The 112,652-nt window shown below is 70.5% G+C and carries 101 protein-coding genes, 2 tRNA genes and 3 pseudogenes (2 of these 106 only partly in view); 53 read left to right on the top strand and 53 right to left on the bottom strand.

What is annotated here, in order from left to right:
• The 5 genes from ehuC to ACIRD8_RS14180 all read left to right on the top strand — a co-directional run.
• A protein-coding gene (gene ehuC, locus ACIRD8_RS14200) for an ectoine/hydroxyectoine ABC transporter permease subunit EhuC (RefSeq protein ID WP_403990102.1) crosses the window boundary here: on the top strand, positions 1-462 show its 3' portion. Its footprint begins 273 nt before the window's first position; the window shows 462 of its 735 coding nt (coding positions 274-735); its start codon lies beyond the left edge, outside the window; the stop codon is at positions 460-462.
• Positions 459-1,103 carry an ectoine/hydroxyectoine ABC transporter permease subunit EhuD gene (gene ehuD, locus ACIRD8_RS14195; protein ID WP_403990100.1) on the top strand — a complete coding sequence of 215 codons (645 nt, stop codon included), beginning with the start codon at positions 459-461 and terminating at the stop codon, positions 1,101-1,103. The genes ehuC and ehuD overlap by 4 nt, the downstream gene beginning before the upstream one ends.
• Positions 1,093-1,929: an ectoine/hydroxyectoine ABC transporter ATP-binding protein EhuA gene (gene ehuA / locus ACIRD8_RS14190; RefSeq protein ID WP_403990098.1), complete on the top strand. Its 837-nt coding sequence runs from the start codon at positions 1,093-1,095 to the stop codon at positions 1,927-1,929. The genes ehuD and ehuA overlap by 11 nt, the downstream gene beginning before the upstream one ends.
• A gap of 177 nt (positions 1,930-2,106) precedes the next feature.
• Entirely contained in the window at positions 2,107-2,865 is a 759-nt protein-coding gene (locus tag ACIRD8_RS14185) for an IclR family transcriptional regulator (RefSeq protein WP_403990096.1), read from the top strand.
• A 193-nt stretch (positions 2,866-3,058) separates the two neighbouring features.
• A tRNA-Lys gene (locus ACIRD8_RS14180) sits at positions 3,059-3,132 on the top strand.
• Between the two features lie 75 nt (positions 3,133-3,207).
• On the opposite strand, the gene ACIRD8_RS14175 is transcribed toward ACIRD8_RS14180, so the two are convergent.
• The 3 genes from ACIRD8_RS14175 to ACIRD8_RS14165 all read right to left on the bottom strand — a co-directional run bounded on the left by ACIRD8_RS14175 (position 3,208) and on the right by ACIRD8_RS14165 (position 7,153).
• Positions 3,208-3,798, bottom strand: a complete 591-nt coding sequence (locus ACIRD8_RS14175) for a lytic polysaccharide monooxygenase (protein WP_403990094.1) — start codon at positions 3,796-3,798, stop codon at positions 3,208-3,210.
• A 177-nt stretch (positions 3,799-3,975) separates the two neighbouring features.
• Positions 3,976-5,841, bottom strand: coding sequence for an SPFH domain-containing protein (locus tag ACIRD8_RS14170; RefSeq protein ID WP_403990092.1), 1,866 nt, complete (start codon positions 5,839-5,841; stop codon positions 3,976-3,978).
• Between the two features lie 37 nt (positions 5,842-5,878).
• Positions 5,879-7,153 (bottom strand): peptidoglycan-binding protein, encoded by a 1,275-nt coding sequence (locus ACIRD8_RS14165; protein ID WP_403990090.1) that lies wholly within the window; start codon positions 7,151-7,153, stop codon positions 5,879-5,881.
• 169 nt (positions 7,154-7,322) lie between these two features.
• Between ACIRD8_RS14165 and ACIRD8_RS14160 the strand changes: the two genes are divergently transcribed.
• The 3 genes from ACIRD8_RS14160 (at position 7,323) to ACIRD8_RS14150 (ending at position 11,553) form a co-directional block, all read left to right on the top strand.
• Positions 7,323-7,396: transfer RNA gene (locus ACIRD8_RS14160), tRNA-Lys, on the top strand.
• Between the two features lie 318 nt (positions 7,397-7,714).
• On the top strand, positions 7,715-9,622 hold the full coding sequence (locus ACIRD8_RS14155; RefSeq protein ID WP_403990088.1) for a glycosyltransferase family 2 protein: 1,908 nt from the start codon (positions 7,715-7,717) through the stop codon (positions 9,620-9,622).
• Positions 9,619-11,553 carry a galactose oxidase-like domain-containing protein gene (locus ACIRD8_RS14150; RefSeq protein ID WP_403990086.1) on the top strand — a complete coding sequence of 645 codons (1,935 nt, stop codon included), beginning with the start codon at positions 9,619-9,621 and terminating at the stop codon, positions 11,551-11,553. Before ACIRD8_RS14155 ends, ACIRD8_RS14150 begins: the two co-directional genes overlap by 4 nt.
• A 30-nt stretch (positions 11,554-11,583) precedes the next feature.
• On the opposite strand, the gene ACIRD8_RS14145 is transcribed toward ACIRD8_RS14150, so the two are convergent.
• The 6 genes from ACIRD8_RS14145 to ACIRD8_RS14120 all read right to left on the bottom strand — a co-directional run bounded on the left by ACIRD8_RS14145 (position 11,584) and on the right by ACIRD8_RS14120 (position 17,369).
• Complete coding sequence (locus ACIRD8_RS14145) at positions 11,584-12,609, bottom strand: glycoside hydrolase family 6 protein (RefSeq protein ID WP_403990084.1); 1,026 nt, start codon at positions 12,607-12,609, stop codon at positions 11,584-11,586.
• 286 nt (positions 12,610-12,895) lie between these two features.
• Entirely contained in the window at positions 12,896-13,582 is a 687-nt protein-coding gene (locus ACIRD8_RS14140; protein WP_403990082.1) for a class F sortase, read from the bottom strand.
• A 1-nt stretch (position 13,583) separates the two neighbouring features.
• The gene (locus ACIRD8_RS14135; RefSeq protein WP_403990080.1) at positions 13,584-14,129 is read right to left on the bottom strand and encodes a hypothetical protein; all 546 of its coding nucleotides are present in this window, start codon (positions 14,127-14,129) and stop codon (positions 13,584-13,586) included.
• 66 nt (positions 14,130-14,195) lie between these two features.
• Positions 14,196-14,990: an HAD-IIA family hydrolase gene (locus ACIRD8_RS14130; RefSeq protein WP_033299056.1), complete on the bottom strand. Its 795-nt coding sequence runs from the start codon at positions 14,988-14,990 to the stop codon at positions 14,196-14,198.
• A gap of 142 nt (positions 14,991-15,132) precedes the next feature.
• Positions 15,133-16,005, bottom strand: a complete 873-nt coding sequence (locus tag ACIRD8_RS14125) for a hypothetical protein (protein WP_403990078.1) — start codon at positions 16,003-16,005, stop codon at positions 15,133-15,135.
• Between the two features lie 251 nt (positions 16,006-16,256).
• A complete protein-coding gene (locus ACIRD8_RS14120; RefSeq protein ID WP_403990076.1) occupies positions 16,257-17,369 on the bottom strand; it encodes an ROK family protein in 1,113 nt (370 codons plus the stop codon).
• A 74-nt stretch (positions 17,370-17,443) separates the two neighbouring features.
• On the opposite strand from ACIRD8_RS14120, the gene ACIRD8_RS14115 reads away from it, so the two are divergent.
• The gene (locus tag ACIRD8_RS14115) at positions 17,444-18,595 is read left to right on the top strand and encodes a Gfo/Idh/MocA family oxidoreductase (protein ID WP_403990074.1); all 1,152 of its coding nucleotides are present in this window, start codon (positions 17,444-17,446) and stop codon (positions 18,593-18,595) included.
• On the top strand, positions 18,592-19,071 hold the full coding sequence (locus tag ACIRD8_RS14110; protein ID WP_099172794.1) for a heme-degrading domain-containing protein: 480 nt from the start codon (positions 18,592-18,594) through the stop codon (positions 19,069-19,071). Before ACIRD8_RS14115 ends, ACIRD8_RS14110 begins: the two co-directional genes overlap by 4 nt.
• Before the next feature lie 51 nt (positions 19,072-19,122).
• On the opposite strand, the gene ACIRD8_RS14105 is transcribed toward ACIRD8_RS14110, so the two are convergent.
• The 4 genes from ACIRD8_RS14105 to ACIRD8_RS14090 all read right to left on the bottom strand — a co-directional run bounded on the left by ACIRD8_RS14105 (position 19,123) and on the right by ACIRD8_RS14090 (position 21,904).
• Positions 19,123-19,983 (bottom strand): fumarylacetoacetate hydrolase family protein, encoded by an 861-nt coding sequence (locus ACIRD8_RS14105; protein ID WP_403990073.1) that lies wholly within the window; start codon positions 19,981-19,983, stop codon positions 19,123-19,125.
• A 139-nt stretch (positions 19,984-20,122) separates the two neighbouring features.
• Positions 20,123-20,893 carry a YidC/Oxa1 family membrane protein insertase gene (locus ACIRD8_RS14100; RefSeq protein ID WP_403990071.1) on the bottom strand — a complete coding sequence of 257 codons (771 nt, stop codon included), beginning with the start codon at positions 20,891-20,893 and terminating at the stop codon, positions 20,123-20,125.
• A gap of 101 nt (positions 20,894-20,994) precedes the next feature.
• Positions 20,995-21,327 carry a DUF6412 domain-containing protein gene (locus ACIRD8_RS14095; protein WP_403990069.1) on the bottom strand — a complete coding sequence of 111 codons (333 nt, stop codon included), beginning with the start codon at positions 21,325-21,327 and terminating at the stop codon, positions 20,995-20,997.
• Between the two features lie 43 nt (positions 21,328-21,370).
• The gene (locus tag ACIRD8_RS14090; protein WP_403990067.1) at positions 21,371-21,904 is read right to left on the bottom strand and encodes a winged helix-turn-helix transcriptional regulator; all 534 of its coding nucleotides are present in this window, start codon (positions 21,902-21,904) and stop codon (positions 21,371-21,373) included.
• 174 nt (positions 21,905-22,078) lie between these two features.
• Between ACIRD8_RS14090 and ACIRD8_RS14085 the strand changes: the two genes are divergently transcribed.
• Together ACIRD8_RS14085 and ACIRD8_RS14080 are read left to right on the top strand one after the other, a co-directional pair.
• On the top strand, positions 22,079-23,482 hold the full coding sequence (locus tag ACIRD8_RS14085; RefSeq protein ID WP_403990066.1) for an MFS transporter: 1,404 nt from the start codon (positions 22,079-22,081) through the stop codon (positions 23,480-23,482).
• A gap of 133 nt (positions 23,483-23,615) precedes the next feature.
• A complete protein-coding gene (locus ACIRD8_RS14080; RefSeq protein ID WP_403990064.1) occupies positions 23,616-24,623 on the top strand; it encodes an SEC-C domain-containing protein in 1,008 nt (335 codons plus the stop codon).
• A gap of 476 nt (positions 24,624-25,099) precedes the next feature.
• On the opposite strand, the gene ACIRD8_RS14075 is transcribed toward ACIRD8_RS14080, so the two are convergent.
• Positions 25,100-25,687: a TetR/AcrR family transcriptional regulator gene (locus ACIRD8_RS14075; protein ID WP_403990062.1), complete on the bottom strand. Its 588-nt coding sequence runs from the start codon at positions 25,685-25,687 to the stop codon at positions 25,100-25,102.
• 207 nt (positions 25,688-25,894) lie between these two features.
• On the opposite strand from ACIRD8_RS14075, the gene ACIRD8_RS14070 reads away from it, so the two are divergent.
• The 10 genes from ACIRD8_RS14070 (at position 25,895) to ACIRD8_RS14025 (ending at position 34,042) form a co-directional block, all read left to right on the top strand.
• Entirely contained in the window at positions 25,895-26,605 is a 711-nt protein-coding gene (locus ACIRD8_RS14070) for an AAA family ATPase (RefSeq protein ID WP_403990060.1), read from the top strand.
• Between the two features lie 163 nt (positions 26,606-26,768).
• On the top strand, positions 26,769-27,707 hold the full coding sequence (locus ACIRD8_RS14065) for a DMT family transporter (protein ID WP_403990058.1): 939 nt from the start codon (positions 26,769-26,771) through the stop codon (positions 27,705-27,707).
• 36 nt (positions 27,708-27,743) lie between these two features.
• A complete protein-coding gene (locus ACIRD8_RS14060; RefSeq protein WP_403990056.1) occupies positions 27,744-29,174 on the top strand; it encodes an FAD-dependent oxidoreductase in 1,431 nt (476 codons plus the stop codon).
• A gap of 103 nt (positions 29,175-29,277) precedes the next feature.
• Positions 29,278-29,877: a flavodoxin family protein gene (locus ACIRD8_RS14055; RefSeq protein ID WP_403990054.1), complete on the top strand. Its 600-nt coding sequence runs from the start codon at positions 29,278-29,280 to the stop codon at positions 29,875-29,877.
• A gap of 42 nt (positions 29,878-29,919) precedes the next feature.
• Positions 29,920-30,333, top strand: coding sequence for a nuclear transport factor 2 family protein (locus tag ACIRD8_RS14050; protein WP_403990052.1), 414 nt, complete (start codon positions 29,920-29,922; stop codon positions 30,331-30,333).
• 55 nt (positions 30,334-30,388) lie between these two features.
• On the top strand, positions 30,389-30,787 hold the full coding sequence (locus ACIRD8_RS14045) for a nuclear transport factor 2 family protein (protein WP_403990050.1): 399 nt from the start codon (positions 30,389-30,391) through the stop codon (positions 30,785-30,787).
• Between the two features lie 120 nt (positions 30,788-30,907).
• Entirely contained in the window at positions 30,908-31,891 is a 984-nt protein-coding gene (locus ACIRD8_RS14040) for an AvrD family protein (RefSeq protein ID WP_403990048.1), read from the top strand.
• 33 nt (positions 31,892-31,924) lie between these two features.
• Positions 31,925-32,944 (top strand): beta-ketoacyl-ACP synthase III, encoded by a 1,020-nt coding sequence (locus ACIRD8_RS14035; protein ID WP_403990046.1) that lies wholly within the window; start codon positions 31,925-31,927, stop codon positions 32,942-32,944.
• Between the two features lie 55 nt (positions 32,945-32,999).
• Positions 33,000-33,248 carry an acyl carrier protein gene (locus tag ACIRD8_RS14030; protein WP_403990044.1) on the top strand — a complete coding sequence of 83 codons (249 nt, stop codon included), beginning with the start codon at positions 33,000-33,002 and terminating at the stop codon, positions 33,246-33,248.
• Positions 33,249-33,325: 77 nt separating this feature from the next.
• On the top strand, positions 33,326-34,042 hold the full coding sequence (locus ACIRD8_RS14025) for an HAD family hydrolase (protein WP_403990042.1): 717 nt from the start codon (positions 33,326-33,328) through the stop codon (positions 34,040-34,042).
• 60 nt (positions 34,043-34,102) lie between these two features.
• Here the strand turns inward: ACIRD8_RS14025 and ACIRD8_RS14020 are convergent, their stop codons facing one another.
• The 5 genes from ACIRD8_RS14020 to ACIRD8_RS14000 all read right to left on the bottom strand — a co-directional run bounded on the left by ACIRD8_RS14020 (position 34,103) and on the right by ACIRD8_RS14000 (position 38,497).
• Complete coding sequence (locus ACIRD8_RS14020) at positions 34,103-35,323, bottom strand: IS701 family transposase (RefSeq protein WP_403990040.1); 1,221 nt, start codon at positions 35,321-35,323, stop codon at positions 34,103-34,105.
• A gap of 174 nt (positions 35,324-35,497) precedes the next feature.
• Positions 35,498-36,076, bottom strand: a complete 579-nt coding sequence (locus tag ACIRD8_RS14015) for a TetR family transcriptional regulator (RefSeq protein WP_403990038.1) — start codon at positions 36,074-36,076, stop codon at positions 35,498-35,500.
• Between the two features lie 137 nt (positions 36,077-36,213).
• Positions 36,214-36,972, bottom strand: coding sequence for an SDR family NAD(P)-dependent oxidoreductase (locus ACIRD8_RS14010; RefSeq protein ID WP_403990728.1), 759 nt, complete (start codon positions 36,970-36,972; stop codon positions 36,214-36,216).
• Between the two features lie 2 nt (positions 36,973-36,974).
• On the bottom strand, positions 36,975-37,673 hold the full coding sequence (locus ACIRD8_RS14005; protein ID WP_403990036.1) for an HAD family phosphatase: 699 nt from the start codon (positions 37,671-37,673) through the stop codon (positions 36,975-36,977).
• Positions 37,674-37,789: 116 nt separating this feature from the next.
• Positions 37,790-38,497: a ScbR family autoregulator-binding transcription factor gene (locus ACIRD8_RS14000; RefSeq protein ID WP_403990034.1), complete on the bottom strand. Its 708-nt coding sequence runs from the start codon at positions 38,495-38,497 to the stop codon at positions 37,790-37,792.
• A gap of 233 nt (positions 38,498-38,730) precedes the next feature.
• On the opposite strand from ACIRD8_RS14000, the gene ACIRD8_RS13995 reads away from it, so the two are divergent.
• Positions 38,731-39,666 carry a ScbA/BarX family gamma-butyrolactone biosynthesis protein gene (locus tag ACIRD8_RS13995; protein ID WP_403990032.1) on the top strand — a complete coding sequence of 312 codons (936 nt, stop codon included), beginning with the start codon at positions 38,731-38,733 and terminating at the stop codon, positions 39,664-39,666.
• 43 nt (positions 39,667-39,709) lie between these two features.
• Here the strand turns inward: ACIRD8_RS13995 and ACIRD8_RS13990 are convergent, their stop codons facing one another.
• Together ACIRD8_RS13990 and ACIRD8_RS13985 are read right to left on the bottom strand one after the other, a co-directional pair.
• Positions 39,710-42,007 (bottom strand): SpoIIE family protein phosphatase, encoded by a 2,298-nt coding sequence (locus ACIRD8_RS13990; RefSeq protein ID WP_403990030.1) that lies wholly within the window; start codon positions 42,005-42,007, stop codon positions 39,710-39,712.
• Between the two features lie 87 nt (positions 42,008-42,094).
• On the bottom strand, positions 42,095-43,669 hold the full coding sequence (locus tag ACIRD8_RS13985) for an MFS transporter (protein WP_403990028.1): 1,575 nt from the start codon (positions 43,667-43,669) through the stop codon (positions 42,095-42,097).
• Positions 43,670-43,783: 114 nt separating this feature from the next.
• Between ACIRD8_RS13985 and ACIRD8_RS13980 the strand changes: the two genes are divergently transcribed.
• The 4 genes from ACIRD8_RS13980 (at position 43,784) to ACIRD8_RS13965 (ending at position 47,778) form a co-directional block, all read left to right on the top strand.
• The gene (locus ACIRD8_RS13980; protein ID WP_403990026.1) at positions 43,784-44,722 is read left to right on the top strand and encodes a TetR/AcrR family transcriptional regulator C-terminal domain-containing protein; all 939 of its coding nucleotides are present in this window, start codon (positions 43,784-43,786) and stop codon (positions 44,720-44,722) included.
• A 341-nt stretch (positions 44,723-45,063) separates the two neighbouring features.
• The gene (locus ACIRD8_RS13975; protein ID WP_403990024.1) at positions 45,064-45,516 is read left to right on the top strand and encodes a very short patch repair endonuclease; all 453 of its coding nucleotides are present in this window, start codon (positions 45,064-45,066) and stop codon (positions 45,514-45,516) included.
• Complete coding sequence (locus ACIRD8_RS13970) at positions 45,513-46,469, top strand: DNA cytosine methyltransferase (protein ID WP_403990022.1); 957 nt, start codon at positions 45,513-45,515, stop codon at positions 46,467-46,469. The genes ACIRD8_RS13975 and ACIRD8_RS13970 overlap by 4 nt, the downstream gene beginning before the upstream one ends.
• Positions 46,470-46,533: 64 nt before the next feature.
• Complete coding sequence (locus ACIRD8_RS13965; RefSeq protein WP_403990020.1) at positions 46,534-47,778, top strand: DNA cytosine methyltransferase; 1,245 nt, start codon at positions 46,534-46,536, stop codon at positions 47,776-47,778.
• Between the two features lie 49 nt (positions 47,779-47,827).
• Here ACIRD8_RS13965 and ACIRD8_RS13960 read toward each other — a convergent pair whose 3' ends face one another.
• The 3 genes from ACIRD8_RS13960 to ACIRD8_RS13950 are packed head-to-tail and all read right to left on the bottom strand — an operon-like array spanning position 47,828 to position 51,785.
• On the bottom strand, positions 47,828-48,733 hold the full coding sequence (locus ACIRD8_RS13960; protein WP_403990018.1) for a DUF6339 family protein: 906 nt from the start codon (positions 48,731-48,733) through the stop codon (positions 47,828-47,830).
• Positions 48,730-49,707: a hypothetical protein gene (locus ACIRD8_RS13955; protein ID WP_403990016.1), complete on the bottom strand. Its 978-nt coding sequence runs from the start codon at positions 49,705-49,707 to the stop codon at positions 48,730-48,732. The genes ACIRD8_RS13960 and ACIRD8_RS13955 overlap by 4 nt, the downstream gene beginning before the upstream one ends.
• On the bottom strand, positions 49,704-51,785 hold the full coding sequence (locus ACIRD8_RS13950) for a helix-turn-helix domain-containing protein (RefSeq protein WP_403990014.1): 2,082 nt from the start codon (positions 51,783-51,785) through the stop codon (positions 49,704-49,706). Before ACIRD8_RS13950 ends, ACIRD8_RS13955 begins: the two co-directional genes overlap by 4 nt.
• A gap of 322 nt (positions 51,786-52,107) precedes the next feature.
• Here ACIRD8_RS13950 and ACIRD8_RS13945 point away from each other — a divergent pair, with 322 nt between their 5' ends.
• The 5 genes from ACIRD8_RS13945 (at position 52,108) to drmB (ending at position 64,417) form a co-directional block, all read left to right on the top strand.
• A complete protein-coding gene (locus ACIRD8_RS13945; protein WP_403990012.1) occupies positions 52,108-52,473 on the top strand; it encodes a hypothetical protein in 366 nt (121 codons plus the stop codon).
• Positions 52,474-52,596: 123 nt separating this feature from the next.
• Positions 52,597-57,399, top strand: a complete 4,803-nt coding sequence (locus tag ACIRD8_RS13940; protein WP_403990010.1) for a sacsin N-terminal ATP-binding-like domain-containing protein — start codon at positions 52,597-52,599, stop codon at positions 57,397-57,399.
• Positions 57,396-59,309 carry a UvrD-helicase domain-containing protein gene (locus ACIRD8_RS13935; RefSeq protein ID WP_403990008.1) on the top strand — a complete coding sequence of 638 codons (1,914 nt, stop codon included), beginning with the start codon at positions 57,396-57,398 and terminating at the stop codon, positions 59,307-59,309. The genes ACIRD8_RS13940 and ACIRD8_RS13935 overlap by 4 nt, the downstream gene beginning before the upstream one ends.
• Complete coding sequence (locus ACIRD8_RS13930) at positions 59,306-62,557, top strand: helicase-related protein (protein ID WP_403990006.1); 3,252 nt, start codon at positions 59,306-59,308, stop codon at positions 62,555-62,557. The genes ACIRD8_RS13935 and ACIRD8_RS13930 overlap by 4 nt, the downstream gene beginning before the upstream one ends.
• 3 nt (positions 62,558-62,560) lie before the next feature.
• A complete protein-coding gene (gene drmB, locus ACIRD8_RS13925) occupies positions 62,561-64,417 on the top strand; it encodes a DrmB family protein (protein WP_403990005.1) in 1,857 nt (618 codons plus the stop codon).
• A gap of 170 nt (positions 64,418-64,587) precedes the next feature.
• Here the strand turns inward: drmB and ACIRD8_RS13920 are convergent, their stop codons facing one another.
• Positions 64,588-64,779: a DUF397 domain-containing protein gene (locus ACIRD8_RS13920; protein WP_403990004.1), complete on the bottom strand. Its 192-nt coding sequence runs from the start codon at positions 64,777-64,779 to the stop codon at positions 64,588-64,590.
• Positions 64,776-65,633 carry a helix-turn-helix domain-containing protein gene (locus ACIRD8_RS13915; protein WP_403990002.1) on the bottom strand — a complete coding sequence of 286 codons (858 nt, stop codon included), beginning with the start codon at positions 65,631-65,633 and terminating at the stop codon, positions 64,776-64,778. Before ACIRD8_RS13915 ends, ACIRD8_RS13920 begins: the two co-directional genes overlap by 4 nt.
• A gap of 196 nt (positions 65,634-65,829) precedes the next feature.
• Here ACIRD8_RS13915 and ACIRD8_RS13910 point away from each other — a divergent pair, with 196 nt between their 5' ends.
• Both ACIRD8_RS13910 and ACIRD8_RS13905 read left to right on the top strand, forming a co-directional pair.
• Positions 65,830-66,282, top strand: a complete 453-nt coding sequence (locus ACIRD8_RS13910; RefSeq protein ID WP_403990000.1) for an ATP-binding protein — start codon at positions 65,830-65,832, stop codon at positions 66,280-66,282.
• Positions 66,283-66,728: 446 nt separating this feature from the next.
• Positions 66,729-67,793 (top strand): MarR family transcriptional regulator, encoded by a 1,065-nt coding sequence (locus ACIRD8_RS13905; protein WP_403989998.1) that lies wholly within the window; start codon positions 66,729-66,731, stop codon positions 67,791-67,793.
• A gap of 90 nt (positions 67,794-67,883) precedes the next feature.
• On the opposite strand, the gene ACIRD8_RS13900 is transcribed toward ACIRD8_RS13905, so the two are convergent.
• The 6 genes and pseudogenes from ACIRD8_RS13900 to ACIRD8_RS13875 form a co-directional block, all read right to left on the bottom strand.
• Positions 67,884-68,507, bottom strand: a complete 624-nt coding sequence (locus tag ACIRD8_RS13900; RefSeq protein WP_403989996.1) for a hypothetical protein — start codon at positions 68,505-68,507, stop codon at positions 67,884-67,886.
• 142 nt (positions 68,508-68,649) lie between these two features.
• Complete coding sequence (locus ACIRD8_RS13895) at positions 68,650-69,237, bottom strand: hypothetical protein (protein WP_403989994.1); 588 nt, start codon at positions 69,235-69,237, stop codon at positions 68,650-68,652.
• Complete coding sequence (locus ACIRD8_RS13890; protein ID WP_403989992.1) at positions 69,230-69,787, bottom strand: SigE family RNA polymerase sigma factor; 558 nt, start codon at positions 69,785-69,787, stop codon at positions 69,230-69,232. Before ACIRD8_RS13890 ends, ACIRD8_RS13895 begins: the two co-directional genes overlap by 8 nt.
• Positions 69,788-69,950: 163 nt before the next feature.
• Positions 69,951-70,202: pseudogene (locus ACIRD8_RS13885) on the bottom strand (VOC family protein); the annotation flags it as partial.
• Between the two features lie 62 nt (positions 70,203-70,264).
• Positions 70,265-71,266: a GNAT family N-acetyltransferase gene (locus tag ACIRD8_RS13880; RefSeq protein WP_403989990.1), complete on the bottom strand. Its 1,002-nt coding sequence runs from the start codon at positions 71,264-71,266 to the stop codon at positions 70,265-70,267.
• A gap of 101 nt (positions 71,267-71,367) precedes the next feature.
• Positions 71,368-72,330 carry a zinc-binding dehydrogenase gene (locus ACIRD8_RS13875; protein ID WP_403989988.1) on the bottom strand — a complete coding sequence of 321 codons (963 nt, stop codon included), beginning with the start codon at positions 72,328-72,330 and terminating at the stop codon, positions 71,368-71,370.
• A 167-nt stretch (positions 72,331-72,497) separates the two neighbouring features.
• Between ACIRD8_RS13875 and ACIRD8_RS13870 the strand changes: the two genes are divergently transcribed.
• The 3 genes from ACIRD8_RS13870 to ACIRD8_RS13860 all read left to right on the top strand — a co-directional run bounded on the left by ACIRD8_RS13870 (position 72,498) and on the right by ACIRD8_RS13860 (position 74,250).
• The gene (locus ACIRD8_RS13870; protein ID WP_403989986.1) at positions 72,498-73,154 is read left to right on the top strand and encodes a TetR/AcrR family transcriptional regulator; all 657 of its coding nucleotides are present in this window, start codon (positions 72,498-72,500) and stop codon (positions 73,152-73,154) included.
• 87 nt (positions 73,155-73,241) lie between these two features.
• Complete coding sequence (locus tag ACIRD8_RS13865; protein ID WP_403989984.1) at positions 73,242-73,469, top strand: hypothetical protein; 228 nt, start codon at positions 73,242-73,244, stop codon at positions 73,467-73,469.
• A 91-nt stretch (positions 73,470-73,560) separates the two neighbouring features.
• The gene (locus tag ACIRD8_RS13860; RefSeq protein ID WP_403989982.1) at positions 73,561-74,250 is read left to right on the top strand and encodes a hypothetical protein; all 690 of its coding nucleotides are present in this window, start codon (positions 73,561-73,563) and stop codon (positions 74,248-74,250) included.
• Positions 74,251-74,277: 27 nt separating this feature from the next.
• On the opposite strand, the gene ACIRD8_RS13855 is transcribed toward ACIRD8_RS13860, so the two are convergent.
• The 5 genes and pseudogenes from ACIRD8_RS13855 to ACIRD8_RS13835 form a co-directional block, all read right to left on the bottom strand.
• On the bottom strand, positions 74,278-74,955 hold the full coding sequence (locus tag ACIRD8_RS13855) for a hypothetical protein (protein WP_403989980.1): 678 nt from the start codon (positions 74,953-74,955) through the stop codon (positions 74,278-74,280).
• Positions 74,956-75,042: 87 nt separating this feature from the next.
• On the bottom strand, positions 75,043-76,266 hold the full coding sequence (locus tag ACIRD8_RS13850) for an MFS transporter (RefSeq protein ID WP_403989978.1): 1,224 nt from the start codon (positions 76,264-76,266) through the stop codon (positions 75,043-75,045).
• 127 nt (positions 76,267-76,393) lie between these two features.
• Positions 76,394-76,492 (bottom strand): annotated as a pseudogene (locus ACIRD8_RS13845) (DNA-binding response regulator); the annotation flags it as partial.
• Positions 76,493-76,550: 58 nt separating this feature from the next.
• Positions 76,551-77,363: an ABC transporter permease gene (locus tag ACIRD8_RS13840; RefSeq protein ID WP_403989976.1), complete on the bottom strand. Its 813-nt coding sequence runs from the start codon at positions 77,361-77,363 to the stop codon at positions 76,551-76,553.
• The gene (locus tag ACIRD8_RS13835) at positions 77,360-78,322 is read right to left on the bottom strand and encodes an ABC transporter ATP-binding protein (RefSeq protein ID WP_403989974.1); all 963 of its coding nucleotides are present in this window, start codon (positions 78,320-78,322) and stop codon (positions 77,360-77,362) included. Before ACIRD8_RS13835 ends, ACIRD8_RS13840 begins: the two co-directional genes overlap by 4 nt.
• A 256-nt stretch (positions 78,323-78,578) precedes the next feature.
• On the opposite strand from ACIRD8_RS13835, the gene ACIRD8_RS13830 reads away from it, so the two are divergent.
• The gene (locus ACIRD8_RS13830; RefSeq protein ID WP_403990725.1) at positions 78,579-80,792 is read left to right on the top strand and encodes a HelD family protein; all 2,214 of its coding nucleotides are present in this window, start codon (positions 78,579-78,581) and stop codon (positions 80,790-80,792) included.
• 32 nt (positions 80,793-80,824) lie between these two features.
• On the opposite strand, the gene ACIRD8_RS13825 is transcribed toward ACIRD8_RS13830, so the two are convergent.
• Complete coding sequence (locus ACIRD8_RS13825) at positions 80,825-82,324, bottom strand: hypothetical protein (protein WP_403989972.1); 1,500 nt, start codon at positions 82,322-82,324, stop codon at positions 80,825-80,827.
• Between the two features lie 228 nt (positions 82,325-82,552).
• Here ACIRD8_RS13825 and ACIRD8_RS13820 point away from each other — a divergent pair, with 228 nt between their 5' ends.
• Positions 82,553-83,299 (top strand): SAM-dependent methyltransferase, encoded by a 747-nt coding sequence (locus ACIRD8_RS13820; protein WP_403989970.1) that lies wholly within the window; start codon positions 82,553-82,555, stop codon positions 83,297-83,299.
• Positions 83,300-83,362: 63 nt separating this feature from the next.
• On the opposite strand, the pseudogene ACIRD8_RS13815 reads toward ACIRD8_RS13820, so the two are convergent.
• Positions 83,363-83,524, bottom strand: a pseudogene (locus tag ACIRD8_RS13815) (Scr1 family TA system antitoxin-like transcriptional regulator); the annotation flags it as partial.
• A 375-nt stretch (positions 83,525-83,899) separates the two neighbouring features.
• Between ACIRD8_RS13815 and ACIRD8_RS13810 the strand changes: the two are divergent.
• Positions 83,900-84,991, top strand: coding sequence for a MarR family transcriptional regulator (locus tag ACIRD8_RS13810; RefSeq protein ID WP_403989968.1), 1,092 nt, complete (start codon positions 83,900-83,902; stop codon positions 84,989-84,991).
• Between the two features lie 21 nt (positions 84,992-85,012).
• Here the strand turns inward: ACIRD8_RS13810 and ACIRD8_RS13805 are convergent, their stop codons facing one another.
• Entirely contained in the window at positions 85,013-86,086 is a 1,074-nt protein-coding gene (locus ACIRD8_RS13805; protein WP_403989966.1) for a tyrosine-protein phosphatase, read from the bottom strand.
• A gap of 185 nt (positions 86,087-86,271) precedes the next feature.
• Between ACIRD8_RS13805 and ACIRD8_RS13800 the strand changes: the two genes are divergently transcribed.
• Entirely contained in the window at positions 86,272-87,138 is an 867-nt protein-coding gene (locus ACIRD8_RS13800) for a GyrI-like domain-containing protein (protein ID WP_403989964.1), read from the top strand.
• Positions 87,139-87,196: 58 nt separating this feature from the next.
• Here the strand turns inward: ACIRD8_RS13800 and aac(3) are convergent, their stop codons facing one another.
• A complete protein-coding gene (aac(3), locus tag ACIRD8_RS13795) occupies positions 87,197-88,072 on the bottom strand; it encodes an aminoglycoside 3-N-acetyltransferase (protein ID WP_403989962.1) in 876 nt (291 codons plus the stop codon).
• A gap of 314 nt (positions 88,073-88,386) precedes the next feature.
• Between aac(3) and ACIRD8_RS13790 the strand changes: the two genes are divergently transcribed.
• The 3 genes from ACIRD8_RS13790 to ACIRD8_RS13780 all read left to right on the top strand — a co-directional run bounded on the left by ACIRD8_RS13790 (position 88,387) and on the right by ACIRD8_RS13780 (position 92,277).
• Positions 88,387-90,051, top strand: coding sequence for a cellulase family glycosylhydrolase (locus ACIRD8_RS13790; protein ID WP_403990723.1), 1,665 nt, complete (start codon positions 88,387-88,389; stop codon positions 90,049-90,051).
• Positions 90,052-90,165: 114 nt separating this feature from the next.
• Positions 90,166-90,753, top strand: coding sequence for a cysteine hydrolase family protein (locus tag ACIRD8_RS13785; protein WP_403989960.1), 588 nt, complete (start codon positions 90,166-90,168; stop codon positions 90,751-90,753).
• A 138-nt stretch (positions 90,754-90,891) separates the two neighbouring features.
• Positions 90,892-92,277, top strand: coding sequence for an SGNH/GDSL hydrolase family protein (locus ACIRD8_RS13780; RefSeq protein WP_403989958.1), 1,386 nt, complete (start codon positions 90,892-90,894; stop codon positions 92,275-92,277).
• 156 nt (positions 92,278-92,433) lie between these two features.
• Here ACIRD8_RS13780 and ACIRD8_RS13775 read toward each other — a convergent pair whose 3' ends face one another.
• Positions 92,434-92,796 (bottom strand): hypothetical protein, encoded by a 363-nt coding sequence (locus ACIRD8_RS13775; RefSeq protein WP_403989956.1) that lies wholly within the window; start codon positions 92,794-92,796, stop codon positions 92,434-92,436.
• A gap of 125 nt (positions 92,797-92,921) precedes the next feature.
• Here ACIRD8_RS13775 and ligD point away from each other — a divergent pair, with 125 nt between their 5' ends.
• A complete protein-coding gene (gene ligD, locus ACIRD8_RS13770) occupies positions 92,922-93,881 on the top strand; it encodes a non-homologous end-joining DNA ligase (protein ID WP_403989954.1) in 960 nt (319 codons plus the stop codon).
• Between the two features lie 47 nt (positions 93,882-93,928).
• Here the strand turns inward: ligD and ACIRD8_RS13765 are convergent, their stop codons facing one another.
• Both ACIRD8_RS13765 and ACIRD8_RS13760 read right to left on the bottom strand, forming a co-directional pair.
• Positions 93,929-94,867, bottom strand: a complete 939-nt coding sequence (locus tag ACIRD8_RS13765) for a Ku protein (protein WP_403989952.1) — start codon at positions 94,865-94,867, stop codon at positions 93,929-93,931.
• Between the two features lie 201 nt (positions 94,868-95,068).
• Positions 95,069-95,764: an SDR family oxidoreductase gene (locus ACIRD8_RS13760; protein ID WP_403989950.1), complete on the bottom strand. Its 696-nt coding sequence runs from the start codon at positions 95,762-95,764 to the stop codon at positions 95,069-95,071.
• A 138-nt stretch (positions 95,765-95,902) separates the two neighbouring features.
• Between ACIRD8_RS13760 and ACIRD8_RS13755 the strand changes: the two genes are divergently transcribed.
• From ACIRD8_RS13755 to ACIRD8_RS13740, 4 genes are all read left to right on the top strand, one after another.
• Positions 95,903-96,787 carry a helix-turn-helix domain-containing protein gene (locus ACIRD8_RS13755; protein ID WP_403989948.1) on the top strand — a complete coding sequence of 295 codons (885 nt, stop codon included), beginning with the start codon at positions 95,903-95,905 and terminating at the stop codon, positions 96,785-96,787.
• A gap of 22 nt (positions 96,788-96,809) precedes the next feature.
• Positions 96,810-96,983 carry an excalibur calcium-binding domain-containing protein gene (locus tag ACIRD8_RS13750; RefSeq protein ID WP_403989946.1) on the top strand — a complete coding sequence of 58 codons (174 nt, stop codon included), beginning with the start codon at positions 96,810-96,812 and terminating at the stop codon, positions 96,981-96,983.
• A gap of 150 nt (positions 96,984-97,133) precedes the next feature.
• The gene (locus ACIRD8_RS13745) at positions 97,134-97,976 is read left to right on the top strand and encodes a ketose-bisphosphate aldolase (RefSeq protein ID WP_403989944.1); all 843 of its coding nucleotides are present in this window, start codon (positions 97,134-97,136) and stop codon (positions 97,974-97,976) included.
• 35 nt (positions 97,977-98,011) lie between these two features.
• Positions 98,012-98,791: a DeoR/GlpR family DNA-binding transcription regulator gene (locus ACIRD8_RS13740; protein ID WP_403989942.1), complete on the top strand. Its 780-nt coding sequence runs from the start codon at positions 98,012-98,014 to the stop codon at positions 98,789-98,791.
• Positions 98,792-98,815: 24 nt separating this feature from the next.
• Here ACIRD8_RS13740 and ACIRD8_RS13735 read toward each other — a convergent pair whose 3' ends face one another.
• Genes ACIRD8_RS13735 through ACIRD8_RS13725 form a run of 3 tightly spaced genes read right to left on the bottom strand, consistent with a single transcriptional unit; the run spans position 98,816 to position 101,473 of the window.
• Entirely contained in the window at positions 98,816-99,346 is a 531-nt protein-coding gene (locus ACIRD8_RS13735) for a hypothetical protein (RefSeq protein WP_403989940.1), read from the bottom strand.
• A gap of 49 nt (positions 99,347-99,395) precedes the next feature.
• A complete protein-coding gene (locus ACIRD8_RS13730) occupies positions 99,396-100,004 on the bottom strand; it encodes a TetR family transcriptional regulator (protein WP_403989938.1) in 609 nt (202 codons plus the stop codon).
• Positions 100,001-101,473, bottom strand: a complete 1,473-nt coding sequence (locus tag ACIRD8_RS13725) for an MFS transporter (protein ID WP_403989936.1) — start codon at positions 101,471-101,473, stop codon at positions 100,001-100,003. Before ACIRD8_RS13725 ends, ACIRD8_RS13730 begins: the two co-directional genes overlap by 4 nt.
• Positions 101,474-101,621: 148 nt before the next feature.
• Here ACIRD8_RS13725 and argG point away from each other — a divergent pair, with 148 nt between their 5' ends.
• Both argG and ACIRD8_RS13715 read left to right on the top strand, forming a co-directional pair.
• Positions 101,622-103,067: an argininosuccinate synthase gene (gene argG / locus ACIRD8_RS13720; RefSeq protein WP_403989934.1), complete on the top strand. Its 1,446-nt coding sequence runs from the start codon at positions 101,622-101,624 to the stop codon at positions 103,065-103,067.
• A gap of 113 nt (positions 103,068-103,180) precedes the next feature.
• On the top strand, positions 103,181-103,486 hold the full coding sequence (locus ACIRD8_RS13715; protein ID WP_403989933.1) for a hypothetical protein: 306 nt from the start codon (positions 103,181-103,183) through the stop codon (positions 103,484-103,486).
• A gap of 138 nt (positions 103,487-103,624) precedes the next feature.
• On the opposite strand, the gene ACIRD8_RS13710 is transcribed toward ACIRD8_RS13715, so the two are convergent.
• Entirely contained in the window at positions 103,625-105,004 is a 1,380-nt protein-coding gene (locus tag ACIRD8_RS13710; RefSeq protein WP_403989932.1) for a DUF445 domain-containing protein, read from the bottom strand.
• Between the two features lie 201 nt (positions 105,005-105,205).
• Here ACIRD8_RS13710 and ACIRD8_RS13705 point away from each other — a divergent pair, with 201 nt between their 5' ends.
• On the top strand, positions 105,206-106,468 hold the full coding sequence (locus ACIRD8_RS13705; protein WP_403989931.1) for an SGNH/GDSL hydrolase family protein: 1,263 nt from the start codon (positions 105,206-105,208) through the stop codon (positions 106,466-106,468).
• A 65-nt stretch (positions 106,469-106,533) separates the two neighbouring features.
• Here the strand turns inward: ACIRD8_RS13705 and ACIRD8_RS13700 are convergent, their stop codons facing one another.
• From ACIRD8_RS13700 to ACIRD8_RS13685, 4 genes are read right to left on the bottom strand one after another with little or no spacing between them, the layout of a single operon-like run.
• Complete coding sequence (locus ACIRD8_RS13700; RefSeq protein WP_403990720.1) at positions 106,534-107,220, bottom strand: DUF1707 domain-containing protein; 687 nt, start codon at positions 107,218-107,220, stop codon at positions 106,534-106,536.
• 54 nt (positions 107,221-107,274) lie between these two features.
• Entirely contained in the window at positions 107,275-108,243 is a 969-nt protein-coding gene (locus ACIRD8_RS13695) for an ATP-binding cassette domain-containing protein (protein ID WP_403990718.1), read from the bottom strand.
• An 18-nt stretch (positions 108,244-108,261) separates the two neighbouring features.
• Positions 108,262-109,122 carry an ABC transporter permease gene (locus ACIRD8_RS13690; RefSeq protein WP_403990715.1) on the bottom strand — a complete coding sequence of 287 codons (861 nt, stop codon included), beginning with the start codon at positions 109,120-109,122 and terminating at the stop codon, positions 108,262-108,264.
• A gap of 1 nt (position 109,123) precedes the next feature.
• Positions 109,124-109,924: an ABC transporter permease gene (locus ACIRD8_RS13685; protein ID WP_403989930.1), complete on the bottom strand. Its 801-nt coding sequence runs from the start codon at positions 109,922-109,924 to the stop codon at positions 109,124-109,126.
• Between the two features lie 147 nt (positions 109,925-110,071).
• Here ACIRD8_RS13685 and ACIRD8_RS13680 point away from each other — a divergent pair, with 147 nt between their 5' ends.
• Positions 110,072-112,546 carry a transglycosylase domain-containing protein gene (locus ACIRD8_RS13680; protein ID WP_403989928.1) on the top strand — a complete coding sequence of 825 codons (2,475 nt, stop codon included), beginning with the start codon at positions 110,072-110,074 and terminating at the stop codon, positions 112,544-112,546.
• Between the two features lie 6 nt (positions 112,547-112,552).
• Here the strand turns inward: ACIRD8_RS13680 and ACIRD8_RS13675 are convergent, their stop codons facing one another.
• Positions 112,553-112,652, bottom strand: the 3' end of a protein-coding gene (locus ACIRD8_RS13675; RefSeq protein ID WP_329205818.1) for a multidrug efflux SMR transporter. Its footprint extends 221 nt past the window's final position; only the last 100 of its 321 coding nucleotides appear in the window; the start codon falls outside the window, past its right edge — the gene reads right to left on this strand; it ends in the stop codon at positions 112,553-112,555.

Genomic DNA, 112,652 nt, shown 5'->3' with positions numbered 1-112,652 from the left:
GGAATCGTGGCGTTCGGCCTGAACTACGGGGCGTACGGCTCCGAGATCGTGCGCGGTGCGATCAACTCCGTGCCCCGCGCCCAGTACGAGGCGGCCGTGGCGCTGAACATGACGCCCTTCCACCGCATGCGGAAGGTGATCATGCCGCAGGCCTGGGTGCAGATGATCCCCTCCTTCACCAACCTGCTGATCCAGCTGCTGAAGTGCACGCCGCTGCTGTGGCTGCTCTCCGCGGCCGACCTGATGACCGCGATCGAGCACGTCCGCAGCCGGAGCGGTGAGACCCTCACCACCTATCTGCTGCTGCTGGCCGTCTACTTCGTCCTCGCGTACGCGCTGACGCTGTTGATGAACATGCTGGAGCGCACCGCCAAGCGGCGGCTGGGACTGCACACCGGTGCGGGCAGCCTGCTGAAGACACGCACGGCGGAAGCCGCCGCCACTGCGGGAGGTGCCCGGTGAACCAGTCGTTCCAGTGGGATGCCGTCGGGGACGCCTTTCCCCTGCTGCTCGAAGGTTTCAGGGTCACCCTGCTCGCGACCGTGCTCGGCACGCTCGTGGCGGCGGTGCTCGGGCTGGCCGTCGCGGTGGCGGGCCGTGCGCCCTCCCGGTTCGTGACCGTGCCGGTGAAGGCGCTGACGGAGTTCGTGCGCTCCACCCCGCTGCTGGTGCAGCTGGTGGGCGCGGCGGCCGTCTTCAGCTCCGTGGAGCCGCTGACCATCGGCATCGTGGTGCTGGGCATCCACTACGCCGCGTACACCTCCGAGGTCTACCGGGCCGGGATCGACGGGGTCCCCAAGGGGCAGTGGGAGGCCTGCCGGGCGCTCTCGATGTCGCCGAAGCGGACCTGGCAGGCCGTGATCCTGCCGCAGGCGGTGCGCAACGTGCTGCCCGCCCTCGGCAACTACGCGATCTCGATGTTCAAGGAGACCCCCTTCCTCGCCGTGATCACGGTGCAGGAAATGGTCTTCGAAGCCCGGAAGTACGGAGCCGACCACTTCGTCTACACCGAGGTGTTCACGCTCGCCGGACTCATCTTCCTGGTCGCGAGCTACCCCACCTCACTGCTCATGAGAAAGCTGGAGAAGCGCCTTGGCCACTGAATCCGCACCCCTCAAGAAGGAACCCGCGGACGCGGCTCCGGACCCCCAGGTGACAGGTGTCGAGCCGCTGGTCCGTTTCGACAAGGTCGTCAAGCGGTACGGCGACCATGTCGTCCTGGACGAGCTGGACTTCACCGTGCGGCGCGGCGAGCACGTCACGCTGATCGGGCCGAGCGGCTCGGGGAAGACCACGATCCTGCGGCTGCTGATGACGCTGGAGAAGGTCAGCGACGGCGTGATCTGGGTGGACGGCTCGCCCCTCTCGCACGTGCGGACGGCGTCCGGCGCGCTGAAGCCGGCGGGCGAGAAGCAGCTGCGGGAGTCCCGGAAGAAGATCGGGATGGTCTTCCAGCAGTTCAACCTCTTCCCGAACATGAAGGTGCTCCAGAACATCACCGAGGCGCCCGTCAACGTCCTCGGCATGGACAAGGACGAGGCGGAGACCCGGGCCCGGGAGCTGCTCGAACTGGTCGGGCTCTCCGGAAAGGTCGACGCCCACCCCTCCCAGCTGTCCGGCGGCCAGCAGCAGCGCGTCGCCATCGCCCGCGCGCTGGCGATGCGGCCGGAGATCCTGCTGCTCGACGAGGTGACGTCGGCGCTGGACCCGGAGCTGGTGGCGGGTGTGCTGGAGCTCCTCGGCGACATCGCGCGGAACACGAACATCACGATGCTCTGCGTGACCCACGAGATGAACTTCGCCCGGGACGTCTCGGAAAAGGTTCTGATGTTCGACGCGGGACGGGTCGTGGAGTCCGGTTCACCGGAAAAAATATTCACCGATCCCGAACACGAACGCACGCGCGAATTCCTCAACGCGGTGCTGTGACCTTGCCTTTGGCATGTCACTCATGACCTCGGCATATGCCAGGAGGGTGCGCCCCAGCTGACGGAGTCGGGGCGCACCGTCGAGACCGCCAACAGCCCCTCCCTATCGGCTGCTTGGCGACTATCGTGGGTCATGAGCTTGCGGTCACACCTGGCAGATGCCCTATGAGGGGGAACCGTGGCGTTGAAGCCTGAGCCGAAGGCGCCGTTCCATTCGGTGCAGTACGCCCTTCGGGTGCTCGAATCCGTGTCCACCCATGGCAGCGGGGTGACCGAGGCACGGCTCTCCCGGGAGACGGGCCTGCCCACGGGGCACCTCACGCCCCTCCTGCTGACGCTGCGCCGCGAGGGGTACGTCGAGCAGATCGCCGACGGCGCGTACATCATCGGCTCCTCACTCCTGGAGCTCGGCTCCGGCGCCGCCCGCAGGCGGGCCCTGGAGGCCAAGCTCCAGCAGACGCTGGTGCAGCTGCGGGACTCGGTGGGCGCGGCCGTCTACGTCAGCCGGTACGTCGACGGGGAGATCCGCGTCACACAGATGGCCGACGGCCCCCGCACGCCCGCGGTCAACGAGTGGGTGGACTTCCGCTCGGCGGCGCACGCCAGCGCCATCGGCAAGTGCCTGCTGACGCAGCTCGACCAGAACGGCCGGCGCGACCACCTGGCCCGGCACCGGATCGCCCGGCTGACGTCGCGGACGATCACGAACGAGAAGGTGCTCTTCTCGAAGCTGGACAGCCAGCCCGCGACGGTGCCGATGCTCGACCTCCAGGAGTACGCCGTGGGCACGGTGTGCGCGGCCGTCCCGCTGACGGCGGGCTCGTCGGCCGGATGTCTGGCCCTGTCCCTGCCGATCGAGCACGCGCACCGGCTGCGGGCCGCGGCAGCCACGCTGAACCGGCGCGCGGCACCGGTTCTGCTGTCGCTGGCCCTGTGAGCCGCACCCTGTAGCCCCGCCCTGTGGGATGCGCCACGCGCAGGGTGGCGCACCGGCCTCGCTCGGTATACATATACGGGTGCGGGCCCGCAGGTCAGGGGCGGGTCCGCACGCTCAGACGCGTCCTGCGGCGCCGTCCCGGGCAGGTGTCATCAGCACCCCTGAGGACCAGGTATTATTTTCGAGTCAGCAGGCGCCGTTAGCTCAGTTGGTTAGAGCAGCTGACTCTTAATCAGCGGGTCCGGGGTTCGAGTCCCTGACGGCGCACAGACACCACAGTGGGCGGTCTCCTTCCGGGGAGACCGCCCACTGTGCGTCGTGCTGTGCGTCGTGCCGTGCGGATCAGAACTTCACGTCGGAGCACGCGTAGAACGCGTTACTGGTGTCCGCGACGTTCCAGACGGCCAGGATGATGTGCTTCCCGGTCTTCTGGGTGGGGATGGTGCCCTGGTGGGTCAGGGTCGCCGGAGGCTGCTGGTTGCCGTACGGCACCGTCATGAAGGGCTGCGACTCCAGCGCCGCCCTGGTCAGCGGCTTGGTGGAGTCCCAGCCGTCCTTGGTGATGTAGTACCGGAAGTCGCTCGTGGAGTGCCGGGCGGTGAACTGCCAGCGGAAGCTGTAGCCCTGTCCCGCGGTGACCTGGGTGGCGGGCCAGTTGCCGCCGCGCGGGTCGTCGAGCTGGGAGAAGCTGCTGTTCCCGCCGGAGCAGATCGCTCCGTCCGCCGGTCCTGCCGCCGGGAAGCCCTTGGGGCCCTCGACGCTCTGCGGCTCCCACTGGATGTTGCCGCAGCCGGTGACGGTGCCGTTGGCACAGAGCTTCTGCCGGCTGATGGGTGAGTCCGTGTAGCCGTGGCTGCTGGCACTGCTGGTCGCGAACATGGAGACGCCCGCTATCGCCAGGCCGATGACGGCCGCGCTTGCCCTTTTCCGCATGCTGTGTCGCTCCTCGAGAACGTGGGGGATGTTCTGGGGATGATCCGAACTGTCGATCTGAGCTGTGCTGCGCGCATGCTGCGGTCTAGACCAAGTCCAGATTATTGACGCGGCATGAACATGTCCAGACCAATGTGGATCGGGTTTCAGCACGCCCTCCTGTGCAAGCGGAGGCGCTCAGGCCCCTTCCCTGCCGCTGCGGCCGGTGTAGAAGGCCACCGTCAGATCCCTGACCAGGGCCTTGTGTTCGTAGGCGTCGAGTTCGACGATGCCGCGCGCCGTGAGCCGGCCGACCGTGTCGTCCACCGCGTCGACCACGGAGGTCAGCACCCCGTCCCGGTGCTTCGCGTCGATGGCCGCCACCCGGCACCGCTGCATCGCGGCCGCGACCTCGGGGGCGTACTCGATCCCGGTCGGCTGTGCGGAGTAGACCTCGATGCCCGCGGGCGCGCAGTCCGCCTGCACCATGCGGGTCAGCGCGTCGCCCACCGCCTCCGCGTCGCGCAGGGTGCGGGTCTCCTCCAGGAAGGCATCGGCGGGGAGCTGCGAGAGGACCCGGGCCAGCGCCGCCTCCACCTGGTCGCGCAGGTAGTACTCGTGGTCCGCGACACCGAGCGCGGCCCGCGCGGTGTCCTTCACCCGCCAGACGACGAGGACCACGGCCCGCAGCGCGGTACCGCTCGCGTCCACGGCGGGCAGCGGCTCACTGCGCCAGTGCCGCAGGCGTACGTCGATCCGGCCCCGCCGCAGGAGCGGGGAGATCCAGAGGAGGCCGGTGCGCCGGACGCTGCCGCGGTAGTCGCCGAAGAGCGTCAGCACCGAGGCGTGCCCGGACCGGCCCCGTCCGAGGCCGAGGAGCGCGAACAGCGCCACCGCCACGACCAGCGCGAGCAGCGCCCAGGCCCCGATGCCGATGCCGTCGTACGGGTGTTCCGTGAGCCCGAGCCCGCCGGTCACGGCGGCGGGCAGCGCGCCCTGCCACCACAGCACGGCGACTCCGGCCAGGGCCCCGGCCGCGGCGGTGAACAGCGCGGTCCAGCCGGGCAGTACGGGGCCGGGCCGCTCGGTGAGCCGGGGGTCGGCGAGGGGCGCGGGCCGGGTGGGGGCCCGCATCGGGCGGGAGCGCGGGAGGGGCGGGCGCCGCTCCCCGGACCGCCGCACGGTGCCGGTGCCGGTGCCCGCCGTGGTGCCACCGGCGCCGACGAGCCTGCCGTCCTGGTCGTCGTCACGGAAGAGCAGGTGTACGGGGATGGGCGCGGTGGTCTCGGTGGCGATGACGGGCTGTCTGCGCCCGGCCCCCCACCAGGCGACCGGGTCCACGCCACCGGCGGTGAGCGTCACCGGGGCGCGCCCCTCGTCCCCGGCCCCGTCCTCGGGCGGCCGGACCCCGGCGGGCTCGGGTCGTTCCCCGGCGTCGGTCTCGGGCGGCCGCGCCCCGGCGGGCTCGGGCCGTTCCCCGGCCTCGGGCTTCCGGAGATCCGGCCGCCCGCTCACCCGGTCCGGGGCGGGCTCCGCCTCGGTGGCGGTGGCACCGGTGACGGGCTCCCCGGGCTCCGGAGCACGTACCGGCCCGGGCAGAACGGACTCGGGCAGACCGGACTCGGGCAGCCCAGGCTCCGGCGGACCCGGCTCCGGCTCCGGTTCCGGCTCCAGATGCAGGCCCAGCACCCTCGGGCCGGGTACCTGCTCCGGCTCCGCACCGTGATCCGGGCCGGGGAACAGGTCCGGATCCGGGTCCGGGTCCGCCGTGCCGAACACAATCTCCCGCTCAGGCTCCGCCTCCGTGAGCAAACCCCTGCCCAGGTCCAGCCCCAGGTCCAGATCCGCCGGGCCCTCGCCTTCGCCCCGGGCCGCCCGGCCCACTCCCGCGACGGCGTCCAGGGCCGGACCCAGGTCCGCCGGGATGTCGTCCTCCGCCGCCGGAGCCATGTCCACCGCACCCTCGGCCTGCGCCTCCCCCACGCCGGGACCGGGCACGATCACCCGCGTGTCCCGCTCGCCCAGCTCGTCCCACTCGCCCCGCACGTTCTCCGTTGATCGCATTCCCGCCTCCGTCATGTCCGTTCCGTCGCTTCACCCGTCACGCGAAGAGCCGTCGCCATGTCTCCGGCCCCGGATATCCGTCGGCCGCGCTCCCGCTCCAGCCCTGCGCGCGCTGGAACGCCTCGACATTGCGGCGGTCCGCCTCCGTCCAGCGCGGCCCGGGGCCCTTCATGTAGTGCGTGCCGTATCCCTTCTTCACCAGCTGCGTGCCGAGCCGGCGGACATGGCCGCTGGACCGCCCCGGCCGGAAGAGGCCCTTCCCCGGGTACGCCACGGCCCCGCCCGGGCCGGCGGCGGGGATCCGGTGCCCGGCGCCCTTGACCAGCAGGCTCCAGGTGCCCGGGCCCGGGATGCCGTCCGCGTCCTTGCCCTTCCACCCCTGCGCCAGCTGGAACGCCCGCGTCGCCCGCTCGTCCGCGTCGCTCCAGCCCGGCCCCGCGCTCTCCTTGTAGAAGCGCTCGCCGCCCTGTGCGATGAGCAGCTGCCCGAGCCGGGTCACGTGCGCGTTGTCGGCGCCGGGGCCGAACTGCCCGGACCCGGGGAATCCGGAGGCCGGTTCGCTGCCGCTCGTACCGCTGACGATGCCCGTGTAGCGGTAGGCCACGTACTTCGAGGAGTTGCTCCAGTACGCCATCGGCGTCGTCGCCTGCCGCGCGTTCGGGCGGGCCTGCTCGTACGCGAGGTAGTGACTGTGCGTGTGGTCGGTCCAGCCGCCGAAGACCGTGACGTGCGATCCCGTCGCGGGGTCGGCGGGGTTGTGGAAGAGGAGGATGTCGCCGGGCTGCAGGTCGGCCCGGGCGATCTTCGTCCCGAAGCCGGCGAGGCTGCCGGTCCACTCGTTGCTGCCGAGGTTCCAGGCCATCGACACGAAGCCCGAGCAGTCCTGCCGGTAGCCGTCCGACCAGTACGCGGCCATGTCGTACGGAACCTTCGCCGCCACCCACTTCTTGGCGCGGTTGATGATCTCGGTCCGGGTCGTCGTGCGCGCCGACGTGTCCGGGGCGGAGGGCGGCCCGGAGGCTCCGCCGCTGATCAGGGGCCCGACCTGGCCCTGTGGGGTAACCGGCTGGGGGTCGGCCGCCATGCCGCCACGGGTGACCCGCCCGGCGGCGGTCGCGGCGGCCTGGACCGCCCCGCAGGACAGGACCACCCCCGCCGCGGTGACCAGCACCAGCGCCCGCCGCGCACCGTGGGCGGCGGGGTGACCGCCGTGTCGTACGGGCAGCGCGGCGGCCGTACGGCGACGCCGCGCGCAGCCCGGACAACCGCAGTCGGCGGCGGGTTCGTACTCCTCGAAGACCGGCACAGTCATGCGACTCCTCTTCCTCTCGGCAGGCGTCCAGATCTTCCGTATCTCAACTTTCCCGGCATATCTCATGGTGACGGACTAAAGGGAAAAAACGACCATCCGACAGGCCGTACCGGAGAGGAATTGGTCAGGAGCACCCCCGGACATCGGGTAAAGTTCTCCAGGTCAGCAGGCGCCGTTAGCTCAGTTGGTTAGAGCAGCTGACTCTTAATCAGCGGGTCCGGGGTTCGAGTCCCTGACGGCGCACGCAACAGCGAGGCCCCTTCACCGAGCGTGAAGGGGCCTCGCTTGTGTTCCCGACGCGGAAGCGCCCCCGGAGCGCCTTTCGCCACCCCTGCGCGCCTCCTTCACGGTATTCCCTCAAATCGCACGTATGGCGGGTAAACAGCCTGTTTCGCCCTTGCGTTCACGCCGCGTATCGGACAACCTGACCTGGTGTCGTCCGAGGGATCCCTGGATCTCCCGGCCGGGGGAACGAGGATCGGCTTACTTGCGGGGTGGGGACCCCGTCGGCTTACGCACGGACAGAGTTCACGCAGCGTCGCTGCGTGCGGGGGGATGACCATGACGTCGACGCCGTCAGGCGACCGGCAGCAACACGACCCTGCCCACACGGTCCAGCTGCGGCTGCCTCCGCAGCCGCGTGGCAGAAGACCGAGGCGGCAGGCGAAGAAGGAACTGCCGCGCTACGACTACGAGCACTACAGCCGGCTCGCCGGGCCCCTGACCCAGCCCGACCCCGCCCGGCCGTATACGGTGCGCTACCGCTCGCTCCTCTCCCAGGAGACCCACCGGATACGCGCGGCCCTGCTGCTGGGCGCCGCGCCGCTCGTCTCGCTGGGCCTCTTCGCGTGGCTCATGCAGCCCGAGCACTGGACGGAGCGCGACCCGAACCTCCGCAACGACACCCTGCTCGTCCTCGACATCGTGATGCTGGTGTCGATCGGCCTCATCGAGCTCTTCCGCACGATGAACGTCCTGTCGAACGCGCACGCCACGCTGGTGGCCCGCGACCCGGTGCCCGTCATACCGGAGAGCGGCACGAAGGTCGCCTTCCTCACCTCCTTCGTCCCGGGCAAGGAGCCCCTGGAGATGGTGACGAAGACGCTGGAGGCCGCCGTCCGCATCCGGCACCGTGGACTGATGCACGTCTGGCTGCTCGACGAGGGCGACGACCCGGCCGTGAAGGAGGTCTGCGCCCGGCTCGGTGTGCACCACTTCTCCCGTAAGGGTGTCGCCCGCTGGAACCAGGCCAAGGGCCCGCACCGGGCGAAGACGAAGCACGGCAATTACAACGCCTGGCTCGACGCCCACGGCGACGCGTACGACTTCTTCGCCTCGGTCGACACCGACCACGTACCGCTGCCCAACTACCTGGAGCGGATGCTCGGTTACTTCCGCGACCCGGACATCGGCTTCGTCATCGGCCCGCAGGTCTACGGCAACTACGACACCTTCGTCACGAAGGCCGCCGAGTCCCAGCAGTTCCTCTTCCACGCGCTGATCCAGCGCGCGGGCAACCGCTACGGCGCCCCGATGTTCGTCGGCACGAGCAACGCCGTACGGATCTCGGCCCTCAAGCAGATCGGCGGTCTCTACGACTCGATCACCGAGGACATGGCCACCGGTTTCGAGATCCACCGCCACCGCAACCCGCTCACCGGGAAGAAGTGGCGCTCGGTCTACACCCCGGACGTGCTCGCCGTCGGCGAGGGTCCGACCGCGTGGACCGACTTCTTCACCCAGCAGCTGCGCTGGTCCCGGGGTACGTACGAGACGATCCTCAAGCAGTACTGGAAGGGCTGGTTCTCCCTCCCGGCGGGCAAGCTCTTCAACTACACGATGATGATCATCTTCTATCCGATGTCGGCCATGAACTGGATCCTCGCGGCCCTGAGCTGCGCCCTGTTCCTCGGCATGGGCGCCTCCGGCGTCCAGATCGACCCGGTGATCTGGATGATGCTGTACGGCAACGCCTCGGCGCTCCAGATCGGTCTCTACGTCTGGAACCGCCGCCACAACGTCTCGCCGCACGAGCCCGAGGGCTCCGGCGGCCTCGCCGGCATGGTGATGTCCGCGCTCTCCGCGCCGATCTACGCCCGCTCCCTGATGGACGCGGTGCTGCGCCGCAAGAGCTCGTTCGTGGTGACGCCGAAGGGCGACTCGTCCAGCCCGGACACCCTCTTCGGCACCTTCCGGATCCACCTCTTCTTCATCCTGGTCTTCGGCGGTTCGATCGCCGCGTCCTTCGTCCTCGGGCACAGCCATCCGGCGATGCTGACGTGGGCCTGCCTGGCGCTGCTGATCACCGCCGCGCCGATCGTCGGCTGGCGGTACACGGTCCGCGCCGAGCGGAGGAAGCGCCGCGGCGGGCCGCCCGCACCGGCGCCCGAGCCCGCGCCGCAGCCCGAACCCACCTGGGCGGGCAACGAAGACACCATGCAGATCGCCCTTGGGGGACGTAACCGATGAAGTACCGTCCGAGCCGCCGTACCCGCCGCCTGGCGATCGGTACGGCGGTGGTTCTGGCGCTCGCGGGGACGAACGGGCCGTGGCTCTACCGCTTCGGCACCGAGCGTTACCACACGTACGCCATCAACCAGCCGGATTACAAGGCGGAGAACGGCCACTGGGACTTCCTCGACGTCCCCTCCGAGTTCCGGATCAACACGATCCACGCCGCCCTGCTCCACACCGGCAAGGTGCTGCTCGTCGCGGGCTCCGGGAACAACCAGAAGAACTTCGACGCGAAGAGCTTCCGTTCGGTGCTGTGGGACCCGGAGGAGAACACGTACAAGAACATCCCCACGCCGAAGGACATGTTCTGCGCCGGGCACACCCAACTGCCCGACGGGAAGCTCCTCATAGCCGGCGGCACGAAACGGTACGAGAAGCTGGAGGGCGACGTCTCCAAGGCCGGCGGCCTGATGATCGTCCACAACGAGGACCCCGACAAGCCGATCACGCTTCCCGCGGGCACCCGCTTCACCGGCAAGGGCAACGGCAAGTCGTTCGTCTCCAAGGACCCGGTGCTGGTGGAGAAGGCCACCAAGGTCTTCGACAAGGAGACCGGCGCGTTCCTGCGGAACGAGCCCGGGCTCGGCCGGATCTACGTCGAGGCGCAGAAGTCCGGCGCGAAGTACGAGACGGGCACCGAGGACAACTACCGGGTCTCAGGGCTCTCCGGTTCCGACAGCCGCAACGTCTACGGCATCGCGCAGAAGCTGGCCCTCGACAAGAAGGACTTCCAGGGCATCAAGGAGGCCTACGAGTTCGACCCGGTGGCCGAGAAGTACATCAGCGTCGACCCGATGAACGAGGCCCGCTGGTATCCGACGCTCACCACCCTGGAGGACGGCAAGGTCCTCTCCCTGTCGGGGCTGGACGAGATCGGCCAGATCGTGCCGGGCAAGGACGAGATCTACGACCCGGAGACCAAGAAGTGGGAGTACACCGGCATCGTCCGGAAGTTCCCCACGTATCCCGCCGTGTTCCTGATGAACAACGGCAAGCTCTTCTACTCCGGTTCCAACGCGGGCTACGGGCCCGCCGACGTGGGCCGCGACCCGGGCGTCTGGGACCTGGAGACCAACACCTTCGAGAAGATCCCCGGCCTCAGCGACCCGGACAAGATGGAGACCTCCGCGACCGTACGGCTGCCTCCCGCCCAGGACGAGAAGTACATGGTGATCGGCGGCGGCGGGGTCGGTGAGTCCGACAAGTCCAGCGAGAAGTCACGGCTGGTCGACCTGACGAAGGACGACCCGCGCTTCACGGACGGCGCCAGCCTCTCCGAAGGCACCCGCTACCCGAGCGCGTCCCTCCTCCCCGACGACTCCCTGCTGGTCACGGGCGGCTCCAACGACTACCGGGGGCGCGGCGGTTCGGACGTGCTGCAGGCCCGGCTGTACGACGCGAAGTCCGACTCGTACAAGCGGGTCGCGGACCCGGCGGTGGGCCGCAACTACCACTCGGGGTCCGTGCTCCTTCCGGACGGCCGGGTCATGATCTTCGGCTCCGACTCGCTGTACTCGGACCAGGCGAACACCCGGCCCGGGACGTTCGAGCAGCGCATCGAGATCTACACGCCGCCGTATCTGTACCGCGACGGGCGTCCGGAGCTGACCGCGGGTCCCAAGCGCATCTCGCGTGGCGGCACGGGGCTGTTCACGACGCAGCACGCCTCGAAGATCACCTCGGCGAAGCTGATGCGCCCGAGCGCGGTCACCCATGTCACGGACACGGACCAGCGGTCGATCGCCCTGGACCTGAAGAAGTCAGCCGACAGCATCACGGTGACGGTCCCGAAGAACCGGGCCCTGGTGCCGTCCGGCTGGTACATGCTCTTCGTCACCGACGCCGACGGCACACCGTCGGAGGGCATGTGGGTGGAGATCCCCTGACTGGGCCCTCCACCCCCGGGGCCGGCCCGCCTACTTCGTGGCGCGGGCCAGCCCCAGCGCGTACTCCGGCCACCAGTCGCCGGCCTTCGGCCCGCCCTTGCAGTCACCGTCCGACTCGCCGGGACGCTTGACCCAGAGGTACGCGTCCACCAGCTCGTCGCCCGTCTCGGTCGTCGGCTGCTCGCCGAGTGCACGGCCCGGCGGGTTGCACCAGTTCTCCGCGGGGTCGCCCCCGTCGTAGGGGCCGTTGCCGTTGCGGCTGGTGTCGATCACGAAGGGCTTGCCGCCCACCTTCGCCGACAGCTGCTTGCCGAACTCCGTGCTGGCCGCCGTCGTCTGGAAGTTGGACACGTTCACCGCGAAGCCGTCCGCCGCCGCGATCCCCGCCCGCTGCAAGGGCTCGAACAGCGCGTCGGGCGACTGCCATCCCGCGTTGCCCGCGTCCACGTACACCGTGGTGGCCGGCTGCTGCTTCAGACGCTCGACGGCGCCCTTCAGCAGGTCGTACCGCTCCTCGTGGAACTCCTGCGGGGTGCACCCGTCCACCAGGTGCAGCAGGGCGTCCGGCTCCAGGATCACCGTGGCCCGGCGGTCTCCGATGCCCTTCGCGACGCCGTCCAGCCATGCGCGGTACGCGTCGCCGTCGGCCGCCCCGCCCTTCGAGAACTGGCCGCAGTCCCGGTGCGGGATGTTGTAGAGGACGAGCAGCGCGTCACGGTCGGCCTGCTCGGCCGCCTCGGTGAAGCCCTTCGCCGCCTCCCGCGGATTCTCCGGGGTGATCCACTCCCCGACGGGCTGCTCCGCGATCTTCCGTATGAGCTCGGCGTTCTTCTTCTCGCCGTCCTTCGTGTAGGACGCGAGCTGCCGCGCGGCGTTTCCGTCGGGGTTGACCCAGTACGGATCGCTGCCCTTGGGCTGCTGGTCGATCGCGGCCGGCGCGTCCTTCCCTCCGTCGTCGGACGGGCCGTCGTCGGACGAGGAACACCCGGACAGCAGCAGGACCGCGGCCGCACCCGCCGCCGCACACGCCTTCAGTCCGGTGGAACTGCCGTACATCCACTCCCCCTTGCACCGATGCACTGCCGGTCGGATCCATCCTGGCACAGCGGCCGGGGCCCCGGCCGCCCCCGCCCGGATCCGGACATCCTGCCGAAAACCCTCCGAGGGCCGCGCGCCCTCGGCCTACAGTGTGCTGTCGGCATGTCAGTACGAACGACTCGACCTCCCGCGTCGTGCCCGGGCCACTCCCGCGGCCAGGACACCGCGGTGGAGGACCGGCCCGGCCGGCGACTCCGAGGGGGAGCGGGCGCCGGCCGGGCCAGGTAGCCCTGCCCGGAAGGCATCAGGCGCGGCTCTTCGCTGTGCTCTTCTCCGTGCTCTTCTCCGCCGTCAAGTACGCGGAGACGACGACGTTGGCCGTGTACGCGTGGGAGGCGTGGTCGTACGTGCCGCCGCAGGTGATCAGCCGGAGCTCGGCCCGGCCGTCCTCGCGGGGCCCGTACGCCTTCTGCGCGTCGAAGCGTTCCCGGGTGAAGACCTGGACGTCGTCGATGGTGAACTCGGCGACCTTCCCGTCGTCGCGGCTCACCCGGATCTTCTCGCCCGGCCTCGCGGTGCTGAGCCCGTAGAACACGGCGGGCTCGGTCTCGGTGTCGACGTGGCCGACGAAGAGCGCGGCGCCCTCCGTGCCGGGCTCGGTGCCCTCGCCGTACCAGCCGACGGCACCGGGCGTCGCGAACGGCGGGGGCTCGATCGCTCCCTCGTCGTCCAGCCCGCGCCGTACGACGGTCGCGTCGATCCCGATGGAGGGGATCTCGACGCGCTGCGGTGCGGCGCCGTCCAGCGGGTCGTGGGCGGGGGGCAGCGGTGCGCCCAGGGGGCGGCCGACCGCCGCCACGTCACCGGTCGTCGGGGCCGAGTTGCCCGCGGTGGCCGCACGGCCCCACAGCCACAGGCCGAGCAGGAGCACGGCCCACACGACACCGGTCAGCAGACGCCCGCTTCCCGCGGGACGGTCCGGGGCGGACATGTCAGTGCTGCGCCGGGCGGCGGCGTCGCGCGCTGCGGAACGCGACGGCGACAGCCGCGACGGCACCCAGTCCGAGGCCGATCACCGCGTGCGAGGCGCCGGGGCCCTCGTCGGCCGCCTCCTCGGCGAGCGCGGCGGTGCCTCCGCCGCCGGCCCGCACGGGGGCGACCGGCGAGGGACGGCTGTGATGGACGACGGTGACCGTGCCGGTGGCCCTGCCGTGGCCGTCCTTGCAGGTCACCCAGACCTCGTAGTCGTCGGGGGCGGCGTCGGAGCGGATCCGGGCCTCGGCGACGAGGCCCTTGCCGTCGGCCGGCTCGAAGCGCGCCTCGGAGGCGAAGGCCTCGGAGTTGCCCCGGGCGGACTTGCCCTTGCCGCAGACGTCGGTCCGGAGTTCCACCTCCCCGCCGGGGGAGACGCGGGACGGGCTGACCGACACCGTTCCGGTTCGGTCATCGCTCGCGGGAACGGCCAGGGCCGCGGACGCGGGAAGGGATATCGCCCCGGCCGCGAGTGCGGCACAGAACGTGAGGGACAGTGAACGCATCGTAAACCTCCTGAGGGAAGGTTCACGCGTGGGGCGGCATCCCGCATCCGCTGTAGCCCGGTCGGGTTACGGCACGGGAAGGTCGACCAGGTCGACGAGGTCCGCGATCGAGTCGACGACCGTGGAGGGCCGGAAGGGGTACCGGTCCATGTCGGTCTCCGTGGTCAGCCCGGTGAGGACCAGGAAGGTCTGCATCCCCGCCTCCAGGCCGGCGAGCACGTCGGTGTCCATCCGGTCGCCGATCATGGCGGAGGTCTCGGAGTGGGCGCCGATGGCGTTGAGCCCGGTCCGCATCATCAGCGGGTTAGGCTTGCCCGCGAAGTACGGCGCCTTGCCGGTGGCCTTGGTGATCAGCGCGGCGACCGAGCCGGTCGCGGGCAGCGGGCCCTCGGCCGACGGGCCGGTCTCGTCCGGGTTGGTGCAGATGAAGCGGGCACCGCCGTTGATCAGCCGGATCGCCTTGGTGAGGGCCTCGAAGCTGTACGTCCGGGTCTCCCCCAGGACGACGTAGTCGGGCTCGTGGTCGGTGAGGACGTAGCCGATGTCGTGGAGCGCGGTGGTGAGCCCCGCCTCGCCGATGACGTACGCCGTGCCGCGCGGCCGCTGGTCGTCGAGGAACTGGGCGGTGGCCAGGGCGGACGTCCAGATGTTCTCCACCGGCACGTCCAGGCCCATGCGCTTGAGGCGCGCGTGCAGGTCACGGGCGGTGTAGATGGAGTTGTTGGTGAGGACCAGGAAGGGCAGTCCGGAATCCCGCAGCCGCTTGATGAAGGCGTCGGCACCGGGGATCGGCGTGCCCTCGTGGATGAGGACGCCGTCCATGTCGGTCAGCCAGGATTCGATCGGCTTGCGCTCTGCCATGTGACGGGCTCCTGCCGTACGCACTGTGCACCGGGGTGCTGGACGCCGGCGGCACCGCGCTGTGCAGCGCCGACGTCCCGATATTAGGCCGCCCCGTCCGCCGTACGGAACCGGCTGATCACGGGGAACCCGTGCCACCTGATCAGCGGCGGCCCGTCCGCAGCCGCCTGGCGAGCATCACGGTGACGGCTCCGGCGAGGACGAGCGCCCCGGACGCGAGGCCGGCCCGGAGGGTGCGGGCCTGGCCCGTGCGGGCGAGTTCGGGCACGGGGTCGCCCTCCGCGTCCATGGTGCTTCCCGTGTCCTCGGGTGCGTCGAGTCCGCCCTCGACGATGGCGAAGGGGTACGCGGCCGACTCCCCCACCCAGTCCCCGTCGCCCGCCTTGCCGGCCTGCTCGGCCTGGTCCTGGGTGCTGCGCCGCTGGACGATGGCGGCGTGGGCCGTGACCTTGCCGGGCCGGGTGTCGGAGGTGAACGCCATCCGGACCTCGACCGTGACCGTCTTCTTCGCGGGGACGGTGAAGCCGGGGAAGTCGTCGCCCTGCTCCCCGCTGCCGAAGACCCCGATCTGCTCGTCGCGGTCGGTGGACTCCCAGCTCACCCGGTGTTCCTCGTCGGGGTGCGCCCGCTCGGTGAACTGCAGCTGGATCTGCTCGGGCGTCAGCGTCCGGTCCTCGTCGGTGAGCACCAGGACGGGGTGGATGGAGTGGCACGCCTCGGACGTGGTGTTGGTGAGGTCGAGGTACCAGGTCCCGTAGCCGCCGCCGGAGGCGTAGGTGTCGGGACCGCCGTGGATCCGGGTCTCGATGGGGAAGTCCTCGGCGTCCGGATCACCGCAGGCGGGGGGCGCCTCACCGGCGACGGCCACGGTGCCTGCCGCTGCGGGGGCCGTGACGGGGATGGCGATGGCGGCCGGGACGCCGAGGAGGCCGGCCGGTACGACCAGTCCTGCGGCGAGTCCGAGGCGCGTCAGGGCACGGCCGTCGCGCAGCCGTGCGGGGGGTCGGGTCGGCATGGGGTCACCCTTCGCTGCTCGCGAACGACCGGGGCCGCGGGTCACCGGCCGTGGCGGCGGCGCTCCCGTGTGCCGGTCGGTCTCAGTCCGTGACGCTGCCACGCGTGCGCGAGGGGCCGCCACCCGTCGGCGGCGTACACCGCCCGTTCGGGCGCCGTATTCCGCTCGATCGGGCGCGTCCGGTGGCGCCCGGACCTGATTCCGGTGGGCCCGTCGACGGCTCAGGCCCCTGCACGGCGGCCCGGTGATGCTCAGCCCCGTTCGCCGCCGTCCTCGCCTGCCCGGCCGAAGAGCGGGGCGAGGACCAGCTGGGCCGCGCCTTCGGCGACCGGGCGGTCGCCGCCCCCGGCCACGGTGACGGGTACGGAGGCGGTGACTCCCTCCCGCCTGGCGCGCTCCTCGATGACGGCGCGGACCCCGCTCAGATAGGCGTCCTCGTGGGCGGCGACCGTACGCCCGCCGAGGACGACCCGGTCGATGTCGAGCAGCCCGACGAGGTTGGCGGCGCCCGCCCCGAGGACCCTGGCCGCCTCGGCGACGTCACCTCGGGCGGCGGCGGCCAGACAGAGCGCCTCGATGCAGCCGCGCCCGCCGCAGCCGCACGGGGGGCCGTCCAGCTGGAGGGTCTGGTGGCCGAACTCCCCTGCGCCGGTACGGGCTCCTCGGTGCAGGGCGCCTCCGAGGACGAGACCGGCGCCGAGGCCGGTGCCCAGGTGGAGGTAGGCGAAGTCGGCCTCGGTGCGTTCGCGCAGGGCGAGGCCGAGGGCGGCGGCGTTGGTGTCCTTGTCGACGACGACGGGCAGCCCGGTGCGTGCGGCGAGGGCGTCGCGCAGCGGGTAGCCGTCCCACCGGGGGAAGCCGGTGACCCGGTGCAGCACCCCGCTGCGGTGGTCCAGCGGGCCCGGCAGGGCGGCGCCCACGCCGAAGACCGGCCGGTCCTCCGCCCGGGGGCCCTCTGCCCGTACCGTCTGCACCGCGTGGGCGGCCGTGGTGAGGACGTCGGCGGCGGGGGCTCCGAGGTCGAGCGGGAAGGTGCGGGTGGCGACCGTGGTGCCGGCGAGGTCGGCCAGGACGGCGGTGAGTTCGTCACGGTCCAGATGGAGCCCGACGGCGTGTCCGGCGTCGGGGACCAGCCGCAGGACGGTGCGGGGCTTGCCGCCCGTGGAGGCGAGGCGGCCGGCTTCGGCGGCGAGGCCCTCCGCCCGGAGTCTGGCGGTGATCTTGCTGACGGCCTGCGGGGTGAGCCCGGTGCGCTCGGCGAGCTCCAGCCGGCTGATGCCCTGCTCACCGGCGACGCGCAGCAGGTCGAGGACGAGCGACGCGTTGTGGTGGCGCAGGGCCGGCAGGTTGGCCCCGCCGCTCATGCTGTTGCTCCTGTTCACCACCCCATTGTCTCCATCGCTTGCACTTTGGCAACAGCGTTGCTTAAGTGGTTTGCATGACTGCCAACGCTCCACTCCGCGTCGGGCTCGTCGGCTACGGCCTGGCGGGTTCCGTCTTCCACGCCCCGCTGGTCTCCGCGACCGAGGGCCTTGTCCTCGACACGGTCGTCACCTCGAACGAGGAGCGGCAGGCCCAGGCCCGCGCCGAGTTCCCCGGCGTGCGGTGCGTGGCCTCGCCCGACGAGCTGTGGACGCGGGCGGACGAGCTGGACCTGATCGTGATCGCCTCACCGAACAAGACCCATGTCCCGCTGGCGAAGGCGGCCCTGGGGGCGGGGCTTCCGGTGGTCGTGGACAAGCCGCTCGCCGGTACGGCCGCCGAGGCCCGCGAGCTGGCCGCGCTGGCCGCGGAGCGTGGGCTGCTGCTCTCGGTCTTCCAGAACCGCCGCTGGGACAACGACTTCCTCACGCTGGCCGGTCTGATCGAGGACGGCGAGCTCGGTGAGGTGCAGCGCTTCGAGTCCCGCTTCGAGCGGTGGCGTCCGCAGCTGAAGGGCGGCTGGCGCGAGTCGGGCGACCCGGAGGAGATCGGCGGTCTGCTGTACGACCTGGGCAGCCATGTCGTCGACCAGGCGCTCACGCTGTTCGGGCCCGCGGTGCAGGTGTACGCGGAGTCCGACGTACGCCGCCCGGGTGCGGCGGCCGACGACGACACCTTCATCGCGATCACGCACGCCGGCGGGGTGCGCTCGCACCTGTACGTGAGCGCCACGACGGCGCAGCTCGGCCCGCGCTTCCGGGTGCTCGGCTCGAAGGCGGGCTATGTGAAGTACGGCCTGGACCCGCAGGAGGCCGCCCTGCGCGAGGGCCTGCGTCCGGCGGCCGGCACCCCGTGGGGCGAGGAGCCGGAGGAGCTGTGGGGCCGGATCGGCTCCGGCGAGTCCCCTCTGACGGGCGGCGGCGACCCGGTCCGTACGCTGCCGGGCGACTACCCCGCGTACTACGCCGCCGTGGCCTCCGCCGTGCGCGGCAAGGGTGAGAACCCGGTCACCGCGTTGCAGGCCGCCGCGGCCCTGGACGTCCTGGAGGCGGCCCGGCGCTCGGCCCGCGAGGGCGTGTCCGTGACCCTCCTCCCCCACCACGACCTCGACCGCCACGACCTTCCCCGCCACGACGTTTCCCGACACGACGAGGAGAAGCACGCATGAGCCCCAGCGCTCCGACCATCTCCGAGCTGATCGCGCAGGAGCGGCGGCTGACGCTGCCGCACTTCGGCTACGACGACGCGTACGCGCTGGGCGGACTGCTGGTCACCCTGGCCCGTGAGCGGCACGCCCCCGTCGCGATCGACATCCGGCGCGGCGGCCAGCAGCTGTTCCACGCCGCGCTGCCGGGTTCGAGCGCGGACAACGACGCGTGGATCGACCGTAAGCGCCGGGTGGTGGAGCGGTACGGCGAGAGCTCCTACCTGGTCGGGACGCGGTTCCGGGCGAAGGGCACCACGTTCGAGGAGTCCTCGCGGCTGGACCTGGACACGTACGCGGCGCACGGCGGCTCGTTCCCGATCGCCGTGGAGGGTGCGGGCGTGATCGGCTCGGTCACGGTGTCGGGTCTGCCGCAGGCCGAGGACCACGCGCTGGTGGTGGAGGCCCTGGAGCGGTTCACGACGCGCCCCCAGGCCTGACGGTGGCGGGGCGGGCCACCGGCAACCACCCGGCGGCCCGCCCCGTACCCCTCATGCGTCCTTGAGCTCCTGGCGCTGGCGCCCCAGTCCCGCCACTTCCAGCTCCACGACGTCCCCGGCCCGGAGGTACGGCTTGGGCTCGGGCCGGCCCATGGCCACGCCCGCCGGGGTGCCGGTGTTGATCACGTCGCCCGGGTAGAGCGTCATGAACTGGCTGAGGTAGCGCACGACCTCGCCGACCGGGAAGATCTGCTCGGCCGTGGTGCCGTCCTGCTTCAGCTCCCCGTTGACCCACAGTTTCAGCGGCAGCGCCTGCGGGTCGGGCACCTCGTCCGCGGTGACGAGCCAAGGGCCCAGCGGGTTGAAGGTCTCGCAGTTCTTGCCCTTGTCCCAGGTGCCGCCGCGCTCGATCTGGAACTCACGCTCGGAGACGTCGTGCGAGGTGGCGTAACCGGCGACGTGCCCGAGGGCCTCCTCGGCGGAGTCCAGGTAGCGGGCGGTGCGGCCGATGACGACGGCGAGCTCGACCTCCCAGTCCGTCTTCCGGCTGCGGCGCGGCACCAGCACCGTGTCCTCGGGTCCTACGACGGTGTCGGGGGCCTTGAAGAACAGGATCGGCTCCTCCGGGATCGCCGCCCCGGTCTCCGCCGCATGGTCGTGGTAGTTCAGCCCGATGCACACGATCTTGCCGATCCGTCCGAGGGGCGGCCCGATCCGCAGGCCGTCCGCGTCGAGCGGGGGCAGGACGTCGGGCGTCTGAGCCGCCTCCCGGACACGCGCCAGTGCCGACGCGTCGGCGAGGAGCTCACCGTCGATGTCGGTGACGAGGCCGGAAAGGTCACGCAAAGTCCCGTTCCGGTCCAGCAGTGCGGGGCGTTCCGAGCCCGCCGTACCCACGCGAAGAAGCTTCAACGGTCCATCTCCCCTTGATCGAGATCGAGCCCGTCGATGGGTTGCGGCCAGCGAAAGGCTCGGTCGATCCTCCAAGACATCGGATCACTCCGCAAGACCCTGTTCACACCCTGGACCCGCGCGCCCGGTAACGACAGCCCTACACCGCGGGCGCGACGGAGACCTCGGTGGCCGCCGTCTCCCGGTAGAGGTAGGCGCGCTCGACGGCGGTCCAGGTGGTGCTGGTGATGATGTACAGCGCGGCGGCGAGCGGCACGTAGGCGACGGAGACGAGGGTCAGGAAGGACATCAGCGGCATGACCTTCGTCATCGCGCCCATGCCGGGCACGGGCTGTCCGTCCGGGCCGGTGGCCGGCGTCATCGGGTTCGCGGCCATCTGGCGCTTGGTGCGTCCGTAGTTGAAGGTGGCGACGGCGGCGACGATCACGAAGAGCGCGAGGTAGACCAGCCCCTGCTGCCCGAAGACGCCGCCGTCGGCGAGCGCGTTGTGCCAGCGCTCGCCGAGCGGGGCCCCGAAGAGCTCATGGCCGAGGAGCGAGTTGGGGTCGCCGCCGATCCTCTGGCTGGAGAAGAGGTGGTAGAGCAGGAAGAAGGCCGGCATCTGGAGCAGGCTCGGCAGGCAGCCGGAGAGCGGCGAGACCTTCTCCTTCGCATGGAGCTCCATGAGCGCCTTCTGCATCCGGTCGGGGTTCTTGGCGTGCTTCTTGCGCAGTTCGGCGATCTGCGGCTGGAGCTTGGTGCGGGCCTTCTGCCCGCGCGCCGCCGCCCGTGAGAGGGGGTGGACGGCGAGCCGTACGAGCGCGGTGAACAGGACGATCGCGGCGGCGGTGGAGGCGCCCTGGAAGAGGGGCTGGAGCAGATCGGCGAACGCGCCGACCAGGCTCGCGAAAGCGGACATGAACGCGGACATGGGTGAGCCCTCCGGGGGTCTCGTCGTGCTGGGGAGTGGGACCGGTCGGTCCGGGTACTCAGCAGGACGATCCGCGCGGAAGGTCGTGGAAGGTGCGCCCTCTACGCGGCCGTCAGAAGGGCTGCCCCGGGCGCTCGGGGCCTGGTGCGTCCCCTGGCGTCGGGGTCGCGCTGCGGGAGGAACGCGGTGCGCTTCTCCCGGTCGCGGATCGCGGTGCGCACTCTCGTACGAGGCACGGGGCCGGCGCAGCGCGCGCTGATGACGGAGCAGACGAGGAGCGCCGAGCCGGCGGCCGCGGTGGCGGCGAGCGCGACGGCGGCGGAGAGGCTGCCGCCCTCGGCGAGGAGGACCTCGGTGAGGAACAGGACGACGAAGGCGGCGGGGCGGAAGAGTCGGGCGACCGCACGGCGCACACGGTTCATGTCGTCGTTCATCGGCCCCCCCCTTCGCTTCGCGTTCGGTCATGTCCTCCAGCCGTTATACACGATCGGCGTCCAGCGGCCGAAGGAGTCGCCGGGGGGTGAGCAGCGCACGGCTGACGGGGTCCTCGGGGTCGGGGTCGAGTCCGGGGCCGGGCCGCATCTCCACGTCCTCGGGCGGTACGCCGATGTTTCCGCAGGCGGGGCACTGTCCGAACGCCCCGAGTTCGGTGCCGCACTCCGCGTGGACGAAGGAGCGCATGGGGAGCGTGCCCTCGATGTGGTCGCGGCCCCAGAGACCGAGGGAGCGCAGGGTGGGCCAGAGGGCCTTGCCGCTGTCGGTGAGGACGTACTCGTCGCGCGGGGGCGACTCCTGGTAGCGCCGCTTGGCGAGGACCCCGGCCTCGGTGAGTGCCTGGAGGCGGGTGGCGAGGACGGCGCGCGGGATGCCGAGGTGGGCGAGGAAGTCGTTGTAGCGGCGGACGCCGTAGAAGGCGTCGCGCACGACGAGGAGGGTCCAGCGCTCGCCGATCACTTCGAGCGCGCGGGCGATCGAGCACTGCTGTGCCGCGTAGTCCTTGCCGAGAGCCATGCCGTCATTTTACGCCGTCGGTTCGGTGAATGAACCGATGCATGCTAGCGTGACGCACCTCATCAGGTTCATTCACCGAACCTACTCGTCCATGGGCCCGCCACGCACGGAACCCGCCCACGCATCGGACCTGCCCGCGCACCCGGCTCCAGGGGCCGGTCCCGGAGGGACGTCATGACCCAGCAGCCCGTACGGACCCGACTCGCCCCGGCGCGGAGAACCGGTCGCGTCCGGCCGCCGCACCGGCCCGGCGCGACCCTCGCCGTCACCAGCGGGGCCACCGCCGTCGCGCTGATGAACTACACCGCGCCGATGACGGCGCTCCCCACCCTCTCCGCCGCCTTCGCCACCCCGCCCGCCGCCCAGGCCTGGCTGCTGAACGGGGCTCCGCTCGGCCTCGCGGTGCTGCTGCTGGTCGCGGGCAGCCTCGCCGACGACTTCGGCCGCCGCAGGCTCTTCCTCATCGGCACCCTCGGCCTCGGGGTCACCACCGCGCTCGGCGCCCTCACCACGAGCACCCTGGGCTTCACCCTCGCCCGGGCCGGCCAGGGCGCCGCGAGTGCGGCGATCCTGGCCACCAGCCTCGGGCTGCTGGTCGGCGCGTACCCGGTCGGGCCCGCGCGGATCAAGGCGATGGGGGTGTGGGGGGCGTTCGTGAGCGCCGGGATCGCGCTCGGCCCGCTCCTCGCGAGCTCGCTCGGCACCCTGGACTGGCGGCTGACGTATCTCGCCCTGGGCCTCGGCGCCCTCGTCACCGGGGGCTTCGCCTTCCGCACGCTCACGGAGTCCCGCGCGCCCCGCGCCGGCCGCCCCGATCTGCTGGGCGCGGCCCTGCTGGGCCTCGCCATGACCGCGCTGCTGACGGCCCTGACGCTCGGCCGGGACGGCTGGCTGCGCGCACCGGTCGGCCTGCTGCTGGCCGCGGCGGTGGCGCTGACCGCCGTGTTCGCCGCCGTGGAGCGCAGGGCGGCGGCCCCGCTGATCGACCTGTCGCTGTTCCGCAGCCGCGCCTTCCTGGCGGCGGCCGTGGGCGGCCTGTTCACCGGGCTCTCGGTGATCGGCCTGTTCAGCTATCTGCCGACCCTGCTCCAGCACGCGCTCTCGCTGTCGGCGCTCGACGCGGCCTGGCTGTTCCTGCTCTGGTCCGGTACGTCGTTCGTCGTGGCGCTCCAGTCGCGGCGGCTGACCGGGCGGGTCACGGCCGGGCACCAGCTGGCGGCGGGCTTCGCGCTCCACGCGGTGGCGGTGCTGCCGATGCTGGGGGTCCTGAGCGGAGCACCGGGCGGCGCGGAGCCTTCGGTGTGGGCGCGTCTCGTCCCCGCCCTGATCGTGGCCGGCGCGGGCAGCGGTCTGATCAACGCGGCGCTGCCCCGGCTCGCCGTCGAGTCCGTACCGCCGGAGCGGGCGGCCATGGGGTCCGGTGCCAACAACACCGCCCGCTACCTCGGCTCGTCGGCCGGTGTGGCCGTGACGATCGCGGTGGCGACGACTCCGGCGGGCGCGGACGGGGCGGTGCTGCTGTCGGCCGCCATGGCGCTCGCGGCCACGGTGGGCGTCCTGCTCCTGCGGGAGCGCTGAGCCCTCCCGGACGGCCGCGGGCGTGCGGCCGTCCGGCCCCGCGCCGAGTGTTCTCCCCGGCGCCCTGAGGCCTTCATCACCGCTGCGGTCCGCGCCCTCTCACCTCGCACCCGACCCGCAGTACCGTGTGGCCATGCGCCCCGACACGCCTGCCGACCACATCACCGAAGCCGAGCGCCTGCTGCGCACCGCGGCGCAGTATCCCGAGGACCACGAACCGCTGTTCCTCCAGGCCGCGGCCCATCTGGAGCTCGCCGGTGAACGCGCCCGCGCGAGCACCCTCTACGACGAACTGCTCGGCTCCACCGAAACCACCGTCGAACAGCCGCACCTGGTCAAAGCCCTCAAAGCGTCCAACCTGTGGGAGTACGGCCACGAGGCGGAGGCCCGCGCGATCATCGACGGCATCCGCTCCGCCGGCCCGCTCGACGCGGCACCGTGGGAGATCGCCGCGGAGACGCTCGAAGCGCACGACGAGCTGGAGGCGGCCCACGACTTCTTCTCGACCGCGCTGACGCTGCTCCTCGCACCGGGCGAGGAAGTCCCGTACGCCACCCAGTCGCTGCTGATCGGGCGGCACCGGGTGCGCAGGCTGATGGGTGTCACCCACGACGCATGGGACGAGCTGGCGGACACGCTGCACACGGCCGCCGTACCCCTCGACGAGCTGCACGACCCGAAGCGCCTGTGGTCCCTGGGCTCCTCGGACCCGGGTGAGCTGCAGGCGGAGATCAACCGGCTCCGCGCCGAACTGGGCACCTACCGCAGCGCGTTGTCCCGCCCGTTCCCCGTGGCGGTGCTGCACTGGCCCGAGGGCGAGCTGCGCGAACTCCTCACGGCCTACCCGGGGCTGGCCCAGGAGTACCTCTCGCACGAGGACCATCTGGCGCGGCTGGAGGCGGCGTTGCGGGATCTGCACGCCACGGGTACGCCGAATCTCGGCATCGTGACGGGCACGGTCCCCTCCTACGAGGCGTTCGCCGCGTCGGAGGCCGCGTCGCCGTCCGACCCCGACCTGCTCCCCCAGTACGCCACGACACTGGCGGCCCGTGGCCGCGCCGTCCCGTGGCCCCCGGCGCGCAGTGCGGCGTGCTGGTGCGGCTCGGACCGTTCGTACCGCGAGTGCCACGGGGCGGGCTGACCACAGGCCTCTTCCACCGTCGCCTGCCCGCGAACACGTCCCGCAGGTCCCCACTCGCAGCACGCACAGGCCGCCCGCCTCGGGGCGCACAGCCGGACCGGACCCTGCTCGCGGAGGCCCCGAGCAGGGTTCCGGCATGCTCGTCCCGCGCGGGACGGATGCCCCGGAAAGGGAGCGTCCCGCCCGGGTATTCGCACCATGGACGAACGATCCGGGCAGGAGTCCGTCAGGTACGGCTGTGCACGCTTGCGTCGTCCGGTGAGGCCTCACTACGGTCGATGACGGTCACAGAAGTTCGAACCACAGGACAGCTGCAGGGCCTCCGGCCGACCGCGGAGGTGCTGGAGCCCCTGCCTGTCAGCACGGTTCCGGGGGGAAGCATGGGAGCACGTCCGCAGTCCGCGTCGGGGCCGGCGTGACGGTGGAAGCCGACGGCCCGGGCGGCCGGATGCGCAGCGGGCCACGGGACGGCCGTGTCACGCCTCGTCCGACGGGGGACGGACGCCGGCACCGCGCTCGGCGAAGGTGACGACGAAGTCCTTGAGCATCGCCAGGTCCGCGGTTTCGCCGGTCGCCTCCTGGCACAGCCGGCTGAGCTGTGGCATCACCATCGGCCAGGCGCCCAGTCCGATCAGGGTCAGCAGCAGACGTCCGCTGTCGGCCTCCGGGACGTCGGCACTCGCGGCCACGGATTTGGCCGCGTTCTCGTACCAGACGGACCGTCCGGAGGCGTCGGACGATCCGACGTATCCGTCCTGCAGTCCTTCGAAGATGAGCAGTCGCAACAGGGTGGGGTCGTTGCGGTGGTGGTCGAAGATCCGGCCGACGTAGTCGCCGATCGAGCCTTCGCCGGGACGCACCTCCTGTACGAGTTCGGCCATGGCCTCGGAGATGACGGCCTTGAACAGTCCCTCCTTGCTCTGGAAGTGCCCGTAGATGCGCTCCTTGTTGACGCCTGCGCGCTCCGCGATGCGGTTCACCCGGGCTCCGGCGATGCCGTAGCTGCTGAACTCCACTCTCGCGGCGTCCAGGAGTCGGCGCTTGGTCAATTCCGTGCCTGACATACGCCCACTGTAGCCCCATCCAACCCGTTGGTTGACACCCCCTCGGCCGACGTGCAAGCATCAGCAACCAACAGGTTGGATGGCTCTTGCGATGAAGCCCGAGTCTCCCTGACGCAGCGCCGCGACAGGCCGCCGAGGACAGCGGAAGTCCAGGTCCGAGCTCCGGCGCAGTCCCTCATCCGTCTCCACCGAAAGGCCATCAGGCGCGTGAAGATCGCAATCTCAGGTACGTATTCGGCCGGCAAGACGTCGACGGTCATGGCGCTGTCCCGCTACGCCGGGGTCCCTCGCACCCTTGCCCGCACGATCCGGGAGATCCTCCCCGAGGCAGTGCCCGGCAAGGCCCTCTCGGAGGTCACTCCGGCGGAGTTCCTCCAGCTGATGCTGCGGCGTCACACGGAGCGGGTCGCGGCCGAAGCCCTGCTCGGCGAGCACTTCATCTCCGACGGGTCCTCGCTCCAGGAGTGGCTCTACGGGGCGGGCCGTGTCATCCACGGGATGAACCCGAACGCGACCGCCGGCAACGCGGGCGGCCTCGCGGTCGTGCAGGAGGAGGAGATGGCGTTCTTCGCGAAGGTCGTCGACCAGTACGCCCTCGCGCTGCAGCAGCACGTGAAGAAGACCTACGACGCGTACGTGCACCTGGAGCACGAGCTCCCCATCGCCGCGGACGGACACCGGCCGATGAACGAGGGCTTCCGGGCGACGATCGACACGATGATGCTGCGGACGCTGGACGAGCTGGAGATCCCGTACCACATCGTCCGGGGCACGATGCCGGAGCGCCTGACGCACATATGCGAGCTGTTCGGCCTCGAACCCGTCATGGACATGGACGAGGCCATCGACCTCGCCCGCCAGGACTACGACGCCCAGGACTTCCGCCTGGAGACGGAGCGCCTCGCCCCGGCTGCCTGAGCAGGCCCACCGCCCGGCCGCACGGACACCACCGCACCACTCACCGGGAGGGGACCCCTGCCCGCCGCCCAGGCACACCGGGCGTCCCGTGGACCTGCGAGCGGTCCGCCGAGGAGCAAGCCGCACATCTCTCCGACCCACCCCCTCCCCTGGAGCCCACCAGATGAAGAACACAGCACTTCTCGTCCGAACCGGACTCGGTCCGGCCATCGGAGGCACCCTCTTCTACGTCGCCGCCCACTACCTGCCGCCCACTCCGTACTGGGACGGCTTCCTCCGCGTGCTGCCCGCCGGTCTCCTGCTGCTGGCGATCCGCCCCCGCATGCCCCGGGGCGACTGGTGGTGGAAGTCGTTCGTGCTGGGCGCGCTCAACATGGGCCTCTTCACCGTCTTCCTGCTGATCTCCGCCCAGCGCCTGCCCGGCGGCGTCGCGGCCACGCTGAACGCGATGTCCAGCCTGGTGGCCATCGCGGTCGCATCCGTGGTCCTCAAGGAGAAGATCCGGGCGCATCACTACATCGCCTGCCTGATCGGCATCACCGGCGTCGCCCTGCTCGTCCTCCGCAGCTCCGCGACCCTGGACGCGGTCGGCGTCCTGGCCGGCATCGGCAGCGCCACGAGCATGGGTGTCGGCAGTGTCATGGCACGCAAGTGGGGCCGCCCCGAGGGCGTGCACAGTCTCACCACCGCGGGCTGGACCCTGCTCGGCGCGGCCGTCTTCCTGCTGCCGCTCGCCTTCCTCTTCGAGGGTGCGCCCCCGAGCTTCACGGGTGAGCAGCTGGCGGGCCTCGCCTGGGCCGCACTCGTGGTCGGGGCGCTGGGCTTCGCCCTCTTCCTCTCCGGCGTCCAGCGTCTGCCGGTCTCACAGACCGCTCCGCTGCCCCTGATGAACCCGGTCACCGCGGCCGTCCTGGGCTGGGTCGCGGTCGGGGAACGGCTCACCGCACTGCAGGCCCTCGGCGGAGTACTCGTCTGCACCGCGATCGTCCTGGTCGCCAACCCCAACATCCTGGGCCGCTTCTTCACCAAGCCGGAACCGGCGCCGACGACGCCGGCCCCCATCGACGAAGCGACGAAGACCGCACCGTCGCCGTCCTCGTAGCCCCGGCACGGCTTGTTCTTGGAAACGGGAGAAGGCATGAAGAACTTCGACGTCGTCGTGGTCGGCGGCGGACCGACAGGGCTGGTCACAGCCGGCCTCCTGGCGCGGGCAGGGGTGAACGTGTGCGTCGTGGAGCGCAGGCTCCACCGCGGCGACCGGCCCAAGGCGGTCGTGCTGCACGCGCCGACCCTGGAACTCCTCGGGTCGTTCGGCCTGCTGGACGACGTGCGCGCCCGCAGCATCCCCCTCGACCGGTTCTCCTTCCGCGTCAGCGGGGCGGAGGCGTTCTCCGCCGAGATGACCGGAATGGACACCCACCTCGACGGCTACCGGAACATGCCGCAGCCGATACTCGAGGGTCTGCTCGAGAAGTACGCGCTCGAATACGGCGCGCACATCGAACGCGGCGTCAGTTATCTGTCGCACGAGGCGACCGGGGCCGGGGTGACGGTCCGCTTCGAGGGCCACGAGGACATCCACTGCTCGTACCTGATCGGCAGCGACGGTCCGCGCAGCGCCGTACGGGAGTCGTTGGGCATCCCGATGACCGGTCGCAGCCTGACGTCGAGCTACCTGCTGGTCGAAGGGGTCCCGGAGGAACTCGTCGGCCGGAGGGAGGTCGGCGTGCACGTCGGGGCGACGGGCATGGTCACCATGATGCCCATCCCTGGCGACCAGGTGCTCGTGGCCGGTCCGGCGGTGTCGGGGCTGTCCCTGGAACGCGGCGCGGAGATGGCGTGGGAGCAGATCGCCGATGCCATCGAGACACTGGGATTCGGCAGTCGCCTGAGGCTGGCAGAGGCTGTCCGCACGAGCCACTACTCCGTGGATCTGCGGGTCGCCGACCGCTTCGTGGCGGGAAACGTCGCGCTGGCCGGCGACGCCGCGCATCTGAACACACCGGCGGGCGGCCAGGGGCTCAATCTCGGCATCGGCGACGCCGTCGCTCTCTCCTGGCGCGTTCTCGTCGCACTGGACAACGCCGGCACGGAGGTACTCGCGGAATACGAGGAGGAGCGCCGCGCCTTCGCCGCGAAGGTGGGGCGGACGACCTTCCTCGCACCGCTCATCGAGCGGATCCGGTCCGCAGACGACGTGACGAGGACCGCGGTTCAGGACACGGTCGACGAACTGGCCCTGTGCTGGAGTCAGTTGTACCCGGGCGATGAGAACTGGGACGGCGCACGCTATGTGCTGAACGCCGGGGCGCGCGTTCCCTCCCACATCAGGACCGAGGAGGAACTGGTTCCGTTCCTCGCCCCGAGCGACCGCATCGACGGTTCGGCCCTGCTGCTGTTCGACGGTGCGGACCCCCGGACCGTCGAGACCGGGCCTTCCCTTCCCCCCGTGCGCGCAGTGCGCCGGCTCTCCCGACGGGCCATGAACGGCCGGGTCACGCTGCCGGAAGGCGCCGACGGACTCCTCGTACGCCCGGACCGCCGTGTCGCGAAGGTGCTGGGGGCCTGAGGGCCCTCCGTAAGACCTGGTGGAGCAGCTCCCGGAAGCGCTCCGCCCTCGTACACACACATTCCTTGTACACACCCGCATTCCACCCCTGGAGGGATCCTTCATGTCCACGAAGCCCCGCATAGCGATCGCCTACTACTCCGGCTTCGGCCACACGGACCTCATCGCCGACGCCGTCAGGAACGGGGCGAGCGACGCCGGCGCGGAGGTGACGCTGATCCGCGTCGACACCATCACCGACGAGCAGTGGCAGACACTCGACGACGCCGACGCCATCATCTTCGGCTCGCCCACCTACATGGGCTCCGCGGCCGGCAAGTTCCACGTCTTCGCCGAATCCACCAGCAGGCGCTGGGCAACGGCCGCCTGGAGGAACAAGCTCGGCGCCGGCTTCACCAACGCCGCCTGCAAGGCGGGTGACAAGCACTCCACCCTCGCCTACTTCGCCACCCTCGGCGCCCAGCACCAGATGAACTGGATCAACCTCGGCCTGCACCCCGGCTGGCACACCAGCACCGAGTCCGAGAACGACCTCAACCGCCTCGGCTACTTCAACGGCGCCGCGGCAAGTACCCCCGCCGACCTTCCCCCGGGCGCCGTCTCCAAGGCCGACCTCGCCACTGCCGAGCACCTCGGCCAACGCGTCGCGCAGCACGCGGCCGTCGTGAACGCGGGCCGGGAGGCCCTCGGCGTCACCGTCTGACCCTACGAACACGCCTCTGAGGAAAAGAGAGTTGGACCCACTGTGACCACCACCGCCACCCGCACCACCGGCGAGGCCGTCGACGCGTTCTTCGCCGCCTTCGGGGCGGGGGACTCCGAGTCCCTGCTCGCCCAGTTCGCCGACACCGTCGACTTCCACGTCAGCGGGGCGCCGAACGTTCCCTGGGCCGGATCCCGGTCCGACAAGGGTGAGATCGCCGAGTTCTTCGGGCTCTTCCCGCAACTGCTCGACGGCCCCGAGTCGTTCGAGATCACCACCCGTGTCACGGAGGGGCAGGACGCGGTGGTCATCGCCAACTGTGTCTTCGAGGTGACCGCCACGAAGAAGCGGTTCGCCAACCGGTACGCGCTGCACTTCACCGTCACCGACGGCCTGATCGTCCGCTACCACATGTTCGAGGACAGCTACGCGATCCACGTGGCCTTCACCCCCTGACACCGCTCGTACCGCACCGCTCCACCGACGTTCCGCAACCATCGAGGAGAAGTTCATGTCATTCCCGGCAATGCCCAAGGCCGTCCACCAGTTCTATGCCGGTTCGCTGGCCGCCGACGCCGAGCTCTGGGGCGCGGGGTTCGCCGAGGACGCGCTCTTCCACGACCCGGTCGGCAGCGAGCCGATCCGCGGCCGTGACGCGATCTTCGCCAAGCTGCGCAAGGTGATCCCCCTGTTCGACCCGTTCATCGGGATCACCCCGATCGAGGCCTACACCACCGGTGGCGAGACCGCTGTCTCCTGGCGCGGCGCCGTGGTGACCACCGACGGGAAGCCCGTCAACTGGTCGGGCATCTCGGTCTTCCGCCTCAACGACGAGGGCCTCATCGCCGAGGCGCGGCTGTACTTCCACCACGGGGTCTTCGCCGCCCAGGCACAGCTCGGCGACCACTGAGATCAACGGTCGCAGGGGCATGTGCGTTCGCCACGAGCGACCGCACGCCCCGGCTGCCCGCCCCGGCCCATCCGGCCGGGGCGGGCGGCAGTCATCAATCCATAGGGGGAGGATTACGAAATGCAGGCCAACGGCCTTGAACAGGAACTCCGGCTCGCAAGCGTCGATGACGTCCTGGGGGACCGCCACTCGCGGTTCTTCGGGGAGGGCTTCAAGCGGGTCACGTACTCACTGACCGGCATCACCGTCACACCCGGCACGCGGACCGCACCGGGCGAGGTCCGCGCCACGGCCGGTATCCATCTGCCGGACACCTGGTCACGCAAGGGGGAAACCCTCCAGCGGCCGCATCTGTCGACGCTGGACGGGATGCTCCTCGCCGCGCAGCTCACCGGTCTGTACGCCGCCCACACACAGCACCTGGACGCCGATGCGCCGTTCCGTGTCCTCGGCCTGCGCATCAAGGCCGGTCCTGCTCCCGACGAGGAGGGCCTCGAACACATCGGCGTATCGGCCGTGCACCGCTCGACCACCGCTTCGCCGGACACCGCCGGCCACTCCGTCACCACCATGGACTGCACGATCGGCTCGATGCGTCTGCAGGTGGAGGCCGAGCACCCCGCAGCGGACGAGCCCGGCCGCGCACCCGGCGTGTACGCCACGGCCGAGGACCTCGACGGCTCCTGGAACTCCGCCGCGTTCGGCGTCTCCCACCGGTTTCGCAGCCAGCACCTGGACGACGTGGTGGCCAACGTCTCCGACGGCACCGCGCACGCCCGGCTCACCCTCGTCGACGCCCCCGGCCAGGACCCGGCGCAGGACCCGCGTCCCACCGCGATCGACCTGTTCGTCTCCGCCCTTCAGCTCGGACAGGTCCTGCTCTACGAGCTCGACCGCCTGACGCGTGCGGAGTCCAACACGCTGTGGATGCGCAGCACCGTGTTCGCGCCCCACACCGAGGCGGAGCCCACCGACCGCTTCCGGGTGTCGCTCGGACGCGTCGCCGAACTGCCCACCGCCGAGGGCACCTGGCGTGCGGCGCGGATCACCGCTGTTCTCGGCGGCACCCAGCTGACCTGCAACGTCACCCACCTGCTGCCCTGAGCCCCGACGCCACCCCACCAGGAAGCGGTCAACGTGCACAAGCAAGCCGTCGCGCTGGTCGGCCTGGGCAGCTATCTGCCCCCGCAGCGCATCACCAACGAGGCTCTCTGCGAACGCCTCGACACCACCGACGAGTGGATCACCAGCCGGACCGGTATCCGTAGCCGGCACTGGGCCGGCCCCGGTGTCGCCACCGGTGATCTGGCCGTCGAAGCCGGTCACCGGGCCCTGAAGTCGGCCGGGCTCGCCGCCGGCCCCGACGCCGTGGATCTCGTCGTGCTGGCCACCACCACCCCGGACCATCCGTGCCCGGCCACCGCCCCGGACGTGGCTTCCCGCCTCGGTCTGGGCCCCGTACCGGCGTACGACATCGCGGCGGTGTGTTCCGGGTTCCTCTACGCCCTCGCGGCCGCGTCGGCGCACATCACCGCCGGACTGGCCCGCCGGGCCCTGGTCATCGGGGCGGAGACGTACTCCACCATCCTCGACCCCGCCGACCGCACCACCAATGTCATCTTCGGTGACGGCGCCGGCGCGGTCGTGCTCTCCGCGGCTCCGGGTGACGACGAGGACGGTCTGCTGCTCGGTATGGATCTCGGCTCCGACGGCGCCGGCCGCGACCTGATCACGATCCCGGCCGGTGGCTCACGCCAGCGGGCCACCCCGGGGACCGCCGTCGACGACGACCGCTACTTCACCATGCACGGCAAGCAGGTGTTCACCCAGGCCGTCAACCGCATGACCGAGTCCTCGCAGACCGTGCTCGACCAGCTCGGCTGGGAGGCCGACCAGGTCGACTGGCTCGTGGGCCACCAGGCCAACGTGCGGATCCTCAATGCCGTGGCCCGAGGGCTCGGCATCCCTCCGGAGCGCGCGGTCATCAATCTCGACCGGGTCGGCAACACCTCGGCGGCCTCGATACCCCTCGCGCTCGCCGACGCCGCTTCCAACGGCTCGCTGGTGTCCGGTGCCCGTGTCCTCCTCACCGCTTTCGGCGGAGGCCTCACCTGGGGTGCTGTCGCACTCACCTGGCCGGACATCACGGCCGTCTGACCGCCCGTCCGTAAGAAGTCCTGTGTTCGAGAATGTCCGAGAAAGGCTTATGTTCATGACCACCTCCATCCTGCCTCTGTCCGACGTCCTGCTGGACATCCTGCGCTCCGACTACGACGTCCCGGACACCACCGGCCCGGACACCGACTTCGAGAGCCTCGAGTTCGACTCCCTGGTCCTGGTCGAGATCGCCGTGGACCTCTCACGCCGTTTCGACATCGACGTGGCCGACAGCGAGCTCCAGGAAGCCGGGAACATAGCCGCCACGGTCGCGCTCCTGAAGTCCAAGGGCGTCCAGGGCTGACCGGATCCCGGTGCCTCTGCCCGACGCCGCGGTTCGCGGGTGCCGGGCAGAGGCGCAAGGCCCTCACAGGAGAGACGATGAGTCCGCAACGCCTTGCCTTCTTCGACGTGGACGGAACCCTCACCACGGGCACCACGCTCTTCCGTTTCCTGCGCTACTACCTCGCGGCGCAAGGACACGGCCCCCATGTGTACGAGCACCGGCGCCAGCGGCTGAAGGCCATGGCGGCCGTGGACGTCCCCCGCGAGGTGGTCAATCGCGCCTACTTCACCAACTTCCGTGATGCCGACGCGACGACCGTGACCTGCTTGGCCCGAGCCTGGTTCGAGGCGGAGACGGCCCGTGGCGGCTTCCTCAACCCGAGCGCGATCGAGGCACTCGACCGCCACGCGTCCCGGGGCGAGACCGTCGTCATCGTCTCCGGATCCTTCCCCGCGGTGCTCCGGCCGCTCGCCGACCACCTCGGCGTGACCGATCTCCGGGCCACCGAGCCCGAGATCGTCCACGGCCGTTACACCGGAGAGCTCCTGGGGCCGCCGGTGATAGGCGAGGCGAAGACCGGTGCGGCGATGCTGGCGGCCGCGCTCCACGGGTCGGGCCTCTCCAGCTGCTACGCCTACGGGGACCATCTGTCCGACCTGCCGCTCCTGGAAGCGGTGGGGACGCCGGTCGCTGTCGCGGGCGATCCCCGGCTCGACCGTTACGCGCGCCGGCACGGCTGGACCGTCCTGCCGTGCGCCCCCGAGCCCCCGGAGATCCCGCTGGGCGAGTGCGTCGCGGTGACGGGTTCCTGAGGGCGCGGGCTCCACGAATTCCTGAGGGCGCGGCTCCACGGGTTCCTGAGGGCGCGGCTCTCAACGCCCGCCGTGGAGCGCCAGTACGCGCATGGTGTGCGCGGCGGACGCGAGAGTCATGTGCCGGTGCCACCCGCAGAACGACCGGCCCACGAAGTCCCGGGTACCCGTCCGGTCGGCGCCGATCCGCAGATCCAGGGCCACCTTGCGGGTCAGCTTGGTCAGCTTCAGCAGGTCTTCCGGCGCCGTGCCGGCCAGGTCGGTCACCCATACCTGGGCGGGTGTGTCCTGCCGGGGGCGCCACTCGCCGAAGAGCACGAGGGGCCGGTCCTGTCCGACGCGTTCCTCCTCGGGCAGCCGTACGCGAATGGTGGCCACCCATGAGGTCCGCACCCCGCCCGAGCCCCCCGGGTCCGCCCAGTCGACCCTGCGCCGGGCCGACTTGCCCAGGTCCAGGGCGCTCGCCGCGGACATGGTCAGTCCGCCGGAGCGGGGAAGCAGCGCGGGGTCGTCCACGACGAACCGGCCGGCCGCGGTGGTCCTGGCGAGCACGGGCAGGCCCGCGGTGACGAAACGCCGGACGGACTGCCGGTTCACCTCTCCCCGCAGATCCATGAGTACGGGCCGCCGCGGGGTCCCCCAGTCGCGCGCCGCCTCCAGTACGGCGTCGGCGGCACACTGCTCGACGGATCCGTAGGCGAGGGCGGGAGGGATCTCCGCGCGCTTCCGCACCGCCTCGTCCTCCATCCAGTGCCGCGGCATGAACAGCTTCCAGTTGACGGGCGCGCTCAGGGCTGTGGAGGCGTACCACGCTCCGAAGGCCCGCTGGCCCCGCACGATCCGGCCCGTCCGTGGATCGAGGAACCGGTCGACCCCCACTGTGTGTTCGCCGTCCTTGGGAATGGTCACGGGGTGCAGCACCCATGCCTCGGGCGGGCGCAGCCGGTCGAGGAACCCGGCATGGGCGGCACGCATGGGCGCCCAGTCCCAGGTCGATCCGCAGATGAAGTGATGCAGACGCTGCTCCTCGTCCGGAAGGCCGAGCGAGAGGGCGATGTTACGGACCGACTTGCGGCCCTCGGCGAGCATCAGACCCCGCAGGTAGTGCTCACCGCGCACCCGCTGGTCCCGCCTGGTGAGGGAGGAGAAGAGCCTCTCCAGGAGCTCCTCCCGGTTCCTTCGCAGCTCCTCCCCCCTGCGCTGCGCCTCCGGGACACGTCTGGAGTCACGCCTGATGCCGTGCTGTGAAAGTACGGACCTCGGGTGGACCACGGTGCTCATACAGCTCCCCCGTCTCGTGCCTGCCCCAGCCATGGTCGGGCCGGGGCATCCGCGAAAAATACAGAGTACTCGTTTTGTTTTTTTATACCACTCCGATCCCGCACCCCTGAAGCGCGACTGAAGCGCGACTGACGCACGCATGAAGCCCGCGTGGAACCCGCCTGCCGCGCGCGCCTACGCCTTGTCGCTCGCGATGCCCCGGCGGATCAGCAGCCACACGCGCGCGAGCTCCCCGCCCGCGCCGCGGCAGTGCCCCGCACGACGCATGCGCACCTCAGCCGCCGTCACGAGGCAGTCCACCAGGTCCGTCACCAGACACGGCTCGACCCCCGGGCCGAGTTCACCGCGTTCGTCCGCCTGCTCGGCCAGCTCGGCGAGCCTGGGCACCCAGGCGTCGCGCCAGTCGGCGGCGATGTCCGCCCGTTCGCGCGTCAGCAGGGCGGCCGCCCGGACGACGACATCCTGCGCCAGCAGCCGGGTGAGCACGGAAAGCAGCTCCTCCATCGCGCGCAGAGGCGATTCGTGCTGCACGGACGCGGCTTCCACGGCCTCACGGGCGATCGAGGCGCCGGCGTCGGCCACCGCTGCCGCCAGTCTGGTCTTGTCGTGGAAGTGGAAGGTCAGGGCGCCGATGGAGACGTCGCACGACTCCGCGATGGCGGTGAGGGTGGCGCCCTTGAAGCCCTGGGCGTCCATGCACACGGCAGCGCCCCGGATGAGGGCCCCACGGGTACGCGCGGCCCGGATCTGCACTGCCGTGCTCCCTCCTGGCGACCGCGCAATCCGGGCGTCACAGAATTTTAAAGTGATCGTTCGCTTTTTTTTACCACAGGGAGAGCCGAAAGGGGGCGCCCCGCAGGACGCCCCCTTCACCGCACGGCCGAAACTGATCAGTGGGTGGCGGTCGCACCACCGTCGGCCGGCACTGCCGCTCCGGTGATGAACGAGGCCCGGTCGCTGCACAGCCAGGCGGCCGCCCGGGCCACCTCCACGGGGTCGGCCATGCGCTTCTGGATGGAGGCCGCCGCGAAGACGTCCTCCAGCTCCGGTGCCTGGTGCAGGACTTGTTCCATCATCTCGGTGCGCGTACTGCCCACCACCAGTGCGTTGACGCGGATCCCCTGTGCGCCGTAGTCCGCGGCGGCGGCCTTGGTCAGGCCGATGACCGCATGCTTGGCGGCCACATAGGCCGCGGAGGCACCCGTTGCCGCGGTGCCGGCGACGCTCGACGTGTTGACCACGGCCCCGCCCCGCCCGGACGCGAGCATCGCGGGGGCCTGGTGGCGGAGGCAGTTCCACACACCCCGCACATTGACGTCCATGGTCAACTCGTAGGTCTCGTCGCTGATCTCGTGGATCGGCTGACCGGCCGTGGCGTAACCGGCGTTGTTGAAAGCCGCGTCGAGGTAGCCGAAGGTGTCCACCGCCCGGTCGACCGTTCGGGCCACGTCCTCGCCCTTTGCGACATCGCCGGGTACAGCCAGGGCGCGGCCTCCGAGCCCGCGTATCTCCTCGACCAGTGCGTCGAGGGGTTCCGCCCGCCGCGCCATGAGGACGACCGCGGCTCCCTCGGCGGCGAAGAGCCTGGCCGCGGCCGCCCCGATTCCGCTGGAGGCCCCGGTGATCATCGCGACCCGTCCGTCCAGCATGGTCATTCCCCCCACGTCCTGCCGGCCGCGACCTCGGTGTCGACGACGCGCAGGAGGCCCTCGTCGATCTCGTCGAGGCGGCTCACGATGTGGCGTGTTCCGGCTTCCCGCATCAACTCGCGCTGGAAGCCGTGCTCGAAGGGGCTCGGAAGCCCGACGAACGCGACGCCATGGGTCCTCGCGGCCTCGGCCACGCGGGCCACGTCGTCCACGAACAGCACCTGGTCGTGGGTCAGGCCGAAGACATCCGTGGTGATTTCGTGGACTCCGGGCCGGAAGCCGTTCGTGCACACGTACCCGGGCCCGTCGAACAGCTCGGCGTGAGCACCGAGGAACGTGTCGAAGTGGGTCTTCGGCAGCCCGCCGTAGCAGACGGTGCGCAGCCCCAGTCCACGCAGGCGCCGCAGCAGTTCCACCGCACCGTCCGCCATCACGACGGGGTGGCGCGCGAGGTAGCCGTCACGTTCCTCGAAGTAGGCGGCCAGAGCCTCCTCGCCCGACATCGTGCCGCCCACGGCCTCCGCCATGCGCTGCCCGGCGATGTGCTGGGGCTGCGAGAAGATGGCGCGCTCCGTCGCGGCGGTGTACTCCCCGCCCCGGCTGACGATGAAATGGTGAATGACCGGACTGAAGGTGTCGTTGAGCAGTACCCCGTCGATATTGAGCGCGACCAGGCGTAGCTTCTCGAGTTCCCGTCCCATGTTTCCCCTCCCGCATACGGTGCTTCCTGTCCTCGGGCTCCCGAGCTGCCCCGCGCACACGGCGGTGCGCGGGGAGCTGCCCGTGCGTCGTTGCCCCGGGCAGACTTCGGCGGCAGTCACTGATCGCGCGGATCACCGGGCCGCCGACGTGCGACACCCGGCCAGACAGGCGAAGTTGCTTCGGGAAGGGTGCCATAGGCCGCCGCTTTCCAGCGGTCCGGATCGATCTTGATCCGGACCGCGAGGGAGGGAACAGCGACACCGGGGATCAGCAACTCCCACATGCGCACGGCCCGTTGAGGCAGGTCCGCCCGCCCACTGACTGCGGAGGCGAAGAGCTGCATGCCGGTGCAGGCCTCGACGACGAACTCGGCCAGCTCCTTCGGGGCCACCCCGGCCTGCAGCTCACCCCGCTCCTCGGCTCGCACGAGGCAGCTCTCCATGATCGCGGCCCAGTCCTGGTAGGGGGTCGCGGCGTCCTCCATGCCGAACGCGCTCCGCTCCGTCGTCAGTCGCACACCGGCCCGGAGCAGCGTGTTCGTCTGCAGCTGGTGGGACCAGATCATGGTGAGGTCCACCAGTCGCTGGAGCCCTTCGGCGGTCAACAGCGGGACTATGGTGTCGGACTGCGCCTGCATGACGGCGCGGGCGAGGGCTTCCTTGGACTCGAAGTGGAAGTAGAGGGCGCCCGCGGTCACGCCCGAGCGTTCGAGTATGCGGTTGATGCTCGCCCCGGCGTAACCCGACTCGTCGAAGACCACCGCCGCGGCGTGCAGGATCGCCTGCCGGGTCTCCACAGCCCGTTGCTGCTTCAGTTGCCTCACGCCGCCTCCAAAAACAGAACAGTCATTACATTATAGTGCTATGGGGCCTTTGCCCGAGCATGCCGTCCTGACCTGGCAGCCCGGCGGCCCGACGAGAGCACCAACAGCCGCCCCTTGGCATCCTATTGGGGATCTCTTTACTTTCCAGTGAAGTTACGTAACCGAACGACCTTTATTTTTATAAGCCTGACTTGTCCGCGAGGTCAGAGCTGATCAACATCAGGGGGATTCGCGTGTCCAGTACCACCCAGTTCGCACCGGACGTCACGGCCGGCGTTCCGGTAACCGCCAGATATGTCCACAAAGTAGACGCATCCGAGGTCCTGCTCAGGGAATGGCAGGCCACGGGGGACGATACGTACCGCGTCCTGGCCCGCTGGCCGCAGGCACACGGCTTCTACAGCTCCCGCCACGGACTGCACGATCCTCTCCTCTTCACGGAGACGGTCCGGCAGATGGTGCCTCTGCTCAGCCACGCCGCCTACGGCGTGCCGTTCGGCCATCGCCAGGTGTGGAGCAGTCTGAGCTACTCCCTCACCCCTGCGGCGCTGACCGTGGGCGAGTCCGGCACGGCTGTCGAACTCCGCGTCGCCTGCCGGGACATCGTTCGCCGTTCCGGGCGGCTCGCCTCGATGAACATGCAGGTCGAGATCGTGCAGGACGGCGTACAGGTCGGGGTCGCCCGGACCCGCTTCGCCAACTACGCACCGGCACTCTACGAGCGGGTGCGCGGGCCCTACGCCGACATCGCCCGGTCCATCGGCCGCGCGCTCCCTCCGCCGGCTCCGATGGCGCCCCTGCGGGTCGGGCGTGACCGCGCCGCCGACGTGGTCCTCTCGGCCTCCGACATACCGGGCCGCGGCCAGTTGCGGATCGACCTCGAGCATCCCGTCCTGTTCGACCATCCTGTCGACCACGCACCGGGCATGCTGGTCCTGGAGGCCGCACGCCAGGCAGCCCAGGCCGTGACGCATCCACGGCCCATGACGGCCGTCGGCATGGACGTGGTCTTCGCCCGTTACTGCGAGTTCGACGGACCGTGCTGGATCCACGCCAGCCTCCTGGAGTCGCCCGGCCGGGGCCCGGCACGCGTGATCGTCTCCCTGGTGCAGAACGACATGTGCGTCTTCTCCGGTGTCGTCACCCTGCTGGAGACCGGGGCCTCGTAGAGCCGGCGGGCAGCACGAGGGGCGCGTCCGTACGGCCGGGCCCTCATTCCTCGGGGATCTCCTGCTCCGACCACACGGTCTTGCCGTCGGGCGCGTACCGGGTGCCCCACAGCGAGGCGAGCTGGGACATGATGAAGAGGCCGCGCCCGCCCTCGTCGACCGCCCCGGCGTACTTCATGTACGGGGCGGTGGTGCTGCCGTCGCGGATCTCGCAGGTCAGCCCCCGGTCGAGGATGAGGCGCAGCTCCACCGGCGGGCTGCCGTAGCGCACGGCGTTGGTCACCAGTTCGCTGACGATCAGCTCGGTCGCGTCACCGGTGTCGCCGTCGACGTGCCAGCCGGCCAGCGTGCTGGACGTGAGACGGCGCGCGGTGGACGGCGCCGTCCTGTCGTACGGCAACTCCCAGGCGGCGTAACGGTTCTCGGGCATCGCGCGGGTCCGGGCCAGCAGCAGGGTCGCTCCCCGGAGGTCGACGGAGTCGGGCAGGGTGTAGGCCACCGCGTCGCACAGCTCCCGCAACGGCCGGTCCGGATGGGCGAGCGCCTGGTGCAGCGCGCCCTCCGGGAGTGCGGCGTGGCTCCGCAGTGCGCTGCTGTGGAGCGCGAGCAGGCTGTCCTCCTGGACCGGGAAGGAGGCCGCCGCGACGGGGCCTCGGTCCCCGGAGCCGAGCGGCGGTCCCTGGATCACGCTGACCGTGGTGGATGTGCCGTCGGGTGCGACGAGCAGGGGAGCCGGGTGCCCGGCGGAGGCCATGGTGCACGTCGCGGTGAACGGGTCGTACACGACGTACGCGCAGGTCGCCAGCAGCGGCTCCCGGTGCAGCGGGTCGCTCTCCGGCAACTGGGAGCGCTCCTCCGCCAGTCGCGCCACGGTGTCGTACAGCCGGGCGAGCAGCTCGTCCGGTTCCAGGTCGAGCGCGGCGAGGGCGTGGACCACGGTGCGCAGCTGTCCCATGGTCGTGGCGGCCTGGATGCCTCCCGAGGCGACCTCCCCGACGACGAGGGCGGTACGGGCCCCGGGCAGCGCGATCGTGTCGAACCAGTTGCCCGCGCCGCCGCCCGGGATGAGCAGATGGTCCGTCTCGACGGCGGGCTGGGGCGACGGCATCTGGGGCAGCAGCCGGCGCTGGAGGGCGCTGGCGATGGTGTATTCGTGCACGTAGCGGCTGGCGTTGTCGATGCCGAGAGCGGTGCGGGAGGCCATCGCCATCGCCACGGGGATGTCCGCCTCGGTGAACGGTTCGGAGTCACCGCAGCGGTAGAGGCTCACCAGCCCGAGGACGGCGCCGCGCAGCGTCAGCGGTACCAGCAGGAGTGTGTGGGCGCGCTCCTCCTTGATGGAGTGGGCCCGCGCGGGGTCGGCGTCGGCCCAGGGCGCGTCCTCGACCGGGACGACGCGGGCCCGCAGGTCGGACAGGCCCCGCTGGAACGGTGTCCCGGGCGGCACGGCCCGCACGTCGCCGACCGGGTGCGCGGGGTCGCCGCCACCGCCGTACGCGGCACGGCGCAGCGGTACGTCGCGGCCGAGCGGCCCGGGCTGCGGGGTCTCACCGCGCAGGACCGCGTCGACGATCTCGACGACGCCGACGTCCGCGTAGTCAGGGACCACCGCCTCGACGACGTCCCGGCAGGTGGCCTCGATGTCCATCGTCCGGCCCACGCTGTCGCGGACCGCGGCGAGCGCCGCCTCCCGGACCCGGCGCCGCACCCGTTCGGTGACGTCGACCACGGAGACGACGACCCCCAGGACGGTGCCGTGACCGCTCTGCCGCACCCCGTGCCCCTCCTGGAGCCGGAACGCCGACAGGGAGAGGGTGCGCCGTCCGCCGGCCACGTCGCCGCGGGCCGCCCGGAAGGAGCACTCGACGCCGGGGACCCCGGTGCGCAGGACCTCCCGTACGTACGCCTCCACCCGCTCCGGTTCGTGGAAGGCGCACACCTCGCGGAACGGCCGCCCGCGCAGCCGCGCGGTCTCGTCCGTGTCGGGGTCCAGGGAGGGGTCGCTGATCCTCAGGAGGCGGAGTTCCGGGTCGAGCACATGGATGCGTACGCGTTCCTGCGTGAACATCACGTCCAGCAGCGCCTTCCCCACGGCATACCCACGCCTGGAGCCTCCGTCGGCCTCCCAGACGGCCCAGCCGTCCCCCGCGAGCGGCTCCAGCCGCAGCCCCGCACGCGCGTCGTCGTCCCCGTCAGCACGCAGGGAGTCGCCCGCGAGTACGTCCGTCACGCGCAGGCCCAGCACATCGGTGGCCGCCTGGCCGAAGCGCTGCTCGGCGGCCCGGCTCCACCCGGTGACCGCTCCGGCGCCGTCCACGACCATCAGGGGCGCATCAGCCATGAGCCCAGCTCCTTCGCCCCCCTCACGGGACCCGTAACCGGGCCCCCGTACACGTGGACACGTACGCAACCAGCATCGGTCCCAGGCTCACAGCCCGCTACCGGAGCGGGCGGCGACCCCGTCGGCGGGGCCGTGTGCCGGTGCGGGCGGCGGCGTCCCGCCCACCCCGCGCAGGAGACCGACCGACAGCGCCCCCGCTCCGGCCATCACCACGGCCGCGCCGACCGCGGCGATGCCCAGCCCATGGGTGAAGGCGTCACGCGCGGCCGACAGCACGGTGTCCGCCGTCGCGGCGGGCAGTTCATCGGCGACCGCCGCGGCGCCGCCCAGGGTCTCGCGTACGGCGTCGGCGTGCGGCGTCCCGGCGGGCAGGGCGTCGGCCATGTCCCGGCTGTAGACCGCGGCGCCGATGGAGCCGAGGATCGCCATGCCCAGGGCGCCCCCCAGTTCCTGGCCCGATTCGAGGACGGCCGCCGCGGATCCGGCGCGCTCGGGCGGGGCGGCGCCCAGGGCGAGTTCGTTGGCGAGGGTCATGGCGGCGACCAGCCCGCCCGCGTAGACGGCCCCGCCGGTGAGGGCGACCCACAGGGGCGAGTCGGTGCGCAGCTGCGAGAGCCAGAGGAATCCGCAGGCGGCGACGGCGAAACCGCCGCCCACCACGTACGCACGGTCGGTCCGCTGGGCGAGCGCGGCACCGGTCGGCGCCATCAGGGCCACGCCCGCGGCCGGCACCAGGCTCCAGAGCGCGGCGGTGAGGGGGCCCTGGCCGAGCACGGACTGGAGGTACTGCGTGAAGAAGACGGCCATGCCCACGGTGGCGAACATCGCGAGCAGATTGGCGAGCACCGGACCGCCGAAGGCACGCCGTCCCAGGAGTCCCAGGTCGATCATCGGGTGGGCGAGGCGCCTCTGCCGGCGTACGAAGACGGCGCCGAGCAGCAGACCGGCGGCGACGCAGAGCGCGGGCAGGGGCTCGTACCCGTGCCGGGCCCACTCCTTGATGCCGTAGATGACCGCGAGGAGGGCGCCGAGCGAGAGCACGGCGCTGAGCAGGTCGAACCGGCCGCGCGCGGTGGTCACGGTCTCCGGCACCAGGAAGGGCACCAGCACGAGCAGCAGCACCATGGCGGGCAGATTGATGAGGAAGACCGAGCCCCACCAGAAGTGTTCGAGCAGCAGCCCGCTGACGACGGGCCCCAGCGAGATGCCGGTGGTCATGACGCCGGTCCAGATGGTCACCGCCTTCCCGCGCTGCTTGGCGTCGTGGAAGAGGTTGCGGATCAGGGCGAGGGTCGAGGGCATCAGGGCGGCACCGCCGAGCCCCAGCAACGCGCGTACGCCGATGAGCACTTCGGCCGAGTGCGCGTACGCGGCCGCCACCGAAGCTGCCCCGAAGACGGCGGCCCCCGCGAGGACCAGGGCGCGCCGGCCGATGCGGTCGCCGAGGGCGCCCATGGCGATGAGCAGGCCCGCGAGGACGAAGCCGTACATGTCCAGGATCCACAACTGCTGGGTGGCGCTGGGCTCCAGGTCCTGGCTGATGTACGGGATCGCGAAGTAGAGGACGGATACGTCCATCGAGACGAGCAGCAGCGGCAGCATCAGGACGCCGAGGGCGGTCCATTCCTTACGGCCCGCGCGGGGACCGGGTGTGTTCTCCATACGCAGTACGGAACCGCCCCTCCCCGTACACCGCAAACAGCTGCCTAGTGCACCTGCCAAGCTCCCCAGCTGAACCGGGATCCGTCACCTCAGGTGCACTAGTACGCTCACCTCATGACCACGGAACCGCCCTACCTCCGTATCGCCGGGGAGATCCGCCGCCGCATCGCCTCGGGCGAACTCGCCCCGGGCGACCCGGTTCCCTCCACCCGCCGGATCACGCAGGAGTGGGGCGTCGCGATGGCCACGGCGACGAAGGCCCTCGGCGCGCTGAACCAGGAAGGGCTGGTGCGGCCGGTGCCCGGCGTCGGCACGGTGGTCGCGGAGAGCGGCCGGGAACGCGCCACGCCTCAGGCCCGGCAGCCGCAGCTCAGCCGCGAACGCGTCATCCGTACGGCGATCGCGCTCGTGGACGCGGAGGGCCTGGCCGCACTCTCGATGCGGCGCATCGCGACGGAGTTCGACACCTCGACCATGGCGCTGTACCGCCATGTCCCGAGCAAGGGCGAGCTCGTCCGGCTGATGTCGGAAGCGGTCTTCGACAGCGGCCCGCCCGGCCCCCGGCCCACGGGCTGGCGCCCGCTGCTGGAGCAGGAGGCGCGCTGGCTGTGGAAGCAGTACGAACAACACCCCTGGCTGGCCCGCGCCCTGGCCGGCCTCACCCGCCCGACGGCCTCCCCGAACGCGATGCGCTACACGGAACGCGTCCTGGCCGCCCTGACCGGCCTCGACCTCACCCCGGAACAGATGCTGCACATCCACCTCACGGTGCTGGGCTACGCCCAGGGCATCGCGATGGCGGTGGAACTGGAGTCCCAGGCACGGCAGGACAGCGGCATGACGGCGGACGAGTGGATGACGGCGGTGGAACCCCGCATGGACGCGATCCAGACGACCGCCGCCTACCCGGTGCTGTCCACGCTCTTCGACGACGGCAGCTTCGACCTGAAGCTCGGCACCCTCTTCGAGTTCGGGCTGGGGCGGGTGCTGGACGGGGTGGAGGTGCTGGTGGCGGGGGCGACAGCGCCACGATGCCCGGGCGACCCGCCATGAGGCCCGAAGTGCCGAACCAGCTCCCGTTTGTCGGCCGCACTCACCCGATCGTCCCGGGCCGCCGACGGCACGCCACCCGCAGCCCAAGGGGCGCCTGGCCCCCACCCGCTCCCACGATCTCCGCGACCCTCCACCGACGGCCGGCGTATGAAATCGGGGGCGGTTTCGGACAGTCGGCCTGACGCGACGCGAGGCGGGGTGGGGTACTGGCCGGATATCAGGCCGTTGTCTCCCAGCAGCGGGCGGAGGAGCCTGGTCCGCTTCCGTACGATCGATTCGAGCAGGAGGAATTTCGCCGTCATTGATCGCGAAGACGGCTGAACGTAGGAAACTGGGCAGTGATGAGCACTGCCAAACCGTCCTCCCCTGGCGTCTCCGCCCGCATGAGCCGCCAGGCGCGCCGCGACACCGCACCCGAGGTGGCGGTCCGGAAGCTGCTGCACGCCTCCGGTTACCGCTATCGCCTCAACGAGCGTGTGCCGCATATGCCCCGGCGCACGATCGACATCGCTTTCACACGGGCCAAGGTGGCCGTTTTCCTTGACGGGTGCTTCTGGCACGGCTGCCCCGAACACGCCACGCAACCGAAGTCGAACGCAGAGTGGTGGCGTCAGAAGCTGGCTCGCAACATGGCACGGGACGTCGAGACCACGGAGCACCTGACCACCGCAGGGTGGACGGTCCTACGTTTCTGGGAGCACGAAGCTCCGCTTCGAGTGGCCGAGCAGGTGGCGAAGGCGGTCGATCGAGAACGCCTCGATCGCGGACAGCGGGATTCGAGTGGGGACCTGTGAGCGGACTCCGGTTCGTGGACGTGTGCGCCGGTGCCGGCGGTCTGGCTCTGAGCCTGGAGCGGGCGGGCTTCGATCCGGTGCTGTTGTTGGACAACAGAACGGTGGCCTGCCAGACGCTGCGCCTGAACCGCCCGGCATGGGACGTGCTGGAAATGGATCTTCTGGACTTCGTACCCGACGACTACCCGAAGACCTACGACGTGGATCTACTCTCGGCAGGGCCACCCCGGGTGAAGTCCAGCGCGACCGCGGCAAGGGCGGAGACCGAGGAGGAGCAGCGCCTTCTGGAGGCCTCGGTTCTCCTCGCCCATTCCATCCAACCGCGCGCCCTCCTCCTCGAGAACGTGCCAGGACTCGTGGCAGCTCCGGAATTCGAGCCCCTACGCACATTCATCCGCAAGGAGCTGGAACACCTCGGGTATCGGCTGCACTGGTTCGTCCTGAACGCGGCCGACTTCGGCGTCCCGCAGGATCGCAAGCAGGGCGTGCTGGTCGCCCTGAAGAAGCGGTACTCCGATCACTTCCGGCCGCCGTTGCCGACGGTCGAGGAGCACGTATCGGTGGGCAAGGCCCTCCATCGCTCCATGGCGGCACGCGGCTGGGTCGGCGCTGACGCATGGGCGACTCAGGCGTTCAGCGTGGCCCCGACGCTCGTAGGCGGCTCGGACAAGCGCGGCGGTGCGGATCTGGGACCGACAGGGACGAAGAAGGCCTGGGCACGCATGGGGGTCAACGGGAGCGCGCTCGCCGACGAGGTCCCAGGGCCTGATCTCGACGGCTCCTCCGAGATGATCAAACTGACGGATGCGCAGGCCGCGCTCCTGCAGAGCTTTCCGCGTGAGTGGCAGTTCGCAGGCAGGAAGACCGCACGCTACCGGCAGATCGGACACGCTTCACCGCCGCCGGTCGGCGAGGCCCTGGGCAACGCCCTCGCCAAAGCTCTGGGAGCTTGACCACTCACACATCAGCCTTAACTCCACTGCGAGTTGATCTTGATTGGCCGGCTACACTTCGCCCATGACCCATGCACTCCATTCACCACGACTACCTGCGGATTTCCGCATCGTGGATCTTTTCGCCGGACCGGGCGGCCTCGACATCGCGGCCACGGTGATGGGACTGGAGAGCATCGGAGTCGAGTGGGACGACGCGACACGGGCGACGCGCGAGGCTGCCGGACTGCTGACCACCACGGAAAAAGATGTGGCCGCACTGAATCCGCGCGATGGGCAGGTGCGAAGCGCGAATGTCCTGACTGGCGGACCACCGTGTCAGTCATTCTCCGTGGCAGGTAACCGGAAGGGCCACGAAGCCCTTGAGGATGTCAAACGCCTGGCCACTCGCCTGGTCGGTCACAAAGACCTCATTTCCTTCCAAGCCGCCTGGAAGGGCGTCAAGGACGAGACCGACAAGATGTCGGACGAACGCACCGGTCTCGTTCTTCAGCCGCTGCGATGGATCATGGAAGCCGAGCTCGAGCAGGAGAAGAAGCGGTACGACGTAGTTGTCCTGGAGCAGGTGCCCACCGTCCTGCCCGTATGGAAGCACTACGCCAAGCTCCTGAGGCAGGTCGGTTACGCGGCCGATGCCCACGTGCTGCACGCCGAGGCCTTCGGCGTCCCACAGACACGCCGCCGTGCCGTCCTGATCGCCCAGTGGGACCCGGAGAACGTAGGACGGCACGTGGAGTTTCCCCGCGCCACCCACCAGCGCTACAGCAAGGGAGCCACTCGCCTCCGCGAGCAGCACGCCTCGGAGCACGACCGGGAGGACCTGCTGTTCTCCACACCTCGAAAAGAGAAGACTCCGGTCAAGCCCTGGGTTGCCATGCAAGACGTACTCAGTGAGCGCCCACGCGACTTCGAGGTGGTCTCCAACTACGGATCAGGTGGCGACCCCAAGAACCGAGGCCGCCGCACTTCTGACCAACCCGCGGCGACGATCACCGGAAAGGTACGGCGCAACCGCGTCTTCCGCCTGAAGGAGACCACGTCCGGGACCAAGGAGATCGGCGAGGAGTTGGAGCGGCTCACGTTCGAGGAAGCCGGCCTTCTCCAGTCGTTCCCCAGGCGGTACCCCTGGCGGTCCACCGATGTGGCCCAACAGATCGGCAACGCCATTCCGCCCCTCCTGTCCCTGCACATCCTGAGCAGTGCGCTCCGACTCGGCGCGCCGAGCGAGGATTTGATCAACAAGCTGGCGACGTGGGAACCGAAGCACTCGGATGCCGCATCGGATGAGGTTCTCACCCAGGACGCGTGAGCTGTACGGGGCCTGCCGTGACGGACCGAATCCGGAGCACACTCGGACTTCAGTCCTGTGCAGCCCCGGAGCGAGCCCTGTCACGCAACGGCGCCTTCGCAGCGAATTGCCCGAACATCCGCTTCAGCACCTCGACAGAGGAGCGCCGGGCGGTGCCGTCGTCCGGCCCTTCGGGGAGCCTCTCCCACGGCACGGCGGGCGCCGATTCCGCATCCGCGATCCACTCGGTGCGCGCGTCGTGACGGGGTGGATCGTCCGGCGCGATCACCTCGTACATGAGTGTGCTGCCGGCCACGTTGACCGCCGTGCACAGCGCGTTGACCCGATCCCCGAGACGCGTGGCTCCTTCGCCGGTAAGTCCCTCGAGAACCGATACCAGGGCCAGAGCAGTGGGTTTGTGATCGACGGCTGCGAGCCGGAGAGCTGTATTGATCATGTCCTGATTCCCGCAGGCGATCTCCGCGGGCGTGTAGTCGGGCCCGTCACGGAACATCTCGGCCGACCACCAGAGCCGAGCAAAGGCCTGGCTGTAGTGGGGGCCGACGAACCTGGCACTGTTGATCTTCCTGGGAGCGCCGTCGTCCGCCGGGCCCAGGGGTAGGTGTCGCCACAGGACGAAGTCGGGTGCCACGGCCAAGGCGAGGAAGTTCCAGAGCCCTGCATCCGCCGCTTCCGCCCGCGTCAGCCGCAGGGTCGCGTGCAGCCGGGGCGCCAACCAGGCGTCGGCCTCGGTCCTGACCGGGCCGAATCTGTGCATCGCCTCCTCGACGATCTCGCGTACCGGGTCGACGTTCCACCGGGCCGAGTCGTCCTGGATCGGCGCGCACGCACGGAGGACCGCCACATGGGGCAGCGCTTCCTGGCCGGCGCGCACCCCGTGGGTGAGGAAGCCCGTGGCGCGGTCCCCCGCGAGGAGGGCGAGACGAGCAGGCATCTCCGTGTGTGCCCGGTTCATGAGCGCGCACCTTCCTGGGATCGGGAAACGACGCGGATGGTCGCCAGGAGGTTCCTGGGCAGCTGACCGCGCCTTCCGGCTGCGATCTCGACGCGTGACTGGACCTCCGCCCATCCTCGGCCGTCTGCGCGACGGTCGTGGGCCTCTCTCAACGCGTCGGGGATCGGGAGTCGAGGAAACACCTCCGGCAGCATGGAGCGCAGTACCGCACCCCTCCAACCGGCGGGAAGGTGGGGGGTTCCGTCCTCGTCGAATTCGAGGTTGCTCAGAGCGGACTGGAACATGGTCGCCCACGCCTCTCCCGCCACCTGGGCGGCCACGAGTCCTGCGGTCGCCTTCTCCAACGGGCTGCGTGCACCGGTCAACAGCGCGGAGAGGCCCTCGAAGGAAGTGTTCAGCAGAATGGTCGGTAGGTCCCCCGATGTGTCGACCAGCCAGGGCGCGTCCGCGAACGGGCGCAACCACTGCTGCTGCCCGTCCCGGAAATCCTCTTCCACGATCTCCAGGTCTCGTTGCCTGGCAGGTGTACGGGCCAGCAGGTCCACCACCCACGGGGCGTCCGTCTTCCCGAGGATGCGCCCGTCGACACCACCGTGGCTACCGACGACGCAAATATCGAGCAGCGCCCGTGCAGCATGGGTGGAACGACGCACCCGGACATCGCCCCGCCAACGCATGTCGTCCCGACGACGTTCCAGGCGAGTCACCACCCGGGTGTTCGTGGCTCCCTCGGTCAGTACCGCGACACAGCTGACCCCGGACCACGGGCCGTCGGCCAACTCTTCGACGGGCAGGGAGACTTCCAGGTCTAGTACTCCTTCGGTCCAGTTGTCCCGCTCGACCTGATGGAGGGCGACGACCTGATCGCGCTGCGAGATCAACGAAAGCTGCAGAGGCTTCCCGTCTATGCTCGCCCCTCGGACAGTGGCCTCGATCTTCCCCACCAAGGTCGGGTAGGCGTATACAGCGCTCATGCCGAGGCCTCCCCCACCTGCTGGATGTCCACGATCACACCGGCCATGGCCGCGGCCACCGGATGGCTGCCCACGGCAGTGACACCGCCGAAGCGCGCGGACCTCACATCCGGATCGATGACCAGCCTGCCCTCGACCACTTGACAATTCTCCTTCGGGGACAGCTCCGCCCACTCGAGCGAAGGTCGTCCGCCCGATCGCACGTCGAACTTGACCACCGGTAGCAGTTGCCAGCCGGTCTCTCGTTGTGGCACGTCCAGTGTCACGTCCAAGGTCCAGGCCCCGGCCGCATCCACCCTTCCGACCACCCGGTCCACGAGCGGATGACGACGACGGCCGCCGGCCGTCGCCGGCAGCTCGAGGCGTAGCAATTTTCGGAGGATTTCGTGGCCGACCGAGCTCTGGCCGACGGTTCGCCGACCGATCACGCTCCTCAGCGCCGTGTCCATGGCCGTGTTGAACTCGGACAGACGGCGAGGAGCGTTGAGGTAGGCGGCAGTGAGTTCCTCGGTCACCCCCCACCTGTCGTGCTCCGGCGGCTCGGCGGCGCGCAGGAACTCTTCTGCGGCGTGGGTCGCCGCGCTGTCGTCGCCCGTGGCGAATCCGGCCAGCAGAACGGCTTGGAAGGGATCCACCGCGATCCCCAGGTTGCGTGGAGGGCGTGCCGTGACGGTCATGCGGTTGCCCCGCATGCACACGATCCGGCTGTGCTGTTCGTCCCTGTCCGCAGCCGGAGTGACCAGAAGTACGGCACGGTGGGTGCTGCCCGCAGCTCTGCGTCCGGCTGTCCGCAGCGGTGGGACGGTGAGAGCAACGTCCGTGGCAGCGACCTGTCCGGCCTCCGTGAGCTCGTCGACCGTCTCCCCGTCGATGTACGCCCGGAGCGCGTGCACAAGCGCCGGGTGCCGGTCGAGCGGGTCGACCCGGCGTTCTCCGCCCACCGCTTCACCATTGCGAAAGGCCCGTACCGATGCCTCGAGCAGGGGCGGTGTCGACCGACCTGACGTCATGGCGGCCCAGAAATTGTCGGAGAGCGCCTGCCCGAGAGCAGCGTGCAGGTCCTCCAACGTGTCACTGCCACCGGCCGCGTCGTGGGCACCGACGACGAGGAACGAGGTCCCAGGATCGTCACTGTCCCGGTCGAGCCACAGATCCGCGACCACGCGTTCATCAGCCCACCAGGATCGGGAGACCCCCTCGTGCGCCTTCTCTGTGTCCGGCTCGCCGAGCCATGCGGGCCCGGCGTATGCGACACCCTCGACCTCACGCCAGGGAAGGTCCAGCCGCCCGACCACCCGACGAGCGGTACGCCCTTCGTGCGCCTCGGACAAGGTGCTGTTGATCAGCACCATGCCGAGCCGGCTGGCTGCCCACAGTGTTGCTTTGCCCAGCCCGTAGGAGCCGCCCGCCCGATCGTTGCTCTTGTGACTGTCCAGCTGACGGCGGACGACTGCGGCGTACCGGCCGTCCCCGTACTCGGGCCCGGTCAAGCCTGACGCGTTGTAGTCATCGATCCGAAGAAGCAGGAGGGAGGCGTCCTCGCGCAGCGCCCGAAGGCCCTCGGCCAGGACCCGGCCCGCCTTCTGCCCGGACTGTGAGGCCGCCGTGTAGTGGGGTTCCAGCTCGTCCCACTTCAGTGCGGTGAGGAAGGAGTGCAGGTGCTCACCGGTCAGCTCGTGCAGGGTGAAGCGCACGCGCACCGAGCGTCGTGGGTCGAGCCGCTCGTCCAGCGCGTTCTGCGTGACCTCCCGAGCCAGCACGGACAGGTTGGCGTCGAACGCGAAGGCCGCTGCGTTGCCGTACTCCCGACCTCCGTCGTGGTGAGCGAGCCGGTGGTACCAAGCGGTCGGCCGGTCCGATCCGGCGTCGGCGTCCCTGGTGATCAGAGTCGCCACATCCGTCTCCAGGATCTCGGCGATCTTGACCATCACCTCCGGCCGCGGCCGGGCTCTACCCGTCACCCACGCCGACACAGCTGCACGCGTCAGACCCAGCTGCTGGCCGAGCCCCTGCTGCGACAGACCCTTGCGACGGAGCTGCCGCCCGAGCCAGACACCGAAGTCCTCGCTGTCCTCCATTGACCCCACTCCCTCTTCATGCCGAGCGGGGACACACGGTAGCACCGCAGTTGACATCAGCACTTCGTCAAATGTCGTTTGACGCGCACGGCCGGTCCGGGCGCCAGCGAGGGTTGTTTTTATTCTTCCCTCTTCTGATCGGCTCGCCGATCAGCGCGTGCTACTGTTCATCTCGGCAACTCCCAACCCGGTCAGGGCCGTTGAGGGATACGCCTCCTGGAGGCAGGAGAGCTCTGCCCTCATGTTCGATCACAAAGCGGTCTTTACGTGCACTAACTGGTCAAGAGCACTCGTTGGCGCACCTATTGGGAGGGGAACCCACATGATCGATGACGACGACGCTTGGATGGCCTGGTTCATCCGCAAGTACGACGAGCTTGAGGACCCGGAGCTCCGGGCCGAGCTCCTGATGCAGCGCGGCATGCACCCCCAGATCCTGGCTGCGGAGCGGCGGCGCCTTGCCCGCCTCGAGCGCACCACCGCACGCACGGAGAAGGTCGCCACCCCCTCCGACCCTTCCGTGCGCCGCACCTCTCGGGCCACTCGGCGCCCCACCACCCCTCGGCGCGCCGGTCGCCCTCGCACCTACCAGGTCACCCGCACCCGCCGCATCCGGACGAACGGGCGGAAGGTGACGGTCGTGACGACGACCGTCACCGTCACCACGGTCACGACCACCGACATCTGAGCCCTTTGGCTGCACCCTCCACGTAGCAGCTCCACGTCGTACCCGTGGGGTGCCGGCATGAGCGCCGCCCCCCCACTCCCCCCGCGCGTCCTCGGTTCGTTCTCCACTAGAGACAGGTGTCTCATGACCGACCGGCAGTTCGCCGACTCCTCGCTCCCGCCCGTGATCGAGACCGTGATCCAGCAGTCCGCCACCGTCCTGAAGACCTACCAGGTCGATCCAGGTCTGGTACAGGAACATGCCAATGGCGAGCGTCGCATCACCCAAGGCGGCTACGGGGAACGCCAGTTGTACGAGCTCGTCCAGAATGCGGCGGACGAGATCGCGGCTGCGCCCGGCGGCAAGCTGCATGTCGTCCTCACCGATGACTACCTCTACTGCGCCAACGTGGGCAGCCCTGTCACGCCGGAGGGAGCGGAGACGATCCTGAGAATGGGTGTGTCCCGGAAGCGCGGCGGGCAGATCGGCCGGTTCGGCGTCGGCGTCAAGTCCGTGCTCTCGGTGAGCGACTCACCCCAGTTCTTCAGCGGGAACGGCGCCTTCGGCTTCGGCTTCGACAAGGAGTGGTCCGCTGCCGAGATCGCGCAGACCCTCGGGTGGCAGGGCGATCTCGACATGGCCACCCCTGTGCTTCGCATGGCCCGCCCGCTCGATGTCGAGCAGGAACGCGCCGATGACGACAACCTGGACAAGCTGCTGCGTTGGGCCACCACCGTCGTCCGCCTGCCTCTGGTAGAGGGCGCTGCTGCGCGTCTCTCCCGCGACATCGTCGGCCACAAGAGTCGCAATGGGCGCGAGACTGAGGCCTTCCCCTCCCACTTCCAGCTGTTCTCACCTCATGTCGGCGAGCTATTCCTGCACGACCGGCGCTCGATGCCTCAGGTGCGCCGGGAAATCTCAATCGAGCACAAGGACAACCGTCGAACCCTCAAGGAAGTGGCGAGCGGCGCCAAGCAGGCGACGGAAGAGTGGAAGGTGTTCTCCACCACCTACACTCCCGCCGGTGAGGCCAAGGACAGCGCGGGTGAGCTTCATGGTCGGCCCGTCCTCGAGGTCTCCTGGGCCATGCCCGAGTACACCGTGCGCAACGGCCTGCACACCGTGCCCGGCGGCAGGGGCTCCTTCTGGGCCTTCTTCCCTACCAAGTACGAGTCATCGTTGACTGGCATCCTCAACGCGCCGTGGAAGACGAACGAGGACCGACAGCACCTCCTGGATGGCAGCCCCTTCAACCGTGAACTCCTGGAAGTTGCAGCGCGGTTGGTGGTGCACACCCTGCCCACCCTCGTGCCTGAGGAGGATCCCGCCGCCTACCTTCCCCTGCTGCCGGGGCGTGCCAAAGACACGAAGCTCAACTGGGCCGACGAGTACTTCCTGCGACGCGTGTGGGAGTACGCCGCCGAAAGCCCCTCCCTTCCCGATCAGGACGGTGTGCTCCAGCGACCTCGCGAGCTCTTCATCACGCCGCCCAACCTCGACAAGGAATGGGTCAGGATCTGGGCCGAATACAGCGGTCGCCCGGCCGGCTGGCTCCACCCGTCCGTCGACGCGTCCGACACCACTGTCCGGCGCGGCAAGATGAATCACATTTTGGAGCAGGCGGGAATCGCTTCCGAGAGCGTCAAGGACTGGCTCGAAGCTCTCGTTTCCGACGGCTCCGCAGAGGCCTCGACCCATGCCATCGAGATCCTCTCCCTGATGGTGCTCAAAGACCAGGCCGGACGGCTGCGCGGCGACTCGGAGATCACTGCCGCAGCTCGGCGGGCGAAGATCGTCCTGACCGAGGAGCATGGGATGGTCGCGCCTGTCGCCGGCGAGATCTTTCACCGGACCTCCGCCGACGCTCTCCGCGACGACATGGTCTACGTGCACCCATCGATCTCCGAGCGACCCGAGATGTCCAGGCACCTGCACAACATCGGCATCAGGGTCGCCGACGCGCAGGGACGGTTCGAGGGCGTCCTCGACCAAGGATTCGCCACCTACGACACCGACGCCTGGTCCAACTTCTGGGTTCTGCTCCGGAGTGCCGGGGGAAGCGCGCAGACCGAACGCATCCGTGCGAAGGTGCCGAAGCCTCTGGAGACGCTGCGCGTCCGCACCCTGGACGGCCGGTATCGAGCGATGCGCGACTGTCTCCTGCCGGGCCCGGTGGTACCCGCCGACGGACGTCGGGACACCGGCGTCACCGTCGACATGACCTTCCACGACAGCGATCGTCCGGTGTTCCGCGACTTGGGTCTGTTCGACCGACCCACCGGCGGCCACAGGCCACAGGGCGAGACCTGGTTCGAGGAATATCGGCAGGCTGTGCACGATCAGCACCTTCGTAGCCTGCCGAGCACGTCACCGCGCCCCAACATCTCCCGTCTCGTAGTGGAGGGTGCCCCGACCCTGGGGCCGCTGCACCTACTGCCGGTTCTGTCCGACGAGGGCCGCGCCGCCTTCGTAGGGGCCCTGCCCCCGTCCGACATCTCGCAGCACTGGCAGATGCGATACGGAATCAACAGCAACACGCAAAAGACCGTGGTGTCTCCGCTGCGCTGGATGATCTCCAAGCACGGCCTCGTGCGCACGTCCATGGGGCTGACCCGCGTGCTCGATGCCGTCGGTCCCCAGCTCAAGAGTTTCCACTCCGTGCTGCCCGTCGCCGAGGTCTCGGACGAGGCGGCACGGCGGCTGGGTATGCCCACGACCACGGATGAAGTTCCCGCCCGGCGCTGGGGCAAGCTGCTGGACCTGCTGCTGCAGAGCGAGGACGACGCGTTCATCGGGCATGCCTACGCCATCCTGCATCGCGTCGAGTTCGAGTTCCCCGAAGATGTACTCACCCGATGCCGTGTGGGGAGCTCCTGGGAAGGGCGCCCGGACAACGAGATCGCCGTGGCGACGAGCACCCCCGAGTTCAACGAACTCGTCCGAGAAGGGCTCCCCGCGCTCCTTGTCTCCGACAAGGCCGACGTCGCCTCCGCCAAGGCGATGATCGAGGACTGGGGAATGCTCAAGGTCTCCGACGTCATCAGCCGAGAGATCGACGCGGTGAAGATCGGGCGGGCCTCGTCCCTCATCGAGGAGTTCCCCACGGTCAAGGCCCGCCTCGGCCAGGCAGGAAACAACTACAAGATCCAGCGCTGTTCCGAGCTCACGCACGTCATGCGTACGCCCATGGGAAGCAAGCGGAAGGCCCTCACATTCGCCAGGAAGGGGCAGACCCTCTTCGTACTGGACTCCTTGGACCGCCTCCAGGTGCTCGAGGCCGCCGACGAGGAGTTCAAGTGGGGCTTCGGACGCGCGGGATGCAGCCAGGCGCTCGCCCTTCAGGAAAGGCAGGAGCACGATCAGGCTCTGCTGAAGAGGCTGCGCGCGGTCCGGGAGGCCGAGAGCGTCATCGACAAGATCGCTCTGCTCATCGGTGAGGACGCCCTGCGCGGCGGACTTCCTCCTGGGCTGATGGAAAGCGAGATTCACGAGCACGGAAGCGAACCCAGCGCTCGACGCGTCGCCGAGATGGCGTTCAACGCCCACGGCGAGGCGATCCTGCGGATCCACTCCCACGATCTCACCCTGAACTTCCCCACCAAAGCTCCCGCTTCCTTCAGCGGTGGTCAGAAGGCCTTGCTCTTCGTCACCGACCTCGGGTTCCCTGACTCCTTCGCCGGCGCCCAGGTGCCCTCCCTGGAAGCACGCCTGGAGGTTGAAGGCCCGACCGAATTCCCCGCTCTGCACCCGTATCAGGAGGACCTCGCTCAGGCTCTGCTGGGTCTGCTGGAGAACCCGATGCCCCAGCGAGGCATGCTCAGCCTGCCGACGGGGGCCGGTAAGACACGTGTCACGGCGGAAGGCGTGATCCGCTGGATTCGGGATCGCGAGGACCTTCCGGGCCCCGTCCTGTGGATCGCGCAGACAGAAGAGCTGTGTGAGCAAGCCGTGCAAAGTTGGAGCTTCGTCTGGTCGAAGGTGGGCCCTGAGCACCCCCTCGTCATCAGCCGGCTGTGGGCGTCGAACGAGGCCACTCCGGTCGACGGGCGACCTCACCTGGTCGTCGCGACCGACGCCAAGCTGGACCGCTGCCTGATGGATGACAAGTACACCTGGTTGCGGAAGTCCGCTTCGCTCGTCATTGTCGACGAGGCGCACACCGCGATGTCCAAGCGCTACACACGCCTTCTCGAGCAGCTCGGCCTCACGCACCACCGGACCAGCCGTCACCTTGTCGGTCTGACGGCGACCCCGTACAAGAACAACGCGGAGCTGACCCGCCTCCTGGTCCAGCGCTTCGGCAACCGTCTGGACACCGGGGTCTTCGACGGCGATCTGTCCGTCGCCATCAAGTCCTTGCAACGCCTCGGCGTGTTGGCCCAGGTGAAGCACCGGGAGCTGCAGGGTGCCGCGATCGCCCTGACAGCTGACGAGCGTGCCCAGTCCGAGACGTTCGCCACCTTGCCCAAGGGTGCGGAACAACGGCTTGCCGAGGACCACGACCGTAGTCAGCGCATCGTCGACGAGATCGCCGCCATGCCCTCCGACTGGCCGGTTCTGGTGTTTGCCACCTCCGTCGCCCACGCCAAGCTGCTCGCTGCCAAGCTGGGTGACAGGGACATCAAGGCCGCAGCCATCGACTCGAGCACGCCTACCAGCGAACGCCGCCAGCGGATCAACGACTTCCGCAAAGGCAGGACCCAGGTGCTCACGAATTACGGGGTGCTGACCCAGGGCTTCGACGCGCCGGCCACCCGTGCGGTCGTCGTCGCCCGCCCGACCTACAGCCCCAACATCTATCAGCAGATGATCGGACGTGGTCTGCGCGGCCCGAAGAACGGCGGCAAGGACAGCTGCCTGATACTGAACGTTCGGGACAACATCACCAACTACGGTGAGGAGCTCGCGTTCACCGAGTTCGAGTACTTGTGGGACGAGGCCCGGTGACTTCCGTCCTTCCCGCCGATCACCGGCTCACAGCAGCGCAGCAGGCCGTGGTGGACCAGCCTTGGGACGCTCGGGTCCTGGTCACGGCCGGCGCCGGCGCCGGCAAGACGTACACCCTGGTGCGACGGCTCGACGTACTGGTGGAACGCGAAGAACTGGAGGCGGGCGAGATCCTGGTTCTCAGTTTCTCCCGCGCCGCTGTACGCGAACTCACCGAGCGGATCGAGCGGGACGCCACCGCCGCCCAGCGCATCCGTGTTCAGACCTTCGACGGCTGGGCCTCTGCTCTGCTCCACCGCGCCTACCCGGACGTGGACTGGGGGGCGTACACCTTCGACGGACGCATCGAAGCCGCCACCGAGGCGATCGACAGGGGAGCGGTCGAAGGCGGAGAATACGTGCCGGCCCATGTGGTGATCGACGAGGTTCAGGACCTCGTAGGCGCCCGTAGGGAGATGGTCGAGGCGCTGCTCGACCGCTTTCAGGAAAACAGCGGATTCACCGTGGTGGGTGATTCGGCTCAGGCCGTGTACGGGTTTCAGGTGTCCGATCCGGTACAGCGGGCCGAGGAGACCGACCGCTTCCTGGAGTGGGTGCGTGCCACGTTCGGCGAGGACCTGGTGGAGCTTCACCTGGGCGACAACTTCAGGGCCCGCAGTGAGGCGGCACGGATGGCTCTGCCTTATGGAGCCCAGTTGCAGGCGTTGCCTCGCGATCGGGCCACGGTCGCCGACGAGGCGGAGCGAATTCACGGTGACCTGCGAGCGTTGCTGCTGTCGACGCCGAATTTCGGAAGCCTGGACGACGAGTTCGTGCTGGCTGCTCTGCGCGACTATCCCCACACCACTGCCGTCCTGTGTCGTGACAACGGCCAAGCTCTGACCCTGTCCGGCATCCTGGCCGACGCCGACGTCCCTCACACATTGCAGCGTTCTGCCCGCGAGCGCTCCGCCCCTGTATGGATCGCCCAACTTCTCGCTTCGACCGGTTCGACCAATCTCACTCAGGAACGCTTCGAGGAGCTGCTGGTCGACCTGCGGATCCCGATCGGCTCCGTGCCGGAAGCACTGTGGCGGTCGGTCCGCAAGGTGGCACGAGGCCGCGGCAGAGGCACCGTCGATGTCGTCGCACTGCACCGCGCGCTCGCCGAGGGACGACTGCTTGATGAGCTCACTGCGGCTCAGCCGTCCTCTCTCGTGATATCGACCATGCACCGGGCCAAGGGCTTGGAGTTCGATCGGGTCCTGATTGTCGAACCACGCGTCCTGAAGGAACCGGCCCCGGTCCGCAAGAAAAAGCGCGACTACGACCCGGCTGCCGAAGCCCGTTTGCTCTATGTGGCCATGACCCGGGCCCGGGACGACCTCTACGTGCTGGACGCACCCAACTCGTGGCTCATCCGGAAGGACAAAAGGATCGACCGCTGGTACTTGGGCGGCCGAAGCGCCTGGGCCCGTAACGGGATCGAGCTGATCGGTTCGGACGTGTCCCACGAGCAGCCTCCTGGCACGGAGGGATTCCAACACGACGCCGAAGATCTCCGGCGTCACTTGCTGACTGGTGTCGCCGCCGGCACCGAGGCGGAACTGGTCCTGTTGCACGGCATTCCTGTTGCCTCCGACCAGTCTCCTCCGTACGCGGTTGTGGCCGGTGGCCGTCAGGTGGCAGTGGTGTCGGAGCGTTTCCGGACCGACTTGTACCGGATGCTGTGCCGCTCCGCGCACTCCGTGGTCGACCGGTGGCCACCGCTGATCACCGGCCTCCGGATCGACTGTGTGGAGAGTGTGGCGGGCAGCCCCGCCGCCACGGAAGCCGCGGGCCTCGGTGCGCACGGCGCGTGGGTCGCACCTCGGCTGTGCGGCCTGGGACGCTTCCACTGGTACGCGGACGAAACCGAGGGGGACGAATGAGCGGGCATACCCACCAGGCGCACTACGAGTTGCGCGACTCGCTCGTCGATGCCCTGCGCGAGGATCTGCTCGGGCCCGTGGGTGGCGCGGAGGAGGTGCTGACGGACGACGCACCGATCACCATGTATCCGGTGGGTGTGCTCTTCCCGCGCCCCCGCCCGGACCGGTCCGACAGCTCGACCCGGACCGGGGCGGCCGAGCAGGGCGAGTTGGAGTCGGAGCGGGACGGGGTCGACACAGTACCGCTCGGCGTCCGGCGGGACGCCGAGGAAGGGCCAGGCGATCTGGGCGTCTCGCTGGCGAACGTCCGGATGCCCTCGTCCATCGGCCTGACCTTCGCCGTGGATCCGACCGTGTCCGCATGGGTCCGGTTGACCGCACGCGCTGCCGTCTACATCCCCGAGGACGCCGAGGGGAAGCCCGTAGCCGCGAAGCGGACCGAGGCGCGCAGCACAAAGGCGCAGCGGGAGCACTGGCGGCGCTCGGCCCTCCCCATCGAGCCCGTCGATGTGGATGTCACCCGGCCAGGGCTGCTCGATCCCTTCGTTCTCCACCCAGGGCTCGAACTACGTGTGCTGGTCCGTCCTCGATCCGCCGTGGACGGGACCGTGACCCTGACAGTCACCGTCGTCAACAGCCTTGTGATCGGCCAGTTCGATCTACGCGACGCGCATTGCTTCTACCAGCCGCAGCTGACTGCCACGGCGAGGGACGGCCATAGCCCTCTGTTCGTGGTGCGTCCGGCGACTCTGGGGGCAGTCGACTCGGAGCAGGCGCTGAGCAGGCTCCTGCACCGCCACGTTCCGAGTTTCGCCATCGGCCACGGTTGCGCCGCGCATTGGGATTGGACACCACCCCCGGTGGGTTCCGTTCCGGTCGAACGTCCGACGGTTGACGCTCTACGGACCGAGTTCATCCCCTCTCATGAGGTGCTGCTGACCGATTCCAACCCTGGGATCGACGACAAGCCACTCACCATGTACGGGTTGGGGACCGCCCCCGCCGATGAGGTCGTATCAGCTCTTCGCACTCTGCTGGCAGGGTACGAGCGGTGGATCGAGACTCAGGAGGATCAAGCCCGTCTGCTTCGCGGCACCGACCACGGCGAGGCTGCGGCGGATCAGGTCCTGCTGTGCCGCCGCGCTCTGCTCCGGATGCAGGAAGGCGTGGATCTGCTGGAGGACGCCGATCGACCGGACGTCATGCACGCGTTCCGGCTGGCGAACCTCGCGATGGCCGCCCAGCGGGCTCGTACCGTCTGGATCAAGGGGGGCAGGGCCGATCTGCCGGACGAACAGGCCGGTCGGTGGCGCCCCTTCCAGCTCTCTTTCATGCTGCTCTGCCTCGCCGGCATCGTCGACCCGGAGCATGACGACCGCGGGATCTCCGACCTGCTGTGGTTTCCCACGGGCGGTGGTAAGACAGAGGCGTACCTCGGGCTCATCGCTTTCACCACCTTCCTCCGACGGCTGCGGGACGGGGCCGCCGGGGCAGGAGTCACGGTACTCATGCGGTACACGCTCCGGCTGCTCACGCTCCAGCAGTTCGAGAGAGCCGCAGCACTGATCTGCGCCATGGACCTGCTACGTGCGGCCGACCCGACGCGGCTGGGACGCGAGGAGATTTCCATCGGCATGTGGGTGGGTCGCTCGGCGACCCCCAACACGCTGGCGGCCGCTGAAGCAAAGCTCGCCGACCTCGTACGCAACGAGACCCTCCAGTTGCAGACGGAGAACCCGGTCCAACTGCGCAATTGCCCATGGTGCGGAGAGCCATTGCGCCCTCGTGACTACGCGGTCGACAAGGACGCCAAACGCATGACGGTGCGCTGCCCTTCGGGCACCTGCGAGTTCCGCCGAGGGCTGCCGGTGCACCTCGTCGATGAGGCCGTGTATGCCCATCGCCCGACCTTGGTCATCGCAACGGTCGACAAGTTCGCCTCAATGCCCTGGCGGCCCGCGTCAGCGGCTTTGTTCAACCGGGACGTCGACGGAGTCCGGCCGCCCGAACTCATCGTGCAGGACGAACTGCACCTCATCTCGGGCCCACTCGGGACTCTCACCGGCCTGTACGAAACCGCCGTCGACGCACTGGCCGAGCGTCCCAAGGTCATCGCCTCGACCGCTACCATCCGACGAGCCGGCGAGCAGGGCACCCGACTGTTCGACCGTGAGGTGGAGCAGTTCCCACCCGGCGGCCTCGACGCCAGGGACTCCTGGTTCGCGGTCGAGACACCTCGTGAGCGCAAGGCCGCTCGCTGCTACATCGGTCTGCTGACTTCCAGCACCAGCCAGGCCACCTTGCTGATCCGGGTGTACGCGGCTCTGTTGCACCGGGCGCAGGCCCAAGACGCTCCACCCGAGGTGAAGGACGCCTACTGGACCTTGGTCGGCTACTTCAACAGCTTGCGACTGTTGTCGGCGGCGGAGCTCCAGGTCCTCGACGACGTTCAGGAACGGCTGGGTCACCTGGCGGCTCGTGACGGCCTCAAGACACGTCGGGCGGACGCCCTCACCGAACTGAGCAGCCGCGCGAATGCCAGTGACATCTCTCGTCGGCTCAAGGACATCGAACGACGGCTCCCCAGCCCGGAGACTCTGGACGTACTGCTCGCCACCAACATGATTTCCGTAGGGGTCGACGTCGATCGACTCGGGCTCATGGCAGTGATGGGGCAACCGCAGACCACTGCCGAATACATCCAAGCGACGAGCCGAGTCGGCCGACAGCACCCGGGGCTCGTTGCGGTGATGCTGAACTCCACAAGATCAAGGGACCGTTCACACTACGAGGACTTCCAGAGCTTCCACTCCGCGCTGTACCGCGAGGTGGAGTCCACGAGCGTCACCCCCTTCTCCGCCCGGGCCCGTGACCGCGGCCTGCACGCCGTCGTGGTGGCCCTGGCCCGCTTGATGCTGCCTGCCGCACGAGCCAACGAATCGGCAGCAAACGTGGAGTCCTTCCTCGCTGATCTCCATGGCCAGGTCGGGAAGGTCCTGCTCGACCGGGTCGCGGCGGTCGAGCCGGATGAACTCGTCTCCACAACCGCAGCCTTCGAGCAGTTCGTCGAGTGGTGGCGTGGCGAAGCCCACGACCGCCCGAATCTTGTGTATGAGGCTCCACGTGGCCCCCACAGCCCCGCTCTGCTGGCCAACTACGACGAAGAGTCGGTCAACGTGTCGCCGTGGAAAACACTGTGGAGTCTGCGGGACGTAGATGCCTCGTCCACCGTCTTCGAGGAGCGCTGAACCATGGGACCTGCACCGCACCGCGCCCGCCGCCGAGGCCTCCCCTCGGCCGCGGCTCGCAGCGCCCGCAAGCTCGGAGAGATCCGTCGCGCCCAGCTGATCACCACGTACGGCGTCGGAGCAATGATCGCTGTCGAGAACGAGTCCTTCCTCATCCGCGGTATCGACTCGTGGGACGTCTCGGAGGCGCCTTACATCTCGGAGCCCCGCCTGGCCAGGCAGTTGGGCGTCTCGGGATTCCGCATGCCTCCCGCTCCCGATGCCGACTCGGCCCGGGACGGAGTACGCGCGGTGCGCTTCCCGGAGATGTACTCATGCCCTCACTGCCATCAACTGCAGCCTTTTCGTAGGTTCAACTCACCGGCCGGTCGAGCTGAGTGCTCGACATGCCAGGAGAGCCTGGTCCCCTCCCGCTTCGTGATGGCCTGTACGCACGGTCATCTGGAGGATTTCCCCTACTGGAAGTGGGTCCACCGGGGAAACCGAACAGGCTCCGGTAGCTGCGGGGGGCAACTGACCTTTCAGGCGGACGGCTCGACCGCGTCCCTGCGTGCTGTGCTGATCGGTTGCAGTTGCGGCGTGGAGAGGGTTTCCATGGAAGGCTCGTTCCGTCGTCAGGCCCTCAGGGACCTCGGTATCCGGTGCAGTGGTCGTCGCCCTTGGCTCAGGGATGCTCCGGCCGAGAGCTGCCAGGAGCCGCCGCGCACCCTCCAGCGTGGTTCCTCCTCGGTCTGGTTTCCTGTCATGCACTCCGCCCTGTCCATCCCGCCGTACAGCCAGGGCATCGCCAAGCTTGTAGCGCCGTTCTACGACGGCTTGAAGGAGGAGAGCCCCGCCTCGATCAAGACGTTCGTACGCGTCATGAAACTGCTGCTCCACCACCCGAAATACACGGACGACGACGTGGTGGCCGAGGTCGAGCGGAGACGTGAGGCCGAGATCGCCGCCACTGAGCAGGCGAATGACACGGAATCCGCCAAACGTTTCGACGACTACCGGCGGAAGCTCTACGAGGGCGAGTACCGGAGCCTGTCCACACCTCATCCCGAGGATGCCGAGGAGGATCAGGAGTTCGTCTGCGAACCTCCCTCCGTCTCGATCGATACCCTCCGCTCCTCCCACGGGTTGGCGCAGGTAATGCTGGTGAAGCGACTTCGTGAGGTACGGGCACTGCAGTCGTTCCGACGTGTCGAGGAACCGAGTCCGGCCGACTCCCAAATGCGCCAAGCAGTGATCTCGTTGACGAAATCGAGCTGGCTCCCGGCGTTCGAAGTGAGCGGGGAAGGTGTCTTCCTTCGTCTCGCCCCCGAGCGGCTTCGGGCCTGGGAGGAGCACCCGGAACAGGTCACTCGTGCCAACCGGATCCGCGAGAACCACGAGAGGCTGCTTTCAGCCCGGGCAGGCGAGTCGGACAAGCCGATTCCTCCGTCGCCCGCCACGCCTCGATTCCTCCTTCTGCATGCCTTGGCCCACGCGCTGATCAACGAATGGAGCCTGGACGGCGGGTACCCGGCTGCTTCCCTGCGGGAGCGGCTCTACAGCGACGAACACATGGCTGGTGTGCTGATCTACACAGCCACCAGCGACTCCGCTGGCAGTCTCGGCGGCGTCGTCGCGCAGGGTGAGCCCGACCGACTCGACGCCTCCATCAAGGCCGCTCTTCACAGAGCCAGTTGGTGCTCGAACGACCCGCTTTGCATGGAGTCGGAGGCGAGCGGCGCGGACAGCCTGAACATGGCCGCATGTCACGCCTGCCTTCTCCTCCCGGAGACAAGCTGCGAGAACAACAACATTCTGCTGGACCGCGCTGCCTTGGTGGGGAGTCCGGATGGTCGGGTGCCGGGCTTTTTCACGCCTTGACCCTCAATCGGTCGGGCGGTCGGGCGCAGGCAACGGTCCGGACCGCCTGGGCACCGTCATGCAGTTGGAGGAGGGAGCCCCCTCGGGTTCGAAGTCTGCGCAGAGGCGGTCGAGCCACGTCTGGATCAAGCTCGGAGGTCACTGGTGTGCCTGCGCGCGCGCCGCGCCCCTCAGAGCCGGGAGCCGGCAGCAAGTACCGTGAACGCCGACCACGCGCGGGGAGAAACCGTCAGGGTCTGACTGCCTGTGTCCTTCGAATCCCGGACCAGTACAGCCTCAGGACCAACAGCGATCTCCACACAGTTGCCGCCGCCGCCACCGCTGTAACTGCTCTTGAACCAGGCAAGTTCGGTAGTGCTCATAGCGCTCCTCGCATCTGCTCCAGCAGACTCGCGGTGGCTTGATGGCTCAGAGCCTGCGAGCGCATCTTGCCATAGCGCTGAAGCATCGCGCTCGCGGCTTTGGGGTCGGTGATCAGCATGCTGCTGTCGTGGGCTTCGACGTATCCCACCCATCGATTCTCTGCCGTCTCAGCCAGGGAGAGCGGTCCTTCAAAACCGGCGTGATCCTCCTGAATCAGCGGCATGGCTTGAATCTCTACATTGCGTAGGCGACCTGCTGCGAGCAGATGATCGATGAGTGTCCGGGTGACCTCGACGCCTGCCATGCGTCGCTCCAGCAGCGCCTGTTCGATGATGAAGCTGAAGGTTGTGTTCGGCCGCTCCTCCAGGAGACGCTGCCGCTCCTGACGGGCAGCGACCTGCTGCTCGAACTGCTCCTCCGCAAGTGGAGGAAGGCGTCGGTCGAAGAGCGCGCGGATATACGACTCGGGTTGCAAGAGGCCTGGAATCACGCTGGACTCGTACGACAGGAGCGAGACCGCGTCCTCCTCGACAGCCGCCCACTGCAGGAACCACGACGCCAACCCCACCTTCCGCGTCAGACTCCCAGCCGCAGCCACCAGCACACGGGCCGGAGTTGCCCCCAGCACGGGCTCCGAGCGGTCCAGCAAGTCCCTCGGCGGGAACCGCCTTCCCTGCTCGATCTTGGCGATGTATGCCGTTGAGTACTGCACCGACGTCGCGAACTGTTCCTGCGTCAGGCGGGCTTCGTCGCGCAGCGCCTTGAGTACCGCCCCGAAAGTCCTGAGGCTGTCCGAAAACTCCGGCTCACCAGAGTTTCCGCTACCCCCGCCACCGCCATTGTCAGACGCCATTCGCGGCCGCCTCTCTCTGTGCCGGGCCCATTCACAGGCCCACCCATGCCATTTCGCGCTTTCGCGCGCAACCGCCCCGACCAACCCCATCGTCACGGCACGTGACCACCCCAGTCCAGAGCGTGAGCCGGTACAAGCCGATCTGTATGGGCTCCGTGCCTGCCGTCGGGCTGCTCGCCCCGCCAGGTTGGATCCCATGCCGACCCCTCACAGCCAACCCGCCGTCGACGTCCACGTGTTCGCCCAACGCTTCTCCGCCACCCGACGCGGAGCCCGTCTCGCGCGCCTGCTTGCCGGGCTGCAGTTGGTGGAGTGGGGGCATCCTCGCGGCGGCGGTGTGCACGACACGGTCATGTCCGTGGTCGCCGAGCTTGCCGCGAATGCCGTACTCCACGGCCGCGTGCCCGGGCGGGACTTCGCCCTGCTCCTCCGTTACGACGGCGGCCGGAGCCTCGTCCGTATCGAGGTGTCCGACACCCACCCGGCCCGCCCCGTCCCTGTCGCGCCGGCCTCCGACGAGGACCACGGCCGTGGCCTGGTCCTCGTCGGCGCTCTCTCCACCCGCTGGGGAGTCCACGACCGCGTCGGCCCCGGCAAGACGGTCTGGGCGGAGTGCGCCCTGGCCACGGGGGCCGGGAAGCCCGCGTAGGGGGAGCCGACCGACAGGGCCACGCCTGTGCCAGCGCCTCTGCGGTGACCTGCCCGATGGCCGGTCGTGAGTCGAGACCCGGGAGTCGAGACCTGGGAGTCGAGACCCGGGATCCGGGGCCCGAGTGCCGGGGTAGGGCTTCACTCGTTCGTGGGTACGAAACGGAGGCCCCGCCGGGCGCTTGAGCTTCGGGATCCGAGGGCCGGGATCCGAGGGCCGGGATCCGAGGGCCGGGATCCGAGCGGTGCCTTTATCCGGTGGGTAAAAGAAGGCTGGGAAGAACCTCCCCGCCCTCCCCGACCCGTCACGGCCAGCAAGTATGACTAATCGTGACCGACTTGCAGCACTGAGTCGCAGCCGCTTACCGTGCCCTCAACGAAACGACCCCGACGAGGTGTTGGCACACCAGGCCGGGGTCTCACCTCAAGATCGAAAGAAGCGATCTCGTGGCTACCGAGCAGACTAGCTCCGCCTTGTGCGCACCCGCACGCCCCTCCCGCGCCTCCCGCCCGTACCGCAAAGCCCACAACGGCTACGGCAAGCGCTCCGCGCCGGAGCAACGTCCGGCCGGTTCCTCCGATTTCGCGCTGCTGCCCGAGCGTGAGCGGTACATCGCCGGATACGTCGACCTCCTGCCCGACGGCGCGGCCATGGACATCAAGTCGCTGGCCAAGGACCTTCCCCTGTACGGGCAGATGGCGATCGGCACCGCCCTGCGGGCCCTCGGAGTGGCCGGGCACCTGCGCCATGTGCGCTGCCGGGTGGAGCACCTCGGGCAGCACCGCTGGGTCACTCTCACCTTCTGGTCGCGCACCGCTCGCGACAACGAGTGGTGGGCCGCCCACCTCGACGCCGCAGGCGACCGGGCCGCGCCGACAGCGGCCACGACGGCTCCCCCACCGCACCCGGCTCCCTCGGAGCCCGTCCGGGCAGCCGAGGCCCAGGCCGTCGCCTCCGTACCGCAGCAGCGGGCTCCGGAACCGGCGCGGGGCAGCGGCCCCTCTCCGGACTCGGCGCGGGGCAGCGGCCCCTCCCCCGCGTATCTCGCCCTGGCCCGACTGGGCCGTACCGAGCCGCGGCTCGCCCTCTCCGCCGCGGACTGTGGCGCCCTGGAGGATCTGGCCGCGGCCTGGTTCACCCGGGGTGTGAACGCCGACTACCTCACCCGGGCGCTCGCCTCCGGGATCCCGGACCAGATCGGCTCCCCCGTCGGATTCGTACGCCGCCGACTCCTCGACAAGATCCCGGCACACCTGCCCGCCGCTCCCGCGCCGGGCTCCTCGCCGGGCGTCCCGGCGCGGCGCCTCCTGGTGGAGTGCACCGAATGCGGTCGCCCCGGGCCCGCCGGGTCACTCCCCGACGGCCTCTGCCGGCCGTGCCGCACACCCTCGGCGGACACCGCTCCGGCGGCAGTCGGGGGTGACCCGGACGTCCCGGACGGTCTGCCCGCCGCACGTGATGTCCGCAGCTACGTCGACGTGCTGCGGAGTAAGCACCGCATGCCCTCCTAGCCTCCAGAAGCCGACCGACCCGAGGACGCCGGCCTGAGGCCGGACCCCGGCCCGGATCTCTCCGGGGCCGGTGTGCCGTCCCCCGGGCGCTCAGGGCGTGTACAGCGACTGCAGTCGGGTGATGCGGCCCTCACCGTCGAAGCTCACGTCGTATCCGAGGAGCATGGGTGCCTCGGCGGACGACCGCGCCTTCAGTCGGCTGACGAAGTCCGCCTGGGAGTACGACGCGGGATGCTTCGCGTCGCCGAGCGGGACCGACAGCAGCACCGTGGCGTCCTCGGCCATGGGCACCTCGGTGTAGGGCCCGTTGCCCGGGACGATGACCCATGCCTCGAACTGGGGGTGGGCCTTCTTCTGCGCGGGTCGCACCGACAGGTACGTCCGGCCGTCGGTGATCCGGGCATCGTCGATCTGCACGAACTGCTTGGTCCCGGCCCACGGGGCCGCGCTGGTCGACGACGCGGCAACCGGGTCCGCATCACCGGCCGAAGCGGAGGCCGAGGCCTCGTCGCTGCCCGGCGCGGGCGTCGAGGCCGTCCCGTCGGCCGGTGCGGAGGGCGTCCCGCTGTCCGATGCGGCGGGCGTCGCCGAGGCCGCGGGCGCGGTGCTGACCGACTGCCCGTCGTTCTCACCGCCGCACGCGGTCAGGGCCATGAGGCTGAAGGCGAGAGCGGTGAGGCTGCGCACGGTGGCGCTGCGGTGCGAGACGCGCATGATCAAGTCCCCCCAAGGACGGCTGTGTTCTGGCTACGTGCTCTCTACGCGGCGGCCCACCCCGCAGGTTGCACCCTGGCCGCATTCTTTTTCAGCGGGCACCGGAAGGCATCGGTGGGCATCCCCGGATCCGCGGGCGGCCTCACCCGGAGAGCCAGTAGGCCTCCCTCAGCGACTGCACCCGGCCCTCGCTGTCGTAGTCGATCGCGAACACCCACCGGGGCCCGGCGCCCAGCCTGTCCGCCAGTTCGCCCAGTTGCGTGTCCGCCGGCTTCCCGTCGGCCAGCTGCCGCACCTCGACCAGCGTTCCCCTCGGCAGTGTCAGCGTGTGCACCACACCCCCGGGAGTTGCGGCTCCCCGCGCCGTACGGGCCTGTTCGACGGTGACCCGCACCGTGTCGCCCTTCGCCACCGCGCCGTACACATAGCCCAGTTCGGTGGCGTACTCGGCACCCGGGCCGGGGGTCGGCGGCACGAACGGCGATGCGGCCGGTGCCGGTCCGGCGGCAGGCGGCTCCGATACCCCTCCAGGGGCGCGGACCAGCGACATTCCTCCCACGGCCAGCACCACGGCCAGCAGTGCGCCACCGGAAGCCAGTGCGGCCCGCCTGCGGCGCAGGCGCTGCTCGGCGCGCGCCCGGATCCCCTCCGCGGCGAGCGGCACCACATGCCGCCTGCCCGACTCCGCGAGGTCGGCCAGACAGTCCCTCAGCCCGGTCTCATCAGCCATGGCGCACCTCCGGCAGGCGGCTCGTCGTCCGTGGGTCCAGCTCGGTGTCCGCCAGCAGCCGTGCCAGCGCCGCCCGGCCCCGGCTGAGGTGTGCCTTGACCGTACCGACAGGGCAGTCGGCCTCGACAGCCACCTGTTCGACCGTCAGGTCACACAGGTGGTGGAGCACCACGGCCCGCCGCTGAGCCTCAGGGATCTGCCGCAGCGCCTGGACCAGCAGCACATGGTGTGGTTCCGGCGGCGGTACGGCGGCCGGCGGGCCCTGCCGCCGGGCGAAGGCGAGCGCGGTACGCACCTTCCGCCACCGGCTGACCGCCAACCGCCAGGCCACCGTGCGCACCCAGGCCTCGGGGGCACCGTTCAGGTCCAGCTCGGACCGGCGTTCCCAGGCGCGGATGAAGGCCTCCTGGACCACGTCCTGCGCCTCGGAGAGGTCGCCCGTCATCGCGTACAGCTGGCCGACGATCCGGCCGACACTCGCGGCGTAGAAGGCGTCGAACTCGTGCTCGTCCACGCCTCGCCCGCCGCGTCGGCCCTCCGGTGGTGACATGCCTCTCCTCCCACCGCCGCACGCGGCGCCACGTGGCGGGCCCGCGACTGCGGCGACCGGCAACTCCCGCGCTGTCGCCGGTGATTCCGAGGGGACCCTATCCAGCGGACCGGAGCCGCTACCCGGATGTGGGAAGCGGTGTCACTGCTGTGACAAAGTCCCGGCGTTCGACCTCTGCCTGTTGCTCCTCGGCCGTGTCCGTGAAGAGGTCCAGGTGGAGGCGGGGGCGGGGCTCTGCCGGGGAAGCGCTGTGCATCAGGCCGAGGGCCCGGCCGGAGCCGTCGGGGTGGATGAGCGTCCGCCATGTGTCGCTCGCCCAGTCCTCGGTGGCGACCAGGTTCAGCGCCTCGGTCCAGAAGGCCACTGCGCGGGGGATGTCCGTGACACCGATGACAGGGATTCCGAGTCTCAGCATGGGGCCAGCGTAGGACCTGCCCTGTAGATGATCTACGGTCCGAGGGCCCGTGGCCCCGCCGGTCATATCAGCGGCTTGCGGTAGCGGACGTACTCGTTCCGGCGCTGGAAGCCCACACTCCCGTAGAGGTCGTAGGACCGGTGCGGGTTCGCCGTGCCCGTGAAGAGGCGGGCGGTCGTGGCGCCGTGCTCGCGCAGGCTGCGCAGGCCGTCCAGCAGCAGGGCCCGGCCGATTCCGAGCCGTCGCTGGTCCGCCCGGATGCTCAGCTCCTCGACCTCGCCCATGGTTCGGTCGTACGGGCGGAGGGAACAGAGGGCGACCCCGACCATGTCCGGCCCGTTCCATGCCGCCCGCCAGCATGCCGGGTCGGCGGTGGCGGCGAAGTCCTGGAAGGGCCATTCCTGGGTGAAGCCGGTGCCTGCGTACGAATCCACTACCGTCCGCCAAGCCGCACGGTAGTGGCTTGCCTCGATCGGCCCCGTACGCATCCCGGCCGGGAGTTCGGCGACCCGCTCGGGCAACCGGCTCAGGTCGCCCAGCTCCAGCTCGACCAGGCTGAAGACACGTCCGTAGCCGGAGGTGAGCAGAAGCTCCGTGGCGTCCTGCTCGGAAGCCGTGGCGTTCGCGCCGATCACCGCTGTGCGCGCCGTTCCGTGCTGGACGACGAGCCGGCGGATCCGCTCCTCGGCCCAGCTCAGCATCGCCGAGCCGACGCCCTGCCCGCGGTGCTCGGGCAGGAGGTAGCCGCGGTGCAGGTAGAGCCATGTGCCGTCCCGCTCCCGCCACCACCGGATCGTCGCGTAGCCGACGACGCCCGCGTTGCGCACCACCAGGATCTGGTTCCTGGACGGCTCCTCCAGCTCGGCGGAGGCTTCGGCGATCTCGGTCGCTGTCGGGAGCCCTTCCACAACCGAACGGGCATCGACCCCGTCCCGTTCGGCACAGCCCAGCCGCACCGCAGCCATGGCGTTGTGGTCCTCGTCCCCGTCGCGATACGGCCGGAAGCCGTAGTCGGCCGGAACGCCCTTACCCGGAACGCCCTTACCCAGTACACCATTTGACATGACCGGATGATCTCGCAAGGCGGGGCTCCCCCGCCTCCTCATTCAGCCGCCGCTCAGCGGTGAGCCCCCTGCGGATCCGTGCCGGGGCCCATGGATGCCGGCTACGGCGTCAGCACGATCCTGCCGAACACCTCGCCCGCGTCCATCTTCCGGTGTGCCTGCACGGCCGCGTCCAGGGGCAGCACCTCGTGCACCACCGTTTCGATCTCGCCGCGGCTCGCTGCGGCGAACTGCTCGCGTCGTACGGCGTACCGCTCGGCCTCGGGGACGGTGGCCGCGCTGAAGGCGGCGAAGGACATCGACTTCTGGAACGCCGCCATGATCCTCGTCCCGAAGTCCGCGGGCGGCTGACCCGCGACCGCGCCCACGGCCACCATGCGGCCGTTCGGATTGAGCCTGTCGAAGAACGACGGCATGTCCTTCCCTGCCACGACGTCGATGATGACGTCGTAGCCCGCAGGGGCCCCTTCCCCTCCCCCGCCGGAACGGTCCAGCACGTGGGTCGCCCCGAGTCGGCGCAGCTTCTCCCCGCGCTCGGCCGAGGACGTGGTGACCGCCACCGCGCCCGCGCCACCACGGACGGCGAGCTGCACCGCCATGATCCCGATGCTTCCGGCCGCGCCGCGTACGAGGACCGTCTCCCCGGGAGTGAAGTGGGCGTGGCGGAGCCCGAAGTGGGCCACCACACCGGCGCTGCCGAGCGTCACCGCGTCGACGGCGGACAGTTCCTCGGGGAGGGGGACGATGTCGCCGACCGGCACGGCGGCCTGTTCGACGTAACCTCCGCCGGTGCCGGTGAACGCCCACACCCGCCGGCCCGTCCATGCGGCGTCGACGCCGTCGCCGACGGCGGTCACGGTGCCCGCCACTTCGCCGCCCGGGACGAAGCCCTCCGCGAAGCCGTAGGCGGCCAGGGCTCCGCTCCTGATCACCGTGTCGACACCACCGACGCCGATCGCCTCGGTGGTGATCAGCACCTGCCCGGCGGCGGGTGCGGGGGCCGGCAGGTCGACGGCGACCAGGCCCTCGGGGCCGCCGTACGTCTGGATCGCGAACGCCTTCACTGTCTCGTCTCCCGTACGTACTCCAGGACCGCTGGGGCGCGGTCGTGCGCGATGCCCGCCACCGGTCCTCCACCTGCGCGGTCCACCCGCAGGGGAACCGGCGCGACGCGAGCTCCTACGTTCCGGACGCTAGCGGACGCCCCCGTCCGTTTAGCTAAAGTGAGAGCATGAGCGAGCGTTTGCCTCACACCCTGCGTTCCGACGCGCTGGACAACCGCGCAAGCATCCTGGACGCGGCCCGGGCACTCTTCTCCGCCGACGGTCTGGACGTGCCGATGCGGGAGATCGCGCGGCGCGCCGGGGTCGGGCCCGCGACCTTGTACCGGCACTTCCCGGCCAAGCAGACGCTCATCGCCGAAGCCTTCGCGGACCAGTTGCACGCCTGTCGCACCATCGTCGACGAGGGGTGCGCGGATCCCGATCCGTGGCGTGGTCTGCGCGGGGTGATCGAGAAGATCTGTGAGGTGCACGCCCTCGATCGGGGCTTCACCGAGGCCTTCCTGTCCACCGTCCCCGGGGGCCTGGACCTCGCGGGCCGTGCGTACACGCTCGGAGCGCTCGCCGGGCTGGCCCGGCGGGCCAAGGACGCGGGGGGTCTGCGGCCGGACTTCGTCCTGGACGACCTCGTCCTCGTCCTCATGGCCAACAAGGGGATCCACACCAGATCGGCCGCCACCCAGATCGCGGCCTCCCGACGCTTCGCGGCGCTGGCGATCCAGGCACTCGCGGCCGATCCTCAGCGGTCGCCGCTGCCCCCGGCACCCCGGCTGGCGGCGGCGGCGACGGACGGACCGGCCGCGAACAAGCCTGTCACCGGCCACTGACACGGCACGATCAGGAGCCGAGGGTTCTGGGGCGTCGTCCTCGTCCTCGCCAACCTCCTCAACGCCTACGTCGTCTACTGCGCACTCGTGATCCAGCCCCAAGGGGTCTGGGACGAGCACACGCTGACCGGGATCGAGGTCGCGTCAGCACTCGCGATCATCCTCGGCGTCGTCATCACCCTGCTCGCCCTGGTCCCCGTCCGGCAGAAGGTGCTCAGCCGCTGGTGGCCGGCGCCCTCGCTGATCTTCCTCGCGGTGGGCGCAGCACGCTGGGCGTACATCGTCCACACCTATCCGATGGGCCCCGGCCACTGAGGGGCGCGGCGGTCCGAGGTGCCGCAGGGGTGCACCGGGTCTCCCGGCGTGATCACACCGGCGACGAGGGCACGGGTGCGAGACTGCCGTCATGGCCCCTCACCTGATCTCCGTCATCGGGAGCAGCCCCGGCGTCGGCAAGTCCACCCTGTGCCGTGCCGTGTGCGAGTGGCTCACCGGTGCCGGTGCGTCGGTCGACCACTTCGAGGAGCCCGACATCCTGACGCGGCCCGCGTTCCGCCCCGTTGCGGAGGAGTTCGCCGACGGCGCCGGCTCGGTCCGGCCCGCGACCCTCGTCGCGTGCACACGGGCCTACGTCGCGGAGTCGACCGGGGCGGGCAGGGACTGCCTGGTCACGGATGCCCTTCTGCCCTTCATCCCGTCCCTCGTGGCATGGGGCCACGACGAGGAGGTCCTCGTCCAGGTCATGGATGAACTGACCCGCGCCGTGGAGCCCGCCGAGGTCACCGTGGTGTACGTCCATGACGACCCCGGTACGGCGTTGCGGCGCGCCATCGAGCGGGAGGGGGACGCCTGGGGCGACTGGTACGTACGCAAGCTCGCCGGCTCCCCCGGCACCCGGGCCGTCCACGACCTCGCGTCGGCCGCCGACCACCTCCGTCGCGAGGCGGAGCTGACCCGCCGCCTACTGGCACGCTCGCCCTGGCGTGTCCTGACCGTGGATGTCGGGACGCTCGACGCGCACGAGGCCGCCGACCGCACTCGGAGCCGGCTGGCGGACGTACTGGGAATCCCGGAAGCCCCGGCCCCGGCGCGGTAGCCCCCCGCCGGGGGCGAGCCGGCTGGGTCACGGGTGCCTCGGGCCCCGCTGCGCCGGCCCGAGGGCGGGCGGCCACAGGCCGTCCCCGGAGGGGCCTACGTCGCCGTCCTTCCGGCCGGGGTCGGAGGCGCAGGGCCCGGTGGCGCCGCCCATGAAGTACTCCCGGTCCGGGAACCAGGTGAAGGACATCCGCTCGTCCCCGCCGTCCCGCTGGACGAACAGGTCCCAGTCACCGGCCGTGCCGCCTTCGCGGTAGGACGTCACCTCCCAGCCCTCGTCCGCGAGTTGCCGGTGCAGCCGGCGAAGCCCGGGGACGGCCCGGCTCGCGGGTACGCGGTCCAGCGCCCAGCTGTGGCTCATCCGGTAGGCGCCGTCCACGGTCTCGTCGAGGTCGAGCAGCCCTCCGCCGTAGCAGTGGCCGGAGCCGAGCGTGTTCTCCGTGCTGACGCCGATGTCCTCGACCCCTGGCTCGACGGTGCGCGTGAAGCCCATGACGTCGTACGCCTCCTGGGAACGCTGGAAGGCACGGTCCGCCATCTCCTCGGGAGCGACGCGGGGAAAGTCCGTGGTCGAGCCCCAGGCGAGAGCGACCAGAGCGCATACGACGACGAGCGCGGCACTTCCGCATCCGAGGATCGCGAGGACGGACGAGCGGGAGCGTGACGTGGTCGACGCAGGGACGGCTGGTGCGGTCTTCTCGGGCATACGGGGACGCTATGTCCGAGGCCCGTGCGGCGGATGGGCTCGGCTACCCCGCAAGGAGTAGGTAGCCGTACTCACCGGCAGTCTGCGCTATTTCTCCGTGACCGGCTGCTGGTCGGGGGCCGGGACGGGGCCCGTCACCGTTGCCCTCCGGGTGCCGATGGCCGGGGCGAGGAAGACCGCCACCGCGACGAACGCGAGGACGACGATCATGGCGGACCGCAGCCCGTAGTGGTCGCCGAGGAAGCCGAGCGAGGGCGGTCCCACGAGGAACGCGATGTAGCCGATCATCGCGACCAGGCTGACGCGGGCCGCCGGGTCGGGGCCGGAGTCGCCCGCCGCGGAGAGGGCGACGGGGAAGCCGAGCGAGGCTCCCAGGCCCCAGAAGAGGACGGCCGCGCCGGCGAGGACGGGTGAGTCGGCGAAGATGACGAGGGCGAGTCCGAGGGCGGCGGACAGTGCGCTGGCCCGGACGACGGGGGCCCGGCCGAAGCGGTCGATGAAGAAGCCGCCGCAGAAGCGGCCGAGCGTCATGGCGGCGGCGAAGCCCGCGTAGACGGCCGATCCGAGGGCCGGGTCGACGCCGTGGCCGTCGACCATGAGCAGCGGCAGCCAGTCGTTGGCCGCTCCCTCGGCCAGTGCCATCGCGAGGATGATGCCGCCGATCAGCAGCAGGCGCCGGTCCTTCCAGACGGCGGGGCGGGCCGGTGCGGTGCCGCCGTCCGCCGGGTTCGTCCTGGTCCTGCCGACGCCGGCGGGGATGGCCCGGAAGGCGTACGCGAACATCCCGGCCGTGACCGCGGCCATGGCACCCAGGTGCCACAGCACCGGGAACTCGACGGCGGTGCAGAGGATGCCGAGCGCGGCTCCGACGACGGTGCCGAGGCTGAAGAAGCCGTGCAGGGTGGGCAGTACCGTACGGCCGATGATCTGCTCGACCTCCGCGCCATCGATGTTGACGGCCACCTCTCCGCCGCCCATCCCGGCCCCGAAGAGGAACAGTCCGGCGGCGACGGTGGGGGCGGAGGAGAGCGGCGTACCGCAGCCGATGACCACCGCGCCCGCGATGATCAGCGCGGTCCCCACACCCATGACGGGCCGGGTGCCGAACCGTGCGACCAGCGCCCCGGAGCTGAGGATGCCGAGCATGGAACCGACGGACAGACCGAAGAGCACCAGCCCCATCTGGGCCGTGGACGCACCGAGTTGGTCCCTGATGTCGGGCGTGCGCGTCACCCAGGAGGAGATCGACAGGCCGGGTATGAGGAAGAAGAGGAACAGTGACGCCCGTCGGCGACGTGTGGCCAGGTCCATCAGTGACGCGCTCTTTCAGGAGTGCAACGGCCGGGCGGACGCCGCCCCCGGATGAGTATGTACAAACGTACACTCCTCTGTGAGCGCTCTCCAGGGTCTTTCGGAGCCAGCCGTGCTCCGGGGTGTTTCAGAGCCAGCCGTGCTCCCGGGCGATGCGGGCGGCCACGTGGCGGTTCTCCGCGCCGAGCTTCGTCGCGGCGGACGAGAGGTAGTTGCGTACGGTCCCGATGGTGCCCAGGTTCCCCGTCTTCCTCGTCCGTGCGCCCGCGTGCTCCACGGCGCTGTCAACCGCGCGGGCCCCAACGGAACCACTGCCGCACCCCGAGGGCCGCCACACCTGTCCAGGCCAGGGCGGCGAGCAGCAGGCGGATCTGGTCCAGGCCGCCGAGGCTGCCCGACCAGCCGCCCTGGAGGAGGTCCATCACCGGTGAGAAGGGCAGCCAGGCGCTGATGTCGCCCGCCACACCCGGCAGTACGCCACGCGGTACGAACATCCCGGAGCCGACCATGCTCAGCAGCCAGAACGGCAGGAAGGTCAGCTGCGCGCTCTCCGCCGTCCGGGTGACCGCGGCCGTCAGCGCGCCGGCGGCTACTAGCAGCGCCACGCCCACCAGCAGGCCGAGGACCACCAGGTGCGGTGCCGCGGGCGCGGGTGCGTCCAGGACCACCGTCAGGCCGATGATCAGCAGGACACACTGCACCAGCGCCAGCATCAGAGCCGGGAGCGCACCGCCCGTGAAGATCTCCCAGTCGCGCACCTCACCCGTACGCAGCCGCTTGAGCACGAGGCTCTCCCGGCGCGTGACGTACACCCCGACCAGATTCGAGTAGACGGAGAAGAACAGCGCCAGCCCCAGCGCACCGGGCAGCAGGACGGTGGCGATCGACAGGCCGGTGCCGCCCAGGTCCAGGCCCTTCACCATGCCCCGCATCGAGAAGGCCGTGACGGCCGGCACGAGGAGTGCGGTGACCAGCGCGGCCCTGCTGCGCATCAGGAGTGTCAGCTCCGCGCGGCCGAGGGCGGCCAGCCGGGCGGTGGCACCGCTCCGCGCGGGCGCGGTCGTCCCCGGTCGTGTCACGCTCGCGGTCGTCGTCATCGTGTCTCCTCGTTCCCGATGTTCCCGACGTGCTCGACGTGCTCGGCGTCGTCGAAGCCCTTGGCGATCTCCATGAAGGCCTCTTCCAGCGATGCGGAACGCGCGTCGAGCGCGTGCAGCGCGACGCCCGCGTGGTGGGCCCAGGTGAGCAGTTCGGTGGTCGTGCGCTGCAGCTCCCGGGTCTCCAGCCGCACGGTCCCTCCCTCGTCGGAGTGCCGGGTCACGCCCATCGGCGCGAGCGGCGGCAGTTCACCGAGGAAGCGGTCCTGCGGCAGCCGGAAGCTGATCCGGGAGGGCCGCTCGGCCACCACGTCGGCCACCCGCCCGGTGGTGGCGATCAGCCCCCGGTGCATGATCGCCAGCCGGTCGGCGAGCTGTTCGGCCTCCTCCAGGTAGTGCGTGGTGAGCAGCACGGTCGTGCCCTGGGCCTTCAGCTCGCGGATCAGCTCCCAGGTGTCCCGGCGGGACTGGGCGTCCAGGCCGGTCGTCGGCTCGTCGAGGAACAGCACCTCGGGCCGCCCGAGCAGGGCCAGGGCGAGGTCGAGGCGGCGGCGTTCACCGCCGGAGAGCTGCTTGACCCTCACCGCGCGCCGGTCGGTCAGCCTGGTCAGTTCGAGGGCCTCGCCGGCGGGGCGGGCGCCGGTCGTGCAGCCCGCCCACATCCGTACGGTCTCCAGGACGGTCAGCTCCGGCGGGAAGCCGCCCTCCTGGAGCATCACCCCGATGCGGTGCCGCACCGCCGTCCGGTCGCGGAACGGGTCATGGCCCAGCACCCGGACGCTCCCGCCGGTGGGGGTGTCCTGGCCCTCCAGGAGTTCGAGCGTGGAGGTCTTGCCGGCGCCGTTGGTCCCCAGCAGGGCGAAGAGCTCCCCCCGGGCGACCGTGAAGTCGACACCCCGTACGGCCTCGAACCCCCCGTAGCTTCGTTTCAGTCCGATGGTTTCGATGACTGCGTTCATGTCCCCCACACTCCCGGCGGCAGAGGCCGGACGGCAGTGCGGTGTGTCATCGGGTCCGTATGACGCCTGTCATGGGGGCGCATGACAGGCGTCATACGCCGAGCACGGAAAATCCCCGTTCCGGAATTGCGGAACGGGGATTTCCTCACGTATATTGAGTGGTTCTGTGTGCCCACAGAAAAGACCCCTCACCGGGGGCCACTAGAAACACCATATCCGGCAGGGAGCGATTTTGTCAACTCGCGAAAACGTCGAATTGCAGAAGGAACAGGAATTCATCGACCGGCTCTACGACCGTGTCGACGCGCTGCGCGGGGTCACCGCACAGCGCGTCGAGGACGCGTTGACCCCGGTGGGGAACAACCTGCAGGCCCGGCTCGAACGCGATGTGCTCGTCTCGGAGCGTTCCGGACTGCTGGCCGCCCTGAATGCGGTGGACGGTTCGCTGTGCTTCGGCCGTATCGATCTCCGCGACGGCACCGCGCACCATATCGGCCGTATCGGAATTCGGGAGGACGACACCGAGCACACGCCCCTTCTGATCGACTGGCGGGCACCGGTCGCCCGGCCCTTCTATCTCGCGACCGGGCATACGCCGATGGGGCTGCGCCGACGCAGACACCTCACCACCGAGGGCCGCACGGTCACCGAACTGCACGACGAGATCCTCGACCTGGGGGACGACGAGCGCACCGGCTTCGAGGATCCCAGCGGTGACGCCGTGCTGCTCGCCGCGCTCAGCTCCGCCCGCACCGGCCGCATGGGCGACATCGTGCGGACCATCCAGGCCGAGCAGGACCGCATCATCCGCGCCCCGCACCGCGGTGTCCTCGTCGTCGAGGGCGGCCCCGGCACCGGGAAGACCGCGGTCGCGCTGCACCGGGCGGCGTTCCTGCTGTACGAGCACCGCGAGCTGCTGGCCAAGCGCGCGGTCCTGGTCGTGGGCCCCAACCCGGCCTTCCTGCGCTACATCGGCGAGGTGCTCCCCGCGCTCGGCGAGACCGGCGTCATGCTCGCCACCCAGGCCGAGCTGTTCCCCGGTGTCCACGCCCGCGGCACCGACACCCCCCGCGCGGCAGCAGTGAAGGGCGGCGCGGGGATGGCGGAGGCCCTCGCCCTCGCCGTACGCGACCGGCAGGACCTGCCCGAGCCCGGCGCGCCCGTCGTCATCCCGCACGACGACGGCGACCTCGTCCTGGACTGGGAGATCGCCTACGAGGCCCGGCAGGCGGCCCGCGAGACGCGGCTGCCGCACAACCTCGCCCGCCCGTACTTCACGTTCCACATCATCGACGCCCTCACCCGGCAGCTCACCGAACGCATCGGCGCCGACCCGTACGGCGGCCCCAACTTCCTGGGCCCCGACGACGTCGCCCAGCTCGGCAAGAGCGTCGCCGCGAGCGAGGAGGTGCACGCCGCCGTCGGTGAGCTGTGGCCGCTGCTCACCCCCGAGGACTTCCTCGCCGACTACCTGACCGAGCCCGTGTACGTACCGGACGAGGACGCCGAGGCCATCCGGCGTGCTCCCGGCGACGAGGAGTGGACGCCGGCCGATGTCCCGCTCCTCGACGAGGCGGCCGAGCTGCTCGGCTCCGACGACAGCGCCGAGCGGGCCGCCGCCGAGGCGGTGCGGCAGGAGCGGGTCGCCTACGCGCAGGGCGTCCTGGATCTGTCCCGGGGCTCGGAGACGTACGAGTTCGAGGACGAGGAGGACTCGGAGGTCCTGGCCGCCCACGACATCATCGACGCCGAGCGGATGGCGGAGCGGCAGGAGGAGGCCGACCACCGCAGCGCCGCCGAGCGCGCCGCCGCCGACCGGACCTGGGCGTTCGGCCACATCATCGTGGACGAGGCGCAGGAGCTGTCGCCGATGGCCTGGCGGCTGCTGATGCGCCGGTCACCGACCCGCTCGCTGACCCTCGTCGGTGACCCGGCGCAGACCTCCGAGGAGGCGGGCATCGGCTCCTGGGAGAGGATCCTGGAGCCGTACGTCGGCGACCGCTTCGAGCATGTGACGCTGCGGGTCAACTACCGTACGCCCGCCGAGATCATGGAGCTGGCGGCCAGGGTCGTACGGGCCGAGGACCCGTCGTTCGAGCCGCCCGGGTCGGTGCGGTCCACGGGTGAGACACCGTGGACGCGGGACGCCGGCGCGGACCTCGCGGGCACGGTGGCGCGGGCCGTGGAGGAGCTGACGCCCGAGGAGGGGCGCCTCGCGGTGATCGCACCGCGTGAGCTGCACGAGGAGATCGCGGCCCCGCTCGACGGGATCACGCCGGGCGCCGAACCCGACCTCACCCGGCCCGTGGTGCTGCTCGGGCCGCGCGAGGCGAAGGGGCTCGAATTCGACCATGTGCTGGTCGTGGAGCCCGGGAGGTTCGGGACGAGCGACCTGTACGTGGCGCTGACCCGCGCCACGCAGCGCCTGGGCATCGTGCACCGGGAGGAGCTGCCCGAGTCGCTGCGCTGACGCGTGGTCCGGGGGTGGGGTCGCGGCCCGCCTCACTCGGCCAGGAGTTGCTCCAACAGGTCCGGCTCCTCCGTGTACTGCTCCTCCAGGTCCGCGATGCCCTTCGCCACGACGTCCGCCAGATGGACCGGGCAGGCCAGCACCTCGGACCCGAACTCCTGGCCTGCGGCCGCGGCTTCGGCCTCGGCCTCCGCGTCGGGCTCGTAGAGGCGTGCGACGCGGGCCATGAGGTCCTGCGTGCGCTCGCCCCGGCGCGCGTGGCCGTCCGGGTGGGCGCACGCGCCGTCGACGGGCGGTGTGGTGGCGGCGCGGAGGATGCCGAGGAGCTCCTGGGCGATGCCGGTCGACAGCTGCAGGGACGTGGCCGCCTTGGCCATCAGGAGCAGCAGGACGGTCCGGTCGGCGGCGGGTCCGCCGGGGCCGAGCGCCTCGTAGCGCCGGGCGGCCCAGAGAGCCGCCTCCTCGGAGGCCGTCTCGTCCTTGAACGGGACGTGCCGCGCGGTCAGCGGCCCGATGTCGAGGCGGCCGTCGGGGCGCAGGTACACCGGGTCCAGGTGGTCCGTCCGCCGGGTGCCGAAGAGGGTCTCGACCGCCGCGCGCAGGTGATCGCGCGCCTCGACGGCGAGGGGGCGCAGGAAGGCGGTGCAGGTCCACACCTCCAGCAAGGACCCGTCGCCGGCGCCGGCGCCGTCGTCGTACTCGTCGCGCAGGACGGCCCGGCCGCCGGGGCTCTGGAGGTGGATCCCGTCGCCGGCCTGCTGGTCGGCGCCCCCGTTCAGGGCCGGGTGCTCGCCGGGCCCGTGGGCGCAGGGTGCGTCCGGCAGCAGCGGCAGGACGGACTCCAGGCCCTCGATCATGTCGTCGAGGAGCGGCCGCTGACTGATCCGGCCCGATCCCATGTACCAGCAGCACGCGCGGGCGACCACGACATAGCCCGCCAGAGCGGCCCTGGAGAGCCGACCGGTGCTGGGCGGTGTCGTGTGGATCTCCAGGTCCCAGCGGGGATCGCCGTTCGGGTAGTCGTTGAGCACGCGGTCCAGGCTGTGGATGCTGCTCTCGTGATGGCTCGGGACGATCTCCGGTATGCCGCCCACGCACCCCGGGAGAATCACGTCGGCGGCCGTACGCGCCCATGCGGCGGCGTTACGGGGGCAGGCCTCGGCCTCGTCCCAGTCGCCGATCGGAATCCGCGTGTCCGGTGCGTCGTGCAGCCCGTCGGCGTCCGTGTCCCACTGCTCCAGGACCTTGGTGTGCGGATGGTCCGCGTGGCCGCAGTCGTCGGTCTCGGGAAGCCGCGCGTCCAGGGCCTCGGCAGCGGCGGCGAGGGCGTCCGCCGAAGCCTGCTCGACGGGGGCCCCGCGCCGCCCGATGACGTACGGCGCCATGCCCACCAGCCCGAAGGCCAGCAGGACCGCCTGCTCACCGCCCGGTTCGGCGGCGAGCAGGCGGGCGCACTCCAGGACGACGGGGTCAGCCTCGGCGGGGTCGGCGCCCGGCGTGACACCGGCCCACGTCTCGATCAGTTCGTTCATGCTGAGAAGAACGTCTGCGCCGTCCCGGCAGTTGCACCGACGCCGAACTTCTGGGAGGAGAAAACCGGTGGGGATGTGCGTCCGGTCGGGTCTATATTCACCGGGTTCACGATTCGTCCGTACGTTCAGAACGAGGTGTGTTGATGACGGTCCGAGCAACGGCGGCCGGCTCCGGTCGGCTGTCCTCCGCAGACGTCATGACCTCATCGAACGTAAGGAACACCTCTCGTGGATCTTCCACGCATCTTCACCGTCCGCGAAAGTAGCCACCGCATCCACAACCCGTTCACCCCGGGCAAGCTCGCCACCCTGGGCCAGGCACTGCACCTGGCCCCCGGGACGCGCATGCTCGACCTCGCCAGCGGTTCGGGCGAGATGCTGTGCACCTGGGCCCGTGACCACGGGGTCACGGGAACGGGGGTGGACATCAGCACGGTGTTCACCGAGGGGGCCCGCGCCCGCGCCACCGAACTCGGTGTCGCCGACCGGGTCACCTTCGTGCACGACGACGCCTCCGGTTACGTCGCCGACGAGCCGGTCGATCTCGCCGCGTGCATCGGCGCGACCTGGATCGGCGACGGAGTCGCCGGGACCGCCGAGCTGCTGGGCAGGAGCCTCCGCCCCGGCGGCCTGATGCTGATCGGCGAGCCTTACTGGCGCCGAGAAGTGCCGGACGAGGAGACCGCCCAGGCCTGCCACGCCGGCAGCAAGGACGACTTCCTGCCGCTGCCGGAGCTGATCGAGCAGTTCGGCGAACTCGGGTACGACGTCGTCGAGATGGTGCTGGCCGACCAGGACAGCTGGGACCGGTACCAAGCGGCACAGTGGCTCAACCTCCGCCGCTGGCTCGACACCCATCCCGATGACGAGCTGGCCGCCGAGGTACGGACCGAGCTCACCACGGGCCCGGCCGACTATGCGCGGTACACGCGCGAATACCTCGGCTGGGGCATCTTCGCCCTGATGGCCCGCTGACGGTACGGACAGGGCGGGTCCGGGCAGCAGCGCGCCGCCCGGACCCGTGCGTTCCGCTTGCGACTTCATCGCCTGGGGGCCGCCCACGTTGGAGTGCAGCGCCTGTTCTCCGAGGATCACGTTGGAGATGCGGTTGCCCTCGTACAGGTACCGCTGTCGTTCCAACCGCTTGGCGGCTTCGGCATCCGCGTCATCGTCGCGCCGGTCCGGGATTGTCGGCGCCACTCAAGCCACAGCTCGTCGCCGGTGGAACGGTCCCGGGGCTCGGGACTCGGGGCTTTGGGTTCGAGCTTCGAGGTGGGGGGTTCACACCTTCGGGGGCGGAATCAGAGCTTCCGGTCGGTGCTTGAGCTTCGGGATTCGGGCGTCGGGGTTCGAGGGCCGGGATTCGAGCGATGCCTTCATCCGGGAGGGAAAGAAGGGGGTTTGGGAAAACCTTCCCTACCTCCCCGACCCGTCACGGCCAGCAAGTATGACTAATCGTGACCGACTTGCGGCGGAGCGTGGCGACTGCTTACGGTGCGAGAACCAAGCGACCCCGACACGGTGTTGACCGCACCAGGCCGGGGTCTGACCGCAAGATCGACAAGGACCGATCCCGTGGCTATCCAGCACCCTAGCTCCGCCCCACGCACCCCCGCATCCTCCCGCCCGTACCCGATGGCCAACCCCGGTTACGGCAAGCGCTCCATGCTGCATCAACTCCCGCGCCGCGCCGATGACTTCGCCCTGCTGCCCGCCCGCGAGCGGTACATCGCCGGGTTCATCGACCAGCTGCCCGACGGCGCCTCGATGGACGTCAAGAGCCTCGCCAAGCAGCTCCCCCTGTACGGCCAGCAGGCCGTCGGCTCGGCCCTGAAGGCCCTGGCGACCGCCGGATATCTGCGCCGTGTACGGTGCCTCGTCGGCGACCTGGGTCAAGTGCGCTGGGTTTCCCGGACGTTCTGGTCACGCACCGCCCGGGACAACGAGTGGTGGGCCGCCGCCGAGGTCACCACCCCCGCAGCGAACCCGGCTGCAACCGCCCCAGTAAGTGCCGCAGCGAGTGCCGCAGCGAGCGCCGCAGTAAGTGCCGAAAACGCTCTCGAATCGGCCGCCGTGGCGCCGCCGTCCCCGGCTCCCGAGGCCGCACCGGAGCCGATGGCCCCCGCGCCCCCCGCGCCCGCCGCGACCCCCGAACCCGCCGCGCCCGAGGCTCCCGCCGTGCCCCCGCAGCGGACGCCGAAACCCGCCGGGCCCTCCTCCCCCGCCTACCTCGCGCTGGCGCAGCTCGGCCGTGCCGACTCCCGGCTCGCCCTCTCCTCCGCCGACTGCGCGGTCCTGGAGGCCCTGGCCGCCGCGTGGTTCGCCCGGGGCGTCGACGCCGACTACCTCACCCGGGCCCTCACCGCCGGGCTCCCCGCGCAGGTCGGGTCCCCCGTCGCCCTCGTCCGCCACCGCCTCACCGAGAAGATCCCGCCGCTCGTGCCCGCCGCCCCGGAGCCGCCCGCGCCGGGAGCGCCCGTACACCGCGTGATGCTGGAGTGCACCAAGTGCGGGGTGCCGGGCCGCCCCGAGGCGCTCCCCGACGGCCTCTGCCGCCCGTGCCGTACGCCCGGGCGGGACGACACACCCGAGGCGGTCGACCGGCCCAGCGAGCAGGACGTCCGTACATTCGCCGCCGGGCTGCGGGACCTGCTCAAGTCCCCCTGAGACCCGGGCCGATACGGGCGGTCAGCCCACCAGAAGGTCCCGCTTCAGGTCGCGGATGTCCTTCGCGTCCAGGCCGAGCGCCTTCTTCTCGTACGCACCGAACGACCCGAACCGCTTCCCGACCTCGTCGAAGCCGGAGTTGAGGTACTCGGGGCGTACGTCCAGCAGCGGCTTGTACACCGCCGCCTGCTCGGCCGGCATCGAGGCGAGGGCCGCCGCGTTGGCCTCGGCGCGGTAGTCGTTGGAGGCCAGGTAGTCCGCCATGACCGTGGAGCGCGGGACGCCGAGGGCCGTGAGCAGGGCCGCGTTCGCCCAGCCCGTACGGTCCTTGCCCGCCGTGCAGTGGAAGACCACGGCGCGGGAGTGGTCGTCCGCCACGCCGCCGAGGACCGTGCGGTAGGCGGCCTTGGCCGTGGCCCCGCCGACCATGAACTTCTCGCCCTCGACCATCATCGCGACGCCCTCCTCCGGGGTCGTCGGCATCGCGGTGAAGGCCGGTGATCCCGCCAGCACATCGGCCACGACGTGCTGGGCGCCTGCCGGGACGCGATCGGGTGCGGCGGAACGCTCGGACTCCATGCGCAGGTCGAAGACCGTACGGACCGACAGCCGCCGCAGCTTCGCCAGATCGGCGGTGGTGAGCTTGTCCAGAGCGTCCGAGCGGTAGACCTCGCCCATCTTCACCCAGTGGCCGTCAGCGGTGCGATAGCCGCCCGCGTCACGGAAGTTGACGGCCCCTTCGAGCGCGATGAGCCGGTCGGCGAGGTGCAGGGAGCCGCCGCGCTCGGGCACCAGGTCGAACCACTGGCGGTCGGCGGCGGGCAGCCCCCGGACGGTGACCTTGCCGCTCGCCCCGCCGGAGGCCACCGTACGACCGGCCACCTTGACGGCGACGCGGCGTATGCCCGGGGCCTTCCATTCCACCGTGTACGAGCCGCCGTCCAGCGCGGTGACCTCGGCCTGCGTGAACGGGATGCGTGCGTGCGACCCGTGCGCGGGGTGGGCGGGGGCGCTGTGCGCCGAGACTGCGGGGGCGGTGATCCCGACGAGGAGCGCGGCGGTCAGGGCGCAGGAGGAGGCCTTTACACGAGTCATGTGCGTCATGGGGTGATCGTCGGAGGACGCGGCGAGGGTCGTCGTAATGGCCGGTGAACGCGGAAGGAAGACGGGCCGAACAACCACGTCGGGGCCGGTCCCCACCCCACCGCATCGGGCACAGGATGTCGGGTCCGGCAGGGTGGGTCCTTCCTAACGTGAGGGCGAAAGGGAAGGAGTCCGGGATGCTGGACCGGCTGAACCAGGCCATGGAGCACATCGAGTCCCACCTCGACCAGCCGGTCGACGTGGCCGGTCTCGCGCGCGTCGCGGTGACGTCGGAGTACCACTTCCGGCGGATGTTCTCCGCGCTGGCGGGCCTGCCGCTGTCGGAGTACATCCGGCGCAGACGGCTGACCGTCGCGGGCGCCGAGGTGCTCGCGGGCGACCGGACGCTGCTGGACATCGCGACGCGCTACGGCTACGGGTCGGGCGAGGCCTTCGCCCGGGCGTTCCGTGCCATGCACGGCGTGGGCCCGGGCGAGGCCCGCCGGACCGGTGCGGTCCTGCACTCCCAGCAACGGATGTCCTTCCGCCTCATCATCGAAGGGAGCAGCAGCATGCGATACAGGATCGTCGACAAGGACGCCTTCCGGGTGGTCGGCAGGAAGGCCCGCGTACCGCTCATCCACGAGGGGATGAACCCGGCGATCGCCGACTTCATCCGGGGCATCGCCCCCGACACGCTGCGGCGCGTCGCCGCACTCGCCGACCAGGAGCCGAAGGGGATCGTCGGGGTCAGCGACCAGCTCGACCCGAGCCGGGCGGAAGGCACCGAACTCGACTACTACCACGGGGTGGTGACGGGAGCCGAGGTACCCGAGGACCTGGACGCCCTCGCCGTCCCGGCCGGTCTGTGGGCCGTCTTCGCACACTCCGGCCAGTTCCCGCAGGCCCTCCAGTACCTCTGGCGGGACGTGTTCACGCAGTGGTTCCCGTCGAATCCGTACGCCGGCAGGCCGGGTCCCGAGATCCTGAGCGTACGGCTCTCCGAGGACGGGGCCCAGGCGGACGCGGAGCTGTGGATCCCGGTGGAACGGACCACCGCCTGAGGGCTGTTCCGCGCGGCGACCGCTGGGGGACGCGGTGGCAGGAGGACTCCATGTGCCCCTACCGGACACCACCGCCCAGCTTCTCCCGGATCCACGCGAGGCCGAAGTCCACGACCTCTCCGGCCTCGAACAGGTGGCTGTCGGCGGCTCCGACCGTGCCCCGGCGCCCGATTCCGGCGGCCAGCATGTCCCGGACGATCGTCTCGAACGGGTCCTGGCCGCCGGGCGTCACGGAGGAGTAGTCGAAGGCCCCCTTCGACGAGTCGATGTCACGGAAGCGGCGCCAGACCCGCCGCCCGCCCTCCAGCACCGGCTGCTCGTACTCCACGAACCGCTTCCCGGGCGCTTCCGCGAGCGCCTCCGCGTGGTGCAGGAGCGTGAGCGTCTCCAGCGGCGCGCCCAGCATCAGCACCCGGCCGCCCACCTCGACCAGCCGGGCCAGCGGGCTGCCGGGGCCGTGCGGGTCGTCCCACGGGTGGTCGGCCATCAGCTCTGCGGCCCCCACCCCGAGCGCGGCGAGGCTCACGTCTGGATGCCGGCTGCGGACGGCCCCCGCCCGGCGGCGCAGCGCCTCCGGGAGACGGCCCTTGTCCTGGTCCGCCTCGCTCGACTCCGGTTCGAACGCCGGGTGTTCGGCGCGTACGGCGTCCCGCCAGGGCCCCGGCCAGCCGGCGAACCCGTACGGCAGGGCGTCGCGCCATCCGCAGCTCACCATCAGGGTGCCCCGCTCGCCCACGACATCCTGCAGGGCGCCGATGAGCGTTGCGGGGCCCCCGGCGACGTAACCGATGGCGGACATCCGCGTGTGGAACATGACGGTGTCGCCCTCGGCGAGCCCGAGCGCGACCAGATCACGGACGAGCCGGCCACGGGTGACGGGGCCGTCGGCGCGCGCGAGCAAGGCGGCGGTCGGGTCCGGGGGTGATGCGTCCATGCGGGGACGGTACCGGCACGGGGCCCGCGGGCGGCGGGGAGAAGCGAAGGGAGTTCGGACGGAACGGGCATCCGGCGGCGGTCCGAAGTGCCGAAATCCCACCGGGAACCGCCCCGCCCGGTTCAGCCGCCCTCGGCGCCGCACGGCCGCCGCCGTCGAAGTGTGTGCGATGTCTTGACGTGCCCCTGCCGAGGTGGCTTTATGGGAGCGCTCCCATAAAGCCATCCGATGTTTGCGTCACCCGGCACCCACTTTCTGGAGTCGCAGTGAGATCAGCAACGAACACGGCGCGGAAGAGCTCACGGAAGAGCCCCCTGACCGCCCTCGCGAGAAGCACCGCCTTACTGAAGGGCCTGGCCGCCCTTCTCGGAGTCGTCCTGCTGGGCGCGCTCGGCCCGGCCGCGGCGCAGGCGACGCCCGCGCGGGCGGAGGCCGCGGCCGCCACCGGCTTGCACATCAGCAACGGCCGCCTGCTGGAAGGCAACGGCAACGACTTCGTCATGCGCGGCGTCAACCACGCCCACACCTGGTACCCGGGCGAGACGCAGTCGCTGGCCGACATCAAGGCCTTCGGCGCGAACACCGTCCGCGTGGTCCTCTCCGACGGCCACCGGTGGACGAAGAACGGCCCCGACGAGGTCGCGGGCATCGTCGAGGACTGCAAGGCGAACCGGCTGATCTGCGTCCTGGAGGTGCACGACACCACCGGTTACGGCGAGGACACCGCGGCGGGCACCCTCGACCACGCGGCCGACTACTGGATCAGCCTCAAGGACGTCCTCGCGGGCCAGGAGGACTACGTCATCATCAACATCGGCAACGAGCCCTGGGGCAACACCGACCCCGCCGGCTGGACCGCGCCGACGACCGCCGCCGTCCAGAAACTGCGCGGCGCGGGCTTCGCCCACACGATCATGGTGGACGCACCCAACTGGGGCCAGGACTGGCAGGGCGTCATGCGCGCCAACGCCCAGGCGGTGTACGACGCCGACACCACGGGCAACCTGATCTTCTCGATCCACATGTACAGCGTCTACAGCACGGCCCAGGCGGTCACCGACTATCTGAACGCCTTCGTCGACGCCGGACTCCCCCTCCTCATAGGCGAGTTCGGCGGCCCCGCCGACCAGTACGGGGACCCGGACGAGGACACCATGATGGCCGCCGCCGAGCAGCTCGACCTCGGCTATCTGGCCTGGTCCTGGAGCGGCAACACCGACCCGATCCTCGACCTGGCCATCGACTTCGACCCGAGCCGGCTGAGCTCCTGGGGCGAGCGCATCTTCCACGGCGCGAACGGCATCGCCCAGACCTCCCGGGAGGCCACCGTCTTCGGCGACAGCACCGACCCGGACGACACGGAGGCCCCGACCGCCCCCGGCACCCCGACCGCCTCCGCGGTGACGGCCACCTCCGCCACACTGACGTGGCCCGCGGCATCCGACAACGTTGCCATCAGCGGTTACGACGTCGTACGGGTCAGCGGCACCACCGAGAGCAAGGCCGCCTCCTCCACCACCAACAGCGTCACCGTGACCGGCCTCTCCGCGGCCACCGCGTACGAGTTCGCCGTCTACGCCCGTGATGCGGCGGGCAACCGCTCGGCCCGGTCCGCCACGGTGGGCGTCACCACCGACGACAGCGGACCCACGCCGGGCGTGGGCTGCTCCGTGGGGTACCGGGTGACCGGCGCCTGGCCCGGCGGCTTCCAGGGCGAGATCATCATCCGTAACACCGGCACCGCCGCGATCAACGGCTGGAACCTCGGCTTCGCCTTCGCCGACGGCCAGACCGTCTCCAACATGTGGGGCGGCACCCCCACGCAGAGCGGCGCCACGGTCAGCGTCGCCCCGGCCGGATACACGGCCGCGATCGCCGCGAGCGGCTCGGTCACGCTCGGCTTCACCGGCACCAGCGGAGCCACCAACACGGCCCCGTCCGCCTTCACACTGAGCGGCAGCACCTGCACGACGGCCTGATCCGGGCCGCCCCGGCGGCCGGCAGGGCGCCCACCCCTGCCGGCCGCCGGACTCCCGTACCCGCCCAGGGCGCCCGGCCACGGGGCCCCGCCGTACGGACGCCATCATGGCGGCATGACCATTCACACAACTCCCGCGCAGGCGGTCCTCGTTGTCGACGTACAGCAGGCTTTCGTCCGCGGGGACGGCGCACTGCCCGAGGCCGCGCGCCTCGTGGACCGGACGGCCGGCCTGATCGCGCGGGCCCGGGCCGCCGGGGCGCTCGTCGTCCACGTCCAGAACGACGGGCCGGCCGGCGCCGACGACGAGCCCCGCACCGCCGGCTGGGAACTCCACCACCCCGTCGAGGCAGGGCCAACGGAAGTGGTGATCCGCAAGACGCACGACGACGCGTTCCAGGAGACCGCGCTGGGGGGCCTGTTGACCGCATCGGGGGTGCGTTCGCTGGCCGTCTGCGGCCTGATGTCCGAGATGTGCGTGCAGGCGACGGCCCGTACGGCCGTGGCGCTCGGCTACCGGGTCGTCCTGCCGTACGACGCCCACGCGACGCACGACATACCGGCGGAGCCCGGCATCAGCGCGGCGGTTCCGGCGGCCACGGTCTCGCGAGTAGCCGCGTGGCCCCTCAGCAGGGACGCCGACGTCACCAGCCGCGCCGCGGACGTCACGTTCACCGCCGCCCCGTTGCGCACGGGCTCCTGACGCCCTATCCGGAACGTGCTCGCGGCCGGGGGTGACAGCGAAAGTTTTCGAAGGTTTCGGAGCATTGACCGAAATTTATCGGAGCGACTAGCCTGCCGCTCGAATCCCCGGACGTCAGTCAGGACGCCGTCCACATCCATGGATTCACCCTGCTTCCCCCACCCAGCCCGAGGGAGCACCATCGTGATCCGAAGATCGTCGATCCTCAGCCTGTTCGCCGCCGCCGCGCTCACCGCCGCCGTGGTCACCCCCGCACTCGGCGCCGGGGACGGCCACGGGCCGGGCAGGTCACCCGCGCCCGGCGAGCGCAACGCCCGCTGGGTGAGCACCTGGACGTCCATGCCGCAGCTGACGGAGCCGGGCAACATGCCCCCGGCGCCGTTCACCCAGGACGACGCGGTCCTGACGGACGCCACCCTGCGCCAGACGGTCCACGTGTCCGCGGGCGGTGAGCACATCCGGCTCCGCTTCTCGAATGCTTTCGGTGGCGCCGTGCTGCCGATCACCAAGGTGTCCGTGGCCCTGCCGCTCGACGGCAGGGCGGGGACCAGCGCGGTGGAGGCGGGGACCACGCGGCCCGTGACCTTCCAGGGCCGCTCCTCGGTGTCGGTCCCGGTGGGCGCCCAGGCGGTCTCCGACCCGCTGGACTTCACGCTCGCGCCTGGCTCCGATCTCACGGCGACGGTGTACCTGGCGACCGGTCAGGCCTCCACGTCCATCACCTCGCACCCCGGCTCCCGTACGACGTCCTATCTGCGGGCCGGGGACCACGTGAGCGACGCGGACCTGCCCGGGGCGACACCCACCGACCACTGGTACTTCCTCAGCGGCGTCGAGGTCTGGTCCAGGAGCACCACCTCGGCGGCCATCGTGCTCGGCGACTCGCTCACCGACGGCCGGGGCTCCACCACCAACATGAACGACCGTTGGCCCGACCTGCTGCAGAAGCGGCTGAGGGCCGGGGCCGCGACGTCGAAGGCCGCCGTCGTCAACCAGGCGGCCGGCGGGAACCGGCTGCTGAACGACGGTCTGGGCCCCAACGGCCTGGCCCGGCTCGACCGTGACGTGCTGGCGCAGAGCGGTGTGGACTGGCTGCTGGTCTTCGAGGGCATCAACGACATCGGCACGGCCGAGGCCGCCCCGGCCGCCCAGAAGCAGGTCGCGGCCGACGTCATCGCCGCGTACGAGCAGATCATCACCCGGGCCCACACCCAGGGCATCCGCGTGTACGGGGCGACCCTCACCCCGATGGGCGGGAACACGCCGTACGACGATCCGGACGGGTACCGCGAGCAGGCCCGGCAGACCGTCAACACCTGGATCCGTACGAGCGGGCGCTTCGACAGCGTGATCGACTTCGACCGGACCGTCCGCGACCCGCAGGCGCCCCGGCAGCTCCGGGCCGCGCTGGACACCGGCGACCACCTCCACCTCAACCCCTCGGGCTACCGGGCGATGGCCGACGCCGTTCCCACCCGGCTGTTCCGCCAGGCCCCGCTGCCCCGGGGCTTTGGCTACAACTGACGGCGGCTCACGGCCCGTCGGGGCGCCACGCCCCGACGGGCGGCGTATCGGACACCGTTCGGTACGGTCACGGATCGGCAACATCGCCCGAGGCGCCGTCCGGAGAGCCGTCCGAGGCGCCGTCCGCCGACCGTTGAGGCGGGGGTGCGCGCCCTGTCACACGTCACCGTCGAGCCTGCTGACGACACGTCGCAGCTCGCGGGCCCCGCGTGGCGACAGCGCCCCCATCACGGTGCCGAGGAGCTCCCGCGCCTCCCGTGGATCGCCGCAGCAGTCCCAGTGGGGGCCGCCCAGTTCGTCCTCGCGCCACAGCACGCTCAGCGGCCGCCGCCTGTGAGCCTTCCAGATGCGCACGGCCACACCGACGTCCCCGGGCGCAAGGTAGTTACGGTCCAGCTCCAGGCGGGCGATCTCGGCGAGCGTGCGCGCGGACAGGCCGTCGATGACGGTGCGCGTGGCATCCGGCCGGCGAGCGTGCGCACGGTTGCGGCGGAGGTGTCCTGACCGGCTACGCGGCATGGACCTTTCGGTTCGTCGTCATACGCACATGCTGCCAGGCGTACGCGCGACCGTCCTGTCATTTCCGGTGACCCGGCCCGTGTGCGGAGAGCTCCGATCACTTTCGGGTCTGAAAGGCTGCGGTCATGGCCTCTTTGCCCCGGTTCGCCCCCATGCTCGCCACACCCGGCCGCCTGCCGCCCGCCGCCACCGACGAGCAGTGGGCGTACGAGGTGAAACAGGACGGGCAGCGCGCCCTCGCCTATCTGCCGGGGGACGGTTCGCTGCAGCTGCTGGCCAGGTCCGGGGCCGACATCACCCCGGCGTATCCGGATCTGGCGGAGCTCGGCACCGCACTCGGCGGCGTACCGGCGGTGCTGGACGGTGAGATCGTCGCGCTGGACGACCGGGGCCGCAGCGACTTCGAGCGGCTCCAGTCGCGGATGGGGCTCTCCGGGTCACCCGCGAAGGCCGCCCGCACGGCGCAGCGGGTGCCGGCCCACCTGGTGCTGTTCGACGCGCTGTTCCTGCGCGGCCGGAGCCTCGTACCGTCGCCGTACGCCGAGCGCCGCGCGGCCCTGGAGGAGCTCGGGCTGGCCGGGCCGCGCTGGTCGACGCCCGCGGTGGTCGTGGGCCACGGCGAGGAGGCCCTGGCCATGACGCGGGAGGCCGGTCTCGAGGGTCTGATCGCGAAGCGGCTGAACTCGGTGTACGAGCCGGGGGTCCGCGCCCGTACCTGGATCAAGATCCGCCATGCCCGCACGGTGGACGTCATCGTCGGCGGCTGGGTGCCAGGACGCGGGCGGCTGGGCGGACTCCCGGGCGCGCTGCTGGTCGGCGAGCGGCACCCGGGCGGTCTGCGGTACGCGGGCAGCGTCGGTACGGGGTGGAGCGACGCCGAACGGACCGGGCTCGCCGAACTGCTCCGCGTCGCCGCGGTCGACACCTGCCCCTTCGACGAGACGCCGCCGGTCGCCGGTGCCCACTGGGTGCTGCCGCGGCTGGTCGGCGAGGTGCGGTACTCGACGCGCACGAAGGCGGGGCGGCTGCGTCATCCCTCCTGGCACCGGCTGCGCCCCGACCTGGCGCCGGACGACATCGGGTGACGACGCCGCCCGGACGGCGGCCCGAACGCTCCGGTCCGGAGAGGCGTTCAGGAGGCCGTCCGCTTCTTCGCCGCCGTCTTCTTCGCCGGCTGCTTCCTGGCCGCCGTCGTCTTCTTGGAGGCCGCGGAGGCCGTCTTCTTCGGGGCTGCCTTCTTCCGGGTGCGGGGCTTGCGCGGTGTCATCTCGTGCACGGTGGCGTCCTCGCCCCGCGTCTCCTTGGCCGCCTTCACCGACGCGTTCAGCGCGGCCATCAGGTCCATGACCTTCCCCGACTCCTCTTCCTCTTCGCCCGCCACCGCCGGGAGCGCCTTCCCCTCGGACTTGGCCGCGAGCAGCTCCTCCAGGGCCTCCCGGTAGCGGTCGCGGAAGCCGGAGATGTCGTCCAGGGCCATGCTGTCGGTGAGCTGGACGGCGCGGTCGATCTCGTCCTCGTCCAGCTCCGTCTCCCGGGGGGCGAGTGACTCCGGGCTGCGGATCTCGTCCGGCCAGCGCATCGAGTGCAGCACGATCGCGTCGTCCCGCACCCGCAGCAGGCCGAGCCGCTCACGGTTGTGCCAGGCGAACTTCGCCACGGCGACCTTGTCGCTGCGTTCCAGCGCCTTCCGCAGCAGGGCGTACGGCTTCGCCGCGACCTGGCCGTCGACCGCGAGGTAGTAGCTGTCGCTGATCCGTACGGGGTCGATGCTGTCGGCCTCGACGAACGCGACGATCTCGATGGCCTTCGCCGTCGGGAGCGGCATCCGGTCGAGTTCCTCGTCGGTGACGGGCACGGTCCGGTCCTTGGCGACCTCGTACCCCTTGCCGATCTCGTCCGGCGAGAGGACCTTGCCGTCGAGCTCGCACACCTTGCGGGTGCGGATCCGGCCCATGTCCTCCTGGTGGTACTGGTGGAAGGAGATCGAGTGGTTCTCGGTGGCGGAGACCACCTTGATCGGGATCGTGACCAGCCCGAAGCTGATCGCTCCTGTCCACAAGGGCCGCGGCATCCGGTACCTCCAGACCCCCCTGACGGCTTGGCCGGGAGGCGGACCGGAGCGCCTGGAAGGGAGAACCGACCCGAGAGGGCCGAGGCGCGGCCCGGGCCACCGCCCGTAACCCCGATCCTCGCGCCCCCGCCCCCGGACCGCATGTGGATCACCCGGGGGCAGGCGCGCACCGTACGGGCGCACCCGCGCGCCGGGGTCACGTCACCAGGCGGCGGGGCCCTCGGCGTCGAAGAACCCGCCGGTCGGGCCGTCGGCACCGATGAGAGCCATGCGGACGATGATGTCCGCGCCCTCCTCCACCGTCTTGGGGCCGGAGTGACCGTTGAGGTCGGTGGCGGTGTAGCCGGGGTCGACGGCGTTGAACCTGATGCCGGGGTAGGCCTTCGCGTACTGCGACGTCACCATGACCAGTGCGGTCTTGGACGAGTTGTAGTCGAGGGCCGCCACGCGGAACTCGACACGGGTCGGGTCGTTCGTCGCCGCCAGCGAGCCGAGGCCGCTGGACACGTTCACGACGACCGGGTCCTTCGCCGCCTCCAGCAGCGGCAGGAACGCCCTGGTCACGCTCACGGCGCCGAAGACGTTGGTCTCGTACGTGTACCGCATGTCCGCCCCGGTCACCTCGCCCACCGGCTTGCGTACGCCGACGATCCCGGCGTTGTTGACCAGGACGTCCAGCCCGCCCGCGTCCTTGCGGACGAACTCGGCGGCGGCCGCGACGGAGTCCTCGTCGGTGATGTCGAGCTGGACGAAGCGCGCCCCGAGCCGCGCCGCCGCCTCTTCTCCGCGCCGGGGGTCGCGCGCCCCGGCATAGACGGTGTGGCCGGCCTCGATGAGGCGGCGGGCGGTCTCGAAGCCGAGGCCCTTGTTCGCTCCGGTGATGAGGGTGGTGGTCATGGTGGTGCTCCCGTGTTCGGCAGGCGATTCGGTGATGCCTTCACGGTGCCCGTCCCCCCGGCGGACAGGGAGTGCCCGCCTCAGCGGGTGGACTGCCAGTACCAGGCTGTCCGTGTTCCGGAGCCGGATACTGGAGGGGTGAGCGCACCCGAGGAGACAGCACCGTCCGGGGCCCGGTCCGAGGCCTCGGGCACCAAGGACCTGGGCAGGGCCCTGCACGGCTGGCGGGACCGGATCGCCCCGGCCACCGTGGGTCTGCCCGTCGGCGGGGTACGGCGGGCGGCGGGGCTCCGGCGCGAGGAGCTGGCCCAGCTCGCCGCCCTGTCCGTCGACTACATCACCCGCCTCGAACAGGGCCGGGCCACCTCCCCGTCCCCGCAGGTCCTCGCCTCGCTGGCCCGCGCCCTGCGCTTGTCGGCGGACGAACGCACCTATCTGTACCTCCTCGCGGGTCAGCCGGAGCCCGGCCCCGGCCACATCTCGGATCACATCCCGCCCGGGCTCCGCCGGCTGCTCGACCAGATGAACGGCGCCCCGCTGAGCGTCCACGACGCGGCCTGGAACCTCGTCGAGTGGAACCGGCCCTGGGCGGCCCTGCTCGGCGACCCCTCCGCGCTGCGCGGCCGCGAACGCAACATGATCTGGCGGCACTTCACCGGCCTGCCGGGCCGGGTCCGCCAGACACCGGAGCAGCTGACCGGCTTCGAGGCCACGATGGTCGGCGACCTTCGCGCGGCCACCGCCCGCTACCCCGCCGACCTGGGACTGCGCTCCCTGGTCAAGGACCTGCGGGAGACGAGCGCCGTCTTCGCCGGCCTGTGGGACTCGGGCATCGTGGGCATCCACCGGTCCGGCGCCAAGACCATCGTCCACCCCGAGGTCGGCCCGATCACCCTCGACTGCGACGTCCTGATCGCCGCGGGCAGCGACCTGCGGGTCGTGGCGTACACCGCGGCTCCCGGCAGCGAGGCGGCCGCGCGTCTGGGTCTGCTCGACGTCATCGGCACCCAGGCGATGACCTGACTTCTCGGCGGCCGACGACCGCGTGACCCTGGGGGACGGACGCCGCGCTCCTGGACACGTACGAGCCCGCCGAGTTCACCCTCACTGCGGAGAGCCCCACGCCGTACGGGCCGCCGGGGCCGCCCCCATCCACCGGGGCGATCCCGGATACGGATCCCACCTCGACCGCGACGGTGACGGGGTCGCCTGCGAGTAGCCGCGCCCCCTTTTCCTCCACCTCAACAGCCGCCTCCGGCCTCGCCGGGGGCGGCTGCTCTTTTCCATCCTGCTTCAAACGCGCTATAAATGAGCAACTTCGAGCACCATTCGCCTGGATTCACGCAGCCCGCACTCGCGAAGGAAGCCCATGCCGCTCATATCCACCGGTGTCATCACGCACGGCGCACGGGCCGGCGCGACCGGCGTCGGGGCGTTCAACGTCGTGCAGATCGAGCACGCGCAGGCCATCGTGAGCGGGGCGGAGACCGCCGGGCTGCCGGTGATCCTCCAGGTCAGCGAGAACACCGCGCGCTACCACGGCGCCCTCGAACCCATCGGGCTCGCCTCGCTCGCCGTCGCCCGGGCCGCGGGCGTACCGGTGGCCGTGCATCTCGACCACGCCGAGTCGGCCGGGCTGGTGCGGGAGGCCGTCGGGCTCGGCTTCACGTCCGTCATGTTCGACGCGTCGGCCCTCCCGTACGCCGACAACGTCGCCGCGACCCGGGAGATCACCGCGTACTGCCACAGCCACGGGGTCTGGGTGGAGGCCGAACTCGGCGAGATCGGGGGCAAGGACGGGGCGCACGCCCCCGGTGTGCGCACCGATCCGGACGAGGCGCGGGCGTTCGTCGAGGCCACCTCCGTCGACGCGCTCGCCGTGGCCGTCGGCAGTTCGCACGCGATGCTGACCCGCGACGCCGCCCTCGACTTCGCGCTCATCTCCCGGCTGCGGGACGCGGTGGGGGTCCCGCTCGTCCTGCACGGCTCCTCGGGGGTCGGGGACACGGGCCTCGCGACGGCCGTCGGTGCCGGCATGACGAAGGTCAACATCTCCACGCACCTGAACAAGCTGTTCACCCGGGCCGTGCGCGGATATCTGGACACCCACGCCGAGGCCGCCGACCCGCGGAAGTACCTCGGTCCGGCCCGTGACGCGGTCGCCGCGGAGGTGGCGCGCCTGCTGGATGTCCTGGCCCGGCCCGGGCGATAGGGTTCGCTGGGTTCGCTGCGAGCAAGGAGGACCTGGTGGCGGCACACACACGATGGACCCGGCTGCTGGAGATCCTCAGCGACCAGGGCCATCTCGACGTACTCGACGCCGCCGAACAGCTCGGCTGTTCGGCCGCCACCGTCCGCCGCGACCTGGACGAGCTCGCCCGGCAGAACCTGCTGACCCGCACCCGGGGCGGCGCGGTGGTCAGCGCCGTCGCCTACGACCTGCCGCTGCGCTACAAGGCGGCCCGCAGGGCGGACGAGAAGCAGCGCATCGCGAAGGCCGCGGCCGAGCTGATCCCGACGGGCTCGACCGTCGGCCTCAACGGCGGTACGACGACGTCCGAGGTGGCCAGGGAGCTGGCGCTGCGGCCGGAGCCCTCGGGCGGGGGCGTGGCGCTGACCGTCGTCACCAACGCGATCAACATCGCCAACGAGCTGGCGGTCCGCCCCCAGGTGAAGATCGTGGTCACCGGCGGGGTGGCCAGGCCGAATTCGTACGAACTCGTCGGCCCCCTGGTCGACACGCTCCTGCGCGGCCTCGCGCTGGACTACACGATCCTCGGCGTGGACGCCGTGCACTCCCGGTTCGGCGCGGCAACGCACGACGAGTCCGAGGCCGGCGCCAACCGCGCGCTCGCGGAGTGCGCGAACACGGTGATCGTGGCGGCCGACTCCTCCAAGCTCGGGCGCCGGGCCTTCGCCCAGGTCTGCGAGACCGCCGCGGTGTCGGTCCTGGTCACGGACCGGGACGCCCCCGTGGACGTCGTCGAGGAGTTCACCGCCCTGGGGATCGACGTCCTGCGGGTGTGACCTCGGCGGAAGGACCGCACGAGGTCAGCGGTAGTCCTCGGGGTGGTCCTGCATCCAGGTGTTGATGCGGTCCCGGGTGCCGATCAGCTCCGTACGGTTCTTCTCCAGATTGTCGGTGGAGAAGTCGCCCGCCAGCGCCGTGCTCAGCGTGCCGATCCAGGCGATGGGCTCCTTGAAGTGGCCGGGGCCCTGGCCGTCCGCCTTCATCGCCTTGTCCAGGCTGTTCAGTTCCTCGTTGACCCGGCCCAGGAAGTAGGCGCAGTTGCTGCCCCCGGGGGCGCAGCCGTCCTGGTAGGTCGCCTGGAGCCCGGCGAAGGCGTCGCGGACGCGTTCCGGAGCGTCCAGGTCCGCCTGGCTGAACGTGGGCGTCGGTGAGGACTCGGGCTCCGGCGACGCCTGTGCCTTCTCGGCCGCCGCGGCGGCCACCGACGGGTCGACGTACGGCACATCACCCCCCGGCCCGTCGGTGGTGGTCGCCGCGGTGCAGCCCACCAGCAACGCCCCCAGAACCACGGCCGGTATCGCGGCACGCAGGCCGGTCCGGATCATCAACATGAGGCCCCCCTCGTCGTGTTGGACCAGACCTTATCGCTGTCCCGGCGGGTCAGCCCTCCACCAGGCTCTGCAGCGCCGGGGCGTACAGGTCCGCGAGGTGCTCGGCCGTCGCACGGGAGCCGGCGCCCTCGCGGTGGAGGCTCAGGGTGGCGCCCAGCCCGATGAGGTGCCCGGCGATCAGCTCGGCGCGCAGGGCGCGTTCACGGCCGGGGAGCCGGTCCGTCAGGCGTGCGGTGACCTGTTCGTGGAAGCGGTCGCGGAGCAGGGAGCGCTCGTCGTGGTTGCCGAGGGAGAAGACGACCCTCAGCAGCGGGTCGCCCTTCTGCTCCCTGCGCCGGTGTACGAGCGTCAGCACCATGTGGCGGCCGAGCCCGTCGAGCGGGGCGTCGAAGAGCTCCTCGGCGGCCGGCCCGAAGTCGGCGACCGTGTTGAAGAGCTGCTCCTTGCGGCCGAAGTGCTTCACCACGAGGGACGCGCTCACCCCCGCGTCGGCCGCGATCCCCCGGATCGTCACCTCCGCGTACGGGCGCTGGGTGAACGCCCGGCGGGCGGCGAGCAGGATGGCGTCCCTGCCCGTCGCGGCCGCCCCGGGTGCGGAGGTGTCCGGGGCCGTCGCGGCTGCCCCGGGTGGTGCGGCTGCGGTGACTCGGGTGGTCATGCGCCTCCCTGGATCGGCATCGCCCGTGTACGGCCGCTGCTCCGGCGTTTCCCTTCGACCGTACCCGTACCCGCGCGGCCGCCCGGGAGGCACAGGGTCACCGCGAGGGCCAGCAGGGCCGCGCCCGCCGCGATCAGGAAGACCAGCTGGTACGCGCCGAGCGTGGGGGCCCGGCGGCCGGCCGCCAGGAACGTCATGTTGGCCAGGACGGCGGCCACCGTGGCACTGCAGAACGCCTGGCCGATCGAACGCATCAGGGTGTTCAGTCCGTTGGCCGCGCCCGTCTCGCTGACGGGGACGCCGCGCATCACCAGCGCCGGGAGCGCCGAGTACGCGATCGCGGTACCGGCCGCGACGACCGTGGCGCCCGCGATGATCAGCCAGAGGCTGTGGCTGGTGAAGTACCGCACCACATAGCCGACGGCGATGATCCCGGCGGCCAGCGCCAGGCTGGTCTTCGGCCCGCGGGCGGCGGAGATCCGCGCCGACACGGGCGACAGCGCCACCATCGTCACACCGCCGGGCAGCAGGCACAGTCCGCTGACGACGAGCGAGGCGCCGAGCCCGTAACCGGTGGCCTTCGGCTCCTGCACCATCTGGGCGGTGACCAGCGAGTTGGCGTAGAAGGCGAAGCCGATCAGCAGGGCGGCGACGTTGGTCAGGAGCACGGCGGGGCGCGCGGAGACCCGCAGGTCGACCATGGGGGTGCGCACCCGCAGTTCGTACGCCCCCCAGACCAGGGCGATCACCACGGCGGCGGCGAGCAGCCCGAGGGTGCGCGCCGAGGTCCAGCCCCAGCCGCCGCCCTGGGTGACGGCCAGCAGCAGGCAGACCAGCGCGGCGGTCAGACCGAGCGCGCCCAGCGCGTCGAACCGGCCGCGGGAGCGGAGCGGGGACTCCGGTACGAAGCGGAGCACCAGGAGGATGTCGAGGAGGCCGATGACGCCGGAGACCCAGAACATGGTGTGCCACTCGAAGTTCTCGATGACCACCGCCGCGACGGGCAGTCCCACGGCGGCGCCGATGCCCAGCGTCGAGCTCATCAGGGCCACCGCCGACAGCACCCGCTCGGGCGGCAGCTCGTCGCGCAGGATGCTGATGCCCAGCGGGACGACGGCGATGGCCGCCCCCTGGAGCGCGCGCCCGGCGATCAGTACGCCGATGTGGGAGCTGACCGCGCACAGCACGGAGCCCACGACGAGGACGCCCAGCGAGGCGACGAGCACCCGGCGCTTGCCGTACATGTCGCCGACCCGGCCGAGCACCGGGGTGAACACCGCGCCGGTGAGCAGGGTGACGGTGACCAGCCAGCTCGCGGCGGCGGGGGTGGCCCCCGTGAGCTGCGGTATGTGCGGGAGCAGGGGGACGACGATGGTCTGCATGATCGCGACCACGACGCCGCAGAAGGCCAGGACGCCGACGGCGAAGCGGGGGTGGTCCGGGGCGGCGGCGGGCGCGGGTGCGGTCATGGGGTCTCCGTACGCAGAGGGGTGCACAGGCGTTCACCCTCAGGGTAAACGCCTGTGCACCCCCCTACTCCCGCACCGCCGGAACCGGCCCCGCACGGACCCCCCGCCGCCATTTGCATATACATACAATCGAGTGCATACTCTTCCTATGTCTAAGGTTCTCACCTCCCTGCCCACCGGCGAGCGCGTCGGCATCGCTTTCTCGGGCGGCCTCGACACCTCGGTCGCGGTCGCGTGGATGCGCGACAAGGGTGCCGTCCCGTGCACCTACACCGCCGACATCGGCCAGTACGACGAGCCCGACATCGCGTCGGTGCCCGGCCGCGCGAAGGCCTACGGCGCCGAGATCGCGCGCCTGGTCGACTGCCGGGCGGCACTGGTCGAGGAGGGCCTGGCCGCGCTCGCCTGCGGCGCGTTCCACATCCGCTCGGGCGGCCGTGCCTACTTCAACACGACACCGCTCGGCCGCGCCGTCACCGGCACCCTGCTGGTCCGGGCGATGCTCGAGGACAACGTCCAGATCTGGGGCGACGGCTCCACCTTCAAGGGCAACGACATCGAGCGGTTCTACCGCTACGGCCTCCTGGCCAACCCCCACCTGCGGATCTACAAGCCGTGGCTCGACGCCGACTTCGTCACCGAGCTGGGCGGCCGCAAGGAGATGTCGGAGTGGCTGCTCGCCCACGGGCTGCCCTACCGCGACAGCACCGAGAAGGCGTACTCCACCGACGCCAACATCTGGGGCGCCACCCACGAGGCGAAGACGCTGGAGCACCTCGACACCGGTGTCGAGACCGTCGACCCGATCATGGGCGTCCGGTTCTGGGACCCCTCGGTCGAGATCGCCACCGAGGACGTGACCATCGGCTTCGAGCAGGGCCGCCCGGTCACGATCAACGGCAAGGAGTTCCCCTCCGCCGTCGCCCTGGTCATGGAGGCCAACGCCATCGGCGGCCGCCACGGCATGGGCATGTCGGACCAGATCGAGAACCGGATCATCGAGGCCAAGAGCCGCGGGATCTACGAGGCGCCGGGCATGGCCCTGCTGCACGCCGCCTACGAGCGCCTCGTCAACGCCATCCACAACGAGGACACCCTCGCCCAGTACCACAACGAGGGCCGGCGCCTGGGCCGCCTCATGTACGAGGGCCGCTGGCTGGACCCGCAGGCGCTCATGGTCCGCGAGTCGCTGCAGCGCTGGGTCGGCTCGGCCGTCACCGGCGAGGTGACGCTGCGGCTGCGGCGCGGTGAGGACTACTCGATCCTCAACACCACCGGCCCCTCGTTCAGCTACCACCCGGACAAGCTGTCCATGGAGCGCACCGAGGACTCGGCGTTCGGCCCCGTGGACCGCATCGGCCAGCTCACCATGCGCAACCTCGACATCGCCGACTCGCGCGCCAGGCTCGAACAGTTCGCGAGCCTCGGTCTCGTCGGCACCCAGCCCTCGCTGATCGGCGCCGCGCAGGCGGCGGCGACCGGGCTGATCGGCGCCATGCCGGAGGGCGGCGCCCAGGCCATCGCCTCACGCGGCGAGGTCTCCGGCGACGACGAGCTGCTGGACCGCGCCGCGATGGAGTTCGGCACCGACTGACGGACGCACGGGCCGGTCGGCCGACCTGCTGACCGGCCGCACGGCGTGGGAACTTATCCTCGGATTCCCGGCGGACACGCCGACGGACACGCAGGAAGAAGAAGGTGGCGGCAATGGCGAAGGTCCCGGCAGCGGCAGTGGCGGCGGGCGGTCTCGTCGGCGGGTACGGAATCGCCCGCTGGACCAGGAAGCGCCCGCTGGGCGGCGTCGCGCTGGCCGCCGCCGGCTCGGTGGCGGCGTACGAGTGGAACCGGCAGGCAGGGCCCCGCGCGGCGACCGGACTGACCGTCGCCTACGTCGCCGCCTTCGCCGGCTCGCACCCCCTGGCCAAGAAGGTCGGCGCCTGGCCCGCGGTCTTCACCGTGGCGGGCGGCATCGCCGCCGCGTCCTGGGCCGTCACCCGGCTCAGCGCCCGGTAGCACGACGTACGAGCGCCCCCTCGTCCGAGAAAGTCCGGCCCCGGGGATTGAACACGGGCGCCGCGGGGTGCGTACTGAAGAGCAACTCCCCGCGTGACCCGGGGGCGTGCCCGTACGACAGGACGGGCACGTCTCCGGTCAGCCCCCCAGCGCGTGGGACACCGCATAGATCGCCAGGCCGGCCAGCGCACCCACCACCGTGCCGTTGATCCGGATGAACTGCAGGTCGCGGCCGATGTGCGCCTCGATCTTCTGCGACGTCTGGTCCGCGTCCCAGCCGGCCACCGTGTCGCTGATCAGCGAGGTGATCTCCGTACGGTACGTCGTGACGACATACGCCGCCGCGTCCTCCAGCCAGCCCTCCAGCTTCCCCTGCAGCCGCTCGTCCGTCGACAGCCTGGCGCCCAGGGAGATCAGCGACGCTCTGGCCCGCATCCGCAGCTCGCTCCGCTCGTCCTCGGCCGCCGCGAGGATCATCGTGCGGACGGAGGACCAGGCGGAGGCGATGACGTCCTGCACCTCACCGCGCCCCAGGATCTCCGACTTCAGCCGCTCCACCCGGGCCCGGGTGTCGGAGTCCGTCTGGAGGTCGGCGGCGAAGTCCGTCAGGAACGTGTCGATCGAGCCGCGCGCCGGATGGCCCGGCATGTCACGCATCTCCGTCACGAAGCGCAGCAGTTCCTTGTAGACCCGCTCCCCCACCCGCTTGTCGACGAACCGCGGCGTCCAGCCGGGCGCCCCGCCCTGCACCGCGTCCATGACGGACTCCCCGTGCAGCACCAGCCAGTCGTGCGCCCGTACGCAGACGAGGTCGACGACCTTGCGGTGGCCGCCGTCCGAGACGATCTTCTCCAGCATCTTGCCCATCCCCGGGCCGACCTCCGCCGCGTCCGCCCGCCGGGTGATCGCCTCCCCGACCACCGCCTGCACGTCGGAGTCCCGCAGCACGGTCAGCGCCCCGCGCAGCGCGGTCGCCAGCTCGGCGGTGACCCGGTCCGCGTGTTCCGGCTCCGCGAGCCACGCCCCGAGCCTCGAACCGACCCGCAGAGCGTGAATTCGGTCACGAACGACGTCCCCGGAGAGAAAATTCTCCCCGACGAAGGAACCGAGTGATGCCCCCAACTGGTCCTTCTTGGTGGGAATGATGGCGGTGTGGGGGATCGGCAGACCGAGCGGGCGCCGGAACAGCGCCGTGACGGCGAACCAGTCCGCCAGCGCACCGACCATCCCCGCCTCGGCAGCCGCTGCGACGTAGCCCGGCCAGCCGCCCACACCCTCGTTCTTCGCCCAGGTGGCAAGGACGTACACGAGCGCGACGAGCAGGAGCAGACCCGTGGCGGTGGTCTTCATACGGCGCACACCGCGCCGCTTCTCCTCGTCCGCGGCGGTGTACGCGAACCCGACCGGCGCCGGCCTCGGCCGCCCGCCCGAACCACCGGGGCGTCCGGAACCGTGGCCGTCCGGCCCGGATGCGTCCTCCGGCCCGGATACCGTTCCCTGTCCCGCGTCCTGTTCCATCCGCTCCACCCGTCCGCGTACGCGTCATGCCGTGCCGTACGCATTGTCCCTACCTCACCTACTCCTGGGCCGCACGTCGAGTTCCCCAGGCTCTGCCGCATCATGAGAGCAACACGAGCAACGGGCCGGACAACGGACCGGACAACGGACCGACCACCGAACCGAACACCGGGCCGGACACCGCAAGGAGAATCACCACAGATGCCCAGGCGCCAGGGGTATGCCCTGCTCATCGCCCTCGTAGCAGGCACCGTCGCGCTCGCCGCCGCCGTCGCGTTCGGCACGTCGCTGATCGCCGACAAGCGGCAGGCGCCGCTCAGCGGGTCCCAGACGCACGCGTCGGCCCGCAACCCCGCCGCACCGGCCCACTCCACCGGCACCTGGGTCGCCACCTGGACCGCGGCCCCCGTCAGCGCGGAGCCGGATGCCCGGCGCGGCTACCCCGGCAGCACCATCCGCAACATCGTGCACACCAGCGTCGGTGGGGACGCCGCCCGGATCACCCTGTCCAACCTCTTCGGCACCGCACCGCTCGTCATCGACCAGGCCACCGTCAACACCCGCCCGGTGACCTTCCGCGGCCGGCCCACCGTCACCGTCGCCGCCGGCCTCCAGGTCGTCAGCGACCCGGTCGTGGTGCCCGTCGCCCCCGACGCCGACCTGGAGGTCACCCTCCGCACCCCGTACGCCACCGGGCCCGTCACCCAGCACCCCAACGCCCACCAGACGTCCTACCTGGCCGACGGACAGGGCACCTGGAGCACCACCCGGTGGCGCTACCTGACGGCCGTCGACGTCCGCAACGAGGCGTCACCCGGCGCGATCGTCGTGATCGGCGACTCCCTCACCGCGGGCAGCGGTTCCAGCACCGACGCCAACACCCGCTGGCCGGACGTCCTCTCCGACCGGCTGCGCCACGCCTACGGCATCGCCAACCAAGGCATAGCGGGCAACCGGCTGCTGAGCGACAGCCCGCTCACCGTGAGCGGGGTACGGAACATCGGCGGCCGGAGCGCGGCCCACCGCTTCGAGCGTGACGTCCTGTCCGTCGCCGGAGCGCAGACCGTGATCATCGCGCTCGGCATCAACGACGTACAGCAGTACCCCCAGGAGCCCGACCCCCAGCGCATCACGGCCGGGCTCCGCGCCCTGACCGAGCGCGCGCACGCCCAGGGGCTGCGGGTCGTCGGAGCGACGCTGACGCCGTTCAAGGGCTACAGCACCTGGACGCCCGCGAGCAACAGCGTGCGTCTGGCCGTCAATCAGGAGATCCGCTCCGGCCGGGTCTTCGACGCGTACATCGACTTCGACCGCGCCGTACGCGACCCCTACGCGCCCCACCGGATCCTGCCCGAGTACGACTCCGGCGACCACCTGCACTTCAACGACGCCGGCTACCGCGCGCTCGGCCACGCCATCGACCTCGGCGCCGTGGACGGGACACCGAAGGCCGACACCTTCTGACCCGCGCGACGGGCGGGCAGGTCACGAAGGCCGGACGAACCACCGGCCTTCGCGACCCGGCGGGATCAGCCCAGCTCCTTGCGCCCGTCCCCCGTGTCCGGCTTCTGCAGCCGCAGCCGCTCCTGCTCCTGCAGCCGCCGCTTCTCCGCCTTGCTCCGCTTGCGCTCCACACCGACCCCGCCCATCAGCGCGAAGCCGGTGACCTTCACCCGCGGTGCGTCCGGAGCGGGTTCCGGCTCGTCGTCGAGCTTGGAGTGCTCACCGAAACCGCCCATGATGCCGAGGCCGCTGACCTGGACGTTCAGGTCCGGGGGCACCGTCACCTGCATACCGCCCATGATCGTGAAGCAGCGGATCACGACGTCGCGCTCCGCGAAGTTCGCCTCGCGCAGGTCGATCTCGCCGCCGCCCCACATCGCGAACGCGGTGAACTTCGGGCCCACCGTCCAGCGGCCCTTGCGGTTGAAACCGCCCCAGAAGGCAAAGGCTCCCGACGAGGTGGGCGTGCCGCCGATCCGCGCCGGCCAGTTCGCGGACGACCCCTTGCGCTCGGCCACCGCCCCGGTCACCGGCTGTACGACACCGCCCGGCACCGGCAGGTCACGCACGAGCGGCACCAACTCCCCGTGCGTACGCGCCTTGAACGTCGCGTCGAGCCGCTGCTCGAACTCGTCCATCTCCAACCGGCCCTCGGCCACGGCCTCCCGCAGGGTCTCCGCGACCCGCTCACGTTCCGCGTCGGAGGCACGCATGTCCGGGCTCTCACTTGTCATACCGGCACCCTATAGAGCAACAGCCGGACCAGCCTAGAGAGCCGGATCCGACACGTACATCTTCGCGATCACGGACTCGATGTCCGGCTCCCGCACCGACAGATCGACCAGCGGATAGTCCGCCGCGATACGCGCCACCAGCGCCGCGGCCGACGCCGACGCCGGGAACGCCAGCCACTGCCGGGGGCCTTCCACCTTCACCACCCGCACCGAGGGCTCCGACCCCAGCTCGATCGGCGGAAGCTCCCGCTCCAGATCCACCACGAGCGTGCGCTCGCCCTCCCCCGCCTCGTGCAGCCCGGCCAGCGCACCGTCGTACACCAGACGACCGTGGTCGATCACCATCACCCGCTTGCAGAGCTGCTCGATATCGGTCAGGTCGTGCGTGGTCAGCAGCACCGTCGTGGACCGCTCCGCGTTCAAGTCCCGCAGGAACCCACGCACCTTGGCCTTGGAGACCACATCGAGCCCGATCGTCGGCTCGTCCAGGTACAGCACCTCGGGATCGTGCAGCAGCGCCGCCGCGATGTCGCCCCGCATCCGCTGCCCCAGCGACAGCTGACGCACCGGCACCTCCAACAGGGCCCCGAGGTCGAGGAGTTCGACGCACCGGTCGAGGTTCTCCCGGTAACGGTTGTCGGGGATCCGGTACATGCGGTGCATCAGCCGGTACGAGTCACGCAACGGCAGGTCCCACCAGAGCGTCGTACGCTGCCCGAACACCACACCGATGCGGTGCGCCAGCTTCGTACGCTCCCTGGAGGGATCGATCCCCGCGACCCGCAGCCGGCCGCCGCTCGGCGTGAGGATGCCCGTCAGCATCTTGATCGTCGTCGACTTGCCCGCACCGTTCGGGCCGATGTAGCCGACCATCTCACCGCGCGGCACCCGGAAGCTGATGCCGTCCACCGCCCGCACCTCACGCCGCTCACGACGCATGAAGCCCGTTTTGCGGCGCACGTCGAAGACCTTCTCGACGCCGTCCAGCTCGATGAAGTCCATGTCGTCCACGCCCACTCCTCAGCTTCCCGTACTGCGGTACGACCGCAGCCCCATCCGCCACGCCAGCCCCGCGAGCACCCAGCACCCCACGGCCACCAGCGGCGGCAAGAACGCCACCCACCGGGGCAGATCGACCGGATAGTCCCGGCCCAGCACATACAGCGCCGGCAGCCAGCTCACGAACGCCAGCGGCACCACGAACGTCACCCCGCGCACCAGGTCCTTCGCAAAGATCCCCGGCGGATACTGCAGCAGCGTCGTACCCCCGTACGTGAACGCGCTCTGCACCTCCGACGCGTCCTGGGCGTAGAACTGGAACGCCGCACCCGCCACGAACACCGCCCCGAAGATGGCCGCCCCGCTCAGCACCATCATCGGCAGCATCAGCGCCTTCACCGGGGTCCACGCGATGTCCAGCGCCACCAGCGCGTAGACCAGGACCAGCAGCCCCTGCGTGACCCGCCCCAGCCTGCGCAGCGCGAACCGGTCCGCCGCCACCTGCGCCAGCACCGGCACGGGCCGCACCAGCAACGTGTCCAGCGTCCCGTCCCGCACCCGCCGCCCCAGCCGGTCCATCGACCCCAGCACCAGATCGGACAGCCCGAACGCCGTCGCCGACGTGCCGTACAGCAACGCGATCTCCGGCAGGGTGAACCCGCCCAGCACATCGACGTGCGAGAACATCAGCATGATCGTGACGAAGTCGAACGCCGTCGCCACGAAGTTCCCCACGGCCGTCATCACGAACGACGCGCGGTACGCCATCGTCGAGCGCAGCCACATCGCCACGATCAGCCCGTACGCCCGCACCCCCTCGACCAGCCGCGACCGCTCGGCGAACACGATCGCCGGCGGCGCGGCCGTCCGCTCGGCCTGGATCTCAGCCACCCTGGACCACCACCCTCCTGGTCGCCACCGACTGCAGCAGCCGGCCCGCCAGCAGCAACGCCACCGCCCAGCCGGCCTGGAACGCGTACGCGCTCAGCAGCTCCCAGCCCGCGTACCTGCCGAGGAACACATCGGCCGGCACCTGGAGCAGCGACGACCACGGCAGGGCCCGCGCCACCTCCCCCAGCACGCCGGGGAACAACGGCAGCGGCAGCAGCATCCCGGAGAAGAACAGCCCGGCCAGCCAGGCGATCTGCATCGCCCCGGCCCCGTCCATCAGCCAGAACGCCGACAGCGCCACCAGGAAGCGCACCCCGAAACTCACCACGACGCCCAGCCCCACCGACACCAGGAAGGCCAGCCAGGTCCACGGGGAGCGCGGCATCGCGAGGTCGAAGGCCAGAGCCCCCAGCACCATCGGCACGATCCCGCGCCCCAGCAGATGGAACACCGCCCGGCCCAGGTCCCCCGCCAGCCACCACAGCTGCAGATCGGCGGGCCGGTACAGATCGACCGCGATGTCACCCGTGCGGATCCGCTCCATCAGCTCGTCCTCGAAGCCGCCGCCCATCATCGCGCAGGTCATCAGCAGCGCCTGACCCAGCCACACATAGGTCAGCGCCTGCGACATGTCGTACCCGCCGAGATGCGGACGCTCGTCCCACAGGGCGATGTAGGTGTAAGCCAGGATGAAACCGAAGACGGTGTTGGTGAACACCCCAGCGAACGTCGCCACCCGGTAGGTGGCATACCGCCGGAACCCACCGGCCGCCACCACGGCATAGAGCCGCACCTCGCCCCCCTCATTGCGTCAAAGCGCACGACCCTAGTCCACTGCATTCGGCCGCCGCGACCCCATTTCCGTGGAGGGATCCGAGGGTTATCCGCCCGAAAAGTGCACTATAGGAAAATCATCCGCAGTCGAGGAGCCTCCACAGTCATGAGCGACGAGCCACCGCAGCACGGCGGAGACCCTGGTCAGCAGGGCTCCCAGGGCTGGGCCCCCCGAGACACCTCGGCCGCGGCCCCCACCCCCGACCCCGATCACCCGGACGGCGCACCAGCGGCCAAGGGGCGCACGAAACGCCCCAAACGGCCCAAGCGCACCGGCTGGCGCCGCGCCATCCCCACCTGGCGCATGGTCCTCGGCGGCGTACTCCTGTTCGCGCTGCTCCTCGTCGGCGGCTTCATCGCCGGCTACCAGCTCATCGACATCCCCGCCGCCAACGCCGCCGCGACCGCGCAGGCCAACGTCTACGTGTACGCGGACGGAAAGACCGTCATCGCACGGGACGGCGAGATCAACCGCGAGAAGATCCCCCTCGACCGCATCCCCCCCACCATCCAGCACGCCGTACTCGCAGCCGAGGACCGGGACTTCTACTCCGAGGACGCCATCGACATCAAGGCCACCCTCCGCGCCGGCTGGAACACCGTCACCGGCAAAGGCAGACAGGGCGGCTCCACCATCACCCAGCAGTACGTCAAGAACTACTACCTCGGCCAGGAACAGACCGTCGTCCGCAAGGCCAAGGAATTCTTCATCTCCATCAAGCTCGACCGCGAACAGAGCAAGGACGAGATCCTCGAGGGCTACCTCAACACCAGCTACTTCGGCCGCAACGCCTACGGCATCCAGGCCGCCTCCCACGCCTACTACGGCAAGGACGTCGAAGACCTCGACGCCGGACAGGGCGCCTACCTCGCCTCCCTGCTCAACGCCCCCAGCTCCTACGACGTCGTCGCCCACCCCGAGAACAAGAAGGCCGTACTCGCCCGCTGGGACTACGTACTCGACGGCATGGTCAAGCACCACTGGCTCAGCACCGCCGACCGCAAGACCATGACCTTCCCCGCCCCCGGCAAGGCCAAGCCCGCCACCGCACTCTCCGGCCAGCGCGGCTACATCATCCAGGCCGTCGAGCACTACCTCGTCGCCAACAGGATCATCGACGAGGACACCCTCGCCACCGGCGGCTACCGCATCACCACCACACTCCAGAAGAGCAAACAGGACGCCCTCGTCGAAGCCGTCAAGGACAACGTCCTCTCCAAGACCAGCGACGACCGCGACGCCGACCGCAACGTCCGCGCCGGCGGCGCCTCCATCGACCCCGCCACCGGCCACGTCGTCGCCCTCTACGGCGGCATCGACTACACCAAACAGTTCGTCAACAACGCGACCCGCCGCGACTACCAGGTCGGATCCACCTTCAAACCGTTCGTCCTCGCCGCCGCCCTCGCCAACGGGTCCACCACCCAGAAGGACCGCGCCATCACCCCCAACACCCGCTACGACGGGACCAACGAACGCACCGTCCAGAGCGCCGCCGGCTCCACCGGCTACTCCCCCGCCAACGAGGACGACGTCGACTACGGCTCCATCACCGTCCGCGAAGCCACCGACAAATCCGTCAACGCCGTCTACGCCCAGATGGCCCAGGACGTCGGCCCCGACGAGGTCAAGAACACCGCGATCGCCCTCGGCATCCCCCAGGACACCCCCGACCTCACCGCCTCGCCCTCCATCGCACTCGGCCCCGCCACCGCCAGCGTCCTCGACATGGCCTCCGCCTACGCCACCCTCGCCGACCACGGGAAGCAGCGGCCCCACACCCTCGTCTCCAAGATCAGCAAGAACGCCACCGCGCTTCCGCTCCCCGCCAGGAACACCCGCCGCGCCATCAGCCGCGAAGCCGCCGACACCACCACGTCCGTCCTGCGCAGCGTCGTCGACGGCGGCACCGGCACCGCCGCCCAGGGCGCGGGCCGGCCCGCCGCCGGCAAGACGGGCACCGCCGAGGAGGACAAGGCCGCCTGGTTCGCCGGCTACACCCCCGACCTCGCCACCGTCATCGCCGTCATGGGCCAGGACCCCGAGACCGGCGTCCAGAAACCCCTCTACGGCGCACTCGGCCTGGCCCGCATGAACGGCGGCGGCGCACCCGCCGAGACCTGGGCCGCCTACACCCGGGCCGCACTGGAGGACAGCGAGGTACAGGACTTCGACCTGGAGGCCGACGAAGGCCCCGAAGAGCCCGACCCGGACGAGAGCGCGGAGGGCGAAGACACCGAGGAAGCCGGAGGCACCAGGAAACCCGGCGACGGCCACGGCGACACCCGCGAGAAGAAGCGGGACGGCGCCCGCACCCGCACACCGGACGCCCCCTCCGACGCCGCACCGGCCCCGCGGACACCCGACAACGCCACCCCCGCCGACGCACCCTCGCGCGCCCCCGAGCGGGAAGCCGCCGAACCCGCCGCCCAGGGCCCCGGCGCCCGGCAACCCGGCGGGGAGCCCGCAGACTTCCGCGAGAGCCGCCCCGCCGACGACCCCCCGGCCGGCGGCCGCCCCGCCGACGGCCGCCCCGCCCAACGGCAGGACACGGACGACCGGAGCCCCGCGCGCCCCTGAACAGGCTCAGTGCCCGGACGTCGCCTTCAGCCCCACCACGGCCACCAGCAACAGACAGACGAAGAAGATACGGGCGGCGGTCACCGGCTCATGCAGCACCACCATG

The organism is Streptomyces sp. NPDC102451 (assembly GCF_044765485.1).
Classification (GTDB): Bacteria; Actinomycetota; Actinomycetes; order Streptomycetales; family Streptomycetaceae; genus Streptomyces.
Note: the sequence above shows the minus strand (reverse complement) of the source record. Positions and strands in the feature narration are given on the sequence as shown.

Excerpts from the sequence above, each read along its gene's own strand:
- ACIRD8_RS14175 (WP_403990094.1), bottom strand. The coding sequence starts at position 3,798 with ATGCGGAAAAGGGCAAGCGCGGCCGTCATCGGCCTGGCGATAGCGGGC.
- ACIRD8_RS14170 (WP_403990092.1), bottom strand. The coding sequence starts at position 5,841 with ATGCGATCAACGGAGAACGTGCGGGGCGAGTGGGACGAGCTGGGCGAG.
- ACIRD8_RS14165 (WP_403990090.1), bottom strand. The coding sequence starts at position 7,153 with ATGACTGTGCCGGTCTTCGAGGAGTACGAACCCGCCGCCGACTGCGGT.
- ACIRD8_RS14155 (WP_403990088.1), top strand. The coding sequence starts at position 7,715 with ATGACGTCGACGCCGTCAGGCGACCGGCAGCAACACGACCCTGCCCAC.
- ACIRD8_RS14150 (WP_403990086.1), top strand. The coding sequence starts at position 9,619 with ATGAAGTACCGTCCGAGCCGCCGTACCCGCCGCCTGGCGATCGGTACG.
- ACIRD8_RS14145 (WP_403990084.1), bottom strand. The coding sequence starts at position 12,609 with ATGTACGGCAGTTCCACCGGACTGAAGGCGTGTGCGGCGGCGGGTGCG.
- ACIRD8_RS14140 (WP_403990082.1), bottom strand. The coding sequence starts at position 13,582 with ATGTCCGCCCCGGACCGTCCCGCGGGAAGCGGGCGTCTGCTGACCGGT.
- ACIRD8_RS14135 (WP_403990080.1), bottom strand. The coding sequence starts at position 14,129 with ATGCGTTCACTGTCCCTCACGTTCTGTGCCGCACTCGCGGCCGGGGCG.
- ACIRD8_RS14130 (WP_033299056.1), bottom strand. The coding sequence starts at position 14,990 with ATGGCAGAGCGCAAGCCGATCGAATCCTGGCTGACCGACATGGACGGC.
- ACIRD8_RS14125 (WP_403990078.1), bottom strand. The coding sequence starts at position 16,005 with ATGCCGACCCGACCCCCCGCACGGCTGCGCGACGGCCGTGCCCTGACG.
- ACIRD8_RS14120 (WP_403990076.1), bottom strand. The coding sequence starts at position 17,369 with ATGAGCGGCGGGGCCAACCTGCCGGCCCTGCGCCACCACAACGCGTCG.
- ACIRD8_RS14115 (WP_403990074.1), top strand. The coding sequence starts at position 17,444 with ATGACTGCCAACGCTCCACTCCGCGTCGGGCTCGTCGGCTACGGCCTG.
- ACIRD8_RS14110 (WP_099172794.1), top strand. The coding sequence starts at position 18,592 with ATGAGCCCCAGCGCTCCGACCATCTCCGAGCTGATCGCGCAGGAGCGG.
- ACIRD8_RS14100 (WP_403990071.1), bottom strand. The coding sequence starts at position 20,893 with ATGTCCGCGTTCATGTCCGCTTTCGCGAGCCTGGTCGGCGCGTTCGCC.
- ACIRD8_RS14095 (WP_403990069.1), bottom strand. The coding sequence starts at position 21,327 with ATGAACGACGACATGAACCGTGTGCGCCGTGCGGTCGCCCGACTCTTC.
- ACIRD8_RS14090 (WP_403990067.1), bottom strand. The coding sequence starts at position 21,904 with ATGGCTCTCGGCAAGGACTACGCGGCACAGCAGTGCTCGATCGCCCGC.
- ACIRD8_RS14085 (WP_403990066.1), top strand. The coding sequence starts at position 22,079 with ATGACCCAGCAGCCCGTACGGACCCGACTCGCCCCGGCGCGGAGAACC.
- ACIRD8_RS14080 (WP_403990064.1), top strand. The coding sequence starts at position 23,616 with ATGCGCCCCGACACGCCTGCCGACCACATCACCGAAGCCGAGCGCCTG.
- ACIRD8_RS14075 (WP_403990062.1), bottom strand. The coding sequence starts at position 25,687 with ATGTCAGGCACGGAATTGACCAAGCGCCGACTCCTGGACGCCGCGAGA.
- ACIRD8_RS14065 (WP_403990058.1), top strand. The coding sequence starts at position 26,769 with ATGAAGAACACAGCACTTCTCGTCCGAACCGGACTCGGTCCGGCCATC.
- ACIRD8_RS14060 (WP_403990056.1), top strand. The coding sequence starts at position 27,744 with ATGAAGAACTTCGACGTCGTCGTGGTCGGCGGCGGACCGACAGGGCTG.
- ACIRD8_RS14055 (WP_403990054.1), top strand. The coding sequence starts at position 29,278 with ATGTCCACGAAGCCCCGCATAGCGATCGCCTACTACTCCGGCTTCGGC.
- ACIRD8_RS14045 (WP_403990050.1), top strand. The coding sequence starts at position 30,389 with ATGTCATTCCCGGCAATGCCCAAGGCCGTCCACCAGTTCTATGCCGGT.
- ACIRD8_RS14040 (WP_403990048.1), top strand. The coding sequence starts at position 30,908 with ATGCAGGCCAACGGCCTTGAACAGGAACTCCGGCTCGCAAGCGTCGAT.
- ACIRD8_RS14030 (WP_403990044.1), top strand. The coding sequence starts at position 33,000 with ATGACCACCTCCATCCTGCCTCTGTCCGACGTCCTGCTGGACATCCTG.
- ACIRD8_RS14025 (WP_403990042.1), top strand. The coding sequence starts at position 33,326 with ATGAGTCCGCAACGCCTTGCCTTCTTCGACGTGGACGGAACCCTCACC.
- ACIRD8_RS14020 (WP_403990040.1), bottom strand. The coding sequence starts at position 35,323 with ATGAGCACCGTGGTCCACCCGAGGTCCGTACTTTCACAGCACGGCATC.
- ACIRD8_RS14010 (WP_403990728.1), bottom strand. The coding sequence starts at position 36,972 with ATGCTGGACGGACGGGTCGCGATGATCACCGGGGCCTCCAGCGGAATC.
- ACIRD8_RS14005 (WP_403990036.1), bottom strand. The coding sequence starts at position 37,673 with ATGGGACGGGAACTCGAGAAGCTACGCCTGGTCGCGCTCAATATCGAC.
- ACIRD8_RS13990 (WP_403990030.1), bottom strand. The coding sequence starts at position 42,007 with ATGGCTGATGCGCCCCTGATGGTCGTGGACGGCGCCGGAGCGGTCACC.
- ACIRD8_RS13985 (WP_403990028.1), bottom strand. The coding sequence starts at position 43,669 with ATGGAGAACACACCCGGTCCCCGCGCGGGCCGTAAGGAATGGACCGCC.
- ACIRD8_RS13980 (WP_403990026.1), top strand. The coding sequence starts at position 43,784 with ATGACCACGGAACCGCCCTACCTCCGTATCGCCGGGGAGATCCGCCGC.
- ACIRD8_RS13975 (WP_403990024.1), top strand. The coding sequence starts at position 45,064 with ATGAGCACTGCCAAACCGTCCTCCCCTGGCGTCTCCGCCCGCATGAGC.
- ACIRD8_RS13965 (WP_403990020.1), top strand. The coding sequence starts at position 46,534 with ATGACCCATGCACTCCATTCACCACGACTACCTGCGGATTTCCGCATC.
- ACIRD8_RS13960 (WP_403990018.1), bottom strand. The coding sequence starts at position 48,733 with ATGAACCGGGCACACACGGAGATGCCTGCTCGTCTCGCCCTCCTCGCG.
- ACIRD8_RS13955 (WP_403990016.1), bottom strand. The coding sequence starts at position 49,707 with ATGAGCGCTGTATACGCCTACCCGACCTTGGTGGGGAAGATCGAGGCC.
- ACIRD8_RS13950 (WP_403990014.1), bottom strand. The coding sequence starts at position 51,785 with ATGGAGGACAGCGAGGACTTCGGTGTCTGGCTCGGGCGGCAGCTCCGT.
- ACIRD8_RS13945 (WP_403990012.1), top strand. The coding sequence starts at position 52,108 with ATGATCGATGACGACGACGCTTGGATGGCCTGGTTCATCCGCAAGTAC.
- ACIRD8_RS13940 (WP_403990010.1), top strand. The coding sequence starts at position 52,597 with ATGACCGACCGGCAGTTCGCCGACTCCTCGCTCCCGCCCGTGATCGAG.
- ACIRD8_RS13930 (WP_403990006.1), top strand. The coding sequence starts at position 59,306 with ATGAGCGGGCATACCCACCAGGCGCACTACGAGTTGCGCGACTCGCTC.
- drmB (WP_403990005.1), top strand. The coding sequence starts at position 62,561 with ATGGGACCTGCACCGCACCGCGCCCGCCGCCGAGGCCTCCCCTCGGCC.
- ACIRD8_RS13920 (WP_403990004.1), bottom strand. The coding sequence starts at position 64,779 with ATGAGCACTACCGAACTTGCCTGGTTCAAGAGCAGTTACAGCGGTGGC.
- ACIRD8_RS13915 (WP_403990002.1), bottom strand. The coding sequence starts at position 65,633 with ATGGCGTCTGACAATGGCGGTGGCGGGGGTAGCGGAAACTCTGGTGAG.
- ACIRD8_RS13910 (WP_403990000.1), top strand. The coding sequence starts at position 65,830 with ATGCCGACCCCTCACAGCCAACCCGCCGTCGACGTCCACGTGTTCGCC.
- ACIRD8_RS13900 (WP_403989996.1), bottom strand. The coding sequence starts at position 68,507 with ATGCGCGTCTCGCACCGCAGCGCCACCGTGCGCAGCCTCACCGCTCTC.
- ACIRD8_RS13895 (WP_403989994.1), bottom strand. The coding sequence starts at position 69,237 with ATGGCTGATGAGACCGGGCTGAGGGACTGTCTGGCCGACCTCGCGGAG.
- ACIRD8_RS13890 (WP_403989992.1), bottom strand. The coding sequence starts at position 69,787 with ATGTCACCACCGGAGGGCCGACGCGGCGGGCGAGGCGTGGACGAGCAC.
- ACIRD8_RS13880 (WP_403989990.1), bottom strand. The coding sequence starts at position 71,266 with ATGTCAAATGGTGTACTGGGTAAGGGCGTTCCGGGTAAGGGCGTTCCG.
- ACIRD8_RS13870 (WP_403989986.1), top strand. The coding sequence starts at position 72,498 with ATGAGCGAGCGTTTGCCTCACACCCTGCGTTCCGACGCGCTGGACAAC.
- ACIRD8_RS13860 (WP_403989982.1), top strand. The coding sequence starts at position 73,561 with ATGGCCCCTCACCTGATCTCCGTCATCGGGAGCAGCCCCGGCGTCGGC.
- ACIRD8_RS13855 (WP_403989980.1), bottom strand. The coding sequence starts at position 74,955 with ATGCCCGAGAAGACCGCACCAGCCGTCCCTGCGTCGACCACGTCACGC.
- ACIRD8_RS13850 (WP_403989978.1), bottom strand. The coding sequence starts at position 76,266 with ATGGACCTGGCCACACGTCGCCGACGGGCGTCACTGTTCCTCTTCTTC.
- ACIRD8_RS13840 (WP_403989976.1), bottom strand. The coding sequence starts at position 77,363 with ATGACGACGACCGCGAGCGTGACACGACCGGGGACGACCGCGCCCGCG.
- ACIRD8_RS13835 (WP_403989974.1), bottom strand. The coding sequence starts at position 78,322 with ATGAACGCAGTCATCGAAACCATCGGACTGAAACGAAGCTACGGGGGG.
- ACIRD8_RS13825 (WP_403989972.1), bottom strand. The coding sequence starts at position 82,324 with ATGAACGAACTGATCGAGACGTGGGCCGGTGTCACGCCGGGCGCCGAC.
- ACIRD8_RS13805 (WP_403989966.1), bottom strand. The coding sequence starts at position 86,086 with ATGACTCGTGTAAAGGCCTCCTCCTGCGCCCTGACCGCCGCGCTCCTC.
- ACIRD8_RS13800 (WP_403989964.1), top strand. The coding sequence starts at position 86,272 with ATGCTGGACCGGCTGAACCAGGCCATGGAGCACATCGAGTCCCACCTC.
- ACIRD8_RS13785 (WP_403989960.1), top strand. The coding sequence starts at position 90,166 with ATGACCATTCACACAACTCCCGCGCAGGCGGTCCTCGTTGTCGACGTA.
- ACIRD8_RS13780 (WP_403989958.1), top strand. The coding sequence starts at position 90,892 with ATGGATTCACCCTGCTTCCCCCACCCAGCCCGAGGGAGCACCATCGTG.
- ACIRD8_RS13775 (WP_403989956.1), bottom strand. The coding sequence starts at position 92,796 with ATGCCGCGTAGCCGGTCAGGACACCTCCGCCGCAACCGTGCGCACGCT.
- ligD (WP_403989954.1), top strand. The coding sequence starts at position 92,922 with ATGGCCTCTTTGCCCCGGTTCGCCCCCATGCTCGCCACACCCGGCCGC.
- ACIRD8_RS13765 (WP_403989952.1), bottom strand. The coding sequence starts at position 94,867 with ATGCCGCGGCCCTTGTGGACAGGAGCGATCAGCTTCGGGCTGGTCACG.
- ACIRD8_RS13760 (WP_403989950.1), bottom strand. The coding sequence starts at position 95,764 with ATGACCACCACCCTCATCACCGGAGCGAACAAGGGCCTCGGCTTCGAG.
- ACIRD8_RS13745 (WP_403989944.1), top strand. The coding sequence starts at position 97,134 with ATGCCGCTCATATCCACCGGTGTCATCACGCACGGCGCACGGGCCGGC.
- ACIRD8_RS13735 (WP_403989940.1), bottom strand. The coding sequence starts at position 99,346 with ATGTTGATGATCCGGACCGGCCTGCGTGCCGCGATACCGGCCGTGGTT.
- ACIRD8_RS13730 (WP_403989938.1), bottom strand. The coding sequence starts at position 100,004 with ATGACCACCCGAGTCACCGCAGCCGCACCACCCGGGGCAGCCGCGACG.
- ACIRD8_RS13725 (WP_403989936.1), bottom strand. The coding sequence starts at position 101,473 with ATGACCGCACCCGCGCCCGCCGCCGCCCCGGACCACCCCCGCTTCGCC.
- argG (WP_403989934.1), top strand. The coding sequence starts at position 101,622 with ATGTCTAAGGTTCTCACCTCCCTGCCCACCGGCGAGCGCGTCGGCATC.
- ACIRD8_RS13715 (WP_403989933.1), top strand. The coding sequence starts at position 103,181 with ATGGCGAAGGTCCCGGCAGCGGCAGTGGCGGCGGGCGGTCTCGTCGGC.
- ACIRD8_RS13710 (WP_403989932.1), bottom strand. The coding sequence starts at position 105,004 with ATGGAACAGGACGCGGGACAGGGAACGGTATCCGGGCCGGAGGACGCA.
- ACIRD8_RS13705 (WP_403989931.1), top strand. The coding sequence starts at position 105,206 with ATGCCCAGGCGCCAGGGGTATGCCCTGCTCATCGCCCTCGTAGCAGGC.
- ACIRD8_RS13700 (WP_403990720.1), bottom strand. The coding sequence starts at position 107,220 with ATGCGTGCCTCCGACGCGGAACGTGAGCGGGTCGCGGAGACCCTGCGG.
- ACIRD8_RS13695 (WP_403990718.1), bottom strand. The coding sequence starts at position 108,243 with ATGGACTTCATCGAGCTGGACGGCGTCGAGAAGGTCTTCGACGTGCGC.
- ACIRD8_RS13680 (WP_403989928.1), top strand. The coding sequence starts at position 110,072 with ATGAGCGACGAGCCACCGCAGCACGGCGGAGACCCTGGTCAGCAGGGC.